This is a genomic window from Spirosoma utsteinense (assembly GCF_014282275.1).
Lineage (GTDB): Bacteria > Bacteroidota > Bacteroidia > Cytophagales > Spirosomataceae > Spirosoma > Spirosoma utsteinense.
Window position 1 is genome coordinate 57,672 of the sequence record NZ_VFIA01000013.1, and the last position, 115,343, is coordinate 173,014.

The 115,343-nt window shown below is 52.9% G+C and carries 99 protein-coding genes and 1 tRNA gene (2 of these 100 cut by a window edge); 59 read left to right on the plus strand and 41 right to left on the minus strand.

Going from position 1 to position 115,343, the window contains the following annotated elements; genetic code table 11:
* On the minus strand, nt 1–418 hold the 5' portion of the coding sequence (locus FH603_RS12295; RefSeq protein WP_186737821.1) for a (2Fe-2S)-binding protein. Its footprint begins 131 nt before the window's first position; only the first 418 of its 549 coding nucleotides appear in the window; it begins with the start codon at nt 416–418; its stop codon lies off the left edge, out of view.
* 203 nt (nt 419–621) lie between these two features.
* On the opposite strand from FH603_RS12295, the gene treZ reads away from it, so the two are divergent.
* Nucleotides 622–2,469, plus strand: coding sequence for a malto-oligosyltrehalose trehalohydrolase (gene treZ / locus FH603_RS12300; protein WP_186737822.1), 1,848 nt, complete (start codon nt 622–624; stop codon nt 2,467–2,469).
* 221 nt (nt 2,470–2,690) lie between these two features.
* Nucleotides 2,691–3,080: a VOC family protein gene (locus FH603_RS12305; RefSeq protein ID WP_186737823.1), complete on the plus strand. Its 390-nt coding sequence runs from the start codon at nt 2,691–2,693 to the stop codon at nt 3,078–3,080.
* Nucleotides 3,081–3,209: 129 nt separating this feature from the next.
* On the opposite strand, the gene FH603_RS12310 is transcribed toward FH603_RS12305, so the two are convergent.
* The 3 genes from FH603_RS12310 to FH603_RS12320 all read right to left on the minus strand — a co-directional run bounded on the left by FH603_RS12310 (nt 3,210) and on the right by FH603_RS12320 (nt 5,180).
* Nucleotides 3,210–3,911, minus strand: coding sequence for an SDR family NAD(P)-dependent oxidoreductase (locus tag FH603_RS12310; RefSeq protein ID WP_186737824.1), 702 nt, complete (start codon nt 3,909–3,911; stop codon nt 3,210–3,212).
* Between the two features lie 107 nt (nt 3,912–4,018).
* On the minus strand, nt 4,019–4,768 hold the full coding sequence (gene folE, locus FH603_RS12315; protein ID WP_186737825.1) for a GTP cyclohydrolase I FolE: 750 nt from the start codon (nt 4,766–4,768) through the stop codon (nt 4,019–4,021).
* Complete coding sequence (locus tag FH603_RS12320; protein ID WP_235985384.1) at nt 4,731–5,180, minus strand: 6-pyruvoyl trahydropterin synthase family protein; 450 nt, start codon at nt 5,178–5,180, stop codon at nt 4,731–4,733. Before FH603_RS12320 ends, folE begins: the two co-directional genes overlap by 38 nt.
* Nucleotides 5,181–5,507: 327 nt before the next feature.
* On the opposite strand from FH603_RS12320, the gene FH603_RS12325 reads away from it, so the two are divergent.
* The 4 genes from FH603_RS12325 (at nt 5,508) to FH603_RS12340 (ending at nt 9,954) form a co-directional block, all read left to right on the plus strand.
* Nucleotides 5,508–6,632 (plus strand): MBL fold metallo-hydrolase, encoded by a 1,125-nt coding sequence (locus tag FH603_RS12325; protein ID WP_235985385.1) that lies wholly within the window; start codon nt 5,508–5,510, stop codon nt 6,630–6,632.
* A gap of 33 nt (nt 6,633–6,665) precedes the next feature.
* Nucleotides 6,666–7,109 carry an OsmC family protein gene (locus tag FH603_RS12330; protein ID WP_186737827.1) on the plus strand — a complete coding sequence of 148 codons (444 nt, stop codon included), beginning with the start codon at nt 6,666–6,668 and terminating at the stop codon, nt 7,107–7,109.
* 167 nt (nt 7,110–7,276) lie between these two features.
* Nucleotides 7,277–8,638 (plus strand): Gfo/Idh/MocA family protein, encoded by a 1,362-nt coding sequence (locus tag FH603_RS12335; protein WP_186737828.1) that lies wholly within the window; start codon nt 7,277–7,279, stop codon nt 8,636–8,638.
* Between the two features lie 95 nt (nt 8,639–8,733).
* Complete coding sequence (locus FH603_RS12340; RefSeq protein WP_186737829.1) at nt 8,734–9,954, plus strand: sugar MFS transporter; 1,221 nt, start codon at nt 8,734–8,736, stop codon at nt 9,952–9,954.
* Between the two features lie 113 nt (nt 9,955–10,067).
* Here the strand turns inward: FH603_RS12340 and FH603_RS12345 are convergent, their stop codons facing one another.
* Together FH603_RS12345 and rbfA are read right to left on the minus strand one after the other, a co-directional pair.
* Nucleotides 10,068–11,321 (minus strand): ABC transporter permease, encoded by a 1,254-nt coding sequence (locus FH603_RS12345; RefSeq protein WP_186737830.1) that lies wholly within the window; start codon nt 11,319–11,321, stop codon nt 10,068–10,070.
* Between the two features lie 87 nt (nt 11,322–11,408).
* Nucleotides 11,409–11,789 (minus strand): 30S ribosome-binding factor RbfA, encoded by a 381-nt coding sequence (gene rbfA, locus FH603_RS12350; protein WP_186737831.1) that lies wholly within the window; start codon nt 11,787–11,789, stop codon nt 11,409–11,411.
* 286 nt (nt 11,790–12,075) lie between these two features.
* On the opposite strand from rbfA, the gene FH603_RS12355 reads away from it, so the two are divergent.
* Both FH603_RS12355 and FH603_RS12360 read left to right on the plus strand, forming a co-directional pair.
* Complete coding sequence (locus tag FH603_RS12355; protein WP_186737832.1) at nt 12,076–13,485, plus strand: hypothetical protein; 1,410 nt, start codon at nt 12,076–12,078, stop codon at nt 13,483–13,485.
* Nucleotides 13,486–13,566: 81 nt separating this feature from the next.
* Complete coding sequence (locus FH603_RS12360; RefSeq protein WP_186737833.1) at nt 13,567–14,358, plus strand: queuosine precursor transporter; 792 nt, start codon at nt 13,567–13,569, stop codon at nt 14,356–14,358.
* A 5-nt stretch (nt 14,359–14,363) separates the two neighbouring features.
* Here FH603_RS12360 and FH603_RS12365 read toward each other — a convergent pair whose 3' ends face one another.
* Nucleotides 14,364–15,116, minus strand: a complete 753-nt coding sequence (locus FH603_RS12365; protein ID WP_186737834.1) for a TrmH family RNA methyltransferase — start codon at nt 15,114–15,116, stop codon at nt 14,364–14,366.
* On the opposite strand from FH603_RS12365, the gene tamL reads away from it, so the two are divergent.
* The 6 genes from tamL to secG all read left to right on the plus strand — a co-directional run bounded on the left by tamL (nt 15,115) and on the right by secG (nt 22,983).
* On the plus strand, nt 15,115–17,766 hold the full coding sequence (gene tamL, locus FH603_RS12370; protein WP_186737835.1) for a translocation and assembly module lipoprotein TamL: 2,652 nt from the start codon (nt 15,115–15,117) through the stop codon (nt 17,764–17,766). The two genes, FH603_RS12365 and tamL, sit on opposite strands and share 2 nt — an antisense overlap.
* A gap of 189 nt (nt 17,767–17,955) precedes the next feature.
* Nucleotides 17,956–19,539, plus strand: coding sequence for a MiaB/RimO family radical SAM methylthiotransferase (locus tag FH603_RS12375; protein ID WP_186737836.1), 1,584 nt, complete (start codon nt 17,956–17,958; stop codon nt 19,537–19,539).
* Between the two features lie 136 nt (nt 19,540–19,675).
* The gene (locus FH603_RS12380) at nt 19,676–21,046 is read left to right on the plus strand and encodes a sigma-54 interaction domain-containing protein (protein WP_186737837.1); all 1,371 of its coding nucleotides are present in this window, start codon (nt 19,676–19,678) and stop codon (nt 21,044–21,046) included.
* 70 nt (nt 21,047–21,116) lie between these two features.
* The gene (lptE, locus tag FH603_RS12385; RefSeq protein WP_186737838.1) at nt 21,117–21,596 is read left to right on the plus strand and encodes an LPS assembly lipoprotein LptE; all 480 of its coding nucleotides are present in this window, start codon (nt 21,117–21,119) and stop codon (nt 21,594–21,596) included.
* Between the two features lie 83 nt (nt 21,597–21,679).
* Nucleotides 21,680–22,522 carry a hypothetical protein gene (locus FH603_RS12390; protein WP_186737839.1) on the plus strand — a complete coding sequence of 281 codons (843 nt, stop codon included), beginning with the start codon at nt 21,680–21,682 and terminating at the stop codon, nt 22,520–22,522.
* Between the two features lie 56 nt (nt 22,523–22,578).
* Nucleotides 22,579–22,983, plus strand: a complete 405-nt coding sequence (gene secG, locus FH603_RS12395) for a preprotein translocase subunit SecG (protein ID WP_186737840.1) — start codon at nt 22,579–22,581, stop codon at nt 22,981–22,983.
* 76 nt (nt 22,984–23,059) lie between these two features.
* On the opposite strand, the gene FH603_RS12400 is transcribed toward secG, so the two are convergent.
* The gene (locus FH603_RS12400) at nt 23,060–23,767 is read right to left on the minus strand and encodes a hypothetical protein (RefSeq protein WP_186737841.1); all 708 of its coding nucleotides are present in this window, start codon (nt 23,765–23,767) and stop codon (nt 23,060–23,062) included.
* Between the two features lie 250 nt (nt 23,768–24,017).
* Here FH603_RS12400 and FH603_RS12405 point away from each other — a divergent pair, with 250 nt between their 5' ends.
* From FH603_RS12405 to FH603_RS12415, 3 genes are all read left to right on the plus strand, one after another.
* Nucleotides 24,018–24,314, plus strand: a complete 297-nt coding sequence (locus tag FH603_RS12405) for a co-chaperone GroES (protein WP_080240116.1) — start codon at nt 24,018–24,020, stop codon at nt 24,312–24,314.
* Nucleotides 24,315–24,423: 109 nt separating this feature from the next.
* Nucleotides 24,424–26,064 carry a chaperonin GroEL gene (gene groL / locus FH603_RS12410; RefSeq protein ID WP_186737842.1) on the plus strand — a complete coding sequence of 547 codons (1,641 nt, stop codon included), beginning with the start codon at nt 24,424–24,426 and terminating at the stop codon, nt 26,062–26,064.
* 369 nt (nt 26,065–26,433) lie between these two features.
* The gene (locus FH603_RS12415; RefSeq protein WP_186737843.1) at nt 26,434–30,669 is read left to right on the plus strand and encodes a putative Ig domain-containing protein; all 4,236 of its coding nucleotides are present in this window, start codon (nt 26,434–26,436) and stop codon (nt 30,667–30,669) included.
* A gap of 98 nt (nt 30,670–30,767) precedes the next feature.
* On the opposite strand, the gene FH603_RS12420 is transcribed toward FH603_RS12415, so the two are convergent.
* Entirely contained in the window at nt 30,768–31,565 is a 798-nt protein-coding gene (locus FH603_RS12420; protein ID WP_186737844.1) for a hypothetical protein, read from the minus strand.
* Nucleotides 31,566–31,837: 272 nt separating this feature from the next.
* Between FH603_RS12420 and FH603_RS12425 the strand changes: the two genes are divergently transcribed.
* A complete protein-coding gene (locus FH603_RS12425) occupies nt 31,838–32,620 on the plus strand; it encodes a UDP-2,3-diacylglucosamine diphosphatase (protein ID WP_186737845.1) in 783 nt (260 codons plus the stop codon).
* A gap of 62 nt (nt 32,621–32,682) precedes the next feature.
* Here FH603_RS12425 and FH603_RS12430 read toward each other — a convergent pair whose 3' ends face one another.
* The 7 genes from FH603_RS12430 to FH603_RS12460 form a co-directional block, all read right to left on the minus strand.
* A complete protein-coding gene (locus FH603_RS12430; RefSeq protein ID WP_186737846.1) occupies nt 32,683–33,750 on the minus strand; it encodes a phytase in 1,068 nt (355 codons plus the stop codon).
* 100 nt (nt 33,751–33,850) lie between these two features.
* Nucleotides 33,851–35,113, minus strand: a complete 1,263-nt coding sequence (locus FH603_RS12435) for a right-handed parallel beta-helix repeat-containing protein (RefSeq protein WP_186737847.1) — start codon at nt 35,111–35,113, stop codon at nt 33,851–33,853.
* Between the two features lie 67 nt (nt 35,114–35,180).
* The gene (locus FH603_RS12440) at nt 35,181–37,952 is read right to left on the minus strand and encodes a TonB-dependent receptor (protein WP_186737848.1); all 2,772 of its coding nucleotides are present in this window, start codon (nt 37,950–37,952) and stop codon (nt 35,181–35,183) included.
* Nucleotides 37,953–38,175: 223 nt separating this feature from the next.
* Nucleotides 38,176–38,904, minus strand: a complete 729-nt coding sequence (locus tag FH603_RS12445) for a carboxypeptidase-like regulatory domain-containing protein (RefSeq protein WP_186737849.1) — start codon at nt 38,902–38,904, stop codon at nt 38,176–38,178.
* A gap of 137 nt (nt 38,905–39,041) precedes the next feature.
* The gene (locus FH603_RS12450) at nt 39,042–39,875 is read right to left on the minus strand and encodes a phosphatidate cytidylyltransferase (protein WP_186737850.1); all 834 of its coding nucleotides are present in this window, start codon (nt 39,873–39,875) and stop codon (nt 39,042–39,044) included.
* A complete protein-coding gene (locus tag FH603_RS12455; protein WP_186737851.1) occupies nt 39,856–40,074 on the minus strand; it encodes a putative signal transducing protein in 219 nt (72 codons plus the stop codon). Before FH603_RS12455 ends, FH603_RS12450 begins: the two co-directional genes overlap by 20 nt.
* Nucleotides 40,075–40,121: 47 nt before the next feature.
* A complete protein-coding gene (locus tag FH603_RS12460; RefSeq protein WP_317171233.1) occupies nt 40,122–41,069 on the minus strand; it encodes a CPBP family intramembrane glutamic endopeptidase in 948 nt (315 codons plus the stop codon).
* Nucleotides 41,070–41,267: 198 nt separating this feature from the next.
* On the opposite strand from FH603_RS12460, the gene dusB reads away from it, so the two are divergent.
* From dusB to FH603_RS12475, 3 genes are all read left to right on the plus strand, one after another.
* Nucleotides 41,268–42,260, plus strand: coding sequence for a tRNA dihydrouridine synthase DusB (gene dusB, locus FH603_RS12465; RefSeq protein WP_186737852.1), 993 nt, complete (start codon nt 41,268–41,270; stop codon nt 42,258–42,260).
* A 76-nt stretch (nt 42,261–42,336) separates the two neighbouring features.
* Nucleotides 42,337–43,245, plus strand: coding sequence for a DMT family transporter (locus FH603_RS12470; RefSeq protein WP_186737853.1), 909 nt, complete (start codon nt 42,337–42,339; stop codon nt 43,243–43,245).
* A gap of 101 nt (nt 43,246–43,346) precedes the next feature.
* Nucleotides 43,347–43,850, plus strand: a complete 504-nt coding sequence (locus FH603_RS12475; RefSeq protein ID WP_186737854.1) for an acyl-CoA carboxylase biotin carboxyl carrier protein subunit — start codon at nt 43,347–43,349, stop codon at nt 43,848–43,850.
* On the opposite strand, the gene FH603_RS12480 is transcribed toward FH603_RS12475, so the two are convergent.
* Entirely contained in the window at nt 43,847–44,257 is a 411-nt protein-coding gene (locus tag FH603_RS12480; protein WP_186737855.1) for a hypothetical protein, read from the minus strand. The two genes, FH603_RS12475 and FH603_RS12480, sit on opposite strands and share 4 nt — an antisense overlap.
* Between FH603_RS12480 and pyrH the strand changes: the two genes are divergently transcribed.
* The 3 genes from pyrH to FH603_RS12495 all read left to right on the plus strand — a co-directional run bounded on the left by pyrH (nt 44,256) and on the right by FH603_RS12495 (nt 48,552).
* Nucleotides 44,256–44,993, plus strand: coding sequence for a UMP kinase (gene pyrH / locus FH603_RS12485; protein ID WP_186737856.1), 738 nt, complete (start codon nt 44,256–44,258; stop codon nt 44,991–44,993). The genes FH603_RS12480 and pyrH overlap by 2 nt on opposite strands.
* Nucleotides 44,994–45,101: 108 nt before the next feature.
* Nucleotides 45,102–45,662: a ribosome recycling factor gene (gene frr, locus FH603_RS12490; RefSeq protein WP_186737857.1), complete on the plus strand. Its 561-nt coding sequence runs from the start codon at nt 45,102–45,104 to the stop codon at nt 45,660–45,662.
* A gap of 298 nt (nt 45,663–45,960) precedes the next feature.
* A complete protein-coding gene (locus FH603_RS12495; protein ID WP_235985386.1) occupies nt 45,961–48,552 on the plus strand; it encodes a YfhO family protein in 2,592 nt (863 codons plus the stop codon).
* Nucleotides 48,553–48,732: 180 nt separating this feature from the next.
* Here FH603_RS12495 and FH603_RS12500 read toward each other — a convergent pair whose 3' ends face one another.
* Nucleotides 48,733–48,873, minus strand: a complete 141-nt coding sequence (locus FH603_RS12500; protein WP_186737858.1) for a 30S ribosomal protein THX — start codon at nt 48,871–48,873, stop codon at nt 48,733–48,735.
* A gap of 123 nt (nt 48,874–48,996) precedes the next feature.
* Between FH603_RS12500 and FH603_RS12505 the strand changes: the two genes are divergently transcribed.
* Nucleotides 48,997–50,379, plus strand: a complete 1,383-nt coding sequence (locus FH603_RS12505) for an ethanolamine ammonia-lyase subunit EutB (RefSeq protein WP_186737859.1) — start codon at nt 48,997–48,999, stop codon at nt 50,377–50,379.
* Nucleotides 50,380–50,450: 71 nt separating this feature from the next.
* Here FH603_RS12505 and FH603_RS12510 read toward each other — a convergent pair whose 3' ends face one another.
* The 3 genes from FH603_RS12510 to FH603_RS12520 form a co-directional block, all read right to left on the minus strand.
* The gene (locus tag FH603_RS12510; RefSeq protein WP_186737860.1) at nt 50,451–51,446 is read right to left on the minus strand and encodes a glycoside hydrolase family 43 protein; all 996 of its coding nucleotides are present in this window, start codon (nt 51,444–51,446) and stop codon (nt 50,451–50,453) included.
* A gap of 125 nt (nt 51,447–51,571) precedes the next feature.
* The gene (bioB, locus tag FH603_RS12515) at nt 51,572–52,573 is read right to left on the minus strand and encodes a biotin synthase BioB (protein WP_186737861.1); all 1,002 of its coding nucleotides are present in this window, start codon (nt 52,571–52,573) and stop codon (nt 51,572–51,574) included.
* Between the two features lie 357 nt (nt 52,574–52,930).
* Entirely contained in the window at nt 52,931–53,095 is a 165-nt protein-coding gene (locus tag FH603_RS12520; protein ID WP_186737862.1) for a hypothetical protein, read from the minus strand.
* On the opposite strand from FH603_RS12520, the gene FH603_RS12525 reads away from it, so the two are divergent.
* On the plus strand, nt 53,087–54,049 hold the full coding sequence (locus FH603_RS12525; protein WP_186737863.1) for a hypothetical protein: 963 nt from the start codon (nt 53,087–53,089) through the stop codon (nt 54,047–54,049). The two genes, FH603_RS12520 and FH603_RS12525, sit on opposite strands and share 9 nt — an antisense overlap.
* Before the next feature lie 90 nt (nt 54,050–54,139).
* On the opposite strand, the gene FH603_RS12530 is transcribed toward FH603_RS12525, so the two are convergent.
* Nucleotides 54,140–55,354, minus strand: a complete 1,215-nt coding sequence (locus FH603_RS12530; protein WP_186737864.1) for an acyltransferase family protein — start codon at nt 55,352–55,354, stop codon at nt 54,140–54,142.
* Between the two features lie 77 nt (nt 55,355–55,431).
* Nucleotides 55,432–56,694: a helix-turn-helix domain-containing protein gene (locus FH603_RS12535; RefSeq protein WP_186737865.1), complete on the minus strand. Its 1,263-nt coding sequence runs from the start codon at nt 56,692–56,694 to the stop codon at nt 55,432–55,434.
* 391 nt (nt 56,695–57,085) lie between these two features.
* On the opposite strand from FH603_RS12535, the gene FH603_RS12540 reads away from it, so the two are divergent.
* The 9 genes from FH603_RS12540 to pepT all read left to right on the plus strand — a co-directional run bounded on the left by FH603_RS12540 (nt 57,086) and on the right by pepT (nt 67,594).
* Nucleotides 57,086–58,120, plus strand: coding sequence for a glutamine synthetase beta-grasp domain-containing protein (locus FH603_RS12540; RefSeq protein WP_186737866.1), 1,035 nt, complete (start codon nt 57,086–57,088; stop codon nt 58,118–58,120).
* Nucleotides 58,121–58,427: 307 nt separating this feature from the next.
* The gene (locus tag FH603_RS12545) at nt 58,428–58,880 is read left to right on the plus strand and encodes a hypothetical protein (RefSeq protein ID WP_186737867.1); all 453 of its coding nucleotides are present in this window, start codon (nt 58,428–58,430) and stop codon (nt 58,878–58,880) included.
* A gap of 135 nt (nt 58,881–59,015) precedes the next feature.
* The gene (locus FH603_RS12550; RefSeq protein WP_186737868.1) at nt 59,016–61,205 is read left to right on the plus strand and encodes a glutamine synthetase III family protein; all 2,190 of its coding nucleotides are present in this window, start codon (nt 59,016–59,018) and stop codon (nt 61,203–61,205) included.
* Between the two features lie 462 nt (nt 61,206–61,667).
* Nucleotides 61,668–62,831: a M28 family metallopeptidase gene (locus FH603_RS12555; RefSeq protein ID WP_186737869.1), complete on the plus strand. Its 1,164-nt coding sequence runs from the start codon at nt 61,668–61,670 to the stop codon at nt 62,829–62,831.
* Nucleotides 62,832–62,893: 62 nt separating this feature from the next.
* Nucleotides 62,894–63,457: a hypothetical protein gene (locus FH603_RS12560; RefSeq protein WP_186737870.1), complete on the plus strand. Its 564-nt coding sequence runs from the start codon at nt 62,894–62,896 to the stop codon at nt 63,455–63,457.
* 107 nt (nt 63,458–63,564) lie between these two features.
* The gene (locus FH603_RS12565) at nt 63,565–64,407 is read left to right on the plus strand and encodes an AAA family ATPase (protein ID WP_317171234.1); all 843 of its coding nucleotides are present in this window, start codon (nt 63,565–63,567) and stop codon (nt 64,405–64,407) included.
* Nucleotides 64,408–64,543: 136 nt separating this feature from the next.
* A complete protein-coding gene (locus tag FH603_RS12570; protein ID WP_186737872.1) occupies nt 64,544–65,755 on the plus strand; it encodes a vWA domain-containing protein in 1,212 nt (403 codons plus the stop codon).
* Between the two features lie 95 nt (nt 65,756–65,850).
* Nucleotides 65,851–66,321 (plus strand): pyrophosphohydrolase domain-containing protein, encoded by a 471-nt coding sequence (locus tag FH603_RS12575; protein ID WP_186737873.1) that lies wholly within the window; start codon nt 65,851–65,853, stop codon nt 66,319–66,321.
* 25 nt (nt 66,322–66,346) lie between these two features.
* Nucleotides 66,347–67,594 carry a peptidase T gene (gene pepT, locus FH603_RS12580; RefSeq protein ID WP_186737874.1) on the plus strand — a complete coding sequence of 416 codons (1,248 nt, stop codon included), beginning with the start codon at nt 66,347–66,349 and terminating at the stop codon, nt 67,592–67,594.
* A 108-nt stretch (nt 67,595–67,702) separates the two neighbouring features.
* Here the strand turns inward: pepT and FH603_RS12585 are convergent, their stop codons facing one another.
* The gene (locus tag FH603_RS12585) at nt 67,703–68,485 is read right to left on the minus strand and encodes a hypothetical protein (protein WP_186737875.1); all 783 of its coding nucleotides are present in this window, start codon (nt 68,483–68,485) and stop codon (nt 67,703–67,705) included.
* A gap of 393 nt (nt 68,486–68,878) precedes the next feature.
* Between FH603_RS12585 and FH603_RS12590 the strand changes: the two genes are divergently transcribed.
* From FH603_RS12590 to mtaB, 10 genes are all read left to right on the plus strand, one after another.
* Nucleotides 68,879–69,217: a hypothetical protein gene (locus FH603_RS12590; protein ID WP_186737876.1), complete on the plus strand. Its 339-nt coding sequence runs from the start codon at nt 68,879–68,881 to the stop codon at nt 69,215–69,217.
* 64 nt (nt 69,218–69,281) lie between these two features.
* Nucleotides 69,282–69,917, plus strand: a complete 636-nt coding sequence (locus FH603_RS12595; RefSeq protein WP_186737877.1) for a hypothetical protein — start codon at nt 69,282–69,284, stop codon at nt 69,915–69,917.
* Nucleotides 69,918–69,980: 63 nt separating this feature from the next.
* On the plus strand, nt 69,981–71,207 hold the full coding sequence (locus FH603_RS12600; protein WP_186737878.1) for a helix-turn-helix domain-containing protein: 1,227 nt from the start codon (nt 69,981–69,983) through the stop codon (nt 71,205–71,207).
* Between the two features lie 77 nt (nt 71,208–71,284).
* Nucleotides 71,285–72,265, plus strand: a complete 981-nt coding sequence (locus tag FH603_RS12605) for an MBL fold metallo-hydrolase (protein WP_186737879.1) — start codon at nt 71,285–71,287, stop codon at nt 72,263–72,265.
* A 141-nt stretch (nt 72,266–72,406) separates the two neighbouring features.
* Nucleotides 72,407–73,045, plus strand: coding sequence for a ribonuclease H1 domain-containing protein (locus FH603_RS12610; RefSeq protein ID WP_186737880.1), 639 nt, complete (start codon nt 72,407–72,409; stop codon nt 73,043–73,045).
* Nucleotides 73,045–73,872: a tRNA1(Val) (adenine(37)-N6)-methyltransferase gene (locus FH603_RS12615; RefSeq protein ID WP_186737881.1), complete on the plus strand. Its 828-nt coding sequence runs from the start codon at nt 73,045–73,047 to the stop codon at nt 73,870–73,872. The genes FH603_RS12610 and FH603_RS12615 overlap by 1 nt, the downstream gene beginning before the upstream one ends.
* Nucleotides 73,873–73,958: 86 nt before the next feature.
* Nucleotides 73,959–74,951 carry a glycosyltransferase family 2 protein gene (locus tag FH603_RS12620; RefSeq protein ID WP_186737882.1) on the plus strand — a complete coding sequence of 331 codons (993 nt, stop codon included), beginning with the start codon at nt 73,959–73,961 and terminating at the stop codon, nt 74,949–74,951.
* Nucleotides 74,952–75,157: 206 nt separating this feature from the next.
* On the plus strand, nt 75,158–75,769 hold the full coding sequence (locus tag FH603_RS12625; RefSeq protein WP_186737883.1) for an inorganic pyrophosphatase: 612 nt from the start codon (nt 75,158–75,160) through the stop codon (nt 75,767–75,769).
* A 196-nt stretch (nt 75,770–75,965) separates the two neighbouring features.
* A complete protein-coding gene (gene sppA / locus FH603_RS12630; RefSeq protein ID WP_186737884.1) occupies nt 75,966–77,732 on the plus strand; it encodes a signal peptide peptidase SppA in 1,767 nt (588 codons plus the stop codon).
* A gap of 208 nt (nt 77,733–77,940) precedes the next feature.
* Entirely contained in the window at nt 77,941–79,284 is a 1,344-nt protein-coding gene (gene mtaB / locus FH603_RS12635) for a tRNA (N(6)-L-threonylcarbamoyladenosine(37)-C(2))-methylthiotransferase MtaB (protein ID WP_186737885.1), read from the plus strand.
* Nucleotides 79,285–79,303: 19 nt separating this feature from the next.
* On the opposite strand, the gene uvrA is transcribed toward mtaB, so the two are convergent.
* The 3 genes from uvrA to FH603_RS12650 all read right to left on the minus strand — a co-directional run bounded on the left by uvrA (nt 79,304) and on the right by FH603_RS12650 (nt 85,505).
* A complete protein-coding gene (uvrA, locus tag FH603_RS12640; protein WP_186737886.1) occupies nt 79,304–81,832 on the minus strand; it encodes an excinuclease ABC subunit UvrA in 2,529 nt (842 codons plus the stop codon).
* 90 nt (nt 81,833–81,922) lie between these two features.
* Nucleotides 81,923–84,589: an MGH1-like glycoside hydrolase domain-containing protein gene (locus FH603_RS12645; RefSeq protein ID WP_186737887.1), complete on the minus strand. Its 2,667-nt coding sequence runs from the start codon at nt 84,587–84,589 to the stop codon at nt 81,923–81,925.
* 106 nt (nt 84,590–84,695) lie between these two features.
* On the minus strand, nt 84,696–85,505 hold the full coding sequence (locus tag FH603_RS12650; protein ID WP_186737888.1) for an SDR family oxidoreductase: 810 nt from the start codon (nt 85,503–85,505) through the stop codon (nt 84,696–84,698).
* Between the two features lie 159 nt (nt 85,506–85,664).
* Here FH603_RS12650 and FH603_RS12655 point away from each other — a divergent pair, with 159 nt between their 5' ends.
* Nucleotides 85,665–86,678 (plus strand): bestrophin family protein, encoded by a 1,014-nt coding sequence (locus FH603_RS12655; protein WP_186737889.1) that lies wholly within the window; start codon nt 85,665–85,667, stop codon nt 86,676–86,678.
* Nucleotides 86,679–87,018: 340 nt separating this feature from the next.
* Nucleotides 87,019–87,639 carry a T9SS C-terminal target domain-containing protein gene (locus FH603_RS12660; RefSeq protein ID WP_186737890.1) on the plus strand — a complete coding sequence of 207 codons (621 nt, stop codon included), beginning with the start codon at nt 87,019–87,021 and terminating at the stop codon, nt 87,637–87,639.
* 151 nt (nt 87,640–87,790) lie between these two features.
* On the opposite strand, the gene uvsE is transcribed toward FH603_RS12660, so the two are convergent.
* Nucleotides 87,791–88,768: a UV DNA damage repair endonuclease UvsE gene (gene uvsE / locus FH603_RS12665; RefSeq protein ID WP_186737891.1), complete on the minus strand. Its 978-nt coding sequence runs from the start codon at nt 88,766–88,768 to the stop codon at nt 87,791–87,793.
* Between the two features lie 190 nt (nt 88,769–88,958).
* On the opposite strand from uvsE, the gene FH603_RS12670 reads away from it, so the two are divergent.
* Entirely contained in the window at nt 88,959–89,357 is a 399-nt protein-coding gene (locus FH603_RS12670; protein ID WP_186737892.1) for a hypothetical protein, read from the plus strand.
* 130 nt (nt 89,358–89,487) lie between these two features.
* Here FH603_RS12670 and FH603_RS12675 read toward each other — a convergent pair whose 3' ends face one another.
* The 4 genes from FH603_RS12675 to proS form a co-directional block, all read right to left on the minus strand.
* Nucleotides 89,488–89,940 (minus strand): FKBP-type peptidyl-prolyl cis-trans isomerase, encoded by a 453-nt coding sequence (locus FH603_RS12675; RefSeq protein ID WP_186737893.1) that lies wholly within the window; start codon nt 89,938–89,940, stop codon nt 89,488–89,490.
* Nucleotides 89,941–90,001: 61 nt separating this feature from the next.
* A complete protein-coding gene (locus FH603_RS12680) occupies nt 90,002–90,634 on the minus strand; it encodes a thioredoxin family protein (RefSeq protein ID WP_186737894.1) in 633 nt (210 codons plus the stop codon).
* A 67-nt stretch (nt 90,635–90,701) separates the two neighbouring features.
* A complete protein-coding gene (locus FH603_RS12685) occupies nt 90,702–90,857 on the minus strand; it encodes a hypothetical protein (RefSeq protein ID WP_186737895.1) in 156 nt (51 codons plus the stop codon).
* Between the two features lie 115 nt (nt 90,858–90,972).
* Complete coding sequence (proS, locus tag FH603_RS12690) at nt 90,973–92,445, minus strand: proline--tRNA ligase (protein WP_186737896.1); 1,473 nt, start codon at nt 92,443–92,445, stop codon at nt 90,973–90,975.
* A 198-nt stretch (nt 92,446–92,643) separates the two neighbouring features.
* Between proS and FH603_RS12695 the strand changes: the two genes are divergently transcribed.
* Both FH603_RS12695 and FH603_RS12700 read left to right on the plus strand, forming a co-directional pair.
* A complete protein-coding gene (locus tag FH603_RS12695) occupies nt 92,644–93,978 on the plus strand; it encodes a hypothetical protein (RefSeq protein ID WP_186737897.1) in 1,335 nt (444 codons plus the stop codon).
* Nucleotides 93,979–94,124: 146 nt separating this feature from the next.
* Nucleotides 94,125–95,684 (plus strand): OmpP1/FadL family transporter, encoded by a 1,560-nt coding sequence (locus tag FH603_RS12700; protein ID WP_186737898.1) that lies wholly within the window; start codon nt 94,125–94,127, stop codon nt 95,682–95,684.
* Between the two features lie 71 nt (nt 95,685–95,755).
* Here FH603_RS12700 and FH603_RS12705 read toward each other — a convergent pair whose 3' ends face one another.
* The 3 genes from FH603_RS12705 to FH603_RS12715 form a co-directional block, all read right to left on the minus strand.
* Nucleotides 95,756–96,262 (minus strand): shikimate kinase, encoded by a 507-nt coding sequence (locus FH603_RS12705; protein ID WP_186737899.1) that lies wholly within the window; start codon nt 96,260–96,262, stop codon nt 95,756–95,758.
* A 15-nt stretch (nt 96,263–96,277) separates the two neighbouring features.
* The gene (locus FH603_RS12710; RefSeq protein ID WP_235985387.1) at nt 96,278–97,423 is read right to left on the minus strand and encodes a BT_3928 family protein; all 1,146 of its coding nucleotides are present in this window, start codon (nt 97,421–97,423) and stop codon (nt 96,278–96,280) included.
* A 65-nt stretch (nt 97,424–97,488) separates the two neighbouring features.
* Nucleotides 97,489–98,049 carry a DUF1599 domain-containing protein gene (locus tag FH603_RS12715; RefSeq protein WP_186737900.1) on the minus strand — a complete coding sequence of 187 codons (561 nt, stop codon included), beginning with the start codon at nt 98,047–98,049 and terminating at the stop codon, nt 97,489–97,491.
* A 118-nt stretch (nt 98,050–98,167) separates the two neighbouring features.
* Between FH603_RS12715 and folP the strand changes: the two genes are divergently transcribed.
* The 5 genes from folP (at nt 98,168) to FH603_RS12740 (ending at nt 106,271) form a co-directional block, all read left to right on the plus strand.
* Entirely contained in the window at nt 98,168–99,013 is an 846-nt protein-coding gene (gene folP / locus FH603_RS12720; RefSeq protein WP_186737923.1) for a dihydropteroate synthase, read from the plus strand.
* 59 nt (nt 99,014–99,072) lie between these two features.
* Nucleotides 99,073–99,148, plus strand: a tRNA-Lys gene (locus tag FH603_RS12725).
* Nucleotides 99,149–99,796: 648 nt separating this feature from the next.
* Nucleotides 99,797–104,419, plus strand: coding sequence for a glutamate synthase large subunit (gene gltB / locus FH603_RS12730; RefSeq protein ID WP_244968001.1), 4,623 nt, complete (start codon nt 99,797–99,799; stop codon nt 104,417–104,419).
* A complete protein-coding gene (locus FH603_RS12735) occupies nt 104,419–104,652 on the plus strand; it encodes a DUF6883 domain-containing protein (protein WP_186737901.1) in 234 nt (77 codons plus the stop codon). The genes gltB and FH603_RS12735 overlap by 1 nt, the downstream gene beginning before the upstream one ends.
* A 128-nt stretch (nt 104,653–104,780) precedes the next feature.
* The gene (locus tag FH603_RS12740) at nt 104,781–106,271 is read left to right on the plus strand and encodes a glutamate synthase subunit beta (RefSeq protein ID WP_186737902.1); all 1,491 of its coding nucleotides are present in this window, start codon (nt 104,781–104,783) and stop codon (nt 106,269–106,271) included.
* A gap of 95 nt (nt 106,272–106,366) precedes the next feature.
* Here FH603_RS12740 and FH603_RS12745 read toward each other — a convergent pair whose 3' ends face one another.
* From FH603_RS12745 to FH603_RS28565, 4 genes are read right to left on the minus strand one after another with little or no spacing between them, the layout of a single operon-like run.
* A complete protein-coding gene (locus tag FH603_RS12745) occupies nt 106,367–106,819 on the minus strand; it encodes a RidA family protein (protein ID WP_186737903.1) in 453 nt (150 codons plus the stop codon).
* Nucleotides 106,820–106,838: 19 nt separating this feature from the next.
* Nucleotides 106,839–107,549 carry a DUF2461 domain-containing protein gene (locus FH603_RS12750; RefSeq protein WP_186737904.1) on the minus strand — a complete coding sequence of 237 codons (711 nt, stop codon included), beginning with the start codon at nt 107,547–107,549 and terminating at the stop codon, nt 106,839–106,841.
* A 47-nt stretch (nt 107,550–107,596) separates the two neighbouring features.
* On the minus strand, nt 107,597–108,280 hold the full coding sequence (locus tag FH603_RS12755) for a helix-turn-helix domain-containing protein (RefSeq protein WP_342355215.1): 684 nt from the start codon (nt 108,278–108,280) through the stop codon (nt 107,597–107,599).
* Nucleotides 108,281–108,317: 37 nt separating this feature from the next.
* Nucleotides 108,318–108,533, minus strand: a complete 216-nt coding sequence (locus tag FH603_RS28565) for a hypothetical protein (RefSeq protein WP_244968002.1) — start codon at nt 108,531–108,533, stop codon at nt 108,318–108,320.
* Between the two features lie 439 nt (nt 108,534–108,972).
* Here FH603_RS28565 and FH603_RS12760 point away from each other — a divergent pair, with 439 nt between their 5' ends.
* The gene (locus FH603_RS12760) at nt 108,973–109,167 is read left to right on the plus strand and encodes a hypothetical protein (RefSeq protein ID WP_186737905.1); all 195 of its coding nucleotides are present in this window, start codon (nt 108,973–108,975) and stop codon (nt 109,165–109,167) included.
* 53 nt (nt 109,168–109,220) lie between these two features.
* Entirely contained in the window at nt 109,221–109,403 is a 183-nt protein-coding gene (locus FH603_RS12765; RefSeq protein WP_186737906.1) for a hypothetical protein, read from the plus strand.
* Nucleotides 109,404–109,457: 54 nt separating this feature from the next.
* On the opposite strand, the gene FH603_RS12770 is transcribed toward FH603_RS12765, so the two are convergent.
* Nucleotides 109,458–110,510, minus strand: a complete 1,053-nt coding sequence (locus tag FH603_RS12770) for a spore photoproduct lyase family protein (RefSeq protein ID WP_186737907.1) — start codon at nt 110,508–110,510, stop codon at nt 109,458–109,460.
* A 211-nt stretch (nt 110,511–110,721) separates the two neighbouring features.
* Here FH603_RS12770 and FH603_RS12775 point away from each other — a divergent pair, with 211 nt between their 5' ends.
* Complete coding sequence (locus FH603_RS12775) at nt 110,722–111,306, plus strand: dioxygenase family protein (protein WP_186737908.1); 585 nt, start codon at nt 110,722–110,724, stop codon at nt 111,304–111,306.
* Nucleotides 111,307–111,533: 227 nt separating this feature from the next.
* Nucleotides 111,534–112,832, plus strand: coding sequence for a sensor histidine kinase (locus FH603_RS12780; protein ID WP_186737909.1), 1,299 nt, complete (start codon nt 111,534–111,536; stop codon nt 112,830–112,832).
* Nucleotides 112,833–112,935: 103 nt separating this feature from the next.
* Here FH603_RS12780 and FH603_RS12785 read toward each other — a convergent pair whose 3' ends face one another.
* Nucleotides 112,936–115,343, minus strand: partial view of an efflux RND transporter permease subunit gene (locus tag FH603_RS12785; protein WP_186737910.1) — the 3' portion only. It continues 784 nt past the right edge of the window; 2,408 of the gene's 3,192 nt are visible here — the last part of the coding sequence; its start codon lies beyond the right edge, outside the window; its stop codon occupies nt 112,936–112,938.

Below are 115,343 nucleotides of genomic sequence, written 5' to 3' on the forward strand. Positions count from 1 at the left end.
CATTGATCAGCCCAACGGTTGAACAGATCTGTCCGGGGGTACAGTAGCCACACTGGAAAGCGTCATGGTCGATAAACGCCTGCTGAACCGGATGCAGCTGGCCGGGTGCGCTAGGGTCGTTTCCCGCCAACCCCTCGATGGTGGTGATCGAGCGCCCCTCCTGCATTACTGCCAGGGTCAGGCATGCGTTGATGCGCTTGCCATCGACCAGCACCGTACAAGCGCCACACTGGCCATGATCGCAGCCTTTTTTTGTTCCGGTCAGGTCGCAGTATTCACGCAGCGCATCGAGCAGGGTTGTCCACGGGGCCAGCGTTAGCGACTGCTCCGCCCCGTTGATCATTAGGGTAACGGGACGGGTTTCGGGCAGCGACGCTACTGGTTTTGCGGCTGATTTTGGTTCTAGTTGAGTTATCATGTAATCGAGGAGTAAACGAGTCCAGATCATTAAACTCCCTGTTAGCCGTTTGTCCACCGAGTCAAGCGGTATATTATTTTACGGTCTCGATGAGTCTGTAGTTGTGCGGCTAAATTTCAAACCTCCTGCCAACACATACCGCAAAAGGCTAGTTGTCTAGTCAACAGGTTCTGAAAAGGAACCTATTTATCAGGCCTCAACAGATGACAACAACTACACTTACTCATCGTACCCTCGGTATCACGTTCACACCCGACGGCCTGGCTCAGGTGTGTGTATGGGCCCCTTTTGCACAGGATGCAGCCCTGTACCTGGTCGACAAGGACCAGCAGCTGCCCCTGTCAACCAATGGATCGGGCTACTGGCGAACGACAACCCGTCAACTGCAACCAGGTGATACATACCGCTTCCGGCTGAACGGCTCTACCGACCTGCCCGATCCCGTTTCGATGGCTCAGCCTGATGGCGTTCATGGTCCATCGCAGGCAGTCGACGTGTCGACGTTTGTGTGGACCGATTCGGCCTGGCAGAATCATTCGCTCGATGATTATATACTTTACGAGCTGCATACAGGCACGTTCTCACCAGCCGGCACGTTCACCGGTATTGAAGAGCGCCTTGCCCATCTGGTCGATCTTGGCATCAACGCGATTGAGATTATGCCGGTCGCTCAGTTTCCCGGTACCCGCAACTGGGGTTACGATGGGGTGTTTCCCTTTGCCGTTCAGCATTCCTATGGTGGAGCAGCCGGATTACAGCAGCTCGTCGATGCAGCGCATCGGCATGGACTGGCTGTAGTTCTCGACGTTGTTTACAATCACATCGGCCCGGAGGGTAACTACCTGCCCGCTTACGGCCCCTACTTTACCGATCGCTACCATACTCCCTGGGGCGACGCCCTTGATTTCGATGGGGAGCACAGTGCCAGTGTCCGGCAATATTTCGTTGAGAATGCCCTGATGTGGTTCCGCGATTTTCACATCGATGCACTGCGGTTGGATGCCGTTCACGCTATTTACGACCATAGTCCTGTTCACATTCTGCGTGAGATCAGGGAGCAGGCCGATGCGCTTTCAACCCAAACAGGACGGCAACACTACCTGATCATCGAATCGGATCTGAACGATACGCGCTACATCGAATCGATTACCAACAATGGCTATGGAATGGACGGGCAGTGGAACGATGAGTTTCACCACGCGCTCCGCGTAGCAGCCGGGGGCGAACGCAACGGCTATTATGCTGACTATGACGGCATTCGTCATTTGGCTAAATCCTACAAAGACGCCTATGTCTACGATGGCCTATACATGCCCCGGCGGGATAGTATCGTAGGTAGCCCAACGACAACCCATGCCGGTCGTCAATTTGTCGTGTTCTCCCAGAACCACGACCAGATAGGTAACCGGATGCTGGGCGAGCGGCCCGGCCAGCTGGTCAGCTTTGCCATGCAAAAACTGATGGCCGGTGCTGTACTGACCAGCCCTTACCTGCCAATGCTGTTCATGGGCGAAGAATGGGGTGAGTCGAATCCTTTCCTGTACTTCGTTAGCCATAGCGACCCTACGCTGGTGGAAGCCGTACGGCAGGGTCGCCAGGCGGAGTTTGCTGCGTTCCACTCCACCCTCGATGCGCCCGACCCGCAGGACGAGAATACGTTCCAGCAGTCGAAACTCGGCTGGTCATTACTGGTGCAGGAACCACACCAAACGCTGTTCCGGTATTATAAGACGTTGCTGCTGCTCCGCAAACAGTCCGTGTTGCGCGCACCTGACCGTACAGCGCTGACTGTTGTTGTTGATGAAGACCAGCAAACGCTTACTCTTCATCGACGGCATGACCACCAACGCATTGTTTGCCTCATGAATTTTTCTGGCGACGTAAAATCTATGTCACTCCCCGAACAGGATCAACCCTGGCAAAAGTTACTCGATTCGGCGGATCCTGTCTGGTTGGGCCCTGCTGCTGCCCCGCTTGTCATAACCGGTTCCACCCCTATATCCCTTCAACCTGAGTCGATTCTGGTTTACGTAGCGGGAGAGTTGTTGTAGCATGATCGGGAATGGAAACGACGGGTTCAGTTCGGATGGAGAGTCTGTCCGAACTGAACCCGTCGTTTATCAGGCCACACTTTGAAAATCGTCTCGATCCTCACGGCAGGCACGTTTCCACAACTATACGGCAATGGAGCACCTTTAGCAGTAAACCAACTGGAGAAGTAGAAGGAATTTACCCCCTTACTTTGCCTGACTGGCTATAAAAAAGAAACTGCATGAGAATCGACCATTTGGCCCTTTGGGTAGACGACCTGGAAGGTATGCGTACCTTTTATATGACCTACTTTGGTGCTACCGCCGGGGCGAAATACACGAACACAGCCAAGGAGTTTACCTCTTATTTTCTGACGTTTAACGTCGAAGGGACCAGACTTGAACTAATGAACCGACCCGATATTGGGGAGCAGATGGGTAAACGGGGATTATTGACAGGTATCGCTCACTTTGCGGTATCCGTAGGCAGCAAAGAAGCCGTCGACCGCTTAACCGAACGACTGCGGGCTGATCAGTACACCATCGAAAGCGAAGCCCGAACAACGGGAGATGGCTACTACGAGAGCGTCGTCCTGGACCCGGAGGGGAATTACGTGGAAATTACTGGTTGACAGGCGATTGGCTAGGTAAGGCACGCCTGAACGAAACCAGGCATATGATATAGTAAAAGCCGCTGATCGAGCAACAAGACAGTAGAATCAAACAGGGTGAACGGTATGACTGCCTTTCACCCTGTCCAATTATTTGAGTGAGCCCATGCCACCATCTACGCCAATGATCTGGCCCGTAATCCAGGAAGCCTGATCACCGAGCAGGTAAGCGGCCATACCCGCAATGTCCTGGGGTGACCCATACCGGCTAAGTGGATGGCGTTTATTAGCCGCTTCCCGTTTCGTATCATCGGCAAGCAGGAAGTGCGCCATTGGTGTTTCAGTCAGCGATGGTGCCACCGCATTGACCCGCACATTGAACGGAGCCAGTTCGGCCGCCAGCGATTTCGTCAGCCCTTCAACGGCCGACTTCGCTACGGATACCGATGAGTGCATACCCATACCGAGTTTAGCCGCCACCGTGCTGAACAAAACGATACTGCCTGATTTCGATTTTTTTATTGCTGCGTAACAAGCATGGATCGTACCAACCGCGCCCAGCACATTGATTTCCAGATCGGTGCGATAATCGTCGAGGGTAAGTCGCTGAAATGGTTTAAGGTTGATCGTGCCAGGGCAGTAAACGATGCCGTGTAACGTGTCGGGCAGTTGCGTAAGCGCTTCTGCAGCCGACGTCTGGGTAATATCCCAGGTCATATGGGTAGACTGGATACCTTCGGGTTGCGAGCGTCCCGCGGTAAACAGGGTAGCGCCCTGCGCCTGAAGAGACTCGGCCAGCGCATGGCCAATGCCTGAACTGGCCCCAACGATAAGTATGTTTTTACCTTGCATTTTACGAACGTGTTGCTGGTTTGAAGAATAGGCTGGCTAGCTGACCCGCCAAAGATGGACATCTTAACGATCTGCTACAGGCCGGCATGACCACAACCTATAAGCGATTAGATAGTTACACTTGCCTGACTAACGTAGCGAAGCAGTTCCTGCCGGGTAGACTCTTCAGCGAACTTACCGCCATACGATGCCGTAATAGTCGATGAGTTAACGTCATGGACGCCCCGTGTAGAAACGCACAGGTGTTTCGCATCGATTATAACAGCTACATCTTCGGTTTCGAGTACCTTCTTCAACTCATCGGCAATCTGCACCGTAAGGCGCTCCTGCACCTGCGGACGCTTGCTGAAGTAGTCGACAATGCGGTTCAGTTTAGACAACCCAATCACCTTACCACTGGAAATATAGGCTACGTGGGCCCGGCCAATTATTGGAACAAAGTGATGTTCGCAATAGGTCTGCACGGTGATATCCTTCTCTACCAGCATTTCGTTGTATCGAAATTTATTGTCGAAGAGCGTAGGCTCGGGTTTGTTAGCAGGATTCAGGCCCTTGAAGATTTCCTGAACGTACATTTTTGCTACCCGGCGGGGAGAGCCGTTCAAACTATCATCGGTGAGGTCCAGACCAAGAATTCCCATAATCTCGCGAAAATGGGCTTCGATGAGATCTATTTTGGTAGCGTCGTCCAGGTCGAAGGCATCCGGGCGCATAGGCGTATCAATGGAGGCTGCGCCATGTGCGTCGCCAATTTCATCAATCAATTGGGCCGTTGAATGTCCGTTTTGGCCATATCCGTGCTGGATAGTGTCTGTACCGTTAAGCGGGGTATTCAACGAAGTTCCGTTCAGTTTCATAAAGCTTTACTTTAAGATCTAAGTCAGCGCTAAGCTGGTTACGTAAAATGTTGTAGATAACAATGGCGATATTTTCTGCCGAAGGATTGAGGTCGGCAAACTCCTCCGTATCAAGGTTAAGGTTTTTATGGTCGAACCGGTCAGTAACGTGTTCTTTGATCAAATCACCGAGGTACTTCATATCGATCACGTACCCAGTCTCAGGGTCGATCGGTCCGGTAACCTGAATAATCAGTTCATAATTGTGCCCATGATAGTTGGGATTATTACACTTGCCGTAAACGCGCGTGTTTTTTTCGTCCGACCAGTTCGGGTTGTTTAAGCGGTGGGCCGCATTGAAATGCTCTTTCCGGAACACAGCCACCCTTGGGGCGTCGGCCCGCGAAGTGCTTACGCCAGGAGTATTCATCATATAAGGGGAAATCGAAAAAGGGTTCGATCAACCTGTCGTTACAAAGTTTGTGTACAACACAGGCAGACGGCAGAGCGTATAGCCAGAACGCTCATTAGTGTGCGATTGTTAGCTGAATAACCTGTAATAGGCCACTTTTGTTCAACCTTTTCTATACAAATGTTAAACAGTACTTGCTAGCTCTATTACTAGAACGCCGGGTCGTATGGGTTGGTTCCGACGGCTGGCCGCCCGTCGGCGAAGCGCCTGTATGCCAGTCCGCAGCTACCGAAGGAACCGGATAGACAAGCGTATAGTTTGTCAACCATGAGGTTACCAAAACGTCTGATGATCATTACTACACTGATTTTGGCTGTAGCGGCCCTGTTACTTTATTTGTTCATGCAGCAGGACGTTTTCGGAGCCGATCCGGCTGACACTCGTCTGGCGCGTATCCACCAATCTAAAAATTACCGGGATGGGGCCTTCCAGAACCTATCCCCCACCGCAGTAATGGCGAAGGGCGTTCCGGTTACGAGAATGGTGAGCGATTACCTGAACAAATCGAAGATCAACACCCCGGCCGAGCCGTTACCCTCTGTCAAAACCAATCTGGCAACACTTTCTGACCGTGTTCCTACACTGGTCTGGTTCGGCCATTCTTCGTACCTGATCAAAGCGAATGGCCTTTCCTTTCTGATCGACCCGGTGTTTAGCGGTTATGCCTCGCCGGTTTCATTTTTTGGTGGCTCTTTTCCCGGATCGGATGTATACAGCGTTGCCGATATGCCCGCTATCGACTTCCTGATTCTGTCCCATGATCATTACGACCACCTCGACTACACGACCATCGTTGCGTTGATTCCCAGGGTAAAAATGTTTTACACCGCTCTTGGCGTGGGGGCTCACCTCGAGCGCTGGGGCGTACCCGCCGACCGGATCGTGGAGTTTGACTGGTGGGAAGGGGGTGAAATAGCTCCCGGCGTTCGGTTAACCGCCACCCCAGCGCGGCACTTCTCGGGCCGTAGTCTGGCCCGTGGTCGAACCCTGTGGACATCGTACGTACTGAAACTACCCGGCTACTCGCTTTATCTGGGTGGCGATTCGGGCTACGATACCCATTTCAAAGCCATTGGTGAAAAATACGGCCCCTTCGATCTGGCTATTCTGGAATGCGGCCAGTACAACGAAACCTGGCCCTCGATTCACATGATGCCCGAAGAAGTAGTGACGGCGGCTCAGGAACTGCGGGCTAAAACACTGTTACCCGTCCACTGGGGTAAGTTTGCGCTGGCCTACCACGCCTGGAACGAACCGATCGAACGGGTAACCAAACGGGCTGCCGAGCTACAGGTTGACATCACGACGCCCCGCATCGGCGAACCCGTCCAGGTTGGCCTACCCTACCCGCGCGACATTTGGTGGAATTCCCAAACAAAAACAAACCCGAAGGTTTTATCGGAAAACGAATAGCTTAGCATCTATTTTATCAATCGTTTATAAATCATGGCAGGAATTAAGCGTACATCTGAAGCCGTCTGGAACGGTACCGGTATGGAAGGCAGCGGAACGCTGTCGTCGACAAGCGGGGTGCTGAATCAAACTCCCTATTCATTCAAAGCCCGCTTCCAGAACGAAGATGGCAAAGCGGGTACCAACCCCGAAGAATTGATTGCAGCGGCTCACGCCGGTTGCTACGCCATGCAGCTCAGCTTTATGCTGACAGGTGCGGGCTTTGCCCCCACAGCGCTGGACGCTAAATCGACGCTTGAAATGGACCAGGTGGAGGGTGGCTTTAAAATTGCGCGTATCAATCTCTCGGTTGTGGGTACGGTTCCCTCGATTTCTGTTGAGGAGTTCAACGAACTGGCCACCCAAGCGAAAGAAATCTGCCCCGTTTCGCAAGCATTATCAGCGCTTCCCATTACGCTCGATGCGAAGCTGGCGTAGTCTTGCCTAACCCTGCCAGTGGCCCACCAGGCCCTGGTAGTGGTTGAGCAAGACTACGCTCGGCGCTAAACTGGCGTGATCTTGCTCAACCCTGCCAGTGGCCCACCAGGCCACTGGCAGGGTTTTAGCGTTTTTACCCTATATTGGCTCAAAAATCATTGAGCCTTATGCCATTCCCTACCCGACGCCAGTTTATTCGTACAGCCGCCCTTACAGGTGCGGGCGCATCTGTATTCCCGTCGATCCTGACCCACGCTAAACCCGCCGATCCTAAAGTGCGGCTGGCATTCATTGGCGTTGGTGAACGGGGGCGTAGCCATGTTGCACAGGCGCTCTTCCGCGACGACGTTGTCATCACCGCCATCTGCGATATTTCTGCCGACAGTATTGCCAAAACCAATGCCTTAATCCAGAAAGCTGGCCGGAAACTTCCGGTAGCCTACAGCACTGGAAATGAATCCTTTGCGCAGATGCTGAAACGCGACGACATCGATGGCGTTGTCATCGCTACTCCCTGGGAATGGCACGTACCAATGGCCGTAGCCACCATGAAAGCGGGTAAGTATGCTGCCGTGGAAGTGTCGGCAACGGTAACCCTACAGGAGTCGTGGGATCTGGTCGACACATCCGAAAAAACCGGGATGCCCTGTATGATTCTGGAGAACGTATGTTATCGGCGCGATGTGCTGGCTGTACTCAATATGGTTCGGCAGGGGCTTTTCGGCGAAATGACGTATGCCCACTGCGGCTACCAGCACGATCTGCGGGAGGTAAAGTTCAACAATGGCAAACAGACCTACGGCGGGGGCGTTGAGTTTGGTGAAAAGGCCTATTCAGAAGCCCGCTGGCGAACCCAGCACTCCGTCGATCGGAACGGTGACCTTTACCCTACCCACGGCCTCGGTCCCGTAGCGCACTGGCTGAACATCAACCGAGGCAACCAGTTTGTGCGGCTAACCAGTATGGCGACCAAAAGTCGGGGGCTCCATAAATACGTAGTGGATAATGGCGGAGCTGACCACCCCAACGCAAAAGTCAACTTTAAACTTGGCGATGTTGTGACAACGATGATCGAATGCGCCAACGGCGAGAATATCATGATCATTCACGATACCAACTCACCACGCCCCTACTCACTGGGGTTCAGGGCGCAGGGTACCGAAGGCATCTGGATGGACGATAACGACATGATCTATTTACAGGGAAAATCGGCAAAACCGCATGCCTGGGAACCGTTCGCCCCCTATCAGGACAAGTACGACCACCCACTCTGGAAACGCCATGCCCAAACGGCCGAGAGCGCAGGCCATGGCGGAATCGACTTTTTCGTGCTTCGGGGTTTCATTGAAGCGGTAAAAGCGAAAGGACCCGTGCCCATCGACGTTTATGACGCTGCTGCGTGGAGCGCCATCAGCCCACTATCGGAGCAGAGTATTGCCGGCGGTAGCAAACCCATTGACATTCCCGATTTTACGCGGGGCAAATGGAAAACAAACCGCCCTATCTTCGGCCTTTCGGACAATTTCTAAAATAAAATATCGATTTTTGGCTAACTAATAAGGTTGTCCGTTGAGATCGATGTACCCTTATTCGATTGTCACTCTTCACTAGTTGAATTTTCCTTATGGTCTCTGCTCCCTCCCCCAAAACCCAAAATTACACCGGCCCGTTACTGATTATTGGCGCGCTCTTCTTTGTTTTTGGCTTCGTTACGTGGGTCAACAGCGTACTGATCGCTTTCTTCAAGCAAGCTTTTTCCCTGAGTACCGTCGGTTCCAACCTGGTAGCCTTTGCGTTTTTTATCTCCTATACGCTCATGGCCATTCCATCGTCGGCGCTGCTGAAACGAACGGGCTTTAAAAACGGCATGTCGATGGGCCTGTTGGTCATGGCGGTGGGTACGGTTATTTTTGTTCCGGCGGCCCGCGCTGTTTCTTACCCGCTATTCCTGGTCGGCCTGTTCCTGATTGGCATTGGGCTCACCGTTCTACAGACGGCTTCCAATCCGTACGCTACTATTTTAGGGCCCCGGGAGAGCGCAGCCCAGCGGATCAGCTTTCTCGGCATTGCCAACAAGATGGCGGGCATTATTAGTCAGATCATCTTTGGTGGCCTCCTGCTAACGGGTGCCAATGCCGTGTCTGGCGCAGCATCCCTGGAGAAAGTTGTAACGCCTTACCTGATTCTGACAGGTGTGCTGATCGTGCTGGCGGGTTTGATTCGCTTCTCGAACCTTCCTGAAGTATCGGAAGAACAGGAAGATGCGCCGGCCACTGCTACGGTGCGCACCAGCGTCTGGCAATTCCCTAACCTTGTACTCGGCGTTCTGGCGTTGTTTTGCTATGTGGGAGCAGAAGTCATTGCGGGTGACACCATCATCAACTATGGCCTTGCTATCGGTTTTGGCAACGACGAAGCCAAGCACTTCACGACGTATACGCTATACGGTTTGCTGGCGGGGTATGTACTTGGCATTCTGGCCATTCCCCGCTTTATCTCCCAGCAAATGGCGTTACGGGTTGGCTCTATCCTGGCGCTGATCTTGACCGTGGGCGCTATCCTGACCGAAGGCTTCCCTTCCATTCTGTGTGTGGCCCTGCTTGGGTTTGCAATCTCTCCCATGTGGCCCGCCATCTGGCCACTCGCCCTGAACCAGCTCGGCAAATTCACCAAGATTGGGTCGGCGCTGCTTATCATGGGCATTTCCGGAGGGGCGCTTCTTCCGCTCCTTCACGGGTATATGAGCGACAACGTCAGCCCCAAACTAGCCTACGCACTCTTGCTGCCGTTGTTCGGGTATATCCTCTATTACGCCATGCTTGGGTATAAAAAGTCAGACTGGTAAATACCCTTTGTACGCAAAGACCGGCTCTCAGATACCCAGGGGGTATACCGAAGAGCCGGTCTTTGCGTATAGTTTGGTAACCAGGACACTCCCCGGCTTACAGCGGGTAACGATCAGCTATTGGATACCGAAGCCACCCGGGCTGCCCGCTGCGCCGGAAACCACGAAGTCACGATAGTCACAACGATAACCAGGACGCCTGTCAGCAAAATATCGCTGCCGTAAACGCGAACCGGATAAGCATCGACGATCGAGCTGACCATTCCCATCCGGATAAAACCATATTCCTCCTGGGCCAGACAGATCACAACACCCAGTACCAGACCGGTGACAGCACCCGTCAACGCAATAATAGCCCCCTCCGTCAGGAAAATCCGGCGTACCAAACCTGCGGTAGCCCCCATGGCGAACAGAATTTTAATATCCTCTTTCTTCTCGATTACCAGCATCGACAGGGAGAAGAAAATGTTGATGGACGCAATGAGAATGATAAAGCCCAGGGTCAGGGCCACAAACAGTTTCTCGACGCGTATGGCCCGGTATAAGTCTACATTCAAATCATCGCGGCTTTGAACAATCAATGCCGTACCGGGTCGGTCGGCTGCGGTAGTGGCCTTATCGACCACCTCCTGCAACGCCTGCCTGGCCTGCCCTTCGTCGGTGCCGGGCCTGAGTTGTAGTTCCAGACTGGTAACCTCGTTGGGCTGGTAACCGAAGAGCGCACGCGCCGTAGCCAGCGGAGCCAGGACAAAGTTATCGTAGCGCGACTCAATGAAGAACACACCCGCTACCGTCAGCGACTCACTGCTGAAAGCGTCGGGGTTAAGAACACTGAACGACTGCCCGCTGCGGGGATACAGGATTTCCAGCGGTGTCAGAATATCGATCAGTGATATGCTCAGGTCACTACGCACCCCATCGGCCACAACGGCAAAGTTGATTCCATCCCGGCGCAGCAACAGCTTTCCTTCAATCAAAGCCGAGTCGAGCTGCTGCCGTTGCAGGTAATTATCGTCGACCCCTTTGAGCCGAACCACCGTTTGCCCGTTGGCATACTTCGCCAGCGCATTGTCCTGAGCTACCGCTGTCAGCAACAATACGCCCGGTGTTTGACGGAGACGCGCCAGCAGCTGGGGTGAAGCCATGAACCGCTTGCCCTCTTTGGGAGTGATGGTTATATCGGATTCGAAGGTCTTAAAAATCTGCCGGTTCAGGTCTTCCATACCATTGAACACAGACAAAACTATGACCAACGCCATCGTGCCGACGCCCACACCGAGCATCGATAGAATAGACAGCCAGCTGATGAAACTGCGTTTCTTTTTAGAGAAAAAATACCGGCGGGCGATCCAGGCGGGGAGGTTCATGGCCTAATGAGTAAAAGAGTGAAAGCGCCAAAGCGCGAGAACGGGTAGCGCCTGAAGACGCCACTATTCGTTCGCTCCGTCACGCTGCTACTCATCGTCGTCATCCTCCGGCGGTGCGGGCGGAATGTCGAGGCCATGGAAAAGTTTATCCATTTTATCGGCGTGCTCTACCGTATCGTCAATGTAAAAACTCACCTCAGGCACGATCCGAAGCTGATGCCGAACGCGGTCGCCAAGGTGCTGCCGGATCACTTTACTTTTTTCCTGAATGCTTTCCAGCAGCAGATCTTTATTTTTGGTGGCCAGAAAACTCAGGTATACCCGGGCAACACTCAAATCCGGCGAAATCCGTACGCTGGTCACCGTGATAAACGCCCCGTTGAACAAATGCGGCACATCGCGCTGAAAAATTTCACTAAGGTCTCTCTGTAGCTGCCGTGCTACTTTCTGCTGTCGTTTCGATTCCATAATAGCTGTCTTATGCGTCAGTTCCACCCCTAATAGCCGGGCGGTCTGACGGTATGGGTGTAACTCCGGTACACCCGTCAAAGTTGTATGCAGTGTGGTATCCTGCCCGAGTCAGGTGCAAATATCCATACCTTTTTCCGTTCTGCCGAAATTGACCGTAATTTCGCACACTAGTTAATGAGTTGGTCAGTCGGTGAGTTGATGAGTTAGTCAGTCGGTGAGTAAGCCAGAGACTGACTAACTCATCAACTCACCGACTGACCAACTGACCAACTCACCAACTGTATTGCTTAGTTTCTTTCGCTCCTACTTTCCTTACCAATACATAAGCCTGCTGGCGCTCCTGCTGCTGGTTCGGTTACCCTTGCTGCTCCATCCCATGCCCCTGCTGATCCCTGAGCTTAACTGGCTACTGGTTGGCGAACAGATGGGGCATGGCCATTTGCTTTACCGCGACATCTGGGACAGCGTCAGTCCGCTCTCGGGATTGGTATACTGGGGACTGAATACGCTCTTTGGGCGATCGTTACTGGCCTTGCACGGAGCCGCCACCCTCGTCTCTGTTTTTCAGATCGTTTACTTCAATTACCTCACCAACAACCGCGATGTTTATTCAGACCGTACGTTTTGGCCCGGCCTGGTATACGCCCTGTTCCTACACCTTTCGTTCGACTGTCTGACGCTGTCACCGGTGCTGATGTCGACGAGTTTTCTGCTGCTGGCGTTTGGAACCCTGGCCAAACAGATGGAGCGCCGGGGGGCTACCGACGAAGTGTTTGAAGTTGGCTTTTACATTGGCATTGCAGCCTTATTCTACCTGCCTTCAGCGCTGTTCATCATCTGGGCTGCTCTTTCGTTGGTTCTGTACACAGGCGCTACGTTCCGGCAGCATTCCCTGTCGCTATTCGGTTTTCTGTTCCCAATTGCGGTCATGGTGCTGTTCTATTACCTCAACGACGGTCTCGATGATTTCAACCGCAACCTCCTGTCGTCTGTGTTTCGGGTGCGGCAGTATTCGCTATCCGATTTTCAGTCCCTGGTGGCGGCTCTGCTGATTCCGCTTGGACTGGGTGTGCTGGGCTTTTTAAGCTTGTTCAACACCACGAGCCGATACGTCAATTTCCAGCAGCGCATTCAACAGATCATGATGATCTGGTTCGGTGTTGCTGTACTGACAATTGTCCTGATGCCGTTCCTGGCACCAATGGTTTTTTTGAGCTTCGTTCCCCCCATGGCTTACTTCAGCGTATACTACTTTGAAAATGTACGTAAAGCCTGGCTGGCAGAAGCCGGTTTCTCCATAGCCTTTGGCCTGATGATGCTCCTCTTTTATCAGGGCGCTCTGGGGTTGATTCCCAGGCTGGAACTGGGCCGGTTAAGTAACCTGCAGGTAAAAGCATCGCCCCTGCCCGCTGGCATTAAAAACCAGCGCATCCTGATTATCGGCGAGGATCTGAGTGCTTATTATCAGAATTACCCGGCCACGCCCTATCTGAACTGGGATCTGGCTAAGTACGATCTGAAAAACCTGGACAACTACGAAGCGGTTATCAATGTGTTCGACAACTTCCGGAAGGACCCGCCTGCGTATATTGTCGACCATGAGAACGTTGTCGGGAAACTGTTTCAGCGGGCTCCCGCACTGGCCGCCCGCTACGAAAAAACAACGACAGCGGGGGTGTACAAACGAAAGTAGCGTTGCTTACTTTTACATGTTGGCGGATCTCCTGACCAAAAGCTCCGCCAGCCCTACCACCCAAACGACCCCGTACCTGCTATGCCTTCTTATTCGTTTACGAACAAGCGAACCAACCTGTACATATTCCTGAGTGCCGTATTCCTGACCAACGCACTCATTGCTGAAATTATCGGAGTAAAAATCTTTTCTGCCGAAACCCTGATCGGCACTAAACCCGCTCAGATTCACCTCTTCGGTGATTTTGTCCTGGATTTCAACCTGACGGCGGGGGCCGTCATCTGGCCGTTTGTATTTATCACCTCCGATATCATCAACGAATACTTTGGGAAAGCGGGTGTCCGGCGCATCTCCTTCCTGACGGCGGGGTTCGTGGCGTACAGCTTTCTGATCATTTATGCCGTCACAACGCTTCCCCCCGCTCAGTTCTGGCTCGACGTCAATGCGAAAGATGCCGCAGGCAATACCATCAACATCGATAATGCATTTCGTATGATTTTCCGGCAGGGGCTGGGCATCATCATTGGTTCGCTAACCGCTTTTCTGATCGGGCAAGTGCTCGATGCATCCGTGTTTCAATACCTGCGCAAGATTACCGGAAGTCGTAAAATATGGCTGCGGGCGACGGGTTCAACGCTCGTTTCCCAATTGGTAGACTCGTTTGTTGTGCTGGGTATTGCCTTTTACGTCTTCGGCAACTGGTCGCTGAGCCAGGTCATAGCCGTTGGTCTCATCAATTACCTTTACAAAGCGACCACGGCCGTTATACTGACGCCCGTGTTGTATGTTGCCCACTATTTTATCGACCGCTACCTGGGCAAACAACATGCGCAGGAACTGGCCAATGAGTCGGCGATGAGTTCGTTTATGTAAGTTCCTTACCCCCGGCTCCTCCGCCAGTTATCCAGCAGGACCGCCGTAGCAATACCCACGTTCAGTGATTCGGCATCGCCGTAGCGCGGGATCGTCACCCGTTGCGTTACGTGCTGCTCCACAGCAGTACTGATACCGTTCGATTCGTTACCCATGACCAGATAACCCGAAGGTTCGAAGGGCAGCGTATGCACATCCGTTCCGTTCAGGAACGCACCATACACCGGAGCCGGGCTAACCGACTCACCCAGAAACTGAACGATATCACCGTACCACCACCGGACACGGGTGAAGGAGCCTTTACTGGCCGAGATAACTTTGGGGTTGTAAACATCGGCTGTCGTTTCCGAACACAAAACCGTTCGAATACCGTACCAATCGGCAATGCGGAGAATGGTGCCGAGGTTACCGGGGTCGCGGATATCATCCAGAATCAGCGCTATTTCGCCCGGTTCGGCGACTAAAGGGCGGTTTTCCTTCGTTCTGACCACAGCGATGGCGGCATTATTGCTGTTGAGCGTACCGATACGCTCAAGGTCGGCCACCGACGCAATTTCGACCCGTGTTCGTTGGTTGTCAGTCAGACGACTGTTTTCTTTGTAGAACGCATCGGTCGCAACGACCAGTTCAGTCTCGAAATCGGACAGAAGCACCTCCTCAACGCTCTTGGCTCCTTCAACAAGGAACGAACCATGCTGCTGCCGGAATTTCTTCTGATGCAGCGACTGAATGTATTTGATCTGATTCTTTGAAAGCATGAAAAGTATATATGATCTAAGATGTAGGCTGCGTGACTGGCCGAGTGGCCCTGTATCAAACGTTGTACATCATATATCGACCAAGTGTGTTCCTGTTGCGCTCCTCCTCTCCCTGTCGGGTTGCCTGACCTCACAGAAGCTACAGCCAACCGATCCCATTCTGACGGCACAGGTCATTCGGGGAAACCGGACGATTTCGTCGGAAGAACTCGAAAGTCTGATACCCCAGAAACCAAATAGCCGGATATTGGGACTACCTGTCACACCGAGGCTCTGGTTCTACCGGTTGGGAGCCCGCCGGTTCGATCGGGATGCGGCCGTTCGTGAACTGGCGATCAAAACTAACGAATTCGAGCAGCAAAGCCAGCAACTCACCAATCAGCCCAGTGCTCTTAAAAAAGTGAACCGGCGCTTTGCCCGGGAAGCTAAACGACTGCGACAGGAGATTGAAGAGGGAAACTGGGTCATGCGCAATCTGGGAGAGCCCCCCTCCTATTTTACGGAGCAGGATGCCCGCACCAACACCGCCAAGATGCAGCGCTTCCTGATGGATAAAGGTTTTTTCAACGCCCGAACTGCCTATTCACTCGATACGCTGCGTAACCAACAGATCCGGGTCAGGTACCTCATCACCGAAAACGCCGGCTTCTACCTCCGGAACCTGACCTACGAAATCGACGACGCCCGCATCGATTCGCTGATCCGGAAATCGCTGAATCAGTCGACCCTGATTGCCGGAGAACGGTACGACTCGCAGAAAATAGGCGAGGAAAAAGTACGTATCGAAACGGCCCTGCGCGACCAGGGCTACTACGCTTTCTCGCGGCAGTACATGCCCAATCCCGAAGTTGACACGAGCCGTCGAAGCAGCGAGCGCCTGCTAACTGTCGACTCGCTCCGTCGCCCGGTCGACCTGTACCTTACCATTAAGAACCCACCCGGCCAGGCAGCCCACCCTCTGTATCGCATTGGCGACGTAGAAGTCAGGATTACGGCCGACGAAACACAATCACCTGCCGCCGTAAGCGCGCTGGATTCGGTGCGCCGTAACGGGGTAACTTTCCTGCTGAGTGGGCGTAACATATCGTCGCGGCTGCTGGATGGCAAGATATTTCTTCGACCCGGGCAATTGTACAGCCAGACCAAATACCGGGATACGCAACGGCAGCTATTCCTGCTCAACCAGTTCAAATTCGTAAACCTGAACTTCACCGACACAACCAACAGACAGCTTCGGACACTCGTAACAGCTACCCCGTTGGACAAATACGAAGCCACCGCTGAGGGAGGGGTTACGTTACTCTATCAGGGTCAGGGGTACCCCGGCGGTTTCGGCAGTCTTATTTTTCGGGTACGAAATCTGTTTGGCGGGCTGGAAACGTTTGAGACAACCCTACGATATGGACTGGAAGCGCAAACTGGGTTTGTGAATAGTGCTAACAGTAACAAATTTGTTTATACCTCCCAGGAATTAGGCATTATCAGTTCAATCACGTTTCCTCAATTACTATTCCCAGGGCGTTTGCGATTTAATTTCAATCGATATAATCCCCGTACCCAAGTCAGCCTAAGTTTTAATAACACGTTTCGACCTGACTTCCGTAGATCGCTCTTACGCGCCACAATGGCCTATAATTGGCAAACAACCCCTGCCAAACAGTTCAGTTTCTTGATTGCCGACGTAAATCTGATTAACGCTAACTTCGATACCGAGCTGGGAAACTTGTTTTTGGCTCAATTAGACTCTTTAACCACATTAGGCAATACAATTGGGTTGAGTTTCAGGCGATCGTTCGCTTCTGGAGTCAGTTTTGCTTACACATACAACACAAACACTATTGGACAAAATCGCCGGGCTAATTTTTTTCGGACAGTAATTGAGTCGGGCGGAACGACGCTTAACTTATTCTCAGAGAAACAGTTACAAAACATATTCAAGCCCACTATCAACAATACAGGCTTACAATATTATAAGTACCTACGGTTAAGCCTGGACTACCGTCACTACGTTCCACTTCGAACGCATACTACGGTTGCTTTTCGAATGAATACAGGAATAGTGTATAGCTATGGTGGTAATAGAACAGCACCCTACGAAAAACTTTTTTTCGCAGGCGGTAGCAATAGCATCCGGGCCTGGTTGCCTCGGCGGTTGGGACCGGGCTCCGACTACCCACAGCCTTCCCCGACTAATCCGAATGGGCCCGCTTTTAATCTCAACCCAGCCCGATCTGAACAGTTCCTTTACACTTTTGAAAAACCTGGTGATTTCCTCCTCGAAGGGTCGGCGGAGTTGAGGGGTCGGCTCTTTCACCTGCTAGCTGATATAAACGGAGCCGTTTTCATCGATGCGGGTAACGTCTGGCGGCTTCCCTATAGCCAGGCTAATACAAAAAGTACGTTTCAGTTCGGCACATTCATTCCTCAAATAGCCGTAGGTACAGGCGTTGGGCTACGACTCGATTTTTCTTTTTTCCTGATTCGGCTCGATGGGGGCATAAAAGTGTGGGACCCCGCCCGGCAATACTTTAGCGAAGCAGAAGGCCAATATGTTGACAAGCGATTTATTCTGCCTGATTTCTCCTTCCGCCGGCTCTCACGCGGTCCAAATCCGTTGATTATTAACTTCGGAATTGGGTACCCGTTCTGACAAATACGCGTAGGTTGATCAGGTGGTTTAAGAGAATTTAACGCCCGCCTTCCTGCCAAAATGACAGCATTTATCGCCCTTTCTTCGTAAATTTGTGCCCTAGTCAAGCTATAGACTGGTAAAGTGAATAATGGTAAAGACGCTATCTTTCTGTTATCAGCCTGAAGTCAATAGCCAACGTCACTTTTTATGGAACGCTTTACCGAATTAACGATACTTCAACCCGCCGATAAGGAACAGATTGAATTGCCGCGTACGTCGGAAGACGAAATAGCGGTGGGTAAGAAACGTCTCTATATCGAAAGTTATGGCTGCCAGATGAACTTCGCCGACAGCGAGGTTGTGGCCGCTGTGATGCGCAACGCGGGCTTTGCCACTACGTCTTCTGCCGAAGAGGCCGATCTTATTTTTCTGAACACCTGCGCCATTCGTGATAATGCCGAACAGAAAGTCCGGCACCGGCTTAAACACCTTATCGGGTTTAAACGTCAGAAGCCCGGCCTGCTGGTCGGTATACTCGGGTGTATGGCCGAACGGCTGAAAACCCAGCTGCTGGAAGAAGAAAAAGTGATCGACATTGTGGCGGGGCCCGATGCCTACCGCGACATCCCCAAACTGGTTGAAGAAGCTGAATCGGGGCAGAAAGCCGTAAACGTGTTCCTGTCGCGCGAAGAAACCTATGCCGATATTTCACCCATTCGGCTGAATTCCAACGGCGTGTCGGCGTTCGTTTCGATCATGCGGGGCTGCGACAATATGTGCAGTTTCTGCGTCGTACCGTTCACGCGTGGCCGCGAGCGCAGCCGCGACCCGCACAGTATCGTTCGGGAAGCCCAGGATCTTTTCGACCAGGGCTACCGCGAAGTTATCTTGCTGGGTCAAAATGTGGATTCGTATAAGTGGGAAGCAGGGAAGAAAGGGAAAGCGGAGGAAGGAGGAAAGGAGGAGGGGGAAGAGAGGGACGAAAGGGATAATGAAGTAAAGGGCGAAATCTCACTGGCTGAGACTCCTTCCTCCCTTTCCTCCCTTTCCTCCTTTCCTCCCTCCTCCCTTTCTTCCCCCATCGTTACCTTTGCCGATCTGCTCGAACGGGTTGCCCGAATCAGTCCTGAGTTACGGGTTCGCTTCTCTACGTCACACCCCAAAGACATTACCGACGAAGTGCTCCATACCATGGTGCGCTACGACAACATCTGCAAGTATATCCACTTACCTGCCCAGAGCGGTAACAGCCGGATTCTTAAACTGATGAACCGGACCTATGACCGCCCATGGTACATCGAGCGGATCAATAGCATCCGCCGGATTCTGGGCGACGACTGCGGTGTCTCTACGGATATGATCACGGGCTTTTGTTCAGAAACGGAAGAAGAACACCAGGATTCGCTTTCGCTGATGGATTTCGTGCGGTACGATTATGCCTATATGTTCGCCTACTCGGAGCGCCCGGGTACGCTGGCGGCCAAAAAATACCCCGACGATATTCCGGAGGAAGTTAAGAAACGGCGACTGAGCGAAATCATCGACCGGCAGTTGACCTACTCGGCTGAACGCAACCAGCGTCATATAGGACAGGTACAACGGGTACTGATCGAAGGGCCCTCCAAGCGGTCTCCCGATTTTCTCAGCGGCCGAAACGATCAGAACAAAGTGGTCGTTTTCCCAAAAGGAGCGTTACAGAAAGGCCAGTATGTCAATGTATTGGTGACCGACAGTTCCTCTGCCACGTTACGGGGCACCGTGGTTAACGAACCGGCACCAGCGAACAAGTAATCCTGAGCAGGCGCCAGGTCACCCCATGTGATGTCGGTTTCGGTAAAGCGACCGTCATGAAAAACGCAGACGCCAATCAGGCAAGAGCGTTGGTATTCGAAGCCAGCTCCTCACTCCTGTTGACAGCACAGCTTTTATGAATAACCAGGAAATACTCAGCGTTAAACAACGCTTCGGCATAATTGGAAATGCACCAGCGCTCAACTACGCCATCAACGTAGGTATGCAGGTGGCCGCTACCGACCTCACCGTACTTATTACGGGTGAAAGTGGTAGTGGTAAAGAATCGTTTTCCAAAATAATCCATAGTCTGAGCGCCCGCAAACATGGGCAGTTTATTGCTATCAACTGCGGAGCTATTCCCGAAGGGACCATCGACTCCGAACTGTTCGGCCACGAGAAAGGCTCCTTTACCGGCGCTGTCGATTCCAGAAAGGGGTATTTTGAGACGACGAATGGCGGTACGATTTTTCTGGATGAGATCGGGGAAATGCCCCTTGGCACGCAAGCGCGCTTATTGCGGGTACTGGAGAACGGCGAGTTTATCCGGGTTGGCTCCTCGAAGACACAAAAAACCGACGTGCGCGTTGTGGCAGCTACCAACGTCAATCTGATGGACGCCGTTGAAAAAGGGAAATTCCGCGAGGACTTATACTACCGGCTCAACACCGTACCCATCTTCGTTCCGCCCCTGCGCGAACGCGGTACTGACATCGAACTGCTGTTCCGCAAGTTCACGACTGATTTTGCAGAACGGTATCGGATCAAACCTCTCCAGTTAACGGAGGAGGCCAAACAATTGCTGATTAGTTTTCCGTTTCCGGGCAATATCCGCCAATTGAAAAACATCGCCGAGCAGATTTCTATCCTGGAATCAGAGCAGAACAAGCCCCTGGAAGCCGAAACGCTGGCCAAATACCTGCCCCAGACGCAGCAGCCAAACCGGTCGCTGGCGTTGTTTCCGCAGGCAAATGGTCCTGGTGCCGAACACTTCTCCGAGCGGGAACTGCTCTACAAAGTGCTGTTCGATATGCGCCGGGATATGAATGACCTTAAAAAACTCGTTCGCGACGTACTGGGTAATGAACAGGATGGTCGGCAGATTCTTAATAACCACAAGGACCTTTTCGATTCCATCCCGCCGGATGGCGACCGCCCGGCGGGCGAGGGTGGCCTGACACGGTTTTTGCCCCCTCCTGGCGGGACTCCCCATTCCGAACCCCGTACGAATGGCACGCCCCCTCCCCCTTCGGAAACCTATGGTAACCACCCGCCCGTGCAGATCTACGACGACGTGGACGGCGACGTAAATGATGTGACGGTAGAGGATGTAACCCACGAAACCGAAGACGACGATTCCCTGTCGCTCGAACGCCAGGAGAAAGAGATGATTTTAAAAGCACTCCGGCGCAATAATAACAAGCGGAAATATGCGGCTCAAGCACTCGGTATCTCCGAGCGGACGTTATACCGAAAAATCAAACAGTATGAAATTGACGAAGAGTAATTCTTTAATGGAGAATGATAAATTAAGCATGATGAATAAGAGAGCAAAGCGCTTCCTAACCTTACTCATCATGCTTAATTCATCATTCTTCATTACCTCCTGTGGCGTGTATTCTTTCACGGGTACAACCTTGTCGCCTGACATTAAAACGGTTACCGTCAATAACTTTACACTGGCCACCGCTGGTGGACCGGCTAACTTGCCGCTGACCTTCAACGAAAGGCTAAAGGAATATTACCAGCGCTACACGAACCTGAAGGTTGTTCCCGCGAACGGCGACATGCTACTTGAAGGAAACATTACAGGCTATGACTTGCTGGCCGTTGCGCCTACAGCTTCAGATCAGGCGGGTGTAAACCGACTGCAGATCACGGTGCTGGCCCGTTTTTATAATAATAAAGACGAGACAAAGAATTTCGAGCAGTCTTTCTCTTTTTACCAGGATTTTCCGCAAACGCAAACCCTGAGCCAGAACGAAAGCCGACTGGTACCAAAAATCCTGGATCAGATCGTCCTGGATATATTCAACAAAACAGCCGCCGACTGGTAAAATTTTTCGTTGGGTAGTGCCTGGTTTTTCGCATCTTCACCGGCAGTTTTATCAATTAATGCTACTAACCCATTATTATATCCATGCAGGCTCTTGATAAAGAAACTTTCTCGTATTGGGTCACCCACCCCGACGACCTGAGCGCTACTGACTTCGTGCAGTTACAGGAAAGTCTGCAAGCGTACCCCTACTGCCAGTCGTTGCATACCCTGACTGCCAAAGCGGCTTCCGTACATCTGAAAGGCCAAACAGTACCCTTTGTACGACAGGCCGCAGCGCATGCCTTAAGCCGCAATGCCCTGCGAAAGTTGATCGACAACGAGTTTCAGTGGTCGGAGAACCTTTTGATGAAACTCAACGAACTGTCGGCGAAGCATGTGCCAATTCCTGACGATTATCAGCAGGAAAGCTATGCGCTGTTTAAGTCGAAAACCGGTCTGGGAAACACGTTTCCGAGTCTGTCGCTCCTGCGTTTACCGGGCCAGCCGGTACCCCAGCTGCCTGTAGAACCAGCGTCGGAGGCTATGGTACCAACGCCCGAAGACCCTACCCTCTCTGAGACGAATCTGCAACATGACCTCACGCAGATCGCCGAAGCGGCTCCCCCTGCTTTGTCGCCAGCCGACCTCGAACGGCAGCGCCAGCTGGACCTTATCGATAGTTTTATCAAGAAAGAGCCACGAATTCCGCCCGTTCGGTCCAAGGTGGGTGAGCCCCATCAGCAGGAAGACCTCACCAAACGAAACAAGCCGGGCGGGGGCGGTTTCATTACCGAAAGCTTCGCCAAAATATTGGAGAAGCAGGGCAAGATTGATAAGGCCCGCGATATTTACGAGAAATTAATGGCAAAAAATCCCGAGAAAAAAGCGTACTTTGCGGCAAAAATCAGTGAATTGTCAGGAAGTCAAAATACCTCTACCGAGTGATTTAACTTTCTCTCTTTACTGAAAACGCATTAACCGAACATTTACAAACCTTTTTCATGGTAACGACAATTATTGTCCTCATTTGCATTCTCACCGTCCTGTTGATTCTGATCGTGCTCATTCAAAATTCTAAAGGGGGTGGGTTAACCGGAGAATTCGGCGGACTGGGTTCCAATCAGCTAATGGGCGTCAAGAAAACGACCGACCTACTGGAGCAGATTACCTGGGGGCTGGGCGTCGGCATCATGGTGCTTTCTCTGGTATCCTACGTCCTGATCGATCGCAGCCAGGCTACGGGCATCAACAGTGCCAACGTAGATCGGGCTCAAACCCAGACCTTACCCGGCGCGGCTGCTCCTGCCCCGGCACCTACGACCACGAATGGAGCGGCTCCCAGTCAGGCGGCTCCCGGCGCAGCTACGCCAGGGGCTTCAACCTCGGCACTGACGCCCCAGAAGTAGTTATCTTCTTTTCATGACATAAAAAGGCCCTGGCAGTTTGTCAGGGCCTTTTTACATAAAACAGGGTAATGTCGGTTCAGGCAACGGCCTGCGCCAGTAACTGCCGGGCTATGGGCAGCAACGTTTCGTGTACAGGGTATGTCCGGGTTGTTTCGAGTCGGTAGGTAGCCGGATTAGGCAGTTGACGATACCGGCGAATAAGGTCTAGCTTGATAGCCTCGAACGTATTGACAAGGCTCGTACGAACGGCCTCCACAAAGCGAAGCTGCACCATACGCCCCCCGGGCTCCTGGTCTGAATAGAACGTGAGCGAAAACTGATACACCTGCGCTTCCGACTGGTTGGTAGCATAAAGCAACAGGTAGCCCTCTTCGGGATTCAGGGGCATAAGACCCACGGGAGCCAGCGTCAGTGAATCGGCAATATCGGTCCAGCGTTGCTGCCCCTCGGTAAGCATCGTCTGGAAACGGGGCAGTGCGAAATCCATGATGGCATCCATCTCCGTCATATAGGCCGGGTCCGTTACCTCGGATTTGTATTCGATTCGGGGTGGTGGGCCACCGACACCACTGATTCGCTTGGGGAAGGCGGCATTTAACGTACCTTTGCCCCTCGAAAAACGAATACCGTCGGCATAATGACTGCGCAGTTCGGGTAAGTCGGGGTAGAGTTTATTGGCCGTGAAATTTTCCTGTACGGCCTGTAAGTATGCCATCACGACATACTTCTGATACTCGGCATCAAGCCAATTTTGTGTAAACCAATCAGGCTGCAATTTTTTCATATCCTAAAAAAAGCCGCTTTGACAGCGATTCATACGTTCAACTTAATGAACGTAAGGCAATCTGCCAAATTATGTTTCACAAAAACGGGCTAACGGCCGAATGAAGTAGAAACAAGTGGCGAAGCGGCAGTATGTCAGGTAAAAGTCTGAAATTTTGACAGTCCGGCGTGTTGGCACAGAAATTGGCGGTCGGTTCGTTGTCGTGTAATGCATTACACAAGTAATTAATAACCTTAATCATCTCATTATCATGGTAGCAGAAACGGAAAGCGTTAAAGTAAACGTGAAACCGATTGCCGACCGAGTGCTGGTCGAAGCCGCTCCGGCAGAAGAAAAAACCTCATTTGGCATCATCATCCCCGATACGGCTAAAGAAAAGCCACAACGTGGGACGGTTATTGCCGTTGGCAGTGGCAAAAAAGATGAGCCGATGACAGTTCAGGTTGGTGATACGGTATTGTATGGCAAATATGCTGGTACAGAAATCACCGTTGAAGGCAAGGAGTATCTGATCATGCGTGAATCAGACATCTTCGCAATCCTGTAAACTAATTATGAATTAGTAGTGATGAATGATGAATTGCGTTTCAATGCCGCCGTCATCCTTCTTCGTCACTTTTCATAATTAATTATTCATAACTTATCATTAACCAATCATGGCTAAGAAAATATTTTTTGATACAGAAGCGCGGGAGCGCATTAAAAAAGGCGTTGACACCCTCGCCGACGCCGTTAAGGTAACGTTAGGACCAAAAGGCCGGAACGTAATCCTGGACAAGAAATTCGGTTCGCCGGTAATCACCAAGGATGGTGTGACGGTAGCCAAAGAAATTGAACTGAAAGACGCCATGGAAAATATGGGCGCTCAATTAGTAAAAGAAGTAGCCTCGAAAACAGCTGATTCAGCCGGTGACGGTACTACGACCGCAACGGTACTGGCCCAGGCCATCTACTCGATCGGCGCGAAAAACGTGGCAGCTGGTGCTAACCCAATGGACCTGAAACGGGGTATTGAGAAAGCAGTTCTGGCCGTAACGGGTAATCTGGCCGAACAGGCGCAGACGGTAGGCGACGACTTCAGCAAAATCAAGCAGGTAGCTACGATCTCGGCTAACTACGACGATGAAATTGGCTCGATGATCGCCGAAGCCATGCAGAAAGTAGGTAAAGAAGGTGTTATCACGGTAGAAGAAGCGCGCGGTACCGAAACGGAAGTTAAAACCGTTGAAGGTATGCAGTTCGACCGGGGTTACCTGTCGCCTTACTTCGTTACCAACACTGAGAAAATGGAAGTAGAACTGGAACGCCCGTTCATCCTGATCTCGGAGAAGAAAGTATCGTCGATGAAAGAACTTCTGCCCGTGCTGGAGCAGGTGGCTCAAACGGGTCGTCCGCTGTTGATCATTGCAGAAGACGTTGACGGAGAAGCACTGGCTACGCTGGTAGTAAACAAAATCCGGGGTGCCCTGAAAGTAGCGGCTGTTAAAGCTCCTGGTTTTGGCGATCGCCGGAAAGCTATGCTGGAAGACATCGCTATCCTGACGGGTGGCCAGGTTATTTCGGAAGAGCGCGGCTTCAAACTGGAGAACGCATCGGTCGACTACCTGGGCCAGGCAGAAAAAATCCTGATCGACAAAGACAACACGACTATTGTCAATGGTGTCGGCGAGAAGGAAAACATCACGGGTCGTGTGAACCAGATTAAAGCACAAATCGAGAACACAACGTCAGACTACGACCGCGAGAAATTGCAGGAGCGCTTGGCCAAGTTGTCGGGTGGTGTAGCGATCCTCTACATTGGTGCGGCTACCGAAGTAGAAATGAAAGAAAAGAAAGACCGCGTTGACGATGCGCTGCACGCAACCCGCGCTGCTGTAGAAGAAGGTATCGTAACCGGTGGTGGTATTGCATTGATCCGGGCTATCTCGTCGCTGGACAGCATCAACGCCATCAACGAAGATGAGAAAACGGGTATCAACATTATTCGTCAAGCCCTGGAGTCGCCCCTACGGACGATTGTGGCTAACGCAGGTGGTGAAGGTTCCGTTGTTGTGAACAAGGTAAAAGAAGGTACGGGCGGTTATGGCTACAATGCCAAAAACGACACCTACGAAGACCTGTTTGCAGCTGGTGTCATCGATCCGAAGAAAGTTACGCGTCTGGCGCTGGAAAACGCAGCCTCGATTGCCGGTCTGTTGCTGACAACCGAATGTGTCATTGCTGATGAGCCGGAAGAAGCTCCAGCCGGTGGCGGTGGCGGTATGCACGGCGGTGGCGGCATGGGCGGCATGATGTAATAGCCTGGCTTATTTTATACAAGGAAACGCCCCCGGTCAACTCGACCGGGGGCGTTTCCTTGTATGGCTTTTAGGCGGTTGACTCCCAGAAACAAGGCTCCCTACCTCCTCGATTGCTAAGACGAAACGGTGATTAGCCTACCTCTCACGAAATATCCATGGGTACATATACATAGGTGTTACGTTATCATATAATCTATTTATCTATTTTCAGTAGCTATTAATCACACAAAAAACTCTTTTGAATTACTATAGAAGATTTTATAGATACTCATTTACAAATAAGTAAACAAGCTGACAAAATTGGCGTGAAGTGACTGGTGATGGGGGGTATTGTCTAAGTATGACATCTCATCCTACCGATTACATATGTTTACTTCTACCCCGTTTTTCGGGCTTATCAATAGGTACCAGCCCCTGTGGTTCTTCGTTATACTTCTTTGGTTAGCTGCACCTTCATCGGCTCAAACGCTGCCAGCCGGGTTTGCCAGCAGCCAGGTCCAGTCGGGGTACGAGACACCCGTTGGAACGGTTTTCTCTACTGACGGTCAACAGCTTTTTGTGTGGGACAAGGGAGGTCGGGTCTGGGTGTCGACCTGGAATGGCACGACCTACGTTCGGCAGAATACCCCCGTTCTGGACATCAGCGAGGAAGTAGGCAACTGGCGCGATTTCGGTTTACTCAGCGCCTGTTTAGACCCTAACTTCAGCAGCAATGGCCTGCTGTATCTGTTTTATGTCGTCGACCGGCATCATCTGCTGCATTATGGCACCGCCCAATACAATAAGGCTTCGGATGAGTATTTCAACGCCAGCATCAGCCGCGTAACCCGGTATCGGGTCACTACGGCGGGTGGGAAACTCACGGCCGACGAAACCAGCCGTCAGGTGCTCATTGGCGAAACCAAAACTACCGGCATTCCTCTTACCTACGAATCGCATGCGGGCGGCACACTCGTCTTTGGTCGCGACGGTACGCTCCTGGTTTCTACCGGCGATAACGCCAGTTACGATGCAGTTGATATCGGTAGCGACAGCAGGACCTACTACCAGACAGCCATTGCCGAAGGAATCATGCGGCCCGCCGAAAACGTTGGCGCATTACGTGCCCAGATGCCGGGTTCATTTTGCGGCAAGGTACTCCGCATCAATCCCAATACCGGCGATGGCGTTTCGAGCAATCCGTACTTCGACGGGGCTAATCCCCGGGCACCGAAGTCACGGGTGTGGGCACTGGGTCTGCGCAATCCCTACCGCATGAGTATTCAGCCCAACACCGGCAGCACCAATGCCGACGATGGTCGGCCAGGGACCCTGCTGGTAGGCGACGTAGGCTGGTATACGACCGAAGACCTTCACATACTCAACCAGGGCGGGCTAAACTGTGGCTGGCCCCTCTATGAAGGGCTCGAAACCGCCCAGGGTTACTATGGCCGATATGTTCGTAATGAAGACGAACCCGGTCGGCCCACCTTCGAAAGTCTTTGTCAGCAGCCTGCCTCGGCTGCGGTTGACGGCAACCCGGCCAACCGGCGTTTTACCCACTCCCGCCCTGCTCTGGACTGGAATCATGACGCGTCTACGGCCCGTGTGCCAGCTTTTGACGGCACCACGCCCATTACCCGCCTGATCGGAACAGCGGGTGCACCGGCAGGTACCCCCTTTAAAGGAAATGCATCGATGGGGGGTGCCTACTATACGGGGAGTCAGTTTCCGGAAGCCTATCGAAATACGTATTTCTTCGCTGACTTTGGTCAGAACTGGATCAAAAACCTGGTTTTACACGACGACGGCGACCATCAGATCCATGAAGTTCGTGCGTTTGCTCCCAGTGGTTTTGGTCAGGGGATCGTTGATCTGGAAGTGAACCCGCTCGACGGCTCGTTATTTTACGTAAACGTGAGCGGAGACATCATGCGTATCAGCTACGGGGGTAATCAGCCGCCCACAGCCCGCCCGGTGGCCAGTGTTACCAGTGGTTCGTCGCCCCTGAGGGTCCAGTTTTCGGGCAGCACCTCAACCGATCCCGAAGGTCGTCCCCTACAATTTCAGTGGAACTTTGGCGATGGCTCAACGTCGCGGGAGGCCAATCCGGAGCATGTATTCACCAGTACCGATGCCCGACGCTTCACCGCGACTCTGATCGTAACCGATGAAGGCCAGCTGACCGATACGAAAGAAATTGTCATCTCCCTGAACAGCGTTGCCCCTACGGCTCAGATTACCAGTCCGGCCGACGGCAGTCTCTATGCCATGGATCGGACCAGTACCTACACCCTGAATGCCAATGTAACGGGCGAAAATCTAACGTATGAATGGCAGCTCTGGCTACAGCACAACACCCATGAACATGCTGAACCGATTCTTCGGGAAGTCAACCCTCAGATACGTATTTCACCCGTAGGCTGTTCTACTACGGAGTCCTATTCGTATCGGATCAGTCTGAAAGTGACCAACGCAAGCGGGCTAAGTGCCTCGACATCCGTTCGTATTTACCCTGATTGCCGATCAGGTAGTAACGCCGTGCGTCAGGTAACAGCAACACCACTGCCCAACTCAGTGCGGGTAAACTGGCAGAACCCACCCGTTTCTTTCGACGAAGTGATGGTGGTAAGCCGCGTTGGCACAGGATTCCAGAATCACCCCACCGGAACTGATTACACTGCCGATGCAGACTTTACCGGCAGAGGCACCCCGTTCGATGGGGGCAAGGTTGTTTACCGGGGGCGCGATGAGGCTGTTGTCGTCAGGAACCTTACCCAGTCCGCCCCCCACTTCTTCCGGATCTTTACACGCATCGGCGACACCTGGAACGAGGGCATTGAAGTCTCAGCAACCCCTCAGGTCGGTGAGCCTACCGGCGGCACGCTGTCGTTGATTGCCCCGCTCTACAATTGTAGCACCGGTGCCATCACCTTTCGGACAACGGGTGGCAATGGTACACCGATCGAGTTTTCGGCTGTAGGTATCACGGGTTGGACCCCCCGGCCGGATCAGACGGTAGAGTCGGGAGTTCGGGGCGACCCTAAAGTCATTATTCTTAATGCCCGTCAGAGTGGTATTCAGGTCAGTTATACGTTTGACTTGCCCAATGCCTGTTCGGCAACGGGTCCATCGGCAAACCGCCCGCCGGTCGCCACTGCAGCTATCGGTACGCGATCCGCTACCCGTCTTCAACCGTTCACGCTATCCATCCCGGCTAACACGTTTACCGACCCCGAAAACCAGTTTTTGACATACTCGGTCAGTGGGTTACCCGAGGGACTGAGCTTCGACCGGAATACGACCACGATCAGCGGTCAGCCGACCACATCGGGTCAGTTTACGGTGACGGTAACGGCAACCGATTCTGATAACCTCTCGGCCAGCACGTCCTTCCTCATTGTTGTGAATCAGTCTGAGCCACCACAGGCTCCCACACCGACCGCACCTAACCCAACTGGCTTCGCCCTAACGGGTGCTACAATGGTTTCCTGCGAGTCGTTGAGTGCTGGTCAGCGGCAAATTACGTTCACCCCTCAGTACACCGGGCTGACTGGTCAACCCGTTAGCTTCTCGGTGGTCAGCGAAATGATACCAACAACCAGCCCCGGCCCCTATACCCTCCGTGTTTATACCGACAATCCGGCTATCACCCTGAAAGCCACGCAGGTTAACTCGACCAACGAAGCCAGCTTCGTATACAATTGGCTGGCGGCCTGTACCGGTGGAAACCCCGCCCCGAACCCGTCTGGCAATCGGGCACCACAAACGGCAAATTCAATTCCCGATCAGCAAACGCAAACAGGACAGGCGTTTTCGTTTACCATTCCAGCCAACACGTTTGTTGACCCCGATGGCGATGCGCTAACCCTGACCATCAATGAATTACCCGACGGTCTACGCTTCGATTCTAACTCGGGCACTATCAGCGGTCAGCCGACCACGGCCGGTCGAGCAACGGTGGTGGTGACCGCAACCGATCCGGGTAACCGCGGGACTAGTGCATCATTTCTTCTCACCGTCGGTCAGCCAGCACCCACGACAACACCTACACCGGGTCCGGCACCAACTGGCTTTTCGATTACAGGCGTCACAATGGTAAAATGCGAGTCATTGAGTGCCGGTCAGCGGCAAATTACATTTACCCCTCAGTACGCAGGGCTGACTGGTCAGCCGGTTAGCTTCTCGGTCGTTCGGGAGATGCTGCCCACAACAAATCCAGGTCCCTACACCCTGCGCATCTACACCGACAATCCGGTTATCACCCTCCAGGCGGAACAAATGGGTACCGCCGGTACGGCCAGTTTCACCTACGACTGGCGGGCGGTTTGTGAACGGGGCAGTGGCCGGCTCGGCAGTGAAGCCCGGGAAGGACTGACCGTGCGCGTCCTGGGAAACCCGGTACTGACCAACCAGGGTGAAGTTGAAATTCGCGGGGCGGAAGGACAGCGTCTTCGCTTGCAGACATTTAACGAGCGTGGCTATCTCGTTTACGAAACAACTATTGCCCAGCCAGCATCCGTTGAGCGGAGCCGTGTCGATATGGTAGGACCCGCTGGCTTGTATCTGCTGCGGGTAAGCACAACCGATCAGTTTCGGGTAGTGAAATTAATGAAACAGTAAAATGTGATTGATTGAGGTGAATACGCGAAACGGCCAGACTTTATAGCCTGGCCGTTTTTTTTGACCCTGAAGTCAAGATTCCCTATTGTCGTCAACGCCTAGAGCGTCGACTCACCATCGGCAATTTTGTCGATCAGCACTTCGGCTAAGGACTCTGCGCGCTTTTTCCGGAGGGCCGGCGCATCTTTCGTGCCTACAGCTACATTGATAATGTGGTTATTATAAAGGACATGCATGATGCCTTTGGCTGGCTCCCAAACCGCCTTATCTCCCACACCGGGAACAGCCATAAAACGGCCTGTCGTGACAGCAGGCTTCGTGAGCTGCACGGCGGCAGAGGTAACGCCTGATACGGAGTTTGACGAATCATTATCAGCCGTTGCGTCGGCATCGACGTCGGCTGATTCGCTGCCTTCAGGCGTAGTGTTTGCATGTTCGGAGCCGGTTCCTTCCGGTGCGGGACCAGAAATTGCCATGTGCCGGTCGGTAGCAATCTCCTGTCCTGGTTGGTGGCCCGTGGCATCCTGAAAGCTTTTATTGAATATATATTCGGCCTGATAGATGGATGGATAGGGTTTCTTTCCGCCGAACGCCAGAGAAACTTTGTTACCACCCCATTCGAATGTGCAGCCATTCGGATAGTCGAGTTCCATCATCTCGGTCGTGGCACCCAGATTAAAGGTAGTACGAACATACTCCTCACCCAATACATTACAGGGCTTGTCGTAATCGGTGTCCGTAGTTAGCATGTCGACGCCAACCACTTTTCTGGCCAGATAAGGGCTTCCAGTTCCTGCTGCATCGTTGGCAGAGTCGGTTGTTGTAGCGTTGTCTCCTTTAAAACAAGATGACAGAAACAATACCGGTAGTGTGTACAATAGTGGGTTGATTTTCATAATTTTTAAAAAAGCTCAAAAAGTTTCTTCTACTTAAATACAATTGGAGTCACCCCGTTGTTCGGCAACAACCAGTAATGTTTAAAAAATCGACCTGGACTATTCTGTATCTGTGAATCTTACCTGTTGGGCCTGCGTCCCGGTAGCTGCATAGCGAGTCCTTCATTCGACAAAAGTTTATCCGGGAAAACGGTATCTGTCGGCTATATAATGTCAGATGGCTGAGCAAACCACAATCCTTGTGTAATTTCACGCCCGATTTATCCGAATGCATGTCCAATATAGAAACGATTCCTCTACTGCCTGGCCGTAAGGCTTATTTTGCATCCGACTTCCACCTGGGCACCCCCACGCCTGAGCAAAGCCGCATCCGCGAACGGGCTGTAGTAGCCTGGCTCGACAGCATACGTTCGCATGCCGAGGTTATTTTTCTGGTTGGCGATGTGTTCGACTTCTGGTTTGAATATAAGCGCAGTATTCCGAAGGGGTTTATAAGGCTACAGGGAAAACTGGCCGAACTAACCGATGCCGGTACGCGGGTGGTGCTCTTCACGGGTAATCACGATATGTGGATGAGCGACTACTTCACGCAGGAAATGGGAATTCCCGTTTACCGTGAGCCACGCCGGTATATTATTGGCGAAAAGCGGTTCCTGATCGGGCACGGCGACGGTCTCGGTCCCGGCGACTATGTTTACAAGCGACTGAAAGTACTGTTCGAGAGCGGACTGGCCCGGCGGCTCTTTCGGTATCTGCATCCTGACGTAGGCATCGGTCTGGCCCAGACATGGTCACACCGGAGCCGGGTCAGCAATCAGCACAAAGGCGAGGAGTTGTTTCTGGGTGACGATCGGGAGTGGCTCATGCAATATTGCCGCGAAGTAGAAGCCCAGCAGCATCATGATTATTACATTTTCGGGCACCGCCACCTCCCCCTCGACCGTCCAGTGTCTGACACCAGCCGCTATATCAACCTGGGCGAGTGGGTAACCGCCAAAACCTATGCCGGTTTCGACGGGGCTGACCTGCAACTCATGACATGGTCGGGCAAGTGATCGACAGCAGATAGGGTGATTAATCAGACATCTTCTCCGCTTGCCAAAAATACAGACAACTGTTACTTCAGCTCCTTACCGGCGATATCCTCCCAGCGGTAGTAGTGAAACGTTCGGTCGTCGGACATAGCGACGAACAACCCTTTCGGGAACGCCTTGCCGAGCGGCACATTGGTCACCTCGGAGCCGTCGCTCACCTGAGCCGCTACGGGTACTATTTTCACCAGTTGATGCTCATTGGGCTTTCCGGGTTCACCCTCCCGACGGAAGACGTGAAACTGGTTGGCACCCTGATCGGAGACGAGCAGGTAACCGGTTGTAGGGCCAGTCTTGTAAATAGATATTCCTTCGTGGTCCTCAGCAAAGCCCGTCTTCGCAAAAAGCGCCAGCTCGGCATCGCCCCGCTCCGGGTCGGCATAGTATTTCCGGACGCCAACGCCTTCGTCGGAATAGTAGACGTAGCCGAGTTCAGCGTCGACGGCAATGGACTCGATTTCCTTTTTACCGCTCCAGGTTCCGAACTTGCGAACGACGGTTGCTTTGATAAGGCCCTTACCATCATCGTCCAGGCGGTACTGCCACAAATAACCCTGCGCCGGGCCTTCTTTCCGGCCAACGATGGCAAACACGACCCCATCCGACGGGCGTTTGTACAGCGCAATGCCCATGGGTAACCGCTTCTCTTCGCCCACAAACACATCCAGCGGCTGACTGTCCAGCGGTTTCATGTCCGGCAGCCGGAACGTTCGGATGCGCGACGTACCCCGCTCGGTTACCACCGCCACATCGGTATGTGTTCCTTTCAGCGACAGGCCATAAACCAGGTCTACGTTGTTAGGCCGGTTCAGGTTATGCACCACTTTACCGGGCACAATTTTACCCTGTAAATCAAACACGTACAACGCCCCATCAGCATCCTTGTCGGTACCGATGACCAGGCTTTTTGCCGGATCAACCGGGTTCACCCAGATAGCCGGGTCATCGGTATCATGCGCGACGGGTTCGGTAATGATAACCGGTTTGATAGCGGTTGACTTTCCGGCTTGAGCGGGTGCGGTCTGGGCATTGGGATGCTGGCAGGCTGCGAGCAGCAAACCAGCCAACAGGCAGTACGAATAAACGGAATACATAAATGGGTACGTAATGAAATCGGGGTTTACGGGACGTTGATGTCTATTGGTTCGACACCCGTTCCGTAAACCCCGTTGTTAGCTGGACACGTTCACTGGCTTAGTTCGACCCGTGGGCACCAATGTACGAAGCAGGCGCGGGTGACTGGTAGAGCTTGCCACCCACGGTCAGCCCCTCGGCGTAAAGCCGGGTAAACGTAGTGGTTCCTTTACCCAGCGCAGGCGAGCCCGCTTGCAACCGAAAATCCCAGGCTGTATTGAACGCTGTATTTTTCATCTCTGTGTTCAGCGGATAGTTCACGAACCTGGGGTCGTTGTCGCCAGCTGTCTTGCTGATGATATCGTTCGTACCCGTCACGATTTCAGTCGAGGGCTGGAACTGGTTGGCGGCTTCTGCGGTGAATCCGTAGTAGAGGTTGTTGCTAATTTTCGAGCGGTTGTCTTCGGGCTTACCCTTGTCGCGCTTGATACCGAAGCGGTCGTTGGCCAGCAGGTTATTGTACAGGTCGGCCCGGACAGTGGCCTCCAACCAGATCGATCCACCTTTGATAGTAGGCCGACGCCAGCCTGCGTTAACGATCGTGTTATTATAGGCCACAACATAGGCTTGTGGCGTGCGGTCACCCGCGTTGGAAAGCTTCAGGCCGTTTGTGTTCGGGCTGTAGATCATGTTGAAGGCCACATCAGCCTGTACACCCGATTTGATATTGATCGCATCGCCCCCCGACATACCCGTCGTGTAGATCTTGTTGTTAGCTATCAGCACCTTCCCGCCGTCGATGTAAAATCCGTCTTCGTTCTGGTTGTTCAGGCGGCTGTTGATCACGACCAGTTTCCCGTTCACATTGGGGTAATACAGCGCAGGAACGTGTTCGCCCGCAGCGGCTTTGTAGAGTCCCGCCTTTACGGAGGCCGATGCTTCGGTCGTTACGGCACCACCGTATTCGATGATGGTATTGTCGAGAACGATCTCGGCACTGGTTGGACCGGCAATCAGGCCACCCCATAGCGCACCAAACTCATTTTTTGCCGTCTTCCAGGCATCGGGCACGGTAAAGCGGACGGGGCTGGCTGCGGTACCCAGGCAGTACAGATTTCCTTTAATGATCACTTCGGGCTTCACCGTCGAGTCGCTCATCAGGACCGTAACGCCTTCCTGAATCGTTAGTGATTTGCCTTCCGAGATTTGCAGCGGACCCGTGATTTTATACGTGCTTCCTTTCTCCCAGACACCCGAGACCTCACCCGATACAGCTTCTTTCACGACCGGGGCGGGAGCTACGGCATTACCAGTGTCTTCTTTCGTGGAACAACCTGCCAGCACTGTGGCGACGAAAGCTGCTAGAATAAATACTTGTTTCATTGGTTGTAATTGGTTTTAGATTGACTTGATCAGGGCCTGTTCGGTTTATCGACGCAGCCGTTCCAAATTATAGTTTATAGCGGATACCCAGCAGATATGAGCGCTGGAAGTAGTCGCGCCGGATCAGCGTCCGGCCTGCTACGTCCTGATTTGGCACGTCCGAATTCCGGCTGCTTACGTTCCGGATATACACTTCGGTAGGTGTGTTGAGCAGGTTATTGACTTTAGCGAAGAGGATAAAATTTCCCTTCAGCCGTTTCTCGGCCGAGGCATCCATCTGGAGAAATCCTTTCTGGTAGAGATCATTGTCGACAAACTGCGACACGGTACTGATCCGGTCGCCGGTGTAACTACCCGCCAGCTGGCCATCCCAGCCATGCTCACTGTCTTTGTAGAGCAGAGACAGGTTCGCCACGTGCGCCGACTGCCCGTACAGCGCCCGGGTCTGGTTAACCGAGATCGTTTGCAGATCGCCCTGGGCATTGCGGATGCGCTTTGACTTGGGGGTAGTAATGGCCGAGTGCGTATAGGTATAGTTCGCCTTCACGCCCCAGTTCCGCACGTACTTGACGGCATCCAGTTCGAGCCCGTAGTTGGTTGCGGTGCCGAAGTTGCCCGGCGAATAGTAGATATCCTGCCCCCGCACGGCATCGCGCTGGAGGGTATACTCAATGGGGTTTTGAATGCGTTTGTAAAAAACGCCAACCATAAACTGTTCCAGCGGACGGGGGAAAAACTCGTAGCGCAGGTCCATATTGTCGGCAATGGCCCGCTTCAGGTTCGGGTTACCCCGCTCCTGGTATTCTTCGTTGACGATGCGATAGGGCACAATCTCGAAGAAGCCCGGCCGGTTCAGCGACCGGAAATAAGACGCCCGCAGGTTGGTCCGCTCCTTCAGCCGGTACCGGGCGTGCAGACTCGGCAGGATATCGGTGTAGATCTGGCTGCCTGTGGGGCGGTCTTCGCCAATCGGGAATTTCATGGCATATCCCTGATCGGTATGCTCCACACGAACGCCCCCGGTTAGTTCGAGCGGCTGGTTGGTGGTCCGAAATTGCAGGTAGCCCGACGAGGTTTTCTCGCTGGCGTCGTAGTTGAGCGCCGTTGCTACCGAGCCCAGCGGGTTCTGCACTGTCCAGACAATCTGGCTGTAATCGGTGAAGTCAACGCCGTACTGAGCAAATGGATTGGCGGGGCGCAGCTGATAGTTGTTATAGAAATTCGTCCGTTGCTTGTCGCGGTAGAGTCCGCCTGCCATCCACTCGACGGACAGACCGGCGAGGTTGGTTTTGAGCGTGACGTTCAGGTAACCGGCCAGGTCGGTATCGGTGTTGTGTTCCCACCGGCGGGAGCCATCGTTGACGGTCGTTCGCTGCTCCGCAAAATTCGTCCGCACGCCCAGCAGAGGTACCGTCGTCTGGTCGGGCACATTGCCGGTTGCCACCGAGTATACCGCCGACCAGTTCACCCCGAGAATGGGTGTCAGTTCATGCGTTCCCTGTAGTGTGCTGGTATAAATCCGTTGCCGGGTGAGCCGCGAGCGCGTCGAATAACCAAGGGTTGCGTTGCCAAGGATTGGGTCGAACCCGCCAATGGTGAGCTGGGTGGATTTGGTGTCCCGGATCTGCTCGTTGGTCAGATTAATGAACGCATTGTACCACTGGATCTTGTTGGCCTCGGGTCCACCCGAGCCGGGCAGCCGGTAATCCAGCTTGGCATGGAGCCCGTAGCGCCGTTGATGCTCCGAGTACTGGCGTTCGCTCATAGACGTCAGGGTGACGCCCCGCAGCGTATCGACTGCGTCGCCATCGAAGAAGAGGCTGTTGCTGCCCCGGAACGTATTCTGCAAACTACCCGCCAGCATCACCCCCAGGCGACGGTTCAGCAGGCGACCGCCAACGGCAAAACTACCCAGCAGGTTAGGTGGCGGGCTACCCACCGTGTAGGTTGTTGGGGCTTTGTTAAAATCAGCGGGTTTGGCCGCGTACTGATTCCCGAACTGCTCGTAAGGCGACTCAAACCGAACATTTCCAGCCTTGAAGCGCGTGAAGGGCCGGTTCATAAACAGTTCGCTATAACCGGTGGAGACATTGGCAAGCACTGTCAGGCGATCCGGGGCGTCTTTCATCACCATATTGATAGCGCCACCCACGGCATCGCCTTCCATGCTGGGTGTTAGTGCCTTGTACACTTCGAGTCGGTCGAGCAGTTCAGCCGGAAAAATATCGAGGGGAACGTATCGGTAGCGGTTGTCCGGGCTGGGAATTTTCACCCCGTTGACGAGCGTATAGTTATAGCGCTTATCCATGCCGCGCAGAATGGCGTACTGCCCGTCTCCATTGCTGTTCCGTTCAATGGAAATGCCCGAAACGCGCTGGATGACATTGGCAACGGTCAGATCGGGCGAGAGTTCGATGCTGCGCCCCGAGACGATGTTCAGCACCTGGGGGGCGTTGCGTTCGAGGTCGCGCGCTGTTCGGTCACTGGCTCCGTCGCGTTTGCTAACGACGGTAACCTCGGCAATCTGACGGTCGGTTTCGGTCGCCAGCGCCAGGTCGACGGTTAGCGTCTGCTCGTTCGCATCGAGCCTGACCTCACGTAATAGCGTCTGGTAGGATACGTAACTGGCCCGAAGCCGGTAATTCCCGGCCGGAACATTTCGGATAACATACGAACCGTCGAGGCCCGACACACCATGCAGCGGGGTACCCTCGATCAGCAGCGTAGCGCCAATGATCGGCTGCCCTGTACCGGCATCGACGGCGCGGCCACGGATAGTGGCCGCCAGAGTGATCGTTGAAAAAAAGAGGAAGTAAACGAATAAGTAGCGATTGGCCATACTGGCGGGGTATTCGGATAAAGTCGGCCGGTGTTAGGAGTGGCCACCAGGAAGCTGGTAAAACGAAAGCACAAAAAAAGCCGCTTCCGGGCAGAAGCGGCTAGGCCAAATCGTTATGAGTTTATTAGTTCTTTCGGCTACCGGGTCTCATTTGAGTAATAAAGGAAGCCCGGAATAAGCGATTGACGTATTTGACATCCCCGTTATCTGCGGAAATATCCGGTCAATTACCGTCCTGCAAAACATCTTTCCGCGTCATGTTTTCGCGGGGTGCTTTATTGAGTTCGCTGCGCCATTCCTTCGTTTTGAGGTCACCGCGCTTAACGGATCGGATGAAGTTAGCCCAGGCAAAAGGATTCGTGAACGCGAAGGACGGCGTCGAACTACGCCCCACAATGGACTCCCGCCCGAAGAACTGCTGATTGACAAAGTTCTGGTGGTTGGCCACCGCCCCCATCGGCATCGTAGCCGCCATACGCATGATGGCTGCGGGATCGGTATTACGGGCCAGGTTGTCGCGCTCCATCTGGTCGGGGAGTTTCAGGTTCACGAACGCTTCCTTGAACAGTTCCTCCGTCGCATACGGATACACCTTCACCTCGGCCAGCGTTTTCACATCTTCCTGCAACGCCACTACCGCTGAATAGGTCAGGTCCGTGAGCCGACGCGGGATGATGTGGTACTGGGTTCTGAAGCCAACATAACTGAAGATGATACTATCGCCCGGAAAAACAGGCAGGGCAAAATAGCCGTTCGCAGCCGACAGAACCCCTTTTCCAGCCTTCGGAATATAGATATACGCCCCCGGCAGGGGCTCGTTGGTCTTGCCACCCGTCAGAAACCCCGTGAACGTCACCTGCCGTTCCTGACCCTGCGCAAACGTATGGGCGAACCCACCCGAGAGCAGCAGCAGGCACAGGCCCAGCAGTATGTATTTTAACGATTGCTTCATGCTTTATTGGAGACACTGTTCAGGGTCTACCGGATCGAAGGGTCACCTCACAGTGCGTAGTCGATACCCCGTATGTATAATCAGGCATTTCATACTTAACTATACAAAATAACGAATGATTTGGCAGCAGACCGTATTTAGGCAAATAATTTAAGGAATGTTATGATAAACGGAGCGGCAAGCAGCAATCCATCGAAGCGGTCCAGAAAACCGCCATGCCCCGGAATGCTCGTACCGGAATCCTTGATGGCGATACTCCGTTTAAACAGCGACTCGACAAGGTCACCATAGGTACCCGTCACGACGATGATGCCCCCTACGCAGTACCACTGCCAGGGTTTCAGCTCCGGCGCGTAAAAGGCCAGGCCCAGCGCTACCAGTCCGGCAGCAATGGCACCCCCAACGGCTCCTTCCCAGGACTTTTTGGGCGACACCCGTTCAAACAGCTTCCGGCGGCCGAAGTACGTACCGGCGAAATACGCCCCAATATCACTGGCCCACAGCAGCAGCAAACAGCCGATGATAATAGACGGATGGTAGCTGCCCCCCCGCAACGCCAAGACGATCAGCAAGGCAAACGGCATGGCTACGTAAATGATCCCCAGAAACGTGAACCCGATATTGGTGAAGGGCTTCATATCCCGCTTTTTGTACAGCTTGATCAGGAAGATCATGGACGAGGCCGGGCAAATGAGGAAGTAGGCATCGGTGCCGATAACGCCTTTTTCGGCAAAATAGGCCAGCACACAGACCAGACATCCAACGACGGTACCATAGGCCGTCAGCGGTTCAAACCCATCCAGCCCAAGCAATTTATAGAACTCCCGCTGCGTAAGCGCACTGACGAGTGTAAACAGCAACGCAAACGACCAGTCGGCGTACCAGATCATAAACAAAATAACTGGAACCCCTGCTACAGCCGCAATAATGCGCTGCTGAAGGTTGGTCAGCTTAGCTAAACGTTGCTTCATTCTCTAAGATTACTTTGGCCAGAATTGCATCTTTAGCCAGTACATGTACTTCACTCTTGCCCAGACCCAGGGTAGGATAACTGCTGCTCTGCCGATTAACGACTACGGCCGGTATTTCATGTTCGGCCAGCAGGGCCTTTGCCAGCTCGGCCCGGTGCGGCATGGGCGTTGTATAAATCGATTCCCAGTTTTCGTTCATGCTGTTGGTGTTGTACAAAGGCAGACATAAAGGCTCAGGCACAGGCCTTACAACGTTTGCGTCCGGTTGCTTTGTTTGAAATAATACAGAAGGCCGGCGGTTATCACAAATGATATAGCTGCGCCCCAGACCGGTATCGATTCGTTGCTGTCAATATTAACCGTCGTCATTTTACGCTGATGCATGTACATCATCACAACGGTGAAGCCGTTATTGACGAAATGGGCGAAAATAGGTGCCCATATATTGCCTGACCAGACATAGACATAGCCGAACAGCGCGCCCAGCAGCATCCGCGGAAAGAAGCCCAGAAACTGAACGTGAATGGCACTGAACAGTATAGCCGCCAGCCAGATACCCACGTGCGTGTTGCCCGTCCAGTAGCTGAAATTGCGTTGTAGCACGCCCCGGAACAGTACCTCTTCTCCAATAGCCGGAATGACCCCGATTACCAGAATGGCCACCAGCAACTGACCTGTGGTCGTAAAGGTCGTCAGGTATTTGGTAATCCCTTCCAAACTCTTTTCCTTGTCACGAATCCACTGCTCCAGCGGAGCCAGTGTCTGAGGCAGGTGCAGATTCTGGTTCCATTCAATAACCAGACCATCGAAAGGCATAAACGAAATGACAAGCAACCCGACTACACCAAGGCCAGCCACCGCCCACAAGGGCCGACGGTTGAACTCCTGCCAGTGTTTATGCTCAACAAAATACCAGTAGGCTAGTGCTGGCACTAAAAAGGTGCCCAGGTGATTAATTCCCTGAAGAAGCATCAACTCATACCAGCCTTTAGTCGAATCTGTAGGCTTGAGAGCCAGTTGGGTCAGGTACGAGGAGGCCTCGACTATAGACAAGCCCTTGGTAACCAAGAGGATGCCCAGTAGCAGAAACGTACTTAACACGCCCCCCAGGAGTAAGAACCCAACGAGCATAATAAGGCCACCAATGGTTGGCGGACGGGACGATGGGGGATTGGGGATATGGATTGGCTGCATAATTCCCGTAAATTTACAGACTCATTCGCATTATCTGCATAAAGGAACCATTTGAGCCTTTGGATTGTGCTAAAACCAGCATAATTGAGCTTGCTACTGTCATTCGTGTGACGTCTTGTTTCCGAACCCGACACGACCCGAACAATCCCTTTATGTAAAACCATCCGACAAGTAAGCGGACCTTTATATTTTCGAGTTATGGTCAACATTGGCGATATACAACTACCGGATTTTCCGTTGCTACTGGCTCCCATGGAGGATGTCAGCGATCCGCCATTTCGGGCTGTCTGCAAAGCCAACGGCGCCGACCTGATGTATACGGAATTCATCTCGTCGGAGGGATTGATCCGCGACGCGGCCAAGAGCGTTCAGAAACTGGACATCTTCGAATATGAGCGCCCTATCGGTATTCAGCTTTTTGGCTCCGATGTAGAAACGATGGGTGAGTGCGCCCGCATAGCTACGCGTGCCAACCCCGATCTGATCGACATCAATTACGGTTGCCCCGTCAAGCAGGTAGCCTGCCGGGGGGCGGGAGCCGCGCTGTTGCAAGACATCCCCAAGATGGTCCGCATGACAGAGGCTGTCATAAAGGCAACCCATCTGCCCGTAACGGTGAAAACACGACTTGGCTGGGATGACCAAACCAAGAACGTAGGTGACGTAGCCGAGCGGTTGCAGGATATCGGCATCAAAGCGCTAACCGTTCACGGGCGGACACGGGTACAGATGTACAAAGGCGACGCGGACTGGACGCTCATTGGTAAAATCAAAGACAACCCCCGCATTACCATCCCTATTTTTGGCAACGGGGATATCGACTCTCCCGAAAAAGCGCTGGAGTACAAGAACCGGTACGGCGTCGATGGCGTCATGATTGGCCGGGCGAGTATTGGTCATCCCTGGGTTTTCAACGAAATAAAGCACTTCGTTCAAACAGGTGAGCACCTTGCCCCACCTACCGTTGCCGACCGGGTGGCCGTTTGCCGCCAGCACCTCGACTTCTCCATTCGCTGGAAAGGCGAGATTGTGGGCTTGTTCGAGATGCGACGCCACTACGCGAATTATTTCCGGGGTCTTCCCGATTTCAAGCCCTTCCGGATGCGGCTGGTAACGAACGACTCCTATGTTGGCGTAAGCGCCATACTTGATGAGGTAGCAGAAACCTACGACCTCGCCATGACGGCTTAACCCTATTCGACAGGATTACAGGATCGACCGGTATAGTTTCCCGAAGTCCTGTCAACTCCTGTAACCCTGTCAGAAAATGATCACTCAGGAACCCATCGTTCATCCTCAAAAACGCCCGGTACTGGCCTGGCTGCTACTTTGCACCCTCGCCTTGGTATGGGGAAGTTCTTTCATTCTGATCAAGCGGAGTTTGGCCGGGTTTCCACCTGAGCAGGTGGCGGGAGGTAGACTGGTCTTTGCCCTGCTGTTTTTTACGCCATTTCTGGCCCGGCAAAGCCGTCAGGCCGATGTTCGGCTGGCGGTAAAACACCGGTGGGTAGCACTGCTGGCCAGTGCTATCGTTGGATTTATCATTCCTGCCTTTCTCTTCGCCGAAGCGGGTGCCCACCTCACCAGTTCACTGGCGGGTGCGCTGAACTCACTTAGTCCCTTATTTACGTTGCTGTTAGGAGCGGCTTTTTTCGGTCAGGCGCTCAAAATCCGGCAGGTGGCCGGCATCCTGTTAGGATTGGCCGGGTCGTTACTCCTCGTTTTTTTCAGCGCGACGGGGTCGTTCCAGATCAATGCCTATGCGCTGCTCGTCGTGCTGGCCACTGTCTGCTACGGGCTCAACACGAACCTCATCGGACGTTACCTGAGTCATTTGCCCGCCCTCGTTTCAACGGCCTGGCTGTTTGCGTTTGCCGGTCCGATTGCTCTGCTGACGCTGGCCCCAACCGATTTCTTTAGCCGGGTAACCTCCGGGCAGCATGGATGGGCGTTAACGGCGCTGATTACGCTGGGTGTGTTCGGGTCAGGGCTGATGTCTATATTTTTCAACCGGGTCATGCAGCTCTCCTCCCCTTTGTTTGCCGCTTCGGTTACGTACCTCATCCCAATAGTAGCCCTGGGATGGGGTGTTCTGGACGGTGAAACGATCTACGCTATCCAGTTTGCCGGTATGGGGGTGTGTTTGCTGGGCATCTGGCTCATCAATAAGTCCTAAACTCATTGATGAGTCGTTGGGTGGGTGTGCTTTTTGTGTTTAGGTTTGCGGTACAGAGCACCAGCTGACGCTCAAAAGCACCTAGCCATTAATTCCTTTTCATGTACACCGCAACACTTAACGCCACGTCTGCTACCCCGGCAACGATCGAATTTAACCCCGACGGTCCGGTTCTGAACGGTGAGCCCTTCGCCTGGGACCTGGTCAGGCTCACCGACCGAACGTTTCATATCCTGCACAAAAATACGTCCTATTCGGCCGAAGTGATGGATTTGAACGCGGCTGAGAAAACCGTCACCCTCCGCATCAATGGACATATCCACCAGGTTCAACTCAAGGACCGGTTCGACCTGTTGCTCGAAAAAATGGGTATGAGCAGCGTAGCCGCTACCAAAATCAACAACCTCAAAGCACCCATGCCCGGTCTGGTCGTAGGAATCAATGTGGCCGTTGGCGATGTGATCAGCAAAGGCGATAGTCTGTTGATTCTGGAAGCGATGAAGATGGAAAACAACCTCAAAGCGCCCGGCGACGGCACCGTTAAATCTATCCGCGCCAACCAGGGCGACCGCGTCGAGAAAGGACAGATCCTGATTGAGTTTTAAGGAGGGGGAGGAAAGGGAAGAGGGGGAGGAGAGGGAGGAAGGGGAATCCAAGTACATCCCCTTCCTCCCCCTCCTCCCCTTCCTCCCTTCCTCCCCTTCCTCCTTCCTCCTTCCTCCTTCCTCCTTCCTCCTTCCTCCCTCCTCCCTCCTCCCTTCCTCCTTCCTCCTTCCTCCTTCCTCCTTCCTCCTTCCTCCTTCCTCCTTCCTCCTTCCTCCTTCCTCCTTCCTCCTTCCTCCTTCCTCCTTCCTCCTTCCTCCTTCCTCCCTCCTCCCTTCCTCCTTCCTCCTTCCTCCCTTCCTCCTTCCTCCTTCCTCCTTCCTCCCTCCTCCCTTCCTCCCTTCCTCCTTCCTCCTTTCCTCCTTCCTCCTTTTTCCCTATCTTTGCCCCCGCAAAAACGCTCCCGCATGACACCAACGAACTATAAACGAATCCTGCTCAAATTGAGCGGGGAGGCATTGGCCGGACCTAATGGCTATAACATTGATCCCGCTGTACTGGAACAGTATAGTTTAGAAATTAAACAAGTTGTCGATATGGGGGTGCAGGTTGCCATTGTCATCGGCGGTGGTAACATCTTCCGGGGCGTCTCGGGCGAGCGCTCGGGCATAGACCGGGTGCAGGGTGACTACATGGGCATGCTGGCTACCGTTATCAATGCCATGGCCCTCCAGAGTTCATTCGAGAAACACGGCATGTACACCCGCGTAATGTCGGCGATAAAGATGGAACAGGTTTGCGAACCGTACGTGCGTCGGCGGGCCGTACGGCATCTGGAAAAAGGCCGCGTTGTTATCTTTGCCGCTGGCACCGGCAGCCCCTATTTCACCACCGATACAACAGCTAGCCTGCGGGCAATCGAAATAGAAGCCGACGTAGTACTTAAAGGAACAAAAGTCGACGGCGTTTACACAGCTGACCCTGTCAAAGACCCAACGGCAACACGCTATACCACTATTTCTTTCGATGACGTTTATGAGAAAAAACTCAGCGTCATGGACCTGACCGCTTTCACCCTTTGTCAGGAAAATAACCTGCCTATCATTGTTTTCAACATGAACCAGGCTGGCAATCTGCTACGGCTGGCACAGGGCGAACAGATTGGTACCCTTATCGGCGGTACGGATACCAACGAAACCCGCTAGAACCCAGCGTGGCCCGGGTATCAGGCTCATGTCAGCTTACCACAGCGGGCCGCGCGTGTATCAGGCGGTTACATTATTACGTTACAACGTCACAACTTCAAGTAAGACATGGAAGAAATCGAGCTATACCTCGACGATGCAAAGGATACGATGGAGAAAGCGCTGAAGCACTTGTCCATCGAACTGACTAAAATCCGTGCCGGGAAAGCCAATGTCGGCATGCTCGACGGTATTCAGGTCGAATACTACGGAACGCCAACCCCTTTGGTACAAATAGCCTCCGTAAACACACCCGACGCCCGGACCATTGTGATCAAGCCTTTTGAACGCAAACTGATCAACGACGTTGAGAAAGCCATCCGGAATTCCAACCTCGGCCTGTCACCCAACAACGACGGCGAACAGATCCGGCTCAGCATCCCCCCGCTGACCGAAGAACGTCGGCGCGACCTGGTCAAAAAAGTAAAACAGGAAGTGGAAACGGCGAAAGTCAATGTGCGTAACATCCGCAAGGATACCAACGACGATATCCGCAAATTAACCAAAGACGGCGTGTCGGAAGATGCGGTTAAAGTCGGCGAAGAACGCGTTCAGAAACTCACCGACGCCTTTATCGTCCGGATTGAGGAAACCTTTGTGGCGAAGGAGAAAGATATAATGGTCGTATAGTTGCCATCAATATATACCCATTGCCCAAGAGCCGGTCATGCCCTACATGGTCGGCTCTTTCGTTGTTTAAAGACGCAACCTTTTGCGTCTCATGATTCCGGCCAGGCTTGCGTCTGAATTATTCATGTCTTTACAAATTGCTGACGCATGAGAGGCTAAAATTGCTGACGCATGACAGACGCAAAGGGTTGCGTCTCTACCAGGGTGAATAAACAGAAACCCCCTGACTACAATCCACCTGCTTTACCATCCGTTTTCTCCTAAAACCCTATCTTTGGGCTGCGTATCAATCTATTTTATGAATCAACCTACCCCCTTTCAGCGACTACGCCCGCACCTGATTGCCGTGCTGGGACTGCTTGTGCTGGCTATCATTTACTTTTCGCCGGTACTGTCGGGCAAAATGCTGTCTATGTCCGATGTACAACAGGCCATGGCATCGGCCCGGGAAATCCGCGAAATTGGTCAGGCTACGGGCGAGAAACCGCTCTGGACCGACGCCGTTTTCAGCGGGATGCCGAGTTATATGATCGATTTCAATTACCCGTATATCTTTGTTTACAAAGCCTTTATGGGTGTAGTTAGTATTCTCCCCAACACAGCGAGCATTGTGTTCATCGTGATGCTATGCGCCTACCTGCTGCTCGTTGTGCTGGGTTGTAACCCGTGGCTGAGTGCATTGGGTGCAGCGGCCTATGGCTTCGGCACCTTCGGTATTGTCAGCCTGGAAGCGGGACACGTCTCCAAGCTTTTCGCCATGGGTTTCGGTGCCGGTATCCTCGCCGGGGTAGTACTCTGTCTGCGCGGTCGCTACTGGGTGGGAGCCGCCGTCACGGGCCTGTTCGGGTGCATGGAACTGGGGGCCAACCACATCCAGATCACGTATTACCTCTTCATGACCATTGGCCTGTTCGTGCTCATCGAAGGGATTTCGCTGGTACGGGCGGGCAAAGGACGCCAGTTGGCAATGGGCCTTGCTACACTGGCTGTGGTGGGCGCAGTCGCTGCCGGGAGTTTCGGAAAGCGCCTGCTGGTGCTGAGTCAGTATACCAAAGAAACCATCCGGGGAACGTCGGAGCTGACGGCGAAAACCACGAACCCGACCGGTAATGCGGAAGGTAACACGTCGACCAGCGGGCTGGACAAAGACTACGCTTTCAGCTATAGCTACGGCAAAGCCGAAGCCCTGACGCTGCTCATTCCCAATGCCTTTGGTGGTTCGTCCATCGGGGGGCTCACTACAGACTCTGACTTCTACAAAGCACTGGTTGGCAAGGGACTCGATCCGGCTTCGGCGAAACAGTTTGTCGAACAGGGCACCCCCACCTACTGGGGCGACCAACCGATGGTTGGCGGGCCTGCTTATGCCGGGGCGGTGTTGCTGTTCCTGTTTGTGCTGGGTATGTTTATCATTCCGGGCCACATCCGGTGGTGGCTGCTGAGTTCGGCAGTGCTGATGATCGTGCTGGCGCTGGGCAAAAACCTGCTCTGGTTCAACGGCTTTCTTTTCGATTATCTGCCTTATCTGAACAAGTTCCGGGCGGTAACGATGGCCCTCTGTCTGGCCCAGTTGTTCATCGGCGCAGGGGCAGCTATGGCGGTGCAGTCCCTGGTGAGCCAGAAACTGACGCTGGCCCAGCTCCGTCAGCCGCTGGTGATTAGTTTGGCACTTACCGCAGGTCTGGCACTGGTGCTGGCGGTACTGGGCGGGACCTTCTTTTCGTTCCAGACACCAACGGATATTGACCGGCTGTCTTCCTACTTCGGTGAAGCAGCCAAAGAGTTTCAGACGGCGCTCATCAGTGACCGGCAGAGCCTGCTTCGGAGCGACGCCTTCCGGTCGGTTATCTTTATCGTACTGACTGCGGGTGCTTTGTGGGCCTTCGTGACCAACAAAATCAAGCCCATTATTTTCTACCCGGCGCTACTGGCCCTGGTGGTTTTTGACCTGTTTGGTATCGATAAGCGGTTCCTCAACAACGCCGATTTCGTCAGCAAGGCGCAGGCGTCCCAGTTGTTTGAACCAACCCCCGCCGATGAGCAGATTTTGCAGGACAAAACCCCTGGCTACCGCGTATTCGACCAGACGGTCGATTTCATGAACAGCAACCGGACCTCCTACTTCCACCGGTCGGTGGGCGGTTACCACGCGGCCAAAATACGCCGGTATCAGGAGCTGGTATCGTATGCGTTCCCAACAAATACGCTGCATATGCTGAATATGCTGAACGCGAAGTACATTATTCAGGCTGGTCAGCCCAACCCGGCTAACCCGCAGCAGCCGGGCGGACCGGTAGCCCTGCCGAACCCGGAAGCCCTCGGGGCCGCCTGGTTCGTTGGAACGGTAGTCCCCGTGGCCGATGCCGATGCGGAGCTGGCCGCTATGAAAACGCTCAACCCGCGCGATTCGGCGGTTGTCGACAAGCGGTTCACGGCTCAGTTGGGTGGCCTGCCCGGCACGCTCGACCACACGGGCAGTTCGATTCAGCTAACAAGTTACCGGCCCGATAAGCTTACCTACCAGGCTAACGCCGTTCGGGATGGGCTCGTGGTATTCTCCGAAATCTACTACCGGGGGCAGGAAGACTGGCAGGCGTTCATCGACGGGAAAGCGGTTCCTCACCTGCGGGCCAATTATGTGTTGAGGGCACTACGCGTGCCGGCGGGCAACCACACAATTGAGTTTCGCTTCGATCCGCCAGCGGCCAGGACCGGCGACACCATTGACCTGATCTGCAACATACTGCTGATTGCGCTTTTCGCATTCGTTATCTTCCACGAAGGGCGAAGCCGTCGGTCAAAAGCCACAAGCGCGACAGAACCCATTATTCCGACAACACCCGATCCGGTAAAGCCCGAATCGAAACCATCGAAGGTTAAAACGCGCTAGTGCTTAGCCCTGCCAGTGGTCCGGCAGGACCCTGGTAGTGGCTGTAAAATTTTACCGGCCTAACGTAACAGCCACTACCAGGGTCCTGCCGGACCACTGGCAGGGCTAAGCTCAAAAATGAAAAGAGGGTTGACAATGACTGTCGTCATTGTCAACCCTCTTTCTATAAGCACCTGTTATTTATGCTTTTTCTTCGGTAGTCGCCGGAGCAGTGGGCGTTGCCGCTGGAATTGTAAGTTTACTCGACGTGCGGGGACGTGTCTTTCCATGGGACCCTGCCGAAATCTTACCTCTGCGTGTTTTAATGTCTCCTCTTCCCATAACTAAAGCGTAATTTAGTATTGTTTCATTTTTATTTCACCGGAAAGGTACGGCATTAAATTGGATATTGACCATTGGCCGGGCTTCGTATCTTTACCAGTCTCATCGATTCCTGTCTCTTTCATGCCGTATCGCCACACTGTTCATCAGACGAATTACGTGTTTGACGACCTCAAAACGTTGCTTGCCCGCGCCACTCCCCTGCGTTCGGGCGATCAGCTGGCGGGTGTGGCTACGCAATCGGCGGAGGAGCGCGTGGCCGCTCAGATGGCCCTGGCCGAACTGCCGGTAACTACGTTTCTTAACGAAGCGGTAGTTCCTTACGAAACGGATGAGGTTACGCGGCTTATCATCGACACCCACAACGCAACGGCTTTCGCTCTCATTCGGCACCTGACCGTTGGCGGTTTCCGCGATTTTCTGCTGGCCGACTCGACAACGACAGCCACGCTAACCCGATTGAGCCCCGGCCTGACGCCCGAACTGGTGGCAGCTGTCTCGAAACTGATGCGGAACCAGGATCTGATCACCGTATCGGCAAAATGTGAAGTGGTTACCAGGTTCCGAAACACGATCGGTCTGCGCGGCCGGTTGAGCACCCGACTGCAACCCAACCACCCCACCGACGATGTGCGGGGCATTGCCGCGAGTCTGGTCGATGGTTTGCTTTATGGCGCCGGGGATGCTGTTATTGGGATCAACCCCGCCACCGACCATGTACAAACGACGGTGCAACTGCTGGAGATGATTGACGCTGTACGTCAGCGATTTGCCATACCGACGCAATCGTGTGTACTGAGCCACCTGACCACGACCATTCAGGCCATTGAACAGGGTGCACCTGTCGATCTGGCGTTTCAAAGTATTGGTGGTACAGAGGCCGTCAATGCTTCCTTTGGTATAAACCTGGCGCTCCTGCGCGAAGGCTGGGAGGCCGCCCGGTCGCTAAAACGAGGTACGGTGGGTGAGAACGTAATGTATTTTGAAACTGGACAGGGTAGCGCCCTCTCGGCCAATGCCCACCACGGGCTGGATCAGCAAACGGCCGAGGTCCGGGCGTATGCGGTGGCGCGGGCGTTTGAACCGCTACTGGTGAACTCTGTGGTAGGGTTTATTGGCCCGGAATACCTCTATAATGGCAAACAGATCATCCGGGCAGGTCTGGAAGATCACTGCTGTGGAAAGCTCTTGGGCTTACCAATGGGCGTCGACGTTTGTTACACCAACCACGCCGAAGCCGATCAGGACGATATGGATACCTTACTGACGCTGCTAGGGGTGGGCGGGGTCACATTCATTATGGGCATTCCGGGTGCCGACGATGTCATGCTCCATTACCAGAGCACCAGTTTCCACGATGCGCTGTATATCCGCGACGTGCTTAAACTCCGCCCGGCTCCTGAGTTCGAGGCCTGGCTCCTGCAGATGGGCTTGCTGGATGATCATGGCAAACTGCTCCCGGTTTCGGCGGGACACCGGTTGCTGGCGGGTGGGGTGATTGGTTAACGATCAGCTTTGCCAAAGTTTAGAACTTTGGCAAAGCTGATCGTTAACCAACCAGTCTCCGCTTAAAGCGGTTACTTCAGCACCCTTGCCTGAACGCCTTCTTTTGTGATTTTTACGGGCAGAATAGTACCCTGGGCATCGAACGCCATCCGGTCGATGCAGGTTTCACGGTGGTTCCCATCGGTTTCCGTCAGGGGTCGACGGTGGTAGACAATATACCATTCGTCGGTTCCGGGAATTTGAATAACCGAGTGGTGACCGGCACCCGTTGCAACGGCCGGGTCCTGTTGCAAAATCTTACCCACTCGTTCAAACGGCCCGAATGGCGATGACGCTACAGCGTACGCTACCGAATAATCAGGGCCTGTCCAGCCTCCCTCCGACCACATAAAGTAATACTTGCCGTTACGAACGAACATCACCGGTCCTTCTACATAGCCTTTGGGCGTCACCTCCCGGAAGATAGTGCCATCGGCAAAGGGAATGAACCCGGTAAAATCGTCATTCAGGCGGGCAATGTTACAGTGGCCCCATCCGCCGTAGATCAGGTAATAAGCACCATCCTTATCCTTAAAAACGAACTGATCGATGGGCTGCGCTTTATTATGGATCTGGCCAACCAGCGGTTTGCCTAAATAGTCCCGAAATGGGCCAGCGGGGTTGTCGGCTACGGCTACACCAATACCCCCCACTTCTTTCTTGTCGTCATGGATGTCATTGGCTCCGAAAAACAGAAAATACTTACCCCCCTTCTCAACGATGGCGGGTGCCCATAATGCCCGTTTTACCCAGCGAACCGCCGTGGTATCGATGATCTGCTCGTGTTTGGTCCAGTTGACCAGATCCGGTGACGAGAAGGCATCCAGCTTCACCTGTTCATTATAAGGAGCCGAGTAAGTGGGGTATATCCAGTATTGTTTATCAAAGATCACTCCTTCGGGGTCGGCATACCACCCTTTAACGATGGGGTTACCCGACGTGGCGGAGGTCAGTTGCCCCTGTCCAGATGCAGCGGTTACCAGTAGGGCAAGTGCAATTCCACCAAATAGTCGTTGTCGTGTTAGCATAGGTTAGGATGTAACATGGGTAATTAGCCTGGCCGGGCTGGCCGGTTGTATCCTGGACGGCCACGTCCGGGTAAGAAACAGTACTTCATACCCGGACGTGGCCGTCCAGGATACCAGGCTACACGCTACACGGGAATCTGTTCGAACACAACGGCGGGTTGAGACACATCCTTGAACGCTTTGCGGGGCCGGATGTTGAGTGTCTGGAATAACTGTTGGTCGAGGTCTTCGCCGGGGTTGGGCGTGGTCAGGAGCTTGTCACCGGCAAAGATCGAGTTGGCACCGGCCAGAAAGCATAATGCCTGCTCTTCGGTGTTCATCCGCACCCGGCCCGCCGACAGGCGTACCATAGCTTTGGGCATGATGATGCGAGCCGTTGCAATCATTCGGATCATCTCCCAGACCGATACCCGCGGCTGGTCCTCCAACGGGGTTCCTTCAACCGGCACAAGCGCGTTGACTGGCACCGACTCCGGGTGTTGGGGCAACGTCGCCAGGGTATGTAACATACCGATACGGTCGGTATCTGATTCGCCCATACCGATAATACCACCCGAGCAAACCGAAATTCCGGCTTTACGGGCGTGGCCCAGCGTGTCCAGACGGTCGTCGTAGGTGCGGGTGCTAATGATGTCGCCGTAAAATTCTTCGCTGGTATCGAGGTTGTGGTTGTAAGCGTACAGACCGGCATCCTTGAGTTTTTGAGCCTGCGTTTCGGAAAGCATCCCGAGTGTGCAGCACACTTCGAGACCCATCTCGTTGACGCCCTGCACCATGTCGAGCACCTTGTCGAAATCACTGTTGTCGCGCACTTCGCGCCAGGCCGCCCCCATGCAGAAACGCGTGCTACCCGTGTCTTTTGCCCGTTGCGCAGCCGTCAGCACTTCGTCGACTTCCATCAGCTTGTGTACTTTCACGGCTGTGTGGTAACGAGCTGCCTGCGGACAGTAGGCACAGTCTTCGGGGCAACCACCCGTTTTGACCGACAGCAACGTACAGACTTGTACTTCCTGCGGGTCATGGTTCTCCCGGTGAACGGTGGCAGCCCGGTACATCAGATCGAGTACGGGTGAATTATATATATCGGCAATTTCGGCGCGTGTCCAGTCGGTACGGAGAGCAGTCATTTTGTCTTAAGTCTATAGTCGTAGTCAAAAGTAGCGGATGGTGCCAAGATGGGCAAATGATAACGGCACTTAGTTCATTTGTGCGTTCGGCTATCCCCATATGGCCATACTTTGAATTCCTGAACTGTTTCATTACTATTGTCGACCAAGGTACTACTAATGAGCACCGCCCAAAACACGAAGAGGAGAAAACGGGCAGACTGCTCCCTGGTATGCCAGTGCAATGTTTTTATTCATCACCACTTCGACTGCGCTTACAAACTTTCATTTATGAACCGTATCTGTACTCTTCTTACTTTTTTATTGATCAGTGTTAAGTTAGCCATTGCGCAGACGCCTGCCACCATGAACTTTACCTTACGGACGGACTTGACTATGAGCCCCCGAAGGTGTCTGTTTACCATTGACTCCGTAGTCAGTACCCGGCTCGATACGACGAACCTCTTTGGAACCTGGCAGCACCCATCCGGCAAAACCACCGAACTGCGCTTCAAAGAAGGCTTTCAGCCCACATTGAATCATTTCATTTGTAGCTCATTAATTGATTCCGATAAAAAGCTCCCCAACTATACGCTTGTTGTTCAGGAGTTCGCCCTTACCGGCACACCCGAAACTACTCATTTCGAGCTCGCAGTTCTGTTCTTTACACACGGAGCGACCTTACAGAATCCTACCGGCGCTGCAGTTCCTGTCAATGATAACCCGCAGGGCTTACCGGTCTACAAAGCCGATATCATTGTCGAGATTAGCTCTAAAACCGTAGTGGAAGTGCTCAAACAGGGCCTGGCGATAGCCCTCCTCAAGTTCAATGACTACCTGACAAATCCTGCTACCACACTGTCCATCTATAGCGATTTCGCGTTAGAATCTGCACAGGCCGCCCGGGAGCTGGGGCTTGGGCAATTTGCTTATGATAGCATTAGAACCGATGAGGACAATTTACTGCGTTGTAGCCAACTCAGGCTTGGTGTTTATCAAAGCTTCAGCGAACTACGACAAAACCGTCCTTCATTGACCGGCAACCTGGTGATCAGGGAGAAAAACGACTTCGCCGAACTACGGAAACCGTCGGGTTCCAACGCCAGAAACCGTTTTTTTGGCTTTTGTGATGGCAAAGATCTTTTCATTAGTAGAAGATCCTATCAGAGTGGTGGCCTTACCCAACGGTATGTCAGAGTAAAAAGCGTTGGCCGTTATCTGGTCTGGATTGACAACTACATAACCTCAGGCGAAATAGCCGGTGCCTCTTTCGGTCTGGTTGGAGCCCTGGCGGCTAATTATAAGGATTGCATTGTTCTGGATATGCAAACAGGTGGCGTATTCAGGGTAACAAAAGATAAATTACCGGCGATGCTGGCCGGTCATGACGACTTATTGGCTGAACTGGAAACGTTGTCTAACCCACAGGACGGACTTCAACAATTACGTCTTCTGGACAAGTTGAATAAGCTTGTTCGTCCTGTAAGCATGCGCTGAGGGCACTGGCCTGTTGACAGCACTTGAAGCCCGACCTGAAAAGTAAGCTCCCCGCTAGTCAATGAGCCTTCACAGTAAGTTTGGAGCACGTCATTTCATACCAAACAATACCCGTGTCAACCGGAAAGGCCGGATCATTACCAGGTAGATACCTACGCAAACCACTAATGACGAAAGACTTACGACCACAAATCCATCATAAACACCCAGGCCTGTTTCTGTCAAAACATAATAGCCAATGAGGATGATTACCGTCTGGTGCAGGATATAAAACGGGTAAACGGCTTCGTTGAGGTGTTTGAGGATCGGTTTGTTGATGTTGAGGTAACGATAGCCGTAGCCAACCGTCATCAGCACCGAAAACCAGGTCAGGCAAAGACTATTGAAACTGTACAGGGTCCTTAACAGCGCTGAATCGTCGATAGCCTGGCCACCTAAAACAGCCCGTGCGGTGTACAGAATAATAGTGCAGACGAGTGTGGCAAACAGAAAGATTCGTCGCTGATCGGCCAGGGTCTGCCAGAATACCCGGCGGCTAGTGAGCACATAACCCAGCCAGAACAGCAACAGGTTATGAACAAAATAGGCCCAGTCATTGATGAGTGCATGGGTTTCGTTGGGGAAGAAGCCACCCAGCGCCAGATCGTTCACGATAAGCAGGCCAACCAGCGTCAGCGCCCCACCCGGCCGCGCAATAGTCCGTCCCACGCGGTCGGTGAACCGCTGCCCGGACTCGCTTCGTAACCACCGGAATACGGGTATGCTCAGCAGCGAATAAAAGAACAGGTAACAGATAAACCAGAGGTGATGCCAGCTAAACGCCCCCCCGGTGCCGCCATCGTGATAGGATTTGAACTCAAACACGTAGGGGTAAAACTCGGCATAGCTACCACTGAACCGACCCCGAAAAAGCCATTCGATATAGATCTGGGGCGGCACAACAACGAACATGCCGAATACCAGTGGCACAAACAGCCGCCGAACGCGCTCGCTGGCGTAACCACTGAACGACCGTTTCCGGAGCGCGAAAAACGTCCCGCTACCGGAGATAAAGAACAGCAGCGGCATACGCCAGCGGTGTAACCAGCGCATGACCTCCTCCATCGGCACACTGTGCTCCGGACTTTTAATATGCCAGCCCCACGATACGTAAATCATGCCGGTATGGTAAAACAGCAATGTTAGTATAGCAATAATTCGCAGCCAGTCGAGATCATATCGTCGGGCGCTTAGCTCAGCCGGGTTGGACAAGTCGGGTTTGGACGATTGAACAATTGTTGAGTGAGGTTGCTGGTCCGGTTTCATTCAGGCAATCGATTAGTTGATGGGCCAAAAGTGGACGTAAGCGTGCCAAATTCACTATTTGCCGATGTTCTCGTAGTTCATGCCGACCGGGACGAAGTCGGATCCGGTTCTGTCGGGCCGGGTTGAGGGCTGTTACGGGGGCCGGCGGGATGCTCGACGGTCTCTCGAAACTGAGCCGGGGTTTGGTTCGTGAGCCGCTTAAACGCTGTGTGAAAGGCCGATGGTGAATTGTACCCCACCCGCTCGGCAATCTCGTCGATTTTAAGGTTTGTGGTCAACGGATCGCGCAGCAGGCGTTGTGCCTCAGTAATTCGGTGCGTAGCGAGCCAGTCGAAAAAATTCTGCCCCAACCGGTTGTTGAGCACCTGCGAGAGGTGGTGCGGACTGGTTTGCAACTGACTGGCCAGTTTCGGCAGTGAGAGGTCACTTTGCAGGTGCAGCTTTTCGGTAGCCAGTAAGTCGGTCAGTCGCGCCAGCACGGCATCTTCAACTTCTTCGGATAAGGACGACTTTTCGTATTTCTTTTTGGGTTCGGCCACCAACGTCGGCATAGGCTCGTCTGGCACCGGAAGGGGGGAATTGGGTTCCAGTTCGAAAAATGAGGAACCCCGCATCACCAGGAAACTCGTCGTGTAGATTGTCAACGCGATGTAGGTAGCCAGCAGGTAGTCGCCAAGATCCTCTTCATATTGCGATTTTACGAGAACAACCAGTACAGGAACGGTGGCAAATAACCAACTCAGAATCTGTAAAGCACCCCGGTTTACAGACCGTTGCCGTGCTTTACGCTGCCTGTTTTCCCGCTGGATTATGAGCAGGGCCAGCACGGCATAAACGATGCAACTCAGCATGGTCATCTCGTTTATAAAATTACGGAGGCCGGTGAAGTCTTCTGTCAGGTAAGGCTGCACCGGAATCATGGGTAACTCGGGGTGCAGCGAGTCCAGGTATGAGTTGTATTTGAACTCGATGGGCTGATAGAGCCAGGTTATGGCATTGGCAAGCCAGATCAAAAACGGCAACAGATGGATGCCCCACCAGCGGGGCAGTCGGTGACGAATGCGGCTGAAGACAAAAAAATAGAACAGCGGCCCCAGAAGGAAATTGAATGGCTCGGAAAAGTCAACCGTCCACAAAACCCGAAACGTATAGTTCGTATAGTTCAGAAAAATCTCGGCGCTAATCGCCGAAAGTGAAAGCATAAACCAGCCCAGGCAGTGGTTCGCTACCGTCTGGACCCGCGAACCAGTCAGAAAAAACACAGCTAGAAATAACCCCTGTGCAACACCCAGTAGGATGGCTAACGCAAATACATCGACGTGTATGGGAAGTGACTGCATCGAAAAGAGGAATATACGCCGACAAGGTACTAAAACAAGACAGGTGAAAGGCTAAAAACCCGTTCGTTCTTGGTCAAAAACAAGGACAAGTTATAAACTGACGGGTGAAGAAATACGCGCCTTTTTAGCGAATATATCTTATTATGACGATCAAATGCTGCTAACAATTTAGCAATCTGCCCAGGTTTGTCCGCTAAATAAACAGACAGATATTTTACATATTATATGGTTTTTTCTGGACTCAGCAAATTTAAATTATAATAATTCCATAAAATCAGTAAGAAATACGGTGTAGTACCCCGTCTACCTCTATAAATTATGGCTAAGCCACGTTATATTTGCTCATCGCATTGAAACAAACCCAAATCTGATCAAATCCACCTGTACAATCATGGCAAAGTCTAAGTTAGAGTACATTTGGCTCGATGGCTACAAGCCCACCCAAAGCCTGCGTTCCAAGACGAAAATCGAAGCTGATTTTTCTGGTAACCTCGAAGACTGCCCAATGTGGTCATTCGATGGCTCGTCGACCGAACAGGCCGCTGGTGGCTCGTCGGACTGCTTGCTGAAGCCCGTTTATATCTGTCCCGATCCGCAGCGCAAGAGTGCCTATCTCATTATGTGCGAAGTGCTGAACGCCGATGGAACCCCCCACGTAACCAACGGCCGTGCCACGATTGAAGACGACGATAATGATTTCTGGTTTGGTTTTGAGCAGGAGTACTTCCTGTGGGATACCGAAACAGACAAGCCCCTGGGCTTCCCGGTCGAAGGGTTCCCAACGCGCCCTCAGGGTCCTTACTATTGCTCGGTTGGCGCTCAGAATGCCTTCGGTCGCGATATCGTTGAGGAGCACCTCGACGCTTGCCTCGACGCTGGTTTGAACGTTGAGGGTATCAACGCCGAAGTAGCTACGGGACAGTGGGAATTCCAGATTTTTGCGAAAGGTGCCCGCGATGCCGGTGACCAGATCTGGGTGGCCCGCTACCTGCTGGAGCGCATTGGCGAAACCTATGGCGTATCGATCAACTGGCATTGCAAACCCCTGGGCGACACCGACTGGAACGGATCAGGTATGCACGCTAACTTCTCCAACACGGCTCTGCGCACGGCTGGTAACAAAGAAACGTATGATACCATCTGTCAGGCGTTCTCCCCTGCTGAGGTAATCAAAGCACATATCGACGTATACGGTGCCGATAACGAATTGCGCCTGACGGGCAAGCACGAGACCCAATCCATCGATCAGTTCTCCTATGGTATCTCGGACCGGGGCGCGTCGATCCGTATCCCCATCGCTACGGTGGAACGCGGCTGGAAAGGCTGGCTCGAAGACCGTCGGCCAAACTCGGCTGCCGATCCGTATAAAGTAGCTGCTGTCATCATCAAAACCGTTAAATCGGCTGACGTGCTGGAAACGGCCTAGTTTTCAAGTAACCCTGCCAGTGGGCGTAGCCCCTGGTAGTGGTTGAAAGAATGTAAATTAACCACTACCAGGGGCTACGCCCACTGGCAGGGTTGTTCAAAAAAGCCCGACTACGCGAGTAGCCGGGCTTTTTTTTAGGGTGCAGTAACTATAATCATCTTGCTCTTATATATAAAATATACTAATAAGATCATTTATAAGTATCTATTATTTTATATTTATTAAGAGTAATAGTTTAAGTACATCTTGATATCGTAAGTAATTATACTTACGATTGCTACTAAGTAAACTAAAATCAACTTACATCATGAAACGAAATCAACTACGGAGTATAGCTGCGATGGGCGTGCTGTGGCTATGCGTGAGTGTGGGGTGTAGCAAAGACCCGCCATTGCCTGCTTGTGAGAACGGGAAATGTTGCTGGGAGGGATACACCCAAAAGTTTGTCAAACGGCTGGATGGTGCTCCCGCAGAATACGGTGGTTTAGGTTTTATATTCAAAGACATTCTCGTTGAAGAGAGTGGATACAAGCTTGACCGAGCCATTATCTGTCGCGTCCAATGGGATATGGTTAATAAGATGAACCTGAAAAACAACATGACCATCGATCCACAAACGAACAAGGTTCGCCTGATCGATTCGACCAGGCAGTATCCTTACCGGGTTTGGGGGATTGTCTACGAGATACCAGAGATACCTAATTTTGCGGCCATCCCAACTTTAGCCGTGCGGATAGAAAAGGTTGAAGAAGTTAAGTGAGTCAAATCATTCCACCATTTACTTGCCCGGCCACTAACCCCGCCGAGGCTTTCTTTTTTGCTGCCGGTTGCAACAAGCGTCAAAGGCGTGTATGTTTGGTTGAATTTACTTCATCCTAAACCACCGCACTTGTTTATGGCCAATTTTCGGTTCAAGGCCCTTGAGATTGCACAAAGCCGTCAGGCCCAGCTGGTCGCAGCGCCGGCCGAACGGGTCGCCGATTTTTTCGGCAGTAATACCTTCAACAGTGAGGTTATGCGGGCATTGCTCTCGCCCGAAGCCTACCTGAAAGTAACAGAAGCTATCCAGACCAACGGTCAGATCGATCGGGGCATCGCCGACGAAGTAGCGGGTGCCATGAAATCGTGGGCCACCTCTAAAGGAGCGACCCACTATACCCACTGGTTCCAGCCGCTGACCGGCGAGACGGCCGAAAAACACGACGCTTTTTTCGATATTACCATCGATGGGAAAGCCATCGAAAAATTCAAAGGGGGGGCCCTCGTCCAGCAGGAGCCGGACGCGTCGTCGTTCCCGAACGGAGGCCTGCGCAACACCTTCGAAGCGCGCGGCTATACGGGATGGGACCCATCGTCGCCCGCTTTCCTGATGGACAATGGCGCGGGCGGTAAAACACTGTGTATTCCTTCGGTATTTATCTCCTATACGGGCGAAGCGCTCGATTACAAAACGCCCCTGCTCAAAGCACTCAATGCGCTCGACAAGGCAGCTACGGCCGTTTGCCAGTATTTCGACCGGAGCATCACGAAGGTGACACCTACGCTCGGACCCGAACAGGAGTACTTTGTCGTTGACCGGGCCCTCTTCTATGCTCGTCCCGATCTGGTTCTGGCGGGCCGTACCGTGTTCGGCCATTCGCCCGCACGCGGTCAGCAGTTGGACGATCACTATTTTGGTTCGATACCGCCCCGCGTCAACGCGTTCATGGTCGATTTCGAGTTCGAAGCCATGAAACTGGGCATGCCCGTCCGGACCCGCCACAACGAGGTAGCGCCCGGTCAGTTCGAGGTAGCCCCTACCTTCGAGGAGGTTAACCTGGCAGTCGATCACAACGCGTTACTGCGCGATTTGATGGACAAAATTGCCGAGCGCCATAACCTGAAGGTTCTTTTCCACGAAAAGCCATTCGCGGGTATCAACGGCTCCGGCAAGCACAACAACTGGTCGATGGGCACCAATACGGGCGTGAATTTGCTGGCTCCCAGCTCCAAACCAAAAGAAACGCTACGGTTCCTGAGCTTCCTGGTCAACGTCGTCAAAGCCGTTTACGACAATGCCGACCTGCTGCGGGCTACCATCGCGTCGGCGGGCAACGAGTACCGGCTGGGTGCCAACGAAGCGCCACCGGCCATCATGTCGATTTTCCTGGGAGAGTCGCTGACACAGGCGCTCAACGACCTCGAAAACAAGTCGGAAATTACGGTCAACAAAGGCGATAACGTTTATTATAAACTGGGTCTGACGCGTATTCCGAGCCTGATGCGCGACAATACCGACCGAAACCGCACCTCACCGTTTGCCTTCACGGGTAATAAGTTTGAGTTCAGGGCGGTAGGCAGCTCGGCGAACTCGGCATCGACCATGACCGTCCTGAACGCCATCGTGGCCGATCAGCTGAATAACTTCAAAAGTGATCTCGACGGGCGTCTGGCTCGGGGCGAGAAGAAAGAACTGGCCATTGTCGACATCCTCAAAGAGTACTACGTCCACTCCAAACGCATTCTGTTTGAAGGCAACGGCTACTCCAGCGAGTGGGTTGAGGAAGCCGAAAAGCGGGGGTTGTCGAATATCAAATCCTCGCCCGAAGCACTGGGCGTATTTGTTAAACCCGAGTCGCTGTCGCTGTTTGAGCGGACGGGCGTGATGAACCACGCCGAAGTTGAGTCGCGGTATGAGATCGAACTGGAAAAGTACATCAAGAACGTACAGATCGAGTCGCGGGTGATGGGCGATCTGGCCATGAACCACGTGGTATCGACCGCACTGAAATACCAGAACAAGCTGGCCGAAACCGCCCGTAACCTCGTCGAACTAGGCATGACCGATGAAGCTGAACCCATCAAGGCGATCCTGCGCGAAATATCGGCCCGCGTCATTGCCATAAAAAGCGGGGTCGAGTCGATGATCGAAAGCCGTAAACGCGCCAATAACGTCGACAACACCATCGACATGGCCCGTTTGTATGCCACCGAGGTCAAGGACCATTTCGATCCGATCCGGTACGAAGTGGATAAGCTCGAACAGATCGTCGACGACGAAGACTGGCCGCTGGTCAAGTACCGCGAGCTGCTGTTTGTCAAGTAAGCAAACCTGTTTGGTATTATTTTCCGTTATGGCCCGTATCCTGGCCATCTGATGTATCCTGGACGGCCACGTCCGGGCAAAAACGGTTGATTTTCGTCCGGACGTGGCCGTTCAGGATACATCAGACCGGTTAATAGAGTGAAGTTTGGTTTAAAACCACTAAAGCCCATCTGTCGATGGAGAAAAAACGTGCGATTCCATTTTACAAAGACATGAACGAACCGTATGAACGTTTGCTTGAGCGCGCGCGGGTTAAGCGAAGCCCCTGAAAAACAATATCAGGGTTTATTCGCCATGCAGTGCAGATTATAGGGTTTAAATGGTTGTTCGCATAGCCTAAAACGTAGTATCACCGTCACTAAACCATTATGGATTTAGAAAACGTTATCATGATTGACGATTTTTTCAATAAAGCTACTAGGCAGGATAGCGGGAATTTTGACCACCCGTAACCCCTACTCCATGTTCTCTCCTCATACCTTCCTTCAGGCGCTTTGCGCATTCCCCCACCGGGGTGCTGCCACCCCCGCCGGGGCCGAAGCCGCCCGCCTGCTTCAAACGCAACTCGCCGATCTGGGCGCTACGGTTCGTACGCAGGCCTTTACTACGCCCAAAACCTATGCCACCATCGTCTACTGGCTCACTGGCGGGTTGCTGGTGGGGCTGGCACTGCTGCCGCTTACCGGCGTAGCCGTCGGTTTCGTCTGGTACTTTGTTGCCATGGCCTGGTTTTACTTCAACTGGCGGTATTCATTCATCATCAAGTTTCCCGCGCAGCACACCGCCCATAACGTCATCGGCCACTGGCCAGCCAGCCAGCCGGATAACAATGTACAGACAGTCATTTTGATGGCACACTACGACACGGCACCGGTCTCCCTGCTCTACAGCCCCAGGCAACAGGCCGGCTTCCGAGCGTCGTTGATTCTTTCGCTGGTGCTGATGCTGCTGGCGGCTATGTCGGCTACCCTGGAAGCTGTTGGTATTGGACTACCTTACCTGACTTACCTCCGGTATGCACTCATGGCCTATTTCATTCTTCAGGCCATTACCGGCACCCTCGGCTACTGGCTAAAAGGCTACACCAACGGGGCCAGTGATAATGCAACGGGGGTAGCGGCCGCGCTGGCTACCGCCGATCGGCTTCGGCAGGCTAACCTGCCTAATCTGGCCGTTGAAGTTGTGCTCACGAGCGCTGAAGAAGCCGGTATGATCGGTGCTTATTACTACGTTGAAGCCCACAAGAGGAAGTGGAAACGCAACCGCACCGTCGCCATCAACTTCGATACGCTGGGGGCGGGACTACTGACGGTAATAAAAAAAACGGGCACCCTCGAACCCCTTCGCTACGCCAACGAACCGACCCGGATAGCCCGCTCCTTACTCAAAACCGACGCTTTCCGGGACCGGACGCAGACGGGTGAATGGCACACCGCCGACTTCGACAGCGTCTGGTTCGTGCGCAACGATATCCCCGTTCTGGCCCTTTGTGCGCTGGATGCGCGCGGCCGGATGCCCCGTATCCACCAGCCCGACGATACGCTGGATGCCGTTGAGCCAACGCCCATGGAAACGGCCATCGACCTGGCCGAAGCAGTCGTTCAACGCCTGATGAAGGACAAATGATGAATTCGTTTTAGGTCAGCTTTTATCGTTCATCATTCAGCAATCCTCCTTACTTTTGCTCTATGGCAACTAACAAAAATGACGGGTTCGACCCCGAAGAGATCAACGCGTTAAAAGAAGAATGCCGACAGGAAGGCAAGTCATTCGTCTATGTTGAAGATGACGATCTGGACGTGCTGGAGTCGGGCGAGTGCGTTCACATCCAGTTTCCGGGCGTTTACGAGGAACAGGAAGTTATTTATGACGCACTGGTGTATACGCTCCGGCTGCATCACAGCAGCCTGGTCTATGAAATGGCCGTAGGCCAGGTTCAGAAAACCTTTCCTACCTACGTGCCACCCGAAGATCGCGAAATCAACTATAAGATCACACCCGAAATGGAGGAAGAAGCCGAAACGGCGCTGACCGAAATTATCGAGGAAATCGAAGAGACAGAGACGGTAAAAGTGCAGGAACACGTAGAAGTCGATACTGATTTCGACTATGGCATCAGCCTGGACGTGTGTTTGAACGTGGAAGAAATTACGGATGAGGTAATCGAAAGTTTCATTCACGACTTCAAAGGCAATACGCTTTCGCTGGATACGACGCTTTATTCATTTATGAGCGAAGAAGACGAAAACTAGTTAATCACGATATGGTGTAGAATGGCGTTCCGATGGCAGCAAGCCCGTCATTGGTACCCATTCTACACCATATCGCGTTTAATACACCTTATAGCCTCCGACTGACTGTGCCGTTTCAAGGAACCGATAGGTATGTGGCCACCCGCGAGTTAAGCGTAGCGGTCAATGCCTCCATACAGCTACAAAAACCGCTTCTGATCAAAGGCGAACCAGGTACGGGTAAAACCTTACTGGCTTATGAGATTGCGCAGGCGCTGGGCAAACCCCTTTACACCTGGCATGTCAAATCGACGACCTCGGCACACCAGGGTCTGTATGAATACGATGCCGTTTCCCGGCTGCGCGATTCGCAGTTCGGCTCGGAACGGGTAGGCGATCTGGAGAACTACATCCGAAAGGGAAAACTGTGGGAAGCCTTCGAATCGGAGGAGCAGGCGGTGTTGCTGATCGATGAGATCGACAAGGCCGACATCGAATTTCCGAACGACCTGTTGCAGGAACTGGACCGGATGGAATTTTACTGCTACGAACTTCAGCGGACGATTTCGGCCAGGCACCGACCCGTCGTCATCATTACCTCCAACAACGAAAAAGAACTGCCGGATGCGTTTCTGCGCCGATGCTTTTTCCACTTCATCCGCTTTCCGGACCGCGAAACGATGCAGCAGATCGTGACGGTGCATTTTCCGGATCTGGCCCAGGAATTGATGGCCAAGTCGATGTCGGTGTTTTACAGTATCCGGGAGGTAAAGGCCCTCAAAAAGAAGCCGTCGACCAGCGAACTCATCGACTGGATCCGGTTGCTGCTGGTAGCAGGCGTCACACACGAAGACCTGAACGAACTCGACGCGCTGAACGAACTCCCACCCTACCTGGGATCACTCCTGAAAAACGAGCAGGATACAGAATTAATGATCGCCCTCCGCAAGAAAGGAGGTCGCCCGTACTAATTCAGTTAACAGCCACCCGTTGACGGTGTACCCATTATTGACCGGCGTATCATTAAATCAAACGGCCTGGCAAAAAGACAGTGTCATCTTTTCTCAATTAGCTGATCAAGGTTGGCTGCTCATTGTGCACTGACGTATGTTCCTCGACTTCTTTCTACTCCTTCGCCAGCATGCGCTCCCGGTAACCCTACCGGAATATTTAACGCTGCTCGCGGCCTTGCGGAGCGATGTGGGTGGTACAACAGTCGATGATTTTTATTTCATCAGTAAAACGGCACTCGTCAAGCACGAACAGCATCTCGACCTCTTCGACCGGCTCTTCGGCGAGTATGTTGCCGGAAAGCAATCGGCCCCGCCCGAGACGCTGCCCACTATCCCCCCCGACTGGTTACGCGACGCGCTGGAAACACAGCTTACCGACGAAGAACGGGAATCGATGCAGGCTATGGGTGGACTGGACGCCCTCTGGCAACGGCTGCGCGAACTCCTGGACGAACAGGACGAACGCCACGAGGGCGGCAACAAATGGATCGGTACGGGTGGCACCTCGCCGTTTGGCACGAACGGATCGAACGAACAGGGGTTCAAGATGAATCCCGGCGATAGAAGTCAGCCGGACCGGGGCAACCGGACGGCCGCCAAAATATGGGAGCAGCGAGCCTACAAAAACCTCGACGACAGCCTTGAACTCAATACCCGGAACCTGAAGATGGCGCTTCGGCGGCTGCGTATCCTGACCCGGGAAGGCATCGAGGATGAGCTGGACATTGACGGAACCATCGACGGAACAAGCCGCAACGCGGGGTACCTGGACATAAAAATGCAGCCCTCGCGCAAAAACCGGGTCAAAGTGCTCATTCTGTTCGATGTGGGCGGGTCGATGGATGAGCACATCGAACTATGCTCGCACCTGTTCTCGGCGGCCCGCTACCAGTTCAAGCATCTGGAGTTCATGTATTTCCACAACTGCGTGTACGAAACTCTCTGGCGCGACAACAGCCGCCGAAAAGAGCGCGTACCAACCTGGGAAGTGCTCCACAAATACAATAAGGATTATAAAGTAATTTTTGTGGGCGATGCCGCTATGTCGCCCTATGAAATCACGATGCCCAAGGGCAGTGTCGAACATTACAACCTCGAAGCGGGCATTGTCTGGCTCGATCGATTCAAAGCCCAATACCCGCACCTGGTCTGGTTAAACCCGAACATAGCGGCCTACTGGCCCTATACGCAAAGCACTAAACTCATCCGTGACTGGTCGGGCGACCGGATGTTTCCGTTGACCCTGTATGGTCTGGAACAAGCCATGAAGAGTTTAAAAAATCCAAAGATTACCTTTGCCCCGTAACGAAGCTGTCGGCAGGCAGGCTTTATCATAACTTCTTTCGGTTCATTCCAATCAGTTACCGGCTACAACTACCAACCCCGGCCCTACTTACACCTATGCAACAACCCGATTCACTAAACCAGGTCGCCGAATTCCACCGTACGTTTCACGCGCCTGTTCTGGAAACACCCCAAATACCATCCGACGCCCGGGCTCAATTGCGCGTGTCCCTGCTGGCCGAAGAACTGGATGAGTTCCGCGAAGCCATTGCCGAAGGAGATCTGGTGGCGGTAGCCGATGCCCTCTGCGATTTACAGTATGTGCTTTCCGGTGCTGTTCTCGAATTCGGATTGGGCGATTCGTTCAAGGCACTGTTCGACGAGGTACAACGCTCCAACATGAGCAAAGCCTGCTTAACTGTGGCCGAAGCCGAAGCGACGGTGGCCCAGTACCAGGCCAAAGGCGTCCCCTGCCATTATCTTGAATCGGAAGGCAAGTACCTGGTCTTTCGCGATGCTGATCACAAAACCCTCAAAAGTGTCAACTACTCTCCAGCCGATCTGGAAGCCATTTTAGCCACTAACTAAACGGCCTGCACCAACAAACTACTCCATGGAAAACTACACCTACACGGCCCTCGACCGCTTTATTCGCTACGTCGGGATCGATACCCAGTCGGACCCGCAGTCGACGACCAATCCGAGTACCGAGAAACAGAAAGACCTGAGCCGGGTGCTCGTGCAGGAGTTGCTCGACATGGGTATTGCCGACGCGGAGATGGATGAGTGGGGTTATGTGTATGCCACCATTCCGGCCAATACCGACAAGGCCAGCGTTCCCGTCATCTGCTTCTGCTCCCACGTCGACACCTCACCCGACGTGACCGGCGCAGGCGTAAAGCCTATCATCCACTTAAAATATGACGGAAAAGACATTGTGCTGCCGGACGACAACGCCCAGATTATTCGGGTGACGGACCATCCGGATCTGCAAAACCAGGTAGGCAACGACATTGTCACCGCCAGCGGCACTACCTTGTTGGGGGCCGATAACAAGGCCGGTCTGGCCGAAATTATGGACGCGGCCAACTACCTGATTACCCACCCGGACGTGAAGCACGGCACCATCCGGCTGCTGTTCACACCCGACGAAGAGGTGGGCCGCGGTACCGAAAAAGTAGATATCCAGAAACTGGGTGCCGATTATGGCTACACCATCGACGGCGAATCGCTGGGTACGCTTGAAGATGAAACGTTCTCAGCCGATGCCGTAAAAATCTCCATTAAAGGGGTCAGCACCCACCCCGGCTTTGCCAAAGGCAAGCTGGAAAACGCGATCAAAATTGCCGCTGACGTGCTGGCTTCCTTACCGAAAGATACCCTCTCGCCCGAAACCACCGAAGCCAAGGAAGGGTTTGTACACCCGACGAGGCTGGAAGGCAACCAGGACCAGGCGGTACTGGAATTTATCATCCGCGACTTTACCGAATCGGGTCTGCACGATAAGGAAGCGTACCTCCAGGACCAACTGAATACGGTGCTGGCTCGTTATCCGGGTTCAACAGCAGAGTTTGTCGTGAAAGAGCAGTACCGAAATATGAAAGAGATGCTGGACCAGCACCCCGCCGTGGTCGACAACGCACTCGAAGCCATTGGCCGGGCGGGTCTATCAGCCCGGCAACGGAGCATCCGGGGCGGCACCGACGGGTCGCGCCTGTCGTTCATGGGCCTGCCCTGCCCTAATATCTTCGCCGGTGAGCACGCGTTCCATTCCCGGCAGGAATGGGTATCGGTTCAGGACATGCAGGCGGCCGTCGATGTGATTGTTCAGGTCGCGCAGGTTTGGGAAGAACGGGCCTGAACGGTCGTTTTACCGTAGTACCTGATATCACCAGACTCCCCGGATACAGATGACGTCATCTGTATCCGGGGAGTCTGGCGTTTGGGCGTCAACGAAACTACCTGTTTGTCATCCCTTTGTAGCGTACAGGGTGCCGTCCTCCACGACGTACAGCATTCCATCCATGGATATAATCATGGTCACATTTTTCAGACTACCGTCGGCTCCTACCTGTTCGTAATTACCATTCATATCGGTCTTGAACAGGGTTCCATCCTTTTCAACGCTCCATAAAAAACCCCTGTCGGCAACCATGGCTACCGTATTTTCCCAGTCGCCCGACTTTCCAACCTGTTCCCAGCGCATCGCCCGTATGCTGGTTCGGTAAAGGGTTCCCTTTTCAACCGTCCACAGGTAATCGCCCATGGCTTCAAGCATATCGGCGTCGCTAAATTCACCGTCCCCACCAATCTGACGCCAGTCACCGGTACGGGTTGTTTCGTAGAGAGTTCCGTTCGTTTCGATACTATAAAGCTTGTCTTTCATGGCGACCATAGACACGGTATTTTTCCAGTCACCCGTCTTACCAACCTGTCGCCAGGCTACGGTATTGGGATTTGTCTGATACAGTGAGCCATCTTCAAGCGTCCATATCTCATTATTCAGGGCAATTAGCAAATCGGTATTATTAAAATCACCCTTGGCACCCAGTTGGCTGTAATTCCCCTGTTTGTCAGTTTTGAAGAGAGTGCCATCTTTTTCGACACTGTATAAGTTCCCCCCAAGAGCAACCACGTCAATGGTATTAGCCCAATCTCCTGCTTTCCCAATCTGTACCCACCGCTGCGCATTGAGGGTGTGAAAACAGGAAACAATCACCACTATAAATAAAGAGACAGCACTTTTTTTCATTTTTTTGAGCATTTCCAGTTTAGTCGGTATGCCTCTCTGTGAGACTACCCAGGGTTATACTGGCCTGAAGGTATACCTGGTATAAATACCTATCAACCTACAATCATGTAGAGTAATCCATTATAGCAGGCAGGCGCACTGAACAGCTGTTTATAGCTACTATTTTTCTCTGTTGACATAGGCGCTTTCAACTGACTTAAGGTGAATCGTTTCCTGCCCGTTGTATGGTCTCAACTTATAACCTGAGTCGTCTCAAATTAGTAATGAGTCGCATCAAGGTTGACTGACACCGCACCTTTGGGGCCTATGGAACACCGATGATCATTGCCATGATGTTCATCCTTGATGCCAAATTCTGACTATCAGCCTCCCTTTACCTAATCCTGAAAAGTTATGAACAGTATAAGCACGATAATCCTGGCACTCTGCCTGTTCACGTCTACATATTTCCAGCCCCCGGGGAAGGTAACGCTTCAGTTGAAGAACAATGGTCGCTTGCCCCGTGAGTTCAAATTTCTGGAGCGCCACCCCACCGATAGATACCCGAATGTATTTACAGCTCTCATCCTGCCGGGCAACGCCTATAAAGTCGACGTTAAGATCGGCACTACCCTGTCGCTGGTAAATCAGCAGGAGATCAACGCCACTATGCAGGGCCAGGAAGCGCCCGGCAAACTACTATTAGTCGTGAAAGCGGACGATGATGGCAAAACGATCAGCTTGGTTCGGTAGCTTCGTCAGGCAGCTATGTTTGCTCCAGTCAATCACTCCACAATTTTCCACCCGTTACCGCTATATGAAAACCAACCCCGCATCTATACTCCTGTTCGCCCTGATTCTGTCCATAACAATCGGTTTCGGCCAGCAAACGGCACCGGCCAATGCTGGTCCGCGTATTACGTTCATGCTCAAAAATACGTTGGGCTACGCTCGCATGTTCCGGGCCGTGGGACCGGGCATGGACTATGGTTTCACGATGGGCAAACGCGAAACGGTTCCCTGCAACTGGCCGGTTGGCTCGAAGCTATACTTTAGCCACGATGGAAAGACGAACGAAGGACTTATTTTGACCGTAACCGCCGAAGACGAAGGCAAAATTCTGGGTACGGGGAATGGTGATACGGCACCAAGAGTCAAGCCGACTACCCAGAACCAGGTTGGTCAGGTGTCGTTCCGGTTGCACAACACCAGCCTACTACCCAAAAAAGTGACGTTAATCAGCTATGCACCCGGCGAATCGGGCAACGGGACCAACGGCTTTATGCTGGCCCCCAAGGGTAACAGAACGTTTACGTTCCCCATTGGAACCCGGCTCTATCTGGCTACTAGCGACCAGGTCGACATCGTCATGAGCGGCAAGCGGATCGACAGTGGCAAGCCGTTTCTGACCGTTCAGCAGGGCGACGCGGGCAGGGCATTCGATATCGACTGACCAATCCGTGTATATTGATGCTGTGTTAGCTTATCGACTTATTCACGCAACCGGGAACCGTTCATGACGTTCTATTTCTCTGCATACTCAACACCGCTGCTCTTTGGCTTCGTACAGGCATGGGTATACGCCATTTTGCTCTGGGTACGGGGATATCGCGAAGAACGCCTGTCCGATAAGTTGCTGGGCTGGGTGCTGGTGGGCTGTGCGCTCAACATCTGGGAATACATGCTGGGGTTCGGGGGTATTGAAATTCTGTGGCGTGAACTTGAATTCTTCCCCCGGTCGCTGGGCTATCTTTTTCCCGTACTGTGTTATTTCTACCTGAGAAGCCAGTTTAATACCGGGTTCCTGTTCACCCGTCGCGACCTGTGGCACGCGGTTCCCTTCCTGATTTTTGTGGTCTATCACATCAGCGTTTTCGCCATGGGCCACGACGCGGTGATCCGGTGGGAGGAAACGGTCCATCACCCCTATCACATTGCCGATATCGAGTTCGGAGCCGGCATTGTTATCGACCTGTTGTATCTCTATTGGTCGCTGCAACTGTACCGGGAGTACCGGGCGTGGATCAAAACCCAGTTCTCAGAAACCGACTCCATCAGTTTCCGCTGGTTCCGAAACTTCCTGATCGCGTTGACCATCACGTCGGTATTTAGTTTCCTGATGACGATGTTGAGCCTGACCCTGGGATTGAACTTCTTTCAGGACTGGTGGGACGAACTGTTCGAAGTAGTGCTCATCTACTACCTCAGTATCAATGGATACACACAGGCTCAATCGGTGCGTCGACTTACCTTTCACTCGCCCCCTTCTGCCGAATCTGAACCGCTGGACATAGCCGTTACAGCGCGTTCCCTTCCGGGGGTCTCGACTATAAAAAAGGTGAGCACCCTCGGTTTACAATCTGCGGAGTTGGTCGCACCAGCCATCTCCGACGAGTTGCTCAGGCTGCGCGACAAGCTCATGAACTATATGAGCCGCGAGAAGCCTTACCTGGAACCCGAGCTATCGCTGGCCGATCTGGCCCGGCGGCTACATACCAACCCGGCCATTCTGTCGCAGGTGATTAACACCGGCCTTGGGAAGAACTTCAACGATTTCGTGAATGAATACCGCGTTGAAGCCTTCAAAGAGCAGGTGCGTAACCCCGCCAACACCCATCTATCTTTTCTGGGAATTGCCCTCGATTGCGGCTTCAACTCCAAAGCCACCTTCAACCGCGCCTTCCGAAAATGTACTGGTCAGGCACCCGGCGAATTTCTGTCCACCCAGAAATTACCTCCCTGATTTTTGTACCCACTGACGCGATTCGCTAAACAATCTACTAAACTAGTAGGTTGAACAGGGAATTAAACCCAACGCCTATGGAATCGCAAGTGGAACTTGATGAACTGGCTTCTGAGCCAATTGCCACCCAATCACCTTACGACGTCACCCATGATGTGGCCGGATTGAAAACGCTTTTTGTCAACGTATTCTTAATCGGTGAGCCTGGCGCGGGTAATCCCTGGGTACTGGTTGATGCAGGCCTGCCGGGTTACGCCGGGCAGATCAAAAAGAAAGCAGAAGCATTATTCGGACCCGGTGCCAAACCCGACGCCATCGTACTGACTCATGGTCATTTTGATCATACGGGAGCGCTGAAAGCGTTACTCAAAGACTGGGACGTACCGGTTTACGCCCATCCCCTCGAACTTCCTTACCTGACCGGAAAATCGAGCTACCCGCCACCCGATCCGGCTATTGGTGGCGGATTTATGTCGTATAGCTCGTTTATCTTTCCCATAGGCCCCGACGATTTTGGCGATCGGATAAAAACCCTGCCGACCAATGGTACGATTCCTGAACTACCAGGATGGCGGGCTATTCATACACCAGGGCATGCACCGGGACACATATCGCTGTTCCGCGACGCCGACCGGACGCTAATTGCCGGTGATGCGTTTGTAACGACGAATCAGAATTCGGCCATTTCGGTTGCCACCCAGAAAGAAGAAGTTTTCGGGCCACCCGCCTACTTTACCTGCGACTGGCAGGCGGCCGAGAAGTCGGTGAAGACGCTTAATAACCTTAATCCCACATCGGTTGGTACGGGTCATGGCGTATCCATTCATGGCCTCGACCTCAGGTTAGGCTTAACCCGGCTGGCGAACCACTTCAAGGAGTCTATCCCGTCAGAAGGTCGGTACGTGAAACAGGCAGCGGTGACCGACGAAAACGGTATCGTTGATATGCCTGAACCAACGTCTTATAATGTTGCCCGGGCTATTGGCTGGGGTATGTTGGCGGGGGTATTACTGTACACGCTCTGGCCGAGCAGTAGCCACGACGATGACGATGAATAAATTGCCAAACCTGCTGTAACTGGTGTAAACGGTCGTTGCTTCGGGAACGGCCGTTTTTTATTGTATTCCACCGAGAGAACCGTCCTGATCTAGGCCATTCGCGGCTTCGTTTGTATGTTTGCGAAAAAATGTACCGTGGCCATGGCCCAGAAAAAACCTAAATTTTATGTCGTCTGGAAAGGGCGAGCCACTGGCGTGTTCGATTCGTGGGACGATTGTCAGCGGCAAACGGCGGGTTTTGATGGTGCCCTGTTCAAATCATTCGATAGTAAAGCCTCAGCGCTGAAAGCCTTCAAAGACAAGCCCCACGCTCATATTGGTCAGGGCACCAAACCGGTTGCCAGACAGGGTAAGCTGGCGGGTCTGGTGGGCGACCCCATTCAGGACAGTCTGGTTGTCGATGCGGCCTGGAATACCGCTTCCGGCGACATGGAATACCAGGGTATTTACCTGGCTACCAAACAAAAGCTGTTCCTGAAAGGGCCTTATGCCGACGGCACCAACAATATCGGCGAGTTTCTGGCCATCGTTCATGCGCTGGCTTTGTTGCACCAGAAAGAAAGCACCATTCCCGTTTATTCCGACTCCCGCACGGCCATTAGCTGGGTGAAGAAAAAACGGGCAAACACCAAGCTCGAAGAGACCGCCCGCAACGCCGAACTGTTCGCGCTGCTGGACCGGGCCGAAAACTGGCTTCAGACCCACACCTTCACCAACCCGGTACTGAAATGGGAAACCACCGTGTGGGGTGAGAACCCAGCCGATTTCGGTAGAAAGTAATGTTTAGCTTCAAGCAATTCACCATCCGGCAGGAACGAACAGCGATGAAAGTCTGCACCGATGCCTGCGTGCTTGGTGCATTTGCCGACGTAGCCGCGAGTACCGTCGCGGCTACGCGCATCCTCGACATTGGAACGGGGACGGGGTTGCTGGCGCTTATGGCCGCGCAACGAAACCCCCGGGCAACGGTCGACGCGGTGGAGATGGACGAAGCCGCCTTCGGTCAGGCAACCGAAAATGTAGCGGCCAGTCCGTTTGCCAACCGGGTGCGGGTATGGAGGGGGCGGGTGCAGGCGTTTGTGCCGTGGTTTCCCTCACCCCCGGCCCCTCTCCCTAAGGGAGAGGGGAGCAAACCTCCGGAGGCATTCCATCCGGCAGGTCCCCCCTCTCCCATAGGGAGAGGGGCCGGGGGTGAGGGAAACCACGGCACCTACCACCGCATCCTTACCAATCCCCCCTTCTACACCAACCACCTGCGTTCCCCGGACTCGGCTGTTAACCGGGCACTGCACACCGACGATCTGCCTTTCCCGGAACTGATTGGCGCGGTGCATCGATTGCTACGTCCAGACGGACAATGGTGGGTTTTGCTGCCGCCTTATGAAACGGGTCTGCTAACAGACCTGGCGGGCCGATCGGGGCTTTTCCCCTTCCGGCAACTCCACCTGCGCCACAACGATCGAAAACCCGTTTTCCGGACAATAACGGGGCTGAGTTATACACCGCAACCCGTCGCCACCGACACGCTGGCTATCTACGAGTCAGGCAGCAACACCTACACCGCAGGATTCCGGGCGTTGCTACGCGATTTTTACCTGATATTCTAAATCTATTTCGACCTTTGCCCGTGAATTGGCCAAAGGCATTTTATGTTATCCACGTATAGCCCGTGTCATCCATCGTAAATCTATAAATGATCGAGTCGCTTCAACTGACCATTCTCATCCCGCTCTATAACGAAGATGAGTCGCTGCCCGAACTGCACGACTGGATCGTTCGGGTCATGATCGAGAATAACTATACTTACGAAATCCTGTTTGTCGACGATGGCAGCACCGATAACTCATGGGCCATCATCGAGCAGCTGTCGGGTATCAATCCGCAGGTGCGGGGCATCCGCTTCAACCGAAATTACGGTAAAACGGCGGGACTTCAGACGGGCTTTCAGGCGTCCCGGGGACAGGTCGTTATTACAATGGACGCCGACTTGCAGGACAGCCCCGACGAGATACCCGAGTTGTACCGGATGATCGTCGAAGACAAATATGATCTGGTCTCGGGCTGGAAGCAGAAACGCTACGACCCCCTTACCAAAACCCTGCCGACCAAGCTGTTCAATGCCGTGTCGCGCTGGATATCGGGTGTTCAGCTCCACGACTTCAATTGCGGGCTGAAAGCGTACCGGCAGCGCGTGGTCAAAACCATTGCTCCGACCCTTTACGGCGATATGCACCGGAACTTGCCGATTGTGGCTAACTGGAATGGGTTTGGCCGGATTGGCGAAAAAGTAGTTCAACACCGCGCCCGCAAATACGGCACCACAAAATTCGGTCTGGAGCGGTTTGTAAACGGTTTCCTGGATGTGCTTGTCATTGCGTTCGTCCATCGGTTCAGTAAACGGCCCATGCACTTTTTTGGCACCTTTGGCACCCTGTCGTTTTTTGTCGGTACGGTGCTGGCGGTATGGCTGATTGCCGAAAAGCTGATCCATATTGCACAGGGCGTCAAATACCGTGATGCCACCGATAACCCGCTCTTTTACGTTGGCCTGGTAGCGATCATTTTAGGGGTTCAATTGTTTCTGGCCGGCTTTCTGGGCGAAATGCTCGTTCGGCAAAGCCTGAGTAAAACAACCGATTCGTTTGTTGCTGAACGTGTGGGCTTTACAGGTTCTCTATCCGTTTAAGCGGAAAAACAAACCCGTTTGTTTTTCCGCTTCGTATCTTTGTATGCATTCCGCGCTATACTGCCTATGGAATACCAGGTTTAACCGGGTATCTGAGGGCTGTATAGCGCGGAATGTTTATTTTCATCACTCAACGGACTCCATTTATTCCAGTTTTTTCTTTAAATAGTATGCAAGCTTTTTCTGAAACGGCTCATCCAGACCACATGGCAAAAACACCTTCCAAAGCACACCCCTGGCACGGTATCTCACCAGGCGAAGGCGCTCCAAACATCATTACGGCCTTTATTGAGATCGTCCCGACGGATACCGTTAAATACGAAATCGACAAAGAATCCGGCTATCTCAAGATCGACCGGCCGCAACAGTACTCCAACATTATTCCAGCCCTGTACGGCTTTGTACCCCGTACGTTTTGTGGAGATGGTATTGCTAAACTGGCCTCGGAACGTTCGGGACGGTTTATCGAGATGGGCGACGGTGACCCACTCGACATCTGCGTACTGACCGAGCGCGAAATCACCCACGGCGATATTCTCCTACAGGCTATCCCCATTGGTGGCTTCCGGCTCATCGATAAAGGTGAAGCTGACGATAAAATCATCGCCGTGCTTAAAGGCGATTCGATGTACGGTCATTTCAATGAACTGGCCGACCTGCCCGAAGCAGTAGTGAAGCGTCTTCGCCACTACTTCCTGACTTATAAAACGTTGCCCGATGAGCCAGCCGTAATGGAACTGGCTAACATCTATGGCCGTGAGGAAGCGCTTGAAGTAATCCGGACATCGATGAAGGACTACATGGAAATGCCTGCATAAGCCAGCAGAAAAACGGCGGAGGGGGAAACGAAGGGAACAGGAGCCACAACGCTTTCTTTCCTCTTCGTTTCCCCCTCCGCCATTTTCAACCATTTATCCCGCCAATTACGCACTCAACATTTTTCCGCCGGGATGGCTCAAATGGGCTGTACTTTTGTTAACTACCCGTACAATCACATTACCTATATCGTGTTACATGCGACAGTTTCTTAAATACGTTCTGGCTACAATCGTTGGCATACTGATCATCTCCTTTGTTAGCTTTCTGCTGTTGATCGGACTCAGTGCCGCCCTGACTTCATCATCCGACAAACCAACCGCCGTAAAGGACAAGTCTGTCCTGAAGCTGAACCTGGACGATCCTATTCAGGAACGCAGCACCGACAATCCCTTTGAAGGGTTCGGATCGTTTGGCGGCAACAGCAGCGCTATGGGTCTGGTTGAGCTTAAACAAGCGCTCAAGGATGCCAAAGACGACGATAACATAGAAGGGGTTTACCTTCAATCCGAAAATCCAGCCGCAGGCTGGGCCTCGCTCGAAGAGATAAGAAACGCCCTGATCGACTTCAAAGGGTCCAAAAAATTTGTTTACGCCTATGCCGAGACGATGAGCGAAAAAGGCTATTACCTCGCATCGGTGGCCGACAAAATTTACCTTAACCCGGCTGGTGATCTGGAGTGGAATGGCCTGAATGCTGAATTGACTTTCTTTAAAGGCACGCTTGAAAAGCTGGGCGTCAAACCCGAAATCTTTAAAGTTGGCGATTTCAAAAGCGCCGTGGAGCCATTCATCCGCGATAATATGAGCGATCCCAACCGTTTGCAGGTGACTTCGTTTCTCAACTCGATCAACGACCACATGCTGGTGAAAGTGGCCCAAAGCCGCGGCCTTCGCGTCGACTCGCTCAAATCTTACGCCGACAATCTTGCCATTCAAAAGCCCGCCGATGCCCTGCGTACCAAACTGGTTACGAACGTTGGCTATCAGGATGAACTCGAAAGCCTGATCCGGAAACAGTTGAGTATCGATGCCAAGAAAAAGATCAACTACGTATCGCTCAACAAATACAAGGGGGACGATAAAGACAGTGAGTCGGGGAGCTCGTCAAACCGGATTGCCGTTATCATTGCCTCAGGAGACATCAACTCAGGAAAAGGCGATGCTAACAGCATTGGTTCAGAAACCATTGTAGAGGAGATTCGTAAAGCCCGGCTGGACGACAAGGTAAAGGCGATCGTACTGCGCGTTAATTCGGGTGGTGGCAGTGCTCTGGCGTCGGACGTCATGTTCCGCGAGGTTGAACTGGCCAAGAAGGTTAAACCGGTTATTGGCTCCATGTCTGACTACGCTGCTTCGGGAGGATATTATATGCTTATGGGCTGCAATAAGATCGTAGCCCAGCCCAACACCATTACAGGATCGATTGGCGTGTTTTCCCTGCTGTTCAATACGGAGAATTTCTTTAAAGACAAGCTGGGCGTCACGTACGACCGGGTGAAAACCAACACCAATTCCGACTATCCTGCCGTAACGCACGAGATGACGCCGTTTCAGAAGCAGGCGTTGCAGCGCCGGACCGAGCAGATTTACGCTGAGTTCACCGGCAAGGCGGCTGCCGGTCGTAAACTACCAATCGATAGCCTGCGGGCCATTGCCGGCGGTCGCGTCTGGACCGGAACCCAGGGCAAAGCCATTGGCCTTGTCGATCAACTGGGCGGCCTGGACGATGCCATCAAGCTGGCAGCCCAGTCAGCGAAATTGAAAACAGGCGATTACAAGTTAAAATACCAGCCCCGGAAGAAGGAGTTTTTTGAGCAACTGATGAGTTCGTTCAATGATAACGAAGAGTCGAAGATCCAGGCACAGCTTGGCGAACTGGCTCCTTACGTTACGTACCTCAAAAAACTGAAAACCCTGAACGGGGTTCAGGCCCGGTTACCCTTCGAGATGGAAATTCGATAATACGTTAGGTTTGCAGTAGTTCGGACCGATACGGGTTATAAAACCCGTATCGGTCTTTTTTTGTAGCGTCAGCGAATTAGATCAACTGTAAATCAACCTGAGCGCCCACCGAAAGTAGTGATCGGTGCTGATCCGTAAAATCTGCATTCTCCTCTTTCGGAACCCGCCCGGCCGTTTTTTTGTAATTTTGGCAGATAGATCGATCACCGTGAAAAAAGTTGCCTTTTATACGCTCGGCTGCAAACTGAATTTCTCCGAAACCTCGACCCTGGCCCGTTTGCTGGAGGAGCAGGGCCATGAACGGGTGGAGTTCAACCAGCAACCCGACGTTTTTATCATTAATACCTGCTCGGTTACCGACAATGCCGACAAAAAATGCCGGAAGATCGTTCGTGAAGCGCAGAAGATAAATCCCGATGGCTTCGTGGCTATTCTGGGTTGTTATGCCCAGTTGAAACCGAAAGAGATTTCGGAGATTCCGGGGGTAGATGTCGTCCTAGGGGCAGCGGAGAAGTTCCGCCTTCATGAGTTGATTGGTACGTTTCAGAAAACGGCTGTCGGACAGCCAGCCATTGTCTACAATTCACCTATCAGCGAGGCCATAGCGTATCACGCGTCCTATTCGCTCAACGACCGGACGCGCACCTTCCTGAAAGTACAGGATGGTTGCGATTACCCCTGCGCCTACTGCACGATTCCGCTTGCCCGTGGCAAGAGCCGGTCCGACACGGTATCGAACGTGGTGCAGGCCGCCCGCGACATTGCGGGTCGGTCGGTCAAGGAAATTGTGCTGACGGGCGTTAACATCGGCGATTTTGGTCTGAACAGCGCCATCGGTTCCGACGGGCAGCGTACCGAAACGTTTTTCGATCTGGTTCGGGCACTGGACGACGTAGAGGGCATCGAACGGTTCCGTATCTCGAGTATAGAGCCCAACCTGCTGACCGATGAGATCATTGCCTTTGTAGCCGGGTCGAAGCGATTTGTGCCTCACTTTCACGTGCCACTTCAGTCGGGGTCCAACAACGTGCTTGGCCTGATGCGCCGTCGCTACAAGCGCGAACTATATGCTGAGCGGGTTGCCAAAATAAAGGAACTCATGCCCCATGCCTGCATTGGAGTCGACGTAATTGTAGGTCACCCCGGCGAAACCGACGACGCGTTTCTGGAAACGTATGCCTTTCTGAACGAACTGCCTATCTCCTACCTGCACGTATTTACGTATTCAGAACGGCCCAACACCACGGCCATCAGCATCAAACCTACCGTTCCGGGCCACGTCCGGGCCGAACGGTCGAAGATGCTTCATATACTGTCTGATAAGAAACGCCGTGCGTTTTACGACTCACAGATCGGGCGGGACGCTACGGTGTTGTTCGAAGAAGACATTACCGATGGACTGATGCAGGGGTTTACGGAAAACTACGTTCGGGTGGTAGCCAAATACGACCCACTTCTTATCAATGAAATGATGCCGGTGCAGCTAACCGCCGTGAATGCCGATGGGCTGGTGGAAGTGAGCGAGCTGGAAGCGATCATGGAAAAACACTGAGCCAAACCGTCCCGTATAGCTACCCGAGAAATCGTTTCAGATAGGGGGCGGTTTTGCTTTTTGTGTTCGTAGCCACCGCTGCCGGTAAACCAGCGGCCACCACCCGGCCACCAGCTTCGCCTGCACCGGGCCCGATATCGATCACCCAAGCGCTACCGGCTACCACCCGCATGTCGTGTTCCACGACGATGACCGTGTTCCCCGCGCCAACCAGCCCCTCCAGCTGGGCAGTCAGTTTTTCTACGTCGGAAGGGTGCAGTCCTGTCGTGGGTTCATCGAGGATATACAGGGTATTGCCATGACCAACCCGTTGTAGTTCGGTAGCCAGTTTTATCCGCTGTGCCTCTCCGCCGGAAAGCTCGGTTGCGGGTTGTCCAAGTCGCAGATAACCCAGACCTACTTCCCGAAGCACCGTTAACGTTCGACGTACGGCTGTTTCCTCGTCGAAAAAGTCAAACGCTTCATCGACGGTCAGGGCCAGCACCTCCGCAATATTTTTGTCCCGGTAGGTTATTTCCAGCGTTTTGGCATTGTAGCGGGCTCCCTGGCATACCGGGCAGGGCGTGTAAACACTGGGCAGGAAAAGCAGTTCGACCATGACGAAGCCCTCGCCCTGGCATTTTTCACAACGGCCCTTGGCCACATTGAACGAGAACCGTCCGGCATCGTACCGGCGGGCCCTAGCCATTTTGGTAGCCGCAAAAAGCTTCCGGACATGATCGAAGAGTCCGGTATAGGTAGCCAGATTGGAGCGTGGCGTTCGCCCGATGGGTTTCTGGTCGACCTGCACCAGGCGTTTGATCTGTTCCATGCCCGATAGGATACTTCCCCCCAGCGTGACAGGTCCGGCATCCTGCAACGGGTCGGTTTCGTCCTCGTCGGGCAGCGTACTACCCAGGGCTTCGGCTACGAGTTCGACCAGCACCTGACTGACCAAACTCGATTTGCCAGAACCGGAAACGCCCGTCACGGTTGTCAGAACTCCCAAAGGAAAATCGACCGTTAATCCATTCAAATTGTTGCGGGTTACATCAACCAGCCGCAGCCACCCCTTGTTCGTTCGCGGCTCGGGGCTCCGGAAAGTAAGGTCACCGAACAGATATTGCCGGGTCTTCGATGCAGCAATGCCTTCCAGACCATCGGGTGGCCCACTGTAGAGGATATGACCACCCTGTTCGCCAGCTGCCGGACCTACATCGACAATCCAGTCGGCCTGACGTATAACATCAAGATCGTGTTCGACCACAAACAATGAATTGCCGGATGCTTTCAGCCGGTTGAGCGCCCGCAGGAGAGCCTCCGTATCGGCAGGGTGCAGTCCGGCCGATGGCTCGTCCAGGACGTAGACGACGCCAAATAAATTCGACCGGACCTGCGTCGCCAGCCGCAGTCGCTGGTGCTCACCGGGTGAAAGTGTGGGCGTACTTCGCTCCAGCGACAGGTAACTCAGACCCAGGTCGATCATCACGTCCAGCCGGGCAACCAGGTCGGCAGCTATGCGCTGTACCACCATCGCCTTCTCCGGGTGTTCCTTCGCTAGTTTCGTTTGTTTACCTGTAGCGGGGTCAACGTAAGGGCGCATGATCGTTGCCAGTTCATCCAGCGCGATACGGGATATTTCGGTGATGTCATAGCCGGCAAAGGTGACAGCGAGCGACTCCCGACGAAGCCGTTTACCCTGACACAGCGAACATTCGGTACTGAGCATGTACTGCGAGACCCGTTTTTTCATCAACAGACTCGTGGTGTTGGCAAACGTTTGCCGCACGTATTTACGAACACCCGTGAACGTACCCATATAGCTGGGCGTGAGCTTTCGCCTGATCGCTTTTTGAACGTCTTCGCGTTCCCATCCTGAATAGACGGGCACTACAGGCTGCTCCTCGGTGAACAGAATCCAGTCACGGTCTTTTTTGGACATATCGCGCCAGGGAATGTCGATATCGTATCCAAGTGTGATCAGTATCTCCCGCAAATTCTGCCCGTGCCAGGCCGTTGGCCAGGCAGCAATGGCGCGTTCACGAATTGTAAGCGAATCGTCGGGTACCATCGACTGCTCGGTCACTTCATAAACCCGGCCCAGACCATGACATTGCGGACAGGCCCCCTCGGGCGTGTTGGGCGAGAAAGACTCCGCGTATAGGATCGACTGCCCGTTGGGGTAGTCTCCGGCCCGGGAGAATAACATGCGAAGCAGATTGGACACGGTGGTCACACTCCCCACCGACGAACGGGAGGTGGACGCCCCCCGTTGTTGTTGCAGGGCTACCGCAGGCGGCAACCCGTCTATTTCGTCGACTTCGGGAACGGCCATTTGATTGAACAGCCGCCGGGCGTAGGGCGACACCGATTCCAGATAACGGCGCTGGGCTTCGGCGTATAGCGTGCCAAAAGCTAACGACGATTTACCAGACCCGGAAACACCGGTAAAAACAACCAGCGCATCCCGCGGGATTGTAAGCGAAACGTTTTTGAGGTTGTTTTCGCGAGCCCCTACGACTCGAACAAATCCGGTTCCTATACTAGTTTGTTGAATTTCTTCCTGCATGCATTTGGTGATGAAGCTCACCCAGTACTACTGTTGTCTACAGGTTGTTGTTATCAGATCGACCATTTTAGTCAAACGTCCCTGGGCATCTTACCCCTTCAGACTCCCGTATTTCCGATTGATCAACTCTGCCACTAGGCCTGTCCAGCCCGTTTGGTGACTAGCTCCAACGCCCCGACCATTGTCGCCGTCAAAATATTCATAGAACAGAACGTGATCCCGAAAGTGAGGGTCCCTGTATTTAGGATGAGCGCCAAAAGCAGGCCGGTGACCAGTCTCGTCAGTTGTAAACAGACGGATGAGCCGGTCCGCGAGTTCGGCTGCAGCGGCTTTCAGGGTGATTTGATGGCCTGACCCGACCGGGTATTCAATGGTGAACCCATCACCGAAGTAATCGTAAAATCGCTCCAGGCTCTCAATGAGCAGGTAGTTTACAGGCATCCAGACAGGGCCCCGCCAGTTACTGTTACCACCAAACATGCCGCTATCACTTTCGGCAGGCGTGTAGGCAAGCCGAAACGTTGTGTGATCCAGCGTAAATTCGTACGGCTGGTCGCGGTAAATTTTCGACACGCCCCGTACGCCGTGTGGGCTCAGGAATTCAGTTTCATCGAGTATTTTGGACAAAAGCGATTTAAGCCGGAAGCCCCGCAGCAGGCTCAGCAGCCGTTTTTCGTTCATGCCCGCTTCGGTATAGCGCGACACCTGGTTGTAGAGGTCGGGGCGGTGGCCCTGGAACCAAACCATGCGCTCGACAAAGGCAGGCCGACTTTGAAGCAGTTTATCATCCAGTACCTCAACGGCAAACATAGGAATCAGCCCTACCATCGTCCGGACACGCATCCGCTTCACGCCCCCATCCGACATCCGGATCTGGTCATAAAAGAAGCCGTCGGTTTCGTCCCACAAACCCCGGTTAACATCGCCTATGCTGGTGATGGCCCCGGCGATGTAAAGAAAATGGTCAAAAAATTTGGTGGCCAGTTCGTCGTACACCGCATCGTGGGCGGCTAGTTCCAGCGCAATACGCATCATGTTTAGCGAATACATCGCCATCCAGCTAGTTCCATCGGCCTGTTCGAGGTGGCTTCCGCCGGGAAGTATCGCGTTCCGGTCAAACACGCCGATGTTGTCGAGGCCGAGAAAACCGCCTTCGAAGATATTATTTCCCGACTCGTCTTTGCGATTGACCCACCAGGTGAAGTTGAGCATCAACTTGTGGAAGACGCCCCGTAAAAATGTCAGATCCTCTTCGCCTGCCGGCTTGCAGGCACAGTCCATCTGATACATACGCCAGGCTGCCCAGGCCTGCACCGGTGGATTCACATCCGAGAAATTCCATTCGTAAGCGGGCAACTGCCCGTTGGGGTGCATGTACCACTCGTTGGTTAACAGCATCAGTTGCTGTTCGGCAAAGCGAGGGTCGATGACGGCGAGCGTCACACAGTGAAAGGCCCAGTCCCAGGCGGCATACCACGGATACTCCCATTTATCGGGCATCGACACGACGCCCGCGTTGATCAGTTGAAGCCACGTCCGGTTGCGGCCATGAATGCGTTCCTGGGGTGGTGGCGGACCATTGGCATCACCACCCAGCCACCGCGACACATCGTAGTAATAATACTGTTTGCTCCAGAGCATGCCCGCAAAAGCCTGCCGCTGTACGCGTTTCTCATCGGCGGTAGCATCGGCGGGCTGTATATGCGCGTAAAAGGCATCGGCTTCGGCTTTACGCCGGGCAACGATGCTGTCAAAATCAGCAAACGGTTTCTCATTACCGGCTACGTATGTCCCGGCATGCGTAAGCCTCAGCCGCACCGTGGCCGACTCGCCCGCATCCAGCGTGAGGCTATACTGAGCGGCCGATTTAGTACCCATGGTGCTCGGGTTGACGGTGTCCGTCCCGTGCAGGACGTAATCATTGATGCCATCCTTGGGATAGCGGGTTCCTGCGTGGTTGTTGTAGAGCCGGGCGGTATTGGTTTCGTTTTCGCAGAAAAGCCAGGTTGGATGCCCGTCGGCATAACATATATACTGACCCAGCGCAGAGCCTTCGGCGATGACGGTACCGTCTGGCTGTAATACAAGGGCAGGCCGCAGCCGGGGTACGCCATCCGAATCGTCGCCCCAGTGCCATGTGTTTCGAAACCAGAGTGTTGGCAGCAGGTGCAACACAGCCGGCTCCGTTCCCTGCTCCGGTCGGGCCCGGTTATGGACCGTAACCGTCATCAGAATATCCTGTGGCCCCGCCTTTGCATACGCCACGAACACGTCAAAATAGCGATCGTCGTCAAAGATACCGGTATCGAGCAATTCGAACTCAGGGTCCAACCGGCCCCGCTGCCGGTTTTCGGCCAGCAGTTGTTCATAGGGGTAAGCCGTATGCGGATACTTGTACAACATCCGCTGGTAAGCATGAGATGGGGCTGCGTCCAGGTAATAATAGAGTTCCTTGACATCCTCCCCATGATTGCCCTCTCCGTTGGTAAGCCCAAAATAACGTTCTTTTAAAATAGGGTCCTGCCCATTCCAGAGCGCCAGACCCAGACACAGCTGCTGACTATCATCGCAGAAGCCGGCTATCCCCTCTTCACCCCATCGGTAGGTATAGCTACGGGCCATGTCGTGGGTCGTGAAGTTCCAGGCGTCACCATTGGCGCTGTAATCCTCCCGGACGGTACCCCACTGGCGGTCGGAGACATACGGCCCCCACTGTCGCCACGCGGGATCGTCAAGGCGCTGTTGTTCAATGGTCATGGCTGGGATGGCATAAAACCGGATTACTAATTTACGAACGTTTTCCTACGCGCACTGGTCGCCTGTGTTTCTGATGCGGCCTCCTCCCTCATCAGCGGTACCCGAACTAGCCGCCGTCCACAAATGATTCGAGCACGGTCATGCCGCCATCGATAAAGATACTGGCTCCAGTAATATAGTCGGATAGATCGGATGCCAGGAACACAGCCAGGTTACCTACATCTTTCGGTTGACCAATGCGGTTGTAAGGAATCAGCGACATGAGGCTGTTGAGGGCTTGTGGCGTGTCCCAGGCGGGCCGGTTAATGGGCGTCTGGATAGCGCCGGGGCAAATACTGTTTACGCGAATCTGACGGTCGCCATATTCCTGCGCCAGTGACTGCATAAGCATCTTAATGGCCCCCTTCGAGGCTGCATAGTTGATGTGACCCGCCCAGGGTATGACTTCATGAACCGAACTCATGCAGATGATTTTACCCGTAGCTGCCGATACCTCCGGGCGAGGGCCCCGGCGCAGAAACTCGCGAATGGCTTCGCGCGCACACAGGAACTGCCCCGTCAGGTTGATGCCGATCACGGTATTCCACTCAGCGAGGGTCATTTCGTGAAATTTAGCATCCTTTTGAAGCCCGGCGTTATTGACCAGAATATCGACTGTCCCATAAGCGGCTACTACATCGGCAAACATCCTGATGACTTCATCCTCGTTGCTGACATCACATTGAGCGATCATTCCCGTGCCACCCTCGTCCGTAATTTCTTTCAATATAGCCTCGGCGGCCTCCTTCGACTTCGCAGAGGAGTGATTGATCACCACAGTGGCACCGGCCTGCGCCATCGACTTGGCGATGCCTGTGCCAATACCGCTGCTGGCCCCGGTGATAAGGGCGATTTGTCCTTTCAGTACAGTCTCCATATAAAAAGCAGTTTAGTAGAGGTAAGCACTTTAAGGAGGGTTTGGTTTATGAATACCACTTTATCGGCCTGATGATAGTGGAGTCGCCTGCCAACTATTCCACTAATTTAGGGCGTGCATTGCCCGTATTGGTGCGTCCTGACTCAATCTCCCATCCCTATGTTTACGACTAAACGTGTTCCCTTTTACCTAGTATTCCCCTTTGCCCGGCGGTCTGTCCTGCTTTTTCTGGCCTACTCCACGGTACTATGCTCTCTATACTCATTGGCGGGATGGACGTTTCTGGCCATCCCGTTTGTTCCCGTTGCCACCATCGGAACAGCCGTTGCCTTTTATGTCGGCTTTAAAAGTAACTCGTCGTATGATCGCCTGTGGGAAGCCCGCCGAATCTGGGGTAGCCTCACCAACGCCAGCCGTTCGTGGGGTATCATGGTCCTGGACTACCTCGCTGACCGGGAAACCAGCGACCCGGCTCACCGTACGGGTTTACAAACCGTTCATCGGGAATTGATCTACCGCCATCTGGCTTTCCTGACGGCTCTCCGGGTGCAACTTCGGCAAAAACCCGTTTGGGAGCTACACCGCGACCCCGCTCATGAAGTCGTTGAACGGATCAAGGAATTTCGGCAGTGTAGCCTGGATAAAGAACTAAGCCGCTTTTTGCCGGCCAGCGAAATCGAGCAACTCATCAGGCACCCCAATCCGGCTACCGTGTTGATGCGCCAGCAGTCGGCACAACTCCGACAACTGCGTGATGCCGGCTACTTGTCGGACTACTACTATGTCGACATGGAACGCATGCTGGTTGAATTTTATACGCAGCAGGGCGGCTGCGAACGCATCAAGTCCTTTCCTTTTCCCCGTCAGTATGCCTTTTTCAGCTACGTGTTTGTCTGGCTTTTTATCGCCGTACTTCCGTTCGGCCTCCTGACCGAGATGGCCAAGACCAGCGCCTGGCATGTCTGGCTAACCGTTCCCTTCTTCACGGTTATTGCCTGGGTCTTCAACACAATGGAAATTGTGGGCGACACAAGCGAAAATCCATTCGAAAACAGTATCAATGATGTTCCGATGACGGCCATTTGCCGCAACATCGAAATCGACCTGCGCGATATGCTGGGCGAAACGGAACTTCCCAAACGTGTACAATCAGTAAATGATATCCTGATGTAGCCCTATAATTGCGATTAAATTAATCGGGATCAGGGCAGTTTGTAAGACAAAACACAGAATTGACAAATTGGGCAAAAAGAAGCAAATTGTACTTTACCGATGAAAAATAGCGGATCATACGTTCATAGTGCTAAGATTTTGGATTATTAAAATAATACAACCGATGCGCCACAAATAGGGACTTATTGTACTTTTCCAATAATCATCCTATTATCCTAATACTGAATTGTCTTTTTAGACGAACTTTTGCTAAAAGGCTGGTTTTCAGCAGTTGACCACTTGCATTAAGGACTTGGGTTGCCCCACCTTTGTCACGGTCAAACCACCAAAATACAACCTGATGAAAAAGTTTCGTTTATCAATCGCTGTACTATTATCAGTATGGAGTCTGGCCGGCACGGGAGGTGCCAAAGCCGACAATGGTTCGGGAGCTAATGGGGTGAAAATCGAGAAGTCCGAGAACAAGAAAGTTCGCCTATATATCCCGACAGACAATGCCAAGGCAAATTCAGCTGTCGACGTAGCTATCATTGATGTTGACGGTACGGTGCTCTACAAGGGCGTTGCCACCCGGAACAAATCGGGTCAGCAGTCATTCAACCTCAAGAATCTGCCAGATGGTCAGTATTACATCACGGCGGGCAACAATGCCTGGTGGATGTCGCAGGGCGTAATCATTCGGGGCAATTCCCTGGTAGTAGATTCCCGCAATCTACAGCAGGTAATGCAGCCAACGATCACCACCTACGAGAAAAACAAGATCGAAGTGACCATGCCTGCCGTCAATATCACCGACGCCAGCGTAGCCATCTACGACGCGCAAAATGTGTTGGTACATGCCGACAAACTTACCGGTACCAAACGCCGGTTCGACCTGTCGACGCTGCCAGAAGGTGCTTATACCTTCGTTGTTGGACCGGATCAGAAGCATTTCTCATCCCGTATTGACGTTCGTCGCTAAACACATCCCCTAGCAGACCAACCTCTCGGACAGGTCGGGATGCTTACCCAATCAAACGCCCCAACGGCTACTCTAGCTGTTGGGGCGTTTGATTGGGTAAGCAGACTCTAACTCTTATGGGGCGGTACTCCGTACCAAAAGGAGCCGGGGATTAGGGACAAGTTATTTCTGCCGGGGGAACTTCGGGGTCCTGTTTTTTTTGCTGGTTCATCAACTTCGCCAGTTTGGGGTTCATGGCTGGCTCTTCACCCCGCAGTCGTAATATCGATAACTCTTTCATTTTGGATTCAAAGACGATGTCCACGTCTCTGCCGTAGGTATTGACCGGCGAGTATAGCCAGTCGGCATGCGCTTCGCGCCTTGCTTTGGGGTCTTCCCGCTCCTGTCTCGAATCTGAATAGTGGAATACAGGCCGAACATCCCACGTATTGTAGGCCATCAGAAAAGCTTCTTCCTGAGTCAGCTCTCCGGGATTCAGCGCGTGGTGGAAATAATCGAAAACAACGGGCGTCCCAATCGTTTCATATACAGGCACCAGATCGGCCACACCATACAGGCTAACCCGGTCGTCGTTCTCGACCGTAAGCCGGGCGCGAAGATTTTCGGAAAGTCGCATAAAGTTCTGACAGAATCGGGCCAGCGTCCCTGATTTATCGCCGTAAGTGCCACCTGCATGGATATTGATTTTATTCCAGTGGGACGGTTTCAGCCCCATCAGGTCGAACACTTCCGACTGGTACTCGAGGTCAACGATGGTATTATCGAGTACCTTACCTTGTCCGGCCAGATGATTGAAGGGACCGGGATGCATTGTCAGGCGGATGGGCCGGGCACCAATCTCTTCGAGTGTGGCCCGAATCTCGGTATAGTCAGGCAAGCTGGCAAGCAGGTACTCCGAGGCCCACGGAAACAAGTCTGATGAGATACGGAACAGGCCAAATCCATGAGCCAGATTCCAGTCCACGATCTTCAGCAAATCCTGCACATTTTTCAACGCCAGTTCTGACGCATATGCAATTCCTTTCTCGACGAATGTTTTCCTGATCATTCCTCGATTTGTCATAACTTTATCAACCTGTAGACTTAGGTTAATACAAGCATACCCAACATTGACTGGCGATAAATTCATGAGAATTTAACTGGATAATAGCCTGTACGGTTTCAATTTTTGACCGTTCGTACAGAAGTTACCCCTAAACGGTGACAATCATTGGCTCATCTCCTATCTTCCGCTACCCAGAAGCGACGTGAAGTTCCGGCACTAGCTCTGCTCCCACCTTACCTCAATCCAGAGCGATCTGGAGCAACTGACGCTGTTTATGGAAGATTTTACCCCTGAACAAGTTACCGTGATTGCTACCGGTTATCAATCGATGGCCCGCGCCCTGAATGAGTTTCAAACGAGACGCTGGTCAGAATTTTCGCATGAGCAACAACTGGACCTGAATGCGTACCAGAACAGTCTGCTCAACCGGGCGCAGGATCTACAGGCATTGGTCGTACGGCCAGCGTTCAACAATACGGCTGAGATGACAGCCTACATCGTACAGGCTCTCTACAAGGCGGAAGACAATTTGAAACACATACGTAACCTGACGGTGGCGCTCAACGTTGGGGCAATAACGGTTGCGCTGGCGTCCTACGTGGCCCGCGCTAACCTGCGTGGCATACAGACTGCCCTGCGGGAGCTAGGAAATTTATTGGTGGTGGAAGAATGAAATAAAAGAGGGAGTAAAGGGAGGAGGGGGACGAGAGGGAAGAAGGGGATAATTTCGCGGCCATTTACAGACCCGCTATTTCCCTTTACTCCCTTTCGTCCCCCTCCTCCCTTTTCTCCCTCCTCCTTTATTACAGTATCAGTCCGGAAGGTGATTTAACACCAACAAGTTCAACTTCAAACACCAGATCCTGCCCAGCCAGTGGATGGTTGGCATCGAGGGTTACGTTTGTTTCTGTCAGGTCACGAACGATAACCGGAATTGGCCGGGGGTTACCGTCTTCGTGCATGTTGAGAGTCATTCCCATCTCAAGTGGAATATCGGTGGGAATATCAGTGCGGTTAAGGGTGAAGATCATCTCTTCATTGGCCGGACCGTAAGCGTCTTCAACGGGAATATTGATGGTTTTCTTTTCACCCTGATTCATGCCGGCAACACCTTCGTCAAAGCCTTTAATAACCTGACCGCTGCCAACGGTAAATTCTAGAGGAGTGCGACCAGCCGAGGAATCAAATACGGTTCCGTCGCTCAGGGTGCCGGTGTAATGCACCTGAACGGTGTCGCCGGATTTTGCTTGTGCCATAATGCTATTGGTTTGGTAAACGCTGCCACAAAAGTACCGGAACTTCCGGCAAGGGCCTTGACTATACGCTAACTTTTGACCAACTCCGTACCAGGCTCAAAAGTTCATGCTGTGTAGCCTGTGTGCGGTCATCATTATACCAGCGCTGGGCGCGTTCAACGGTATCTTCGAGGGTTAATTTCTCCAGTCGCCAGTCATTCATCAACAGCTGCAGCCCTGTAGGGCGGGGCCCCCATGTGCCTATCTCCGTCAGATCATGCGTCCGTAAACAAATTAACTTGGGAATCGATTTTCCCCCATTGGTCCGGTACGCATCCATCACCGCCGGATGCTGATCGCGCAGCAGAAACCGGATGTCGATAACGGGCGATTCTTCGGCAATACGGTCCAGAACGGGCACAATCTGGGCGGCATCGCCACACCACGATTCGGTCAGTACCAGCCATGTCCATCGCTCCGACAGCTGCGCTACCTCTGTTTTCAGTTCAGAGATAACAGCCGTCAGTTTATGTAAACGGCTCATTCGGTGCAAGTTCAGTTTTACATAGCCGAGAATCTCGGGCGTATTATAAGCAGGATCGTCAGACGTACTCAGGTTCTGTGCGAAGCGGTTGGTGGATAGTTGAAAGTACTGTTCGTAGGTAAGTGCCGATGCGATAAGGTCGGTGGTAATAACGGGTGTTTTCGTTGTCATAGCGTCGGAGTGAACATTGTACTATTAGAACACCTGCACGAAGCGGTTTTGTTTAGCGAGGGCGCTGCTACTGCACCCCCAGCACCAATAGAAGGGTCAGATTGCAGCCAACCCGAGCGTAGTTGCCACCGGTCAGCGGCCCCGCCCAGACACATGGATCGACCAGCGCGCCGGGATAGATCAGAAAACCGGTGGCCGCGCTGGCGCTGTACCTGACTGGCATAGAAATTCTGGTCTGGTCGGTAACCTACCGGCGCAGGAGACACCCCCTAAAAATAAGCATCAGGCCAGTGGAGTTATCCACCGGCCTGATGCTTATCCGAAACGATTGACATGGACTAGTACGCCCGGGCAAAAATGACGCGTCCGGCCGATGGTTTGCCCGAATAGACACAGCTTCCTTCTTCGGCTTCCTGGTCCAGGGGAATGCACCGGATGGTAGCTTTGGTAGCTTCTTTGATGGCTTCCTCTGTTTCTGATGTGCCATCCCAGTGCGCCAGCAGGAATCCTCCCTTGTCAAGCTGCTCCTGAAACTGTTCGAATGTATCGATACGGAAGGTATTAGCCTGCCGGAACGCGTGTGCCCGGTCGTAGATGGTCTGCTGAATAGAATCCAGCAATGTTTTGATGTGCTCGGTGAGTCCATCGAACGGTACGATTTCCTTGGTTTTCAGGTCGCGCCGGGCAATTTCGACAGTCCCATTTTCCAGATCACGCCCACCCATCGCCAGCCGGACAGGAACGCCCCGCAGTTCATATTCGGCAAACTTCCAGCCGGGTTTATTGGCATCGGAATCGTCATATTTCACCGAGACTCCCGCTTTGCGCAACTCGGCTACGAGCGGCTTTATTTTCGCCGTTATAGCCTCCAGCTGCTCATCTGTCCGGTATATGGGCACGATTACGACTTGGATTGGAGCCAGTTTAGGGGGCAACACCAGGCCATCGTCGTCGGAGTGAGCCATAATGAGCGCGCCCATGAGCCGTGTCGACACCCCCCAGGACGTTCCCCAGACATAGTCCAATGTGTTCTGCTTATTCAGGAACTGCACATCGAACGCTTTGGCAAAATTCTGCCCCAGAAAGTGCGACGTACCGGCCTGTAGCGCTTTGCCGTCCTGCATCATGGCTTCGATACACAGCGTATCGTCGGCACCGGCAAAACGTTCGTTAGCGGTTTTGGTGCCTTTAATAACAGGCATAGCCATCCACTCCTCGGCGAAGGTGGCGTAGATGTCGAGCATCTGGCGGGTTTCGGCTTCCGCTTCGTCTTTTGTGGCGTGGGCCGTATGTCCTTCCTGCCAGAGGAACTCGGCGGTACGCAGGAAAATCCGGGTACGCATCTCCCAGCGCACTACGTTTGCCCACTGGTTAATCAGCAGTGGCAGATCCCGGTACGACTGAATCCAGTTCTTGTAGGTACTCCAGATCACCGTCTCGGACGTTGGCCGTACAATGAGTTCTTCCTCAAGCTTGGCATCCGGATCGACAATAACGCCTGAACCGTCTTCAGCATTTTTGAGCCGGTAATGGGTTACCACGGCGCACTCTTTGGCGAAGCCTTCGACATGAGAGGCTTCCTTGCTCAGGAAGGATTTAGGGATAAACAGCGGGAAATAGGCGTTCTGGTGGCCCGTCTCCTTGAACATATCATCCAGCGCCCGCTGCATTTTCTCCCAAATGGCAAACCCATATGGTTTAATGACCATGCAACCGCGCACCGCTGAGTTTTCGGCCAGATCGGCTCTTTTGACTAATTCGTTATACCACTCGGAGTAGTTTTCACTACGGGACGGAAGTGCTTTTGCCATGCTTTTTAGCCACCAATACGAATTGATGACACTATTTTTTGTATCGGATTAAACCATTCGATTCTAATTAGAATCTAATAAGTGAAAAGTTGCAAAGATAGGTTTTTATCCTATTTTTGTAATCAATCGCCCCCGACTTGTGTTTATGTACATGAGACGGTACATATCACAGAATTCACGATAAAATTCCCTTGCCAAATGAAAACGCAACGTTTATATCGCTACCTGACGCTGGCCGCGCTCATGGGGTTCTGGAGTTGCTCCTCCAGCCGCCAGACCGCGCAGAACGTCGGCGAAGTAGACGATTTGTATGGTAACTCTGCGACCGCGTCAGTGTATGCCAGCAACTCGTCGGATGCCCCTTCAGTAGCACAGCGACCCAGCCGTCAGCAGCAACGGCTGGACCGGCAGCGGTCGGCCCTGAACGACAACCCTGAATTTACAGATGATCAGGAGGGTAACAGCGCCAATACTGACGAATACTATGCAGACCTGAGCGCCCGCAAACTCAACCGGGGCCTGTCGCCCGATCCGGGCTGGAACGATCAGGACAGCTACAACTCCGGCTTCGCAAACGGCTATAATGCAGCCAGCACGTCGGCTTATAGCTGGAACCGCTGGGGCTTTAATAATACCGGCTTTTACAACGGATTGGGCCTAGGCTTAGGTATGGGTGCATTTGGTGGGTTTAACAGTTTCGGTATGGGCTTCGGCAGTCCTTTCTACTCGCCCTTCTACGGCAACTCACTGGCTTACGGTGGATTTGGCGGGTACGGCGGGTATGGGTACGGCGGTGGATTTTACGATCCGTTCTACTCTTCTTACTACGGTGGCGGCTTCAACTCGTTTTACTCACCGTTTTACGGCGGTGGTTATTACGGTGGTGGCTTTGGTCGGCCTGCAATCGTAAACAATGTCATCGTATCAGGTGCTGATCCTTACCGGAACAACCGGACGTATGGTCCCCGGTATGATCGCTCGTCAAGTCGTTATAATGACTCGTTCGTCAACACACCACGGTCGGTCAACAACAGTGGTGGTCGCCGATCAGATGGCAGTACGAATACGTACTACTCTCCACGAAACAGTTCGGGGAACGCGTCGACAGCCAATGCGACTAGAGGTTCAAACAATGGGTATTACGCAGCACCGCGTCAAAATAGCCGTGGTACGTACTATTATGACAACGGAGCCAGCAGCAGCGGCCGTTCGGGCAGCACCAGCACAACGACGGCCCCTTCGTATAGCAGCGGTTCCAGCAGTGATTACTACGCTCGTCCCCGTCAGAACAGCCGGGGTAGCAGCTATACACCTACCGACGTGAACAGCGGGTCGCGGGGTAGCTACAGCCAGCCAAGTTATCAACGGCAGTCGCAGTCTACCTATCAGCAGCCTTCTTACCAAAGTCAGAGCCAGAGTCAGAGCCGGGGTAGCTACAGTGCCCCATCGCCGAGCTACAGTGCGCCAGCAGCCAGCGCTCCCTCTTCGGGTGGTGGTGGCGGTAGCCGGGGTGGCTCGCGTGGTCCACGGTAACAGCCGACACACTGGTTAACGAAATAAAATCCCGCCGATAATGACAATCGGCGGGATTTTTCGTTTTAGTGAGTAGGTGTATTTAAACGGTTTGCCACCGATCCTGTCTTACCCATACGACGCACCCTTTACTTCATATTTTCTCAATGAACAAATGCATACTTTTAACCACAGGCCTGCTGATGACAGCTGTGGTTAGTTACGGACAGTACGCCGGTGATGCCTTCCGTTACGCCGATCAAACGACCAATGGGACAGCCCGCTTTCAAGGTCTGGGCGGAAATCATGCCGCGCTGGGAGGTGATGCCAGCAACGCCTTCGGTAACCCGGCGGGGTTGGGCTTTTATAACCGGTCGGAACTCAGTATCACTCCGTCCTTTCGGATCACCGATGTAAGCGCCAACTTCCTGGGCCAGACAACGAGTGCGAACAAAACACAAGGAAGTATTGGGCAGGCTTCGCTCATCTTTGCGGGCAATCCACGCAACAGCACGCGCGTACGCCGAACAACGTTTGGCATTACGTATTCTCAACAGGCTAACTTCTCCAACCAGTTTATCCTGCGTGGGACAAATAACCGTAGCTCCCTGGCCGATAGCTACGTAGCCAATGTAAACAGTTTCAATGTCCCATCAGGGCAACTGGATCAGGACTATACACCCCCTACCGGGAATCAGGTAGTAGGCACTGCCGGTAGCCTGGAAGCTGCTGCTTATCAGCTATTCCTTGTCAATCCCACGCAGGAGAATGGAACTGTTTATACCCGTTTCGACCAGGGCAGACCGGCCGCTCAGCAGGCCAGCTACCAGTCCACAGGAGCACAGTCGCAGTGGGGCCTGTCTTATGCAGGTAACCTGGATGACAAGCTTTATATTGGCGGTACCCTTAACTTTACCCGTACCCGCTTCGATTATACCCAGATTTTTTCGGAGACCTATCTGGGCGGGCAGGTGTTTCGCGGTTTCGACGAGACATCTTCGTATACCGTTAAAGGAAACGGCGTTGGCCTTACCGTTGGTGCCATTTACAAACCTGACCAGAACATACAGGTTGGGGTGACCGTTACCTCACCCACTTTTACATCCTATCAGGAGACATTCAACCAGTCGCTGGCGATCGATCCGATCGGAATACCGCGAGATGATGGCTCGTTCTTGATTCCTGATTCCCGTCAGGTCGATGTCGATCCCAACGATTTCGATTTCCGGATTACCAGCCCATTACGGGCGTCAGGAGGCCTCACCTATCTGTTTGGAAGCAAAGGTTTTCTAACGGGGACTGTCGAGTATGTCGGGTATTCGGGTATGCGCGTCAACACAAGCTACAGCCAGAACGCAGCCGACAATCAGGCCTTCCGGGACGATAACAGAAACGAAATTCAGGAAACCTACAAGAATACGGTGAATGTTCGGGTGGGTGGCGAATTTAGGGTCGGTTTGTTCCGTGCCCGTGCCGGTCTTGCTTATCTGCCCAGTGCTTACAAACAAAACCTGGATGGCCTGACTGCGGCCGACCGCCAGCGGCTGGTCTATAGCGCCGGCATTGGTGTACGCAATACGCGCTTCTTTGCCGATGTTTCCGGAGCCGTTACCTCATTCACGTCGGCTTATACGCCTTATACCTTGAACGACCCCCGCGATTACGGATCGGGCCTACTCTCGAATAATAACACGAACGTTGCCTTATCATTCGGCGTGTTCTTTTAAAAGTCGTCGGTCTGGAAGCAGGAAGGGCAAACACGAACGTTCGTGCTTGCCCTTCCTGCTTCCAGACCAGCTTATAACCACTCACCTACCCGCCTTAGTATCTCATCCTCGCTGGTTTCGCCGGGAACGATCACATTGGCCTGGCTATAGAAGGGGAACCGGATTTCGTACCGCTGCTGAAGGCTACGGAGTAACTCCGGGTCTTTGTGGCTGTACAACGGCCGGTCATGCTGCGCATGGGCCAGCATCCGACTGTACAACACGTCTACCGGCACATCCAAAAAAATTGAGACACCCGTTGCGTTAATGTACGTCATGTTGTCATGGAAGCAGGGCATCCCACCCCCGGTTGAAATCACCAGACTATTACCTGGCCGGATGGTGCGCAGAACGCGCCGTTCGGCTTCTCGAAAGTAGTCCTCTCCCGATTTGGCAAAGATCTCGGCGATCGACCGGCCTTCTTCGCGCACGATGATCCGGTCGGTATCGACAAATCGATAATGGAGAGTATCGGCAATACGCTTCCCCAGTGTGCTTTTGCCCGACGAAGGCATGCCAATCAGATAGATATTTTTCACCCGTTCGCTCAATCACTAATTCACCAGTTTCCTGACCGTCTCCGCATCCGGTGTGGTGTTAAAATGCCATTTGCCAAGCACCACACCCTCTTTCATCAACCATGTTCCGGGATTGGAGCGCATAATGGTTTTCAGTACGGTAGCATCTACTTTATAATACTTGATATCGAGTTGATACTGGGTGCGGAATGCGTTTATTTCGTCGTCGCTGACCGACGTGAGGATATAGGTTTCTATGGACGACGACTGCAAACCACGAACCAACGAGCGAATAGCGGGGATACTGCCCGCATCTATGTCCTTCGTGCTTTTAACGATCACAAACAGCTTATTACCGGTAAACGTCTGCTGGGTAAAATCACCTTCCAGGTTGTCATTCCAGACGCGGTAGTCCGTGATTTTAGGTTTGGCGCCCTCGTTGACCAGGACCATTTCCTTGAACTTATACGTCGTATCGGTCGGGTATGTCTCAAACGTCTGGGTCTTGCCCCCTTTCTCCATCACGTACTTATACCGTAGGGGCTCCGATGGTTTCATCTGTGCCGGGATGCTCTTTCCAACGGCGTAGGGCAGCAAATCGAGGGGTGGCAGAAACTGGATAGCGTAAATACCCAACCCCAGTGTAAACACGGCTGTCAAACCAACGAGCCAGCCGGTATTGCGGGGTTTGATGCGGTTGCGGTGTCCAATGATGAACAGGATCAGGACCGTCAGCACAACGTCCTTCCCGAACGAGGTCCAGGGTTTTAGTTTGATAGCGTCCCCAAAACAGCCACAGTCGGTTACGCGATTGAAATACGCGGAATAGAAGGTGAGGAACGTAAAGAACACAATCAGGAAGAACAACAGCCAGGTAGTGACTTTAGGCTTGTAGGAGACCATTAGTGCCACGCCAAGAATAATCTCGGCCGCACAGAACAGCACCGACATCGTCAGCGTAAACGGGACCAGCCCCATAAAAAAATCATGCAGCAGCGGAATGTCCAGCGCAAAGACCTCAAAGTATTCCTCAAACTTGATTTGTGTCCCAACAGGATCGTTGAGTTTGATCAGACCAGAGAAAATAAAGACGATACCCACCAGAAAGCGGGCTATTCGGGCCGCCCAAAGCATGGGTGGTGTACCGGTTTTTAGTTTAGGATGGGCAGCAGTTGGATTCATTGGTTTAACCGGATTACAACATGAACAGTATAACGACGAATACGGGTAAAATCCTGTAATCCTGTCTAATTCGATTGCAGTTTTATTAAACAGAAAACAGCGTAGTTGATCATGTCCATATAATTGGCCTCTACGCCCTCCGACACCAGCGTATTCCCCTTATTATCCTCGATCTGTTTGGTGCGCAGCAGTTTCATCAGAACAATATCGGTCATGGAACTAACGCGCATGTCGCGCCAGGCCTCCCCATAGTCGTGGTTCTTGGCAAAAAGTAAGTGCATCACCTGCTCCACCTGGCTGTCGTAAAGGTGTTCGAGTTCATCGGTTGGAATGTCCATGCGGGCTGTGCCCTCCCCGCCTGCGGGCTCCGACTGAAACTGTAGCTGAATCAGGGCCATAACGCAGTAATTGATAATCCCGACGAACTCGGGTTCAATGCCTTCGCCTACCAGGCTGACACCGGTTTCCTGTAGGGTTCGAATGCGCTGGGCTTTAATAAAGATCTGATCGGTAATACTGGGCAATCGCAGAATTCGCCAGGCGGTGCCGTAGTCCTTATTCTTTTTAAGAAATAACTCCTTGCAGCGCTGGATAATGTGTCGATATTCGGTTTCGGTTTGGGACACTTGCTTTCGTGGGTTTGCTCGGTTTTGCCCGTCCCTGATGGCGGAGCTACCTGAATGTACAGTTCGTCGCCTGCGTTCGTCAATGATAAACTACAAACATCAAACCAATCAACTGAAATTGTCGAAAGTTACGAAAAAAACGCTGAATTGCCGGGGAAAGCTGGTCGATTTGACCATCCCTGCGGTCATGGGAATTCTCAATATAACGCCTGATTCGTTCTTTTCAGGAAGCCGTATTGCCACGGCGCAGGCTGTTGAAACAGCCCGGAAAATGCTGGCCGATGGGGCAACGTTTCTGGACATTGGCGGCTACTCGACCCGCCCCGGTGCCGCCGAAGTAAGTGCAGGCGAGGAGTCCGACCGTGTCGTGCCGGTCATTGACGCTATCCTGAAAACGTTTCCCGATGCCCTCATTTCGGTCGATACGTTTCGGGCATCGGTAGCCCGCCAGGCTATCGATGCCGGTGCCTGCCTGATCAATGACGTATCGGGCGGCACCCTCGATCCAGCCATGTTTGAAACGGTCGCCAGCCTGCTCAACGTGCCTTATGTACTGATGCATATGCGGGGTACTCCGCAAACCATGCAGTCGCTGGCTACCTATGATCACATCGTGACGGAGGTAATCGATGAGCTCGCTAGTCAACTGGCCGCTCTACGTACATCAGGCGTTCATGATGTCATTATCGACCCCGGATTCGGTTTTGCCAAGACGCCCGCGCAAAATTTTCATTTACTCAATAAGCTCGACGCGTTCGACTTCTTCGAAGAGCCTGTCTTGGTGGGTATTTCCCGCAAGACAACCATCTGGAAAACACTGGGTATCACAGCCAATGAAGCGCTGAACGGCACTACGGTACTGAATACAGTGGCCTTGCTCAAAGGGGCCTCCATTTTACGGGTCCACGACGTTCGGGAGGCTGTGGAGGCCGTAAAATTAACGCAACATGTAACTTTTTTTTAAGTCACCTATTGCCATTCTGAATTTGAAACCGTACTTTTGCATTCCCAAATCGGGGAAACGATCTGGTAGCTCAGCTGGTAGAGCAATACACTTTTAATGTATGGGTCCTGGGTTCGAATCCCAGCCGGATCACCAAAAAAACAGAAAAAGCCACTCGTCGGAGTGGCTTTTTCTGTTTGACGCACAGCAAAGCGATTCTCTACAATCGTCCGCTCTCTTACCCGCTTCAGTGGGGCGGCAACAAACGTCCGGAACAGTTCGTCAGATGACTGGCAAGGGTATTCATCGACCCAAGCGTACATCTGTACAATTCCTACTAATACCCATTACACCACTGGTCTATTTCCACCAGAAACACCGCTGATGGCCTAATCAGTCGCTTTATTTACAGAAAGCTGTTCTGTTTCGGACCCAAACGTCAGTTTTCAGTAAACTATATTGATAGTTTATGCTTGGTTGGCCAATACTGTCTATACGGTGTCACTGTGTGATTTATGGTAACCAGATGTCCATAATATTCACTTTCAAAGAACAATTATAATCAAAATCATAATTAGCAATTTTGATTATTAAATTCTGTAGAAGTCTGTTTTTGCCAAATTTTTTTAGTAGTATATTGCATGACTTTGTCACAAACACTCGTCAGCCCAGCCTTTATCTTCTGATTTGATTACCCGCTGTGGCCCCTTTAATTTTTGAATTTCTTAAAAATCGCGTTCTTTTTTTGCCACTTTCATAATAAGCTGGTAAAATCGGAAAGCACAACCCAACACTGTTACGACCATGTCTGATCAGGTTGACCAACCCAACGCCGTACAATTCCAACAAGGATCTGAGCAGTCAGCATCTCCGGCTACCGGCTTGTACCGCCCCGAGTTTGAACACGACAATTGCGGCATCGGCTTCGTGGCCCACATTAAAGGCCGCAAGTCTCACCAGATCGTAGCCGATGCGCTCCAGATGCTTCGGCGCATGGAGCACCGCGGTGCCGTTGGTGCCGAAGCCAATTCCGGCGACGGGGCGGGTCTGCTTATTCAGATCCCGCATGAATTTTTCCTGGACGAGACCCGTAAACTGGGCGTTCATCTGCCACCCGCGCTCGACTATGGCGTGGGAATGGTTTATTTTCCGAAAGATGTATGGCTGCGCGAAGAGTGCCGGGCGGTACTGAACCGGAAGATGAAACGGCTTGGACTGGAGCTGCTTTGCTACCGGGTCGTACCCGTCAACAACAGCGATCTGGGCAGCGGTTCGCGTTCGGCAGAACCGCAGATGGAGCAAGTCTTTATCAAGCGCCCGGCCGACATCACCAACCCCGACGACTTTGAGCGTAAACTTTACATTCTGCGTAACTACAGCACCCGCATCATCAACGAAACGATTGCCGGTGTCGATACCTTCTACTTTTCGTCGCTCTCCTGCCGTACTATTACGTACAAAGGGCAGCTGACAACCCTTCAGCTGGAGCCCTATTTCCCGGATCTCCAAAACGAAGATGTCGTGTCTGCGCTGGGAGTGGTACATTCCCGGTTTTCGACCAACACCTTCCCGTCCTGGAAGCTGGCACAGCCTTTCCGCTACATTGCCCATAATGGCGAAATCAACACCGTTCGTGGTAACGTTAACTGGATGAAAGCTGCCGAAGGGCTGCTCGAATCAGCGAACTTCACCAAGGATGAGATGGACATGCTGTTGCCGATCTGCGATCCGAAGCAGTCTGATTCCGCTAACCTCGATAACGCCATCGAATTACTCGTTATGAGCGGCCGTTCACTGCCGCACGTCATGATGATGCTGATCCCGGAAGCCTGGGATGGTAATGAACAGATGGACCCCGTTCGGAAGGCTTTCTACGAATACCATGCGGCACTTATCGAGCCCTGGGATGGACCGGCGTCGATTTCATTTACCGATGGCCGCATAGTGGGTGCTACCCTCGACCGGAACGGACTGCGTCCGTCGCGGTTCTGGGTAACCGATCAGGACATTGTCATTATGGCTTCTGAAGTGGGCGTACTAGATATCGATCCGGCTACCGTCGTTTCGAAGGGTCGTCTTCAGCCGGGCAAAATGTTCCTCGTCGACATGGAGCAGGGCCGTATCGTTGCCGATGAAGAGATTAAGGAACAGATCAGTTCACGCAAGCCTTACCAGACCTGGCTGAACGAGAACAAGATTAAAATTCAGGATCTGGAAGCCCCCATTCGGACCTACAGCAACTACGATCCTATTAAACTGATGCGCATGCAGCAGGCGTTCGGCTTTACCTCCGAAGACCTGCGCATGATTCTCGGCCCCATGGTCGAAACGGGCAAAGAAGCCCTCGGTTCTATGGGTACCGATGTACCGCTGGCGGTTCTGTCGGAGCAAAGCCAGCACCTTAGTCATTACTTCAAGCAGTTGTTTGCGCAGGTCACCAACCCGCCGATCGACTCCATTCGGGAACGGGCTATAATGTCGCTGATCTCGTTCGTTGGGGCGACCTACAACCTGCTGAGCGAATCACCGGAACACTGTCGGCAGGTTGAACTCGACCAGCCGGTACTGACAACCCAGGAGTTCGACAAACTACGATTTATCGACCGGCCCAAGTTTCAGGCGAAAACGATCAACTGTCTCTTTACCGCCGATGGCCACGGTAAATCCCTTGAACGGGCTTTGGACCGCATCTGTCGCTATGCTGAAGATGCCATTCAGGACGGTTACTCGATTCTGGTCCTGTCTGACCGCGCCATCGACTCCAGCCACGCCCCCATTCCTTCGCTACTCTCCACATCAGCGATTCACCATTACCTGATTCAGCGCGGCCTGCGCGGCAAGATTGGTATCGTGGTGGAAGCCGGCGACGTCTGGGAGACCCACCATGTAGCCACGTTGATTGGCTACGGCGCGTCGGGAGTAAACCCGTACATGGCTTTCGAGACAATTGCCAATATGAAAGAGAAAGGGCTGTTACAGGTCGATTATGACCTCGACAAGCTCTTTAAAAACTACGTAAAAGCAGTAAACGGCGAGCTGCTCAAGATCTTCTCGAAGATGGGTATCTCCACGCTTCAGTCGTACCAGGGTGCTATGATCTTCGAGTGCCTTGGTCTGAATTCAGAGGTGGTGAACCGTTATTTCACCGGCACCGTATCGCGTATTGGCGGCATGGGGCTGGACGAAATTGCCCGCGAGATTCTGATTCGTCACGGTGTGGCCTTCCCGGATATGCCCGTCTCGGCACCGCGACTGGAAGTGGGCGGTATTTACCAATGGAAACAACGGGGAGAGAAGCACATTTTCAACCCTGATACGATCCACCTGCTGCAGCAGTCGACCCAGCGAAACGACTACTCTCTGTTTAAGAAATATTCGAAGCTCATCGACGACCAGTCGCAGAAGGCCATTACGCTGCGTGGTCTGCTGAAGTTCAAGAAAGGAACGGCCGTACCCCTCGAGGAAGTCGAATCCATCGAGAGCATTTTCAAGCGGTTTGCTACGGGAGCTATGTCGTTCGGGTCGATCTCCTGGGAAGCCCATACGACGCTGGCCATTGCAATGAACCGTATCGGCGGGAAAAGCAACTCCGGCGAAGGGGGTGAAGATGAACTGCGCTATAAGACGCTACCCAACGGCGACAGCATGAACTCGGGTATCAAGCAGGTAGCATCGGGCCGCTTCGGCGTAACGAGCCATTACCTGACCAATGCCCGCGAACTGCAGATCAAGATGGCGCAGGGTGCCAAACCCGGCGAAGGTGGCCAGTTGCCCGGCTTTAAAGTCGACGACTGGATTGGCCGGACGCGTCACTCGACCCCCGGTGTTGGCCTTATTTCGCCCCCACCCCACCATGATATCTATTCGATCGAGGATCTTGCCCAGCTGATCTCCGACCTCAAAAACGCTAACCGCGATGCGCGTATCAGTGTCAAGCTGGTATCGGAAGCCGGTGTCGGAACCATTGCTGCCGGGGTTGCCAAGGCTCATGCCGACCATATCCTGATCTCAGGACACGATGGTGGTACGGGTGCGTCTCCCCTGTCCAGTATCCGCCACGCCGGTTTACCGTGGGAGCTGGGGCTGGCCGAAGCACACCAGACGCTGGTTCGCAACAAACTGAGAGGCCGCGTAACGGTGCAGGCCGACGGACAGATGCGGACGGGGCGAGACCTGGCGATAGCTGCGCTACTCGGCGCTGAAGAGTTTGGGGTTGCCACCGCGGCACTCGTAGCTGCGGGTTGTATTATGATGCGTAAATGTCACCTGAACACCTGCCCGGTGGGGGTGGCAACGCAGAACAAGGAACTTCGTGCCCTCTTTACGGGCAAGCCGGAGCATGTCGTAAACATGTTCACGTTCATCGCTACCGAGTTACGCGAGATCATGGCTGAACTGGGTTTCCGCACGGTCAACGAGATGGTTGGCCAGGCTCAGATGCTCGAACTGCGCAGCGACCTGCCCCATTGGAAATACAAAAACATCAACCTCGACGCCTTGCTCTACAAAGAGCCCACAAACCTCGACGTGGCCCTGTACAAACAGGAAGAGCAGAACCACGAACTCGAACACGTCCTCGACCGGGAACTGATCAAACTTGCCAAACCGGCCCTCGATTCGGGAGAATCGGTATATGGTGAATTCACGGTAAAAAACATCGACCGGAGTATCGGCACGATGTTGTCCAACGAAATCTCCAAACTGTATGGTGGTCCGGGCCTGCCCGATGGTACGATCCATATCAAGTTACGGGGTACGGCCGGGCAGAGTTTCGGTGCCTTCGCCACCGCCGGTATTAAACTGGAGCTGGAAGGCGATGCAAACGATTACTTCGGCAAGGGCCTTTGCGGAACGCAGCTGATCGTTTATCCGGACCGGACCGCCCAGTTCAAACCCGAAGAAAACAGCATTGTCGGTAATGTATCATTCTACGGAGCAACCTCGGGCGAAGCCTTTATCCGGGGTATGGCAGGCGAGCGTTTCGGTGTTCGTAACTCGGGGGCTAAAGTAGTCGTTGAAGGTGTAGGTGATCACGGGTTGGAGTACATGACCGGTGGCCTGGCCATTATTCTCGGACAGACGGGCCGCAACTTTGCCGCCGGTATGTCGGGGGGTGTAGCCTATGTATACGATCAGGATGGCACATTTGCCTCGAAGGTGAACATGGAAATGGTCAGCCTGGATGCGCTCAACGACGAAGACCACGGCATTGTACGCGAGTATGTCGAAAAGCATTTCGAGTACACCACCAGTAATGTAGCCCTGGCGCTGATGCAGGACTGGGACAAGCAGATTAGCCGGTTCGTGAAGGTTATGCCCGCCGATTTCCGCCAGGCACTCGCCGGACGGGGTATTTCGCTGGCCGATCAAATCCGCGACAAAAGTGTCGTTTATCAGGACATTACGGTGGATGTGACGCAGGGGTAATGCAGTTGCCTAATGCGCAAAATGCTGATGTATCTGATCGAAAACTGACCAGTTTTCTAGTAGATCACGTTCATCCCCAAAACCAGGGTAAAGCCGCTTTCTACGAGATTGCAGGCTTTACCCTGGCCAGTGGAAAGACAATTGCCGTAGAAACGCTTTGGCAAAATCAAATCAAAAAGATTGATCAACAGCGGGCGATTTTGCATGTTCCAGAGATGGAGCTACAGGCATAAGAGTCGCCACTCAGCGTCGCCTTCAGCCTATTAAGTAAGCAACTATTGGAAACCGTCCAGTAAAGTCATTAAGGAAACATTCGTGCGGTTCACGTAAACGGCACTTACTATTTAGCATACCGTCACCAATGGGAAAACCTACCGGATTTTTAGAGTTTACGCGTGAGTTGCCTAAAAAGCGAGACCCGCAGCAGCGCATTCACGACTACAAAGAAATTGAAGTGCCTTTTTCGGAGCAGGATTCGCAACGGCAGGCGGCACGCTGCATGGACTGCGGCACGCCATTCTGCCACAGTGGTTGCCCCCTGGGTAATATTATCCCGGAGTTTAACGACGCAGTCTATGAGCAGAACTGGGCCTACGCCTACGAGATTCTGGCCACGACTAATAACTTCCCCGAATTTACGGGTCGTATCTGCCCTGCCCCCTGCGAATCGTCGTGTGTGCTGGGTATCAACAAACCACCCGTTGCCATCGAGTTCATCGAAAAATCGATTGCCGAGGTAGCCTTTGAGAAAGGATACGTAAAAGCCACCCCGCCGAAAGTCCGGACAGGCAAGCAGGTAGCCGTCGTCGGTTCCGGTCCGGCCGGACTGGCCGCTGCCGCTCAGCTCAACAAAGCGGGCCATACCGTAACCGTTTTCGAACGGGCCGATCAGATTGGCGGCCTGCTGCGCTACGGCATCCCCGATTTCAAGCTCGAAAAATGGACCATCGACCGGCGGCTGGCGGTTATGGAAGCCGAAGGAATTCTGTTTAAAACCAGCGTTAATGTCGGCGTTGATGTGAAAGCCGCTGATTTGATGGAACAGTTCGACCTGGTAATGCTTACCGGCGGTTCGACCGTTCCACGCGATCTGCCTATTCCCGGCCGTGACCTGAAAGGCGTTTACCCAGCTATGGAATTCCTGAGCCAGCAAAACAAACGCAATGCCAGTCTGCCTGTGCAGGTCGATCATCAGGGCGCACCCTATGGCGATGGTGAGTTATGGGCAACGGGCAAGAACGTCGTTGTCATTGGCGGGGGCGACACGGGTTCCGACTGTGTGGGTACGTCTAACCGGCACGGAGCGGCCAGCGTGACGCAAATCGAGCTGATGCCTATGCCACCCAAAGAACGGGCGGCTAACACGCCCTGGCCTAACTGGCCTATGATGCTCCGTACCAGCACCTCCCACGAAGAAGGGTGCGAGCGCCAGTGGTCTATCAACACGAAAGCCTTTATTGGTGATGAACATGGAAACCTGAAAGCACTCCGTCTGGTTGACCTGACGTGGCAGAATGAAGGTGGCCGGATGCAGATGGTCGAGTTACCCGGTTCGGAGCGCGATGTTCCCTGCGAACTGGCCTTGCTGGCAGCCGGCTTTCTCCATCCCCAGCATAACGGATTATTGGACGACCTCGGTCTGGAGTATGACGAGCGGGGCAACGTGAAAACGACAAAATACCAGACAACAGCCAATCCAAAAGTATTTGCCGCCGGCGATATGCGTCGGGGACAGTCGCTGGTTGTCTGGGCTATCTCCGAAGGACGCGAAGCGGCACGGGCTGCCGACTGCTACCTGATGGGCGAAACCAGACTGGAAGCCAAAGCGGTATCTATGATCGAAGCCGTTTAACCTGGGCTTCCCTCCCTAAAGCAGTTTCCTCTACACAACAGAAAAGCCCGACCTGGATCGGGCTTTTCTGTCGTGTAGCCAGTTACGACAGTCCGTTATTTCACGGCTACTACTTCTACTTCGATAAGCATGTCATCGCGGATGATCTTTTCGATACTTTTTACTTCCTGAACACCGGGCGCTACCTGCCCAAAAAAACTAGTACCGATAGTGGAAGCTAGTTGGGATGACGACTGGTTCACCTGCCCGGGAACGCCCTTCAGATGATAGGTAACCTGTTTGACATTACGCATGGTCATACCCACCCGCTCCAGGGCAGCTACGAGATTCTGAAACACCTGCTGCGTTTGCGCCGACAGGTCACCAACCCCAACAAGTTCGCCATTGGCATTGTAAGGCCGCTGTCCACTAATGTACACCTGCTTGCCCGAAACCCCGGTTTCAACTTTATAGGTGTACCCTAACCCTAACTGAGGAGAAGGTGTTGTCTGGGCCTGAGCAACTGCTGTGACCAACAGGCCGGCCAGAAAAATAACATAGGCTTTCATAGCACGTAAAGGGGTTGAATTATAGGGTGATCGGTTCTTCTTTCTCCTCAAAGAACAGGTAGTTCAGTAGATCACAGTAGGGTTTGAGAAGCTGGCACCCGCGTACAAGTTCGTTGGCAAAATTCGGTTTAAGGACCTCTTTATCCGTATACCGATGGATGAAAAAAAGTTCTTTCCGGCGAAGCAAATCAATTTCGGGGTGATCGGCCGCGTACCCTTTCGGGCTTGTCTTCATTACCTCGCCCGACACCTCCGGAAAATACGCCCGAAAAGCATCGGCTTCGATAATGTCTTTTAACTCACCAACGTTGTAATCGACTTCCTGACGAAACTTGGCCAGATTGGCCGGCGTCGGCTGCCACATGCCAGCCCCCAAAAACGATTGATTGCCGGGTTGAATCTGAACGTAATAGTCAATCCGTCCGGAATGACGACCACCGGGTCCAATCGCAAAAGCCAGATTGGATTTATACGGGGCTTTATCTTTCGAAAAACGAATATCCCGATTAATACGAAAGATACAATCCTTGACAGCGGTATTCGCCAGCGGCTCGAAAGCGCTCATCTCCAGCAGTACCCGCTCCACTACCCCGCACAATTCGGCTTTAGCAGCATCATACCGACTCCGGTTGGCGTGGAACCACTCCCGGTGGTTGTTATTGACCAGGTCGGCCATGAAATCAAGCGTATGCCGGGTGAAGGCCGCTTTTGAAGCAGATTGTGTTGTCATCACTAACCAAAGATAAGCAAACGGCCGGAAGGTACACGCTTTGCCGCTTAGCTTACCACAAAAAGTTGGCGTTTAAACTGACGGGGACACATCCGCTCGACCGACCGGAAAGCACTGCTGAAATGAGTCAGGCTGTTGAAGCCCGATTCATAACAGGCGTCGGTAATACTTTTGGCGGGATTACTCAGGATGATTTTGGCCCGCCCGATCCGTTCGGTCAGGATGAACTGCGCGGGAGAAACGCCTAGTTCACTTTTGAAAAGCCGGAAGAAATGAGATTTTGACAGACAGGCCTTATCGCTGAGTTCTTCTATCGACAGGGAACGGGTTACGTTCTCACGGATATAAGCGACAATGTAAGCCAGCCTGTTCGTGTTGACATGCTGATGGGTAGTGGTCAGCAAATCGGACCGCACCTGGATCTGCGACAGGCGCACGATGAGTTCTTTGAGGGTATTTTTGATAAAGAACGATTTGAACGGGTTGTTCTCACGAAAGAGCCGCGTCAGCTTATCGATCAGCGAACTGATTTCGGGATCGTTTTGCAGTCGGTAGCTGTCGGTATTCAGCCGCCACTGATCGGTTGTTTCAACGCGGTCTACCTGCTCGTTCAGTTCCGAAACGGTTTGCCGGATGAACTCATCGGAAATAGTCAGTGCCAGACAGCGGGTTGGTGCATCGATGGTAGCATCAGGAAAATCGACGTGAATCCGTTTGCTGGATTGCATCACCAGCGACTCGCCGGGGTGGTAATCGAAGGGCAGTTGATTATCCAGATAAACGACTTTTTTTTCCGCTCAACATACTGGTCATCACGGGCGTATCGAATTGTAACTCGATCCGACTGGCCGCCTGAAACGTTTCGTACAAATGCAGTTCGGCCAGGTCATGGCTCAGTGTTAGTTTATTCTCGACAAGTTTGCTGATTGGATTACCCCATATACCAACGGCTTCTTTGCTAAAACCTTCACGTATCTTCTTCATAATGTACGCTGAATTGACCTTTACTAGTATCTGCTTATATAACAACTCTGCAACTAGACAATTTCAGTAAAAATTAAGAAGAAATTAACAAAACGAACTAAATTATATCTACTACAGAGGGAGAGTACTCCGTTTATACGTTGGTTTCTGTCGCCTTAAATCAAAAATTACGCTTGTCGCAGCCGGTTCCCCGACTGTATGCCGGACCAGTTCCTCACTCGCAATCCCAATCGGCGTGCCTGTCCGGATTCAAGGTGGCCTAATCCGAGCCGCAGGAAGTGGCTGATCCAGTGCCAATTCACACAGGGCCATTCAAAAATACCTGACCAAAACGCTCGCCAACCATCGATGAGCGCTTTTTTGTGCAAACATCAGTTTACTTGCTCTAGTTATTTGGCAGAACAAACACTTAATCACCAACCAATCGTTGGTCTACGTTATGCCAGACAAGACATTAGAGAAAGTGGAAAAAGAGTATGAGGGTCAGCGTATCACTGGCAACGAGGATAATGGTACCCAGCACGGCCAGAAAGGGAATGGCCGCAGTTCGACCTCCCACAAAAGCAGCAAAAAAGGATCACACAGCGCTGGTGGGTCAACGGGGGGCAGCAAAGGCGGCAGTCACACGAACTAGCAGGTCAATCTGGTTAGCCGGAGTTATCATTTACTCTAAAACCAATCAAGGCTATGAATTTTTCCATCAAGTATTATTCGCCCCAAACGGGCGGTGGCAACAGTCACATCAATCAGAAAGAAGAAGGCAAAGCCGGCAAAAGCGGCAGCAAACAGCGTTCGACTAAGAAGACTACCGAAAAACCGGCAAATGACAGGGCCGATAATTCGAAGAAAAACGCAAACAGTGTCGATTAACCGATATCAGCGATGGGTGATAGCCTGTGCGTATCACCCATCGCTGATATCGGTTTAAAAAATATACCGGATACCACACCACGGAATTTCTTCGCTGACCATCCGGCTGAATACGTCGATCATTTTGCCCTTAAGCTGATGATCATACCGGATATTCCAACCCCCAAACTGGCTAACCTTACTTTCCTGCAGAGACGGCACCCAAAGCAGTTCTTCAGCTTTCGGATTTATGGCAAGGTTTGCCTGGTGCTGTACCTGGTTGTGGGTCAGAAAAATCACCTCACACTGTAGTTGAGCTTTCACCTCAGGGCGCAGTGCCGTATCCAGTTGCCGAAATAGAGCGCGGTAATCGTCACGCCATGCTTTGGGGTCGCCATCGGGGCCACTGTACACGATAACAGGCGAAAAATTCACGTGTACGTCATAGCCTGCTTCGTAGAAGTCATTGATGGCGGCAATACGCGTTTCTATGCTGTCGGTGCGGACGTCGACCAATTTGCTGACATGGGCCGGCATCAGGCTGAACCGGATGCGGACCTTGCGCTGCGGGTCGAAATCGAGCATAGCCCGATTCACGAACTTGGTGGCAAAGGTGGCCTTGGCACGGGGGTGGTCGCGGTAGAACTCAAACACTTGACGAACACCATCAGACAGGCCGTAATCGACCGATATATCGGAATTACAGCCGATGTCATACGTCCAGTAGGAAGCATCGGTTTGGTTGGCAGGCTTGGGCCACGGCAGCGCCAGTACGTGTTTATCCACCGTATTCATAATATCCTCGACGTTGGTAAACAGCGTGATCGGATTTACTTTCTTATGCCGGTCGACATAGCAGTAGGCACAGCCGCCGAAACAGCCGTTGGCGAGGCTCGGAGCGATATAGTCTGAACTACGTCCGCTCCATTTGATCTCTTTTGTCTTGAGCTTTCCCAGTACCAGCACATCGGACTTTACCTTGTAATGGTTCATTCCGAGTTCAGGTAATCGGTTATGCTGCGTTACTTCGAGGGTTTCAGCATCGGGGTAGCTGGCCAATACAGATTCACCCCGTTCGTTGAGCGAATCGGCCGTATACAGAATAAGGCTGGGCTTGAAATCAGGCATGAAAAGATAGTTGAGTAGGGTATTAAATAAACATGAATACCCCTTTATTAGTTCGCTAAGATAAAAGGATAACGTACTGCAAATCAATACATTATCTGCTAAATATTAGCTCCCCACAAACTATATAGTAAAGCTGGTCAGCGGTAGACGATCAGGCACAAAAAACGAGCAGGTTTTATGCCTAACTTCGTCAGAAAAGATCAAACGCTTCATGGAAACGACCCGACGCCGGCTTCTCGCTTTGCTGGCCACCTTGCCCCTGCTTAGCTTTTTCTCGGCCAGTCGCCGGTCACCCAGATCATTGCTACCCACACCACCCTGCGACGACCACGATGAACCCACACCACCGCTGGAAGAAGGCCCTTTTTTCTCGCCCCGATCGCCGGAACGTTCCAACCTCCTGGAGCAGTCGATGGCCGGAACGGTAGTCGTACTGAGCGGCCGTGTGCTGAACACGAAGTGTCAACCCGTTGCGAACGTACTGCTCGACTGGTGGCAGGCTGATGCGGAGGGCCACTACGACAACCGGGGATTTCGCCTGCGCGGTCACCAATACACCGACAAGCGCGGATATTTTCAGATGGAAACCGTTATGCCGGGGCTGTATCCGGGCCGCACCCGCCATTTTCATGTGAAGCTACAAGCTCCCGGACAACCGGTACTGACGACACAACTTTTCTTCCCGGACGAACCCCAGAACCAGCGCGACCGCATCTTCAAGGCCGCTTTGGTCATGAACATGCGGCACAAAGGCGACAGGGACCTGGCAACGTACACATTTGTAGTCAACGCCTGATCGATGGGTAATGGATTGGAAATGGCTAAAGCTAAATGCTGTCGAACCCCATCAATAGTCTTCTTCGGAGAGCCCCTTTCGCTACTTTTTTCGTTGACTAAAAGCCATTTATCCCGTAAAACTGTTCTCTTAGTACCTACTATACTCAGCATCCCCACAATCTATCCATACAGTCTGTTGGCTTTCGGCCTATTTGACTGCACCTGGAACCCTTATTTCCGCTACTTATGTCATCTATTCCTTCTGACACACCGCCACCCCTGGCAGAGTTGGTTTCTTATTTGTTTTCCCGTCGGGAAGCCATCCTCAACAACTGGCGTACAGCCTGCGAACAGGACGCCAATCTGGGCAAGATCTCCTCGCTGAGCCGCGAAGAATTCAATAACCTGCTGCCTATCGTACTGGATATTCTGGAGCAGCGCCTGCTCAACCAGCAGCCCGAAGCCGACATGGGTATCACAGCCAGTTCACATGGCCTTCACCGCTGGAAAAAAGCACTTCGCCTATCCGATACACTTCAGGAACTGCACCATTTGTCCCAAACGCTGTATGCAGAACTGGAATCTTACCTGAAGCTTGTCCCCACAACCGACCTTCGCGTCCTTTTGCTGGCTCAGCGAGAGATTGCTCAGCTGATGGGAGAAGCCATGCACGGCAGTGTGCATAAATACGATGAACTCCAGCAACTCGAAGCCGCCAACCGGGCCTCGGCACTGCAACTGGCCATTGACCAGATGACACAGATATCCCGCCAGCGAGGTAGCCTCCTGCGCACTTCTTCCCATGATCTGCGCAGCAGTTTCGGCATTGTGAACAGTGCCGCTTACCTGCTCAAAACGGAGGGACTGAGCGAGCAGGAGCGGGAGCAGTATCTGGACATGCTGAACCGGAACCTGAATAATATTCAGTCGATGCTGAGCAACCTGATGGACTTGTCAAGGCTGGAAGCAGGCGAGGAAGTTGTAAGCATTGAGGCCGTTGACGCGGGCCAGTTGCTGACGGAACTGGTAGAAGGAGCTCAGTCTATTGCCAGTGAGCGTGGGCTCAAGCTCCTGCTGGACGGCCCGGACGCGCTGGTTGTAGAAACCGATAAAGTGAAACTACAGCGTATTATTCAGAACCTGATGGTCAATGCGCTGAAATATACGCCTACGGGCTTTATATCCGTTTCCTGGTCTCAGGAAGGAGATGCCCGCTGGACGGTGAGTGTACAGGATTCGGGGCCTGGTTTATCCAGCGAGTTAACCAAACTACTGGTACAGCAGTTGAAACCGACGGTCGATGGTACCAGCGCCCTCGGTCCCGAGCATGCCGAACCCGTTTCTGTTGTTCCGTCAGACGCTCATGAGATACCACCGGGGCCCGTGCTGGCGAAACAAAAAGACCCGCTTAACCAGGGTGAAGGCATCGGCTTACAGATTGTAAAACGTCTGTCTGATCTGATACACGCCAGCGTGGAAATTGAAACCGAACCTAAGCGTGGCACGCTGGTACGCGTGCGGATGCCTATCCATTGGGAGGGTTAAGCAGTCAGTATTTTCCGGTTAGCCCCTAAAAAAACCGACCAACACCATCACGTACGGTAATGGTGTTGGTCGGTTTTTTTAGGGGCTAACCGGTGGCAGTCCGCTATTTATCAACCATTTGTGGTTGTTCTACCGGCTTTTGTTCCTTTTTGCCATTCTCTCTCAGCTTAGCCAGCCCTTTCTTGCCATACGCCAGGCGGGTAATCCCTACGTAGAGTACCGGCACCACGAAGATAGCCAGTGAGGTTGCTGCCAGCATACCCCCCAACACCGTCCGGCCAATGGTTGCCCGGGCCACCCCCCCCGCGCCGGTGGCGATGGCCAGCGGAAGTACGCCGAGAATAAAGGCCAGCGAAGTCATTAAGATCGGGCGCAGTCGCAGGCGAACCGCTTCCATCGTCGACTCCATCAAATCCTCACCCCTATCAACGCGCTCTTTGGCAAACTCCACGATCAGGATGGCGTTTTTAGCGGCCAGACCAATCAGCGTGATCAGACCGATCTGGGCATACACGTTGTTTGTGAGGTACGGGAAAATGATCAGCGCCGTAATAGCACCCAATGCACCGATTGGTACTGACAACAATACCGAAAAGGGTACCGACCAGCTTTCATACAAGGCGGCCAGGAACAGGAATACGAAGCCAATCGACAGCATGAAGATGTAAATGGAACTGCTGCCTGCATTGATCTCTTCACGGCTCAGCCCACCAAAATCATAGGAGTAGCCAGCGGGCAACACCTTGGCAGCCACTTCGCGGAGGGCGTCGTTGGCCTGACTGGTACTATATCCCGGTTTGGCACCCCCATTCAGTTCGACCGAGCGGAAGAGGTTGAAGTGCGAGATCAGCGGAGCATTTTCAATGACACTGGTTTTGATAACCGTACTGATAGGCACCAGTTGACCGGCTCCATTCCGGACATAATACTGGTTGAGAGCTTTTATATCGGCCCGGTACATGGTGTCGGCCTGGGCGACTACCCGGAATTTACGTCCGTAAATAATGAAGTCGTTGACATACTGACTACCCAGCAGCGTTTGCATCGTGGTATATACCGAACTGACGGGTATGCCCAGTTTCTTACACTTATCACGGTCTACATCGACCCGGTAGGCCGGCGATTTGGCCGTGAAGTAAGTAAAGGCACGGGAAATTTCGGGGCGTTTATTAGCCTCCGCCAGAAAATTCTGCACGACGTTATCGAACGCCCGAACATCGTCATTCGATTCGCGCTGCTGAATCTCGAAGGTGAAGCCCGACGATTGGCCCAGACCCGGAATGGCAGGCGGCTGCAACACCTGCGGGCGGGCATCGTTCAGCACCGACAGTTCCTTTTGCAGTTTAACGACCAGCGAATCGGCCTGCATATTCCGCTCCTTCCGCTCTTCCCAGGGTTTCAGCTGCATAAAGACCGTACCACTGTTCGACTTGGAAGCAAACGTAATAGCGTTAAGCCCACCCAGTGCCGCAAAGTGATTCACATAAGGCTGCTTCTTCAGAATAGCCATGATTCTCTGGAGTACCTCAAGGCTACGCGTGGTTGAGGCTGCTTCAGGAATTTCGTAGGTGATGATCAGCCGTCCCTCGTCTTCCGTCGGGATAAAGCCGGTTGGCTTGGCACGGAACATAAGCCCCGTTCCTATATACAAAACGACCAGCCCGACAATAACCAGTGGCGTAGCTTTTATAAGCCGTCTCACTCCGTTCGAATAGGCGTTCGTCACTCGCTCGAACCACTGGTTGAACTTATAGAAAAACTTGTTGAGACCGGTAGCGTTCTCGTCGATGTGCATGGGCTTAAGCAGCAGCGTACACAAGGCTGGTGTGAGCGACAAAGCCACGAACGCCGAAATCAATACCGAAACAGCAATGGTAATGGCAAACTGCTGATAAAGCCGACCGACGATGCCGGGAATGAAGCCTACCGGCACGAACACCGCAGCCAGAATCAGGGCAATGGCGATTACCGGAGCCGAAATCTCTCGCATGGCCTCTCTGGTGGCTTCCTTGGGATTCATGCCTTTGTCGAGATTGACCTGAACGGCCTCCACCACCACAATAGCATCATCGACCACGATACCGATGGCCAGCACGAACGCAAAGAGCGTCAGCGTATTGATGGTAAAACCAAGCGGCACGAACAGCGCGAACGTACCGATAATGGATACGGGTATGGCCAGCAGCGTAATCAGCGTAGCCCGCCAGCTTTGCAGAAACAGGAACACAACCAGGATAACCAGCACCAGGGCTTCCCCCAGCGTTTTGATAACCTCGCCGATAGACACCTGGATAACCGATACCGACTCGAAAGGCACCACATATTCAATGTCTTTCGGAAAGGTCTTTTTCAGGTTATCCATCGCGGCATAAACCCCTTTCGCCGTTTCCAGTGCGTTACTGCCTGGCAACTGGTATACCAGCAGATAGGATGCGCGCTTGCCGTCGACGAACGAGTTACTGGCATAGGAGAACTTACCCAGCTGAACCCGCGCAACATCTTCCAGACGGA

What these genes read in the sequence shown, in the direction of transcription:
- treZ (WP_186737822.1), top strand. Translation starts at nt 622, where the DNA reads ATGACAACAACTACACTTACTCATCGTACCCTCGGTATCACGTTCACA.
- FH603_RS12305 (WP_186737823.1), top strand. Translation starts at nt 2,691, where the DNA reads ATGAGAATCGACCATTTGGCCCTTTGGGTAGACGACCTGGAAGGTATG.
- FH603_RS12310 (WP_186737824.1), bottom strand. Translation starts at nt 3,911, where the DNA reads ATGCAAGGTAAAAACATACTTATCGTTGGGGCCAGTTCAGGCATTGGC.
- folE (WP_186737825.1), bottom strand. Translation starts at nt 4,768, where the DNA reads ATGAAACTGAACGGAACTTCGTTGAATACCCCGCTTAACGGTACAGAC.
- FH603_RS12320 (WP_235985384.1), bottom strand. Translation starts at nt 5,180, where the DNA reads ATGATGAATACTCCTGGCGTAAGCACTTCGCGGGCCGACGCCCCAAGG.
- FH603_RS12325 (WP_235985385.1), top strand. Translation starts at nt 5,508, where the DNA reads ATGATCATTACTACACTGATTTTGGCTGTAGCGGCCCTGTTACTTTAT.
- FH603_RS12330 (WP_186737827.1), top strand. Translation starts at nt 6,666, where the DNA reads ATGGCAGGAATTAAGCGTACATCTGAAGCCGTCTGGAACGGTACCGGT.
- FH603_RS12335 (WP_186737828.1), top strand. Translation starts at nt 7,277, where the DNA reads ATGCCATTCCCTACCCGACGCCAGTTTATTCGTACAGCCGCCCTTACA.
- FH603_RS12340 (WP_186737829.1), top strand. Translation starts at nt 8,734, where the DNA reads ATGGTCTCTGCTCCCTCCCCCAAAACCCAAAATTACACCGGCCCGTTA.
- FH603_RS12345 (WP_186737830.1), bottom strand. Translation starts at nt 11,321, where the DNA reads ATGAACCTCCCCGCCTGGATCGCCCGCCGGTATTTTTTCTCTAAAAAG.
- rbfA (WP_186737831.1), bottom strand. Translation starts at nt 11,789, where the DNA reads ATGGAATCGAAACGACAGCAGAAAGTAGCACGGCAGCTACAGAGAGAC.
- FH603_RS12360 (WP_186737833.1), top strand. Translation starts at nt 13,567, where the DNA reads ATGCCTTCTTATTCGTTTACGAACAAGCGAACCAACCTGTACATATTC.
- tamL (WP_186737835.1), top strand. Translation starts at nt 15,115, where the DNA reads ATGAAAAGTATATATGATCTAAGATGTAGGCTGCGTGACTGGCCGAGT.
- FH603_RS12365 (WP_186737834.1), bottom strand. Translation starts at nt 15,116, where the DNA reads ATGCTTTCAAAGAATCAGATCAAATACATTCAGTCGCTGCATCAGAAG.
- FH603_RS12375 (WP_186737836.1), top strand. Translation starts at nt 17,956, where the DNA reads ATGGAACGCTTTACCGAATTAACGATACTTCAACCCGCCGATAAGGAA.
- FH603_RS12380 (WP_186737837.1), top strand. Translation starts at nt 19,676, where the DNA reads ATGAATAACCAGGAAATACTCAGCGTTAAACAACGCTTCGGCATAATT.
- lptE (WP_186737838.1), top strand. Translation starts at nt 21,117, where the DNA reads ATGCTTAATTCATCATTCTTCATTACCTCCTGTGGCGTGTATTCTTTC.
- FH603_RS12390 (WP_186737839.1), top strand. Translation starts at nt 21,680, where the DNA reads ATGCAGGCTCTTGATAAAGAAACTTTCTCGTATTGGGTCACCCACCCC.
- secG (WP_186737840.1), top strand. Translation starts at nt 22,579, where the DNA reads ATGGTAACGACAATTATTGTCCTCATTTGCATTCTCACCGTCCTGTTG.
- FH603_RS12400 (WP_186737841.1), bottom strand. Translation starts at nt 23,767, where the DNA reads ATGAAAAAATTGCAGCCTGATTGGTTTACACAAAATTGGCTTGATGCC.
- FH603_RS12405 (WP_080240116.1), top strand. Translation starts at nt 24,018, where the DNA reads ATGGTAGCAGAAACGGAAAGCGTTAAAGTAAACGTGAAACCGATTGCC.
- groL (WP_186737842.1), top strand. Translation starts at nt 24,424, where the DNA reads ATGGCTAAGAAAATATTTTTTGATACAGAAGCGCGGGAGCGCATTAAA.
- FH603_RS12415 (WP_186737843.1), top strand. Translation starts at nt 26,434, where the DNA reads ATGTTTACTTCTACCCCGTTTTTCGGGCTTATCAATAGGTACCAGCCC.
- FH603_RS12420 (WP_186737844.1), bottom strand. Translation starts at nt 31,565, where the DNA reads ATGAAAATCAACCCACTATTGTACACACTACCGGTATTGTTTCTGTCA.
- FH603_RS12425 (WP_186737845.1), top strand. Translation starts at nt 31,838, where the DNA reads ATGTCCAATATAGAAACGATTCCTCTACTGCCTGGCCGTAAGGCTTAT.
- FH603_RS12430 (WP_186737846.1), bottom strand. Translation starts at nt 33,750, where the DNA reads ATGTATTCCGTTTATTCGTACTGCCTGTTGGCTGGTTTGCTGCTCGCA.
- FH603_RS12435 (WP_186737847.1), bottom strand. Translation starts at nt 35,113, where the DNA reads ATGAAACAAGTATTTATTCTAGCAGCTTTCGTCGCCACAGTGCTGGCA.
- FH603_RS12440 (WP_186737848.1), bottom strand. Translation starts at nt 37,952, where the DNA reads ATGGCCAATCGCTACTTATTCGTTTACTTCCTCTTTTTTTCAACGATC.
- FH603_RS12445 (WP_186737849.1), bottom strand. Translation starts at nt 38,904, where the DNA reads ATGAAGCAATCGTTAAAATACATACTGCTGGGCCTGTGCCTGCTGCTG.
- FH603_RS12450 (WP_186737850.1), bottom strand. Translation starts at nt 39,875, where the DNA reads ATGAAGCAACGTTTAGCTAAGCTGACCAACCTTCAGCAGCGCATTATT.
- FH603_RS12455 (WP_186737851.1), bottom strand. Translation starts at nt 40,074, where the DNA reads ATGAACGAAAACTGGGAATCGATTTATACAACGCCCATGCCGCACCGG.
- FH603_RS12460 (WP_317171233.1), bottom strand. Translation starts at nt 41,069, where the DNA reads ATGCAGCCAATCCATATCCCCAATCCCCCATCGTCCCGTCCGCCAACC.
- dusB (WP_186737852.1), top strand. Translation starts at nt 41,268, where the DNA reads ATGGTCAACATTGGCGATATACAACTACCGGATTTTCCGTTGCTACTG.
- FH603_RS12470 (WP_186737853.1), top strand. Translation starts at nt 42,337, where the DNA reads ATGATCACTCAGGAACCCATCGTTCATCCTCAAAAACGCCCGGTACTG.
- FH603_RS12475 (WP_186737854.1), top strand. Translation starts at nt 43,347, where the DNA reads ATGTACACCGCAACACTTAACGCCACGTCTGCTACCCCGGCAACGATC.
- pyrH (WP_186737856.1), top strand. Translation starts at nt 44,256, where the DNA reads ATGACACCAACGAACTATAAACGAATCCTGCTCAAATTGAGCGGGGAG.
- FH603_RS12480 (WP_186737855.1), bottom strand. Translation starts at nt 44,257, where the DNA reads ATGCGGGAGCGTTTTTGCGGGGGCAAAGATAGGGAAAAAGGAGGAAGG.
- frr (WP_186737857.1), top strand. Translation starts at nt 45,102, where the DNA reads ATGGAAGAAATCGAGCTATACCTCGACGATGCAAAGGATACGATGGAG.
- FH603_RS12495 (WP_235985386.1), top strand. Translation starts at nt 45,961, where the DNA reads ATGAATCAACCTACCCCCTTTCAGCGACTACGCCCGCACCTGATTGCC.
- FH603_RS12500 (WP_186737858.1), bottom strand. Translation starts at nt 48,873, where the DNA reads ATGGGAAGAGGAGACATTAAAACACGCAGAGGTAAGATTTCGGCAGGG.
- FH603_RS12505 (WP_186737859.1), top strand. Translation starts at nt 48,997, where the DNA reads ATGCCGTATCGCCACACTGTTCATCAGACGAATTACGTGTTTGACGAC.
- FH603_RS12510 (WP_186737860.1), bottom strand. Translation starts at nt 51,446, where the DNA reads ATGCTAACACGACAACGACTATTTGGTGGAATTGCACTTGCCCTACTG.
- bioB (WP_186737861.1), bottom strand. Translation starts at nt 52,573, where the DNA reads ATGACTGCTCTCCGTACCGACTGGACACGCGCCGAAATTGCCGATATA.
- FH603_RS12520 (WP_186737862.1), bottom strand. Translation starts at nt 53,095, where the DNA reads ATGATTCAATGTGGGCTGAAAGCCTTCTTTGAAGCGCAGTTCGGTGGT.
- FH603_RS12530 (WP_186737864.1), bottom strand. Translation starts at nt 55,354, where the DNA reads ATGAAACCGGACCAGCAACCTCACTCAACAATTGTTCAATCGTCCAAA.
- FH603_RS12535 (WP_186737865.1), bottom strand. Translation starts at nt 56,694, where the DNA reads ATGCAGTCACTTCCCATACACGTCGATGTATTTGCGTTAGCCATCCTA.
- FH603_RS12540 (WP_186737866.1), top strand. Translation starts at nt 57,086, where the DNA reads ATGGCAAAGTCTAAGTTAGAGTACATTTGGCTCGATGGCTACAAGCCC.
- FH603_RS12545 (WP_186737867.1), top strand. Translation starts at nt 58,428, where the DNA reads ATGAAACGAAATCAACTACGGAGTATAGCTGCGATGGGCGTGCTGTGG.
- FH603_RS12550 (WP_186737868.1), top strand. Translation starts at nt 59,016, where the DNA reads ATGGCCAATTTTCGGTTCAAGGCCCTTGAGATTGCACAAAGCCGTCAG.
- FH603_RS12555 (WP_186737869.1), top strand. Translation starts at nt 61,668, where the DNA reads ATGTTCTCTCCTCATACCTTCCTTCAGGCGCTTTGCGCATTCCCCCAC.
- FH603_RS12560 (WP_186737870.1), top strand. Translation starts at nt 62,894, where the DNA reads ATGGCAACTAACAAAAATGACGGGTTCGACCCCGAAGAGATCAACGCG.
- FH603_RS12570 (WP_186737872.1), top strand. Translation starts at nt 64,544, where the DNA reads ATGTTCCTCGACTTCTTTCTACTCCTTCGCCAGCATGCGCTCCCGGTA.
- FH603_RS12575 (WP_186737873.1), top strand. Translation starts at nt 65,851, where the DNA reads ATGCAACAACCCGATTCACTAAACCAGGTCGCCGAATTCCACCGTACG.
- pepT (WP_186737874.1), top strand. Translation starts at nt 66,347, where the DNA reads ATGGAAAACTACACCTACACGGCCCTCGACCGCTTTATTCGCTACGTC.
- FH603_RS12585 (WP_186737875.1), bottom strand. Translation starts at nt 68,485, where the DNA reads ATGAAAAAAAGTGCTGTCTCTTTATTTATAGTGGTGATTGTTTCCTGT.
- FH603_RS12590 (WP_186737876.1), top strand. Translation starts at nt 68,879, where the DNA reads ATGAACAGTATAAGCACGATAATCCTGGCACTCTGCCTGTTCACGTCT.
- FH603_RS12595 (WP_186737877.1), top strand. Translation starts at nt 69,282, where the DNA reads ATGAAAACCAACCCCGCATCTATACTCCTGTTCGCCCTGATTCTGTCC.
- FH603_RS12600 (WP_186737878.1), top strand. Translation starts at nt 69,981, where the DNA reads ATGACGTTCTATTTCTCTGCATACTCAACACCGCTGCTCTTTGGCTTC.
- FH603_RS12605 (WP_186737879.1), top strand. Translation starts at nt 71,285, where the DNA reads ATGGAATCGCAAGTGGAACTTGATGAACTGGCTTCTGAGCCAATTGCC.
- FH603_RS12610 (WP_186737880.1), top strand. Translation starts at nt 72,407, where the DNA reads ATGGCCCAGAAAAAACCTAAATTTTATGTCGTCTGGAAAGGGCGAGCC.
- FH603_RS12615 (WP_186737881.1), top strand. Translation starts at nt 73,045, where the DNA reads ATGTTTAGCTTCAAGCAATTCACCATCCGGCAGGAACGAACAGCGATG.
- FH603_RS12620 (WP_186737882.1), top strand. Translation starts at nt 73,959, where the DNA reads ATGATCGAGTCGCTTCAACTGACCATTCTCATCCCGCTCTATAACGAA.
- FH603_RS12625 (WP_186737883.1), top strand. Translation starts at nt 75,158, where the DNA reads ATGGCAAAAACACCTTCCAAAGCACACCCCTGGCACGGTATCTCACCA.
- sppA (WP_186737884.1), top strand. Translation starts at nt 75,966, where the DNA reads ATGCGACAGTTTCTTAAATACGTTCTGGCTACAATCGTTGGCATACTG.
- uvrA (WP_186737886.1), bottom strand. Translation starts at nt 81,832, where the DNA reads ATGCAGGAAGAAATTCAACAAACTAGTATAGGAACCGGATTTGTTCGA.
- FH603_RS12645 (WP_186737887.1), bottom strand. Translation starts at nt 84,589, where the DNA reads ATGACCATTGAACAACAGCGCCTTGACGATCCCGCGTGGCGACAGTGG.
- FH603_RS12650 (WP_186737888.1), bottom strand. Translation starts at nt 85,505, where the DNA reads ATGGAGACTGTACTGAAAGGACAAATCGCCCTTATCACCGGGGCCAGC.
- FH603_RS12655 (WP_186737889.1), top strand. Translation starts at nt 85,665, where the DNA reads ATGTTTACGACTAAACGTGTTCCCTTTTACCTAGTATTCCCCTTTGCC.
- FH603_RS12660 (WP_186737890.1), top strand. Translation starts at nt 87,019, where the DNA reads ATGAAAAAGTTTCGTTTATCAATCGCTGTACTATTATCAGTATGGAGT.
- uvsE (WP_186737891.1), bottom strand. Translation starts at nt 88,768, where the DNA reads ATGAATTTATCGCCAGTCAATGTTGGGTATGCTTGTATTAACCTAAGT.
- FH603_RS12670 (WP_186737892.1), top strand. Translation starts at nt 88,959, where the DNA reads ATGGAAGATTTTACCCCTGAACAAGTTACCGTGATTGCTACCGGTTAT.
- FH603_RS12675 (WP_186737893.1), bottom strand. Translation starts at nt 89,940, where the DNA reads ATGGCACAAGCAAAATCCGGCGACACCGTTCAGGTGCATTACACCGGC.
- FH603_RS12680 (WP_186737894.1), bottom strand. Translation starts at nt 90,634, where the DNA reads ATGACAACGAAAACACCCGTTATTACCACCGACCTTATCGCATCGGCA.
- FH603_RS12685 (WP_186737895.1), bottom strand. Translation starts at nt 90,857, where the DNA reads ATGCCAGTCAGGTACAGCGCCAGCGCGGCCACCGGTTTTCTGATCTAT.
- proS (WP_186737896.1), bottom strand. Translation starts at nt 92,445, where the DNA reads ATGGCAAAAGCACTTCCGTCCCGTAGTGAAAACTACTCCGAGTGGTAT.
- FH603_RS12695 (WP_186737897.1), top strand. Translation starts at nt 92,644, where the DNA reads ATGAAAACGCAACGTTTATATCGCTACCTGACGCTGGCCGCGCTCATG.
- FH603_RS12700 (WP_186737898.1), top strand. Translation starts at nt 94,125, where the DNA reads ATGAACAAATGCATACTTTTAACCACAGGCCTGCTGATGACAGCTGTG.
- FH603_RS12710 (WP_235985387.1), bottom strand. Translation starts at nt 97,423, where the DNA reads ATGAATCCAACTGCTGCCCATCCTAAACTAAAAACCGGTACACCACCC.
- gltB (WP_244968001.1), top strand. Translation starts at nt 99,797, where the DNA reads ATGTCTGATCAGGTTGACCAACCCAACGCCGTACAATTCCAACAAGGA.
- FH603_RS12735 (WP_186737901.1), top strand. Translation starts at nt 104,419, where the DNA reads ATGCAGTTGCCTAATGCGCAAAATGCTGATGTATCTGATCGAAAACTG.
- FH603_RS12740 (WP_186737902.1), top strand. Translation starts at nt 104,781, where the DNA reads ATGGGAAAACCTACCGGATTTTTAGAGTTTACGCGTGAGTTGCCTAAA.
- FH603_RS12745 (WP_186737903.1), bottom strand. Translation starts at nt 106,819, where the DNA reads ATGAAAGCCTATGTTATTTTTCTGGCCGGCCTGTTGGTCACAGCAGTT.
- FH603_RS12750 (WP_186737904.1), bottom strand. Translation starts at nt 107,549, where the DNA reads ATGACAACACAATCTGCTTCAAAAGCGGCCTTCACCCGGCATACGCTT.
- FH603_RS28565 (WP_244968002.1), bottom strand. Translation starts at nt 108,533, where the DNA reads ATGAAGAAGATACGTGAAGGTTTTAGCAAAGAAGCCGTTGGTATATGG.
- FH603_RS12760 (WP_186737905.1), top strand. Translation starts at nt 108,973, where the DNA reads ATGCCAGACAAGACATTAGAGAAAGTGGAAAAAGAGTATGAGGGTCAG.
- FH603_RS12765 (WP_186737906.1), top strand. Translation starts at nt 109,221, where the DNA reads ATGAATTTTTCCATCAAGTATTATTCGCCCCAAACGGGCGGTGGCAAC.
- FH603_RS12770 (WP_186737907.1), bottom strand. Translation starts at nt 110,510, where the DNA reads ATGCCTGATTTCAAGCCCAGCCTTATTCTGTATACGGCCGATTCGCTC.
- FH603_RS12775 (WP_186737908.1), top strand. Translation starts at nt 110,722, where the DNA reads ATGGAAACGACCCGACGCCGGCTTCTCGCTTTGCTGGCCACCTTGCCC.
- FH603_RS12780 (WP_186737909.1), top strand. Translation starts at nt 111,534, where the DNA reads ATGTCATCTATTCCTTCTGACACACCGCCACCCCTGGCAGAGTTGGTT.